Below are 115,343 nucleotides of genomic sequence, written 5' to 3' on the forward strand. Positions count from 1 at the left end.
GGCACTTTGCAGTTGCTGGTTGATTGCGTCCAACTGCTTGACCTGTTCATTAATGGCTATCAGCTGCTCTCTGGTGCTGTCCAGCCAGCTATGAACCGATTCAGAGTCAGAGATATTGAGTTGAATCTGCAGTGACTGACAAAGCTGCTGCCATTCTGTCTGCGTCGATGCCTGTCGGTCCTGTAATTCGAGAATGCGTTTTTCTGAAGTGTTGCACAGCGTTTTCAGTTCTGTTTCCAGCTGCTTTTTCCGGGTTCCCTGTTGTTCCAGTTCTGTCACAAGCCGCTTCTTTTCTTCCTGCCGATGTTGAGTGGAGTCGACGTCTACCTGTTGATAACGCTGCACAGCAGGGTGTGCTGTTGAGCCACAGAGTGGGCAGGGGTCGCCTTCTTTCAGGTGATGACGATGTTCACTGAGACTGGCAATTTTTTGCTCTTGAAGTAGCAGGGTTTCCAGATCTTTCAGATGCTGAGCTTCTTTTCTGTAAAGGTCCCTTTGTTGAGTCAATTCTGTCTGAACAGTGGTGAGTTGCCGTTTGTTTTCGTCCAATGTCGTTTTTTCTGCACGCAGGCTGACCTGGCTTTCCAGATGTTGCTTAAGCAGAGTTTTCAACTGCTGGCATAAGGGTACTTTCTCCATCAGGGCGTGTTGTTGTTGCCTGAGTAAAGGCTCTTCCTGACCCTGAAGCCAGTGTTGACGCTGAGCCTGCTTTTGCTCAAGCAGGTCACGGGACTGGGCTAATTGTTCCTGACTGACTTTTTGCTGTTCCAGCAACTGCTCGTGCCGGGTGCTGTCCTGCTTATTCCGGGTATGGTGTTCTTGCAGCCTGTGTTTAAGCTGATTAATCTGCTCTATCAGAGACTTTCTCTGATCAAACTGCGAATGCCAGAGAGGCAGCTTCTCTGCCAGTTTCTCATGATGAGTATGTTGAGCCAGATATTCAGAAGCCTGTTTCAGAGAATGCTGAAGCTCTTGTCGACTCTGTTGCAGTGTTGAGTGCTTTTCTTGCTGGCTCTGAAGCGCTTTACCGAGTTCTTTCTGTGCTTCATACAGCTCGGCCTGACTGCGTTGGGCCTCGGCTATTTTAAGATCCAGAGGAATGATCTGATCTGCGATCAGTTGCTCGGTTTCCACTTTTTGTTGTTTGACCTGTCTGAGGTTTTCCTGCGCACTTTTGCTGGCCTGTTCTTTTTCTGTCAGGGTTTGCTTGAGTGTTTGCTCTTTCTCCAGCAATTCATCCACCTGTTTCTGACGCTGAGCTGCCGCTGCCTTCAGAGTCGATAACTGATCATAGACAGGCTTTATTTCCAGGGCAGGAATCGATTCGTCCAGCTTTTTCAGCGTTTCACGGTTGGCTTCCTGCTGTTCCAGATTTTGCTGGAGTAACTGCCGGGATGTTTGCTTTTCTTGCTCAAGCTCTGCTTTCTTTTCCAGCCAGATATGTTGTTTGTTCAGTTCATCCGTCTGGCTCTGTATCCTGCGGTTGGATTCCGTCAGGTCGGTCTGTTCTTCAGTGAGCTTTTCCAGAACACTGACGTCCAGTAGTTCAACGCCTTCGGTTCTGGCCTGAAGCAGGTTGAGTGTTTCCTGTTCTGCCCGTGCCCGCTCAAACACCCGGCGGGAAATTTCTCCGTAGATATCCGTGCCTGTCAGCTCTTCCAGAAGCTCGGCCCGGTCATTGGCGCTGGCCTGAAGAAAAGCAGCAAATCCCCCCTGGGCCAGCATCATGGACTTGGTGAAACGACCAAAATCAAGGCCGGTAATGTTACTGACGATCTTTAGTTTGTCCTGGATGCGGCTGGTAATGATGGTGCCATCCAGTTTCGCCAACTCTACCTGTGGGCTTTGTAATTTACCGTCTGCCTTGCCTCTGGCCCGCCGCTGGGACCAGAAAGAACGATAACCCTGTCCCTGAACTTCAAACTCCACTTCCGCCAGTGATTCTGACGTATGACGTGTCATCAATTCGTTATCGCTGGCAGAAACTGTGCTAAGTCGGGGAGTCTGGTGATAAAGAGCCAGGCAGATGGCATCCAGTAGCGTGGTTTTTCCCGCACCTGTAGGACCGGTGATGGCAAAAAGACCGTTGTTGCGGAAGTTGTCTTCCGTGAAATCAATTTTCCACTCACCTTTGAGCGAGTTGATGTTTTTCAAACGTAAACTGAGGATTTTCAAGCTATCAATTCCTTCTCGTCCTCAAATTCAGAGGTTTTGCTGTCATCATCCGTTTCATCCAGAGTGGCAAGGATTTCATTAAACGCCCGGTTGAGACTGGCTGTGCGTTGTTCATCAAGATCTTCGTCGTTCAGTCGCCGGGCAAACACTTCAGCGACATCAAGTTCGTCGAGTGTTTCTTTGCATTCGCTATGTAAAGCCGTGCTGTTGATTTCACGCTTTCGACGGACTCTTAAGACTTCCAGATTTCTGCCCTCCAGCATGATCTGAATAGGCTTTTGCAGATCGGTGAGGTAGTCGTCAGTGCTGACTTCCAATTCCAGCCAGGTGGTGAGTGGAGAGTCGTCATTGATCTTCTCCAGCGACTGTTGAATGGTCTTCAGGCTGCCTTTCAGGCTTTTCAGGGAACGAAAGGTGGGCACTGCCAGTTCATTGATTTCTGGCGCAGTGCCAGGCTCAAGGTCAACCAGCACCACCTGTTTAGGGCAGGACGTTTCATCAAAGCTGAGCGGAATAGGGGAGCCTGAGTAACGGATATGTGCCTGATCCGAAACCTTCTGGGCGCGGTGCAGGTGCCCCAGGGCTATGTAGTCTGCCGGAGGGAAGGCACTGGCCGGAAAAGCCGACAGGGTGCCAATATAAATATCCCGCACCGACTCAGACATTTGTCCACCGACCGTGGTCAGGTGTCCTGTAGCCACGGTTGGCAGGTTTTTGTCAGAGGCCAATTCAAATACTTTTTGGTAGTGCCTGGCAATTGCGTTCTGCAGAGCCTGTTGTTTATCGGTGTCACTGTCACCAGCCTGACTTTCCAGAACATCTCTGGGTCGGATAAACGGTATAGCGCATACCACTGCCCCGGGTTCTCCCTGGTGGTTCTTCAAAACTACTATCTGGTCATCCGGGTTATCTGTAACGCCACCCACCACGTAGGTATTCAGGCAGGCCAACAAATCTCTGGACTCATTCAGGGTTGAGACCGAGTCATGGTTGCCACCGACAATAATCAGCTGCTGACAGCAAGTTTTCTGCAGGTCGACAATGAAACGGTTGTAGAGTGTTCTGGCATAGCTGGGCGGCGTTCCGGTATCAAAAATATCACCGGCAATGATGATGGCATCCACAGAATTCTCTTCAACGGTTGTCAGCAGCCAGCAAATAAATGCCTGATGTTCAGGCTCACGGCTCTTGCCTGTAAAGTGCTGGCCAAGGTGCCAGTCAGACGTGTGGAGAATGCGCATGTATTGAAGACTAACCAGAAAGAGAGGTGGACTGTAAAGAATATACTTTTTGAGTCAGGACTGTCAGTTTTATTAAAGAGGCCGCTGGTGGGTTCGGAAAGTAAAGTATCCAGCTGCTCGAACTGTTTCAGAGAAATTCGTATCTTTTGCACGAAACATTGATCTGTGAGATAGGCCGTTATCTGTAGAAATGATAGTGTAACCGCTTACATCATGCCGAAAACAGGGTGACAAATGTCCATCGTCCGGCTAAACAGAATTCAGAAGGTCCACAACCGGAAGATTAAACCATGCGCTTAATTCCTCTATCCGCAAAATCCGACGTGGGCAAATGGGCCGCCAGGCACATTGTCAGACGGATCAACAAGTTCAAGCCAACGGCAGACAGACCCTTTGTTCTGGGGCTGCCCACAGGCAGTACGCCTCTGGCTACCTACAAGAACCTGATTGAGATGAACCATGCCGACGAGGTGAGCTTTGAGCATGTAGTGACTTTCAATATGGACGAATACGTGGGCATTCCCGCCGATCATCCGGAATCCTACCGTACCTTCATGTTTAAGAATTTCTTTGAACATATTGATATCCGACACGAAAACATCAATCTGCTCAATGGAAATCCGAAAGACCTGGAAGCCGAATGCCAGCGTTATGAAGACAAGATCAAATCCTGTGGCGGCATTGATCTGTTTATGGGTGGAGTTGGTCACGATGGCCATATTGCCTTTAACGAGCCAGGCTCTTCCCTGTCTTCACGTACCCGTATCAAGACCCTGACTGACAAGACCCGTCAGGCCAATTCCCGTTTCTTCGAAAACGATATCAATCAGGTACCCAATCTGGCTCTGACCATTGGTGTAGGCACACTGATGGATGCCCGTGAAGTCATGATTCTGGTCACTGGTGCGGATAAGGCTTATGCCCTCCATGCTGCGGTAGAAGGCTCTGTGAACCATTTGTGGACCATTTCTGCCATGCAGATGCACCCGAAAGCCATGATCGTCTGTGATGAAGATGCCACCATGGAACTGCGAGTCAAGACCCTGAAATACTTTGCCGAGCTGGAAGCTGAAAATATTCGCGGCCTCTGATTTTCGGGCGGGTTCTGTGCCAGTGCAGCGGATTAACAGACTCACTGGATCAGGGCAGAAATGCCGGTATTTGGAAAGTCATTCAGGACGGCCATTTCCAGAATTGATTCTCTTGATCTGTAATGGTGGGGTGGCTTAACAAAATATTTTTTACGGTAAAAAAAGCAGTTATAGAAATGAGTATCTATAATTGAGCGGTGGTCTAATCCGGAAATATCATAAAGTGTCTAGCTTCTCATTCTACCGCTTTGCAAGTGATACATTTTGTTGTTAGACGAAAGTGGGCTGGCAAGAAGTAGGCATGTGACGTTCGTTTATTTTTGTACAGTTCAATAAACGATGGCGCCAGTATCATTGATGCGAAATTGATTCTGGTGAAAGCGACTTAATGATATTTCAGGGTTATCACATCAGAAGAGGCTTTTTTTAATCATGAAAGTTTTACTGGTTGTACCCGTTAGTATACTTCTTTCCGGTTTTGCGTCTGCGGCAGATGTGGTTTTCAGAGATGAAACGGTGGGGCTCGGTTACGGTTTCAGTGCCAAAGCTGATGGCTTTGCGTACAGTGGACTGACACACTTCAGGAAGGTGAATGGCTTGTCGGTCAAACTGGATTTTGTCGAAAAGTCTGGTGTTTACATTCCCGTCAATACCAATATCGGTTTCCAGAATGTAAATGATGATGCTCATCCCACTGATGCCAGGTATCCTCAGGGTAGTGTCGGTTGGTCCTTAGACAGTTCCGATGTGTATAAACCTACTTACACTTTTAGTGTGTTTGCAGGAGGTAGATTTTATTATCCTGATGAACAGCCATACCAGGTTACACTGTCTGTAGATGGTAAAGAATACGGTCCTGTGAAAACAGACAGTCAAAGTAACTGGTCACCCACTTATTTTCATAACGTGCCCTTCGCGGAGAGTAGCAGACTGACTATAGTTCTGTCCCCGCTGCCTTTAATCCAGCTATCTGAAGGTGCAGTACCTGAAGGTGCAGTACCTGAAGGTGCAGTACCTGAAGGTGCAGTACCCGAAGGTTCAGTAGCTGAAGGTGCAGTACCTGAAGGTGCAGTACCCGAAGGCGCAGTACCCGAAGGTGCAGTACCCGAAGGTGCAGTACCCGGAGCTTCAGTACCCGAAGGCTCAGTAGCTGAAGGTTCATTACCTGAAGGTTCAGTACCCGAAGCCTCAATACCCGAAGCCTCAATACCCGAAGCCTCAATACCCGAAGCTTCACCTGAAGCCGTGGTTTCTGAAGCCTCAGCCTCTGAAGCCCCGGTGCCTGAAGCATCAACGCCTGATATCTCATTATCTGAAGCTCCAGTGCAAGGGAGGCAATATGATGAGCATTAAGTGTTGCGGGTCATAATTTCAGGCAGGGTCCCTGTTCTGTCGACATCTGTTTGTTTCTACCCGGATAGAAGAATAGCTTTCTATCCGGGGGGGCAGATCAGAACTGCTTAAGAATACCTTCGACGGTACTGTGGGCATCTCCGAAAAGCATACGAGAATTGTCTTTAAAGAACAGGGGATTCTGGACACCTGCATAGCCTGTAGCCATAGAGCGTTTGAATACCACGACTCTTTCTGCTTCCCAGACACGAAGTACAGGCATGCCTGCAATCGGGCTGCCCGGATCTTCAGACGCCGCCGGGTTTACAGTGTCGTTGGCACCAATCACCAGGACAACATCCGTTTCGGTAAAGTCGTCGTTAATCTCATCCATCTCTTCAACGATATCGTAAGGCACTTTTGCCTCGGCCAGCAAAACGTTCATATGACCTGGCAGACGACCAGCCACCGGATGAATACCAAAGCGTACCTTAATATTCTGGGCCAGCAACTTATTGACCAGTTCTCTCAGGGGGTGCTGAGCCTGGGCGACAGCCATTCCGTATCCGGGAGTGATGATCACGCTGGAAGCGCTTTTGAGCATTTCAGCGACTTCTTCTACATTGACCTCGGTGTATTCACCCTGTTCCTCACCTTCCGCTACAGTACCAGCTTCGGTGCCAAAACCACCGAGAATTACCGATATAAAGGATCTGTTCATGGCTGAACACATCAGGTAGGAGAGAATTGCGCCTGAAGAGCCCACCATGGCACCTGTTATAATCAGCAGGTTGTTGCCCAGCATAAAACCAGTAGCAGCAGCGGCCAGGCCGGAGTATGCATTGAGCATGGAAACCACAACCGGCATGTCAGCACCACCGATGCCCATAACCAGAGTGATACCAAAAATAAAGGCCAGACCTGTCATGATGATCAAAGCCAGAATGCTGTCCTGCTGTACGTAGATAATCCCCATCACAATGGCCAGAACAATCAAAGCCAGGTTGGTCCAGTGGCCACCAGGCAGTGATACGGGACGGCTGTTGATGTTTCCATTCAGTTTCAGGCAGGCAACAACCGAACCACTGAAAGTGATTGCACCGATGATGATGCCAATGAATATTTCAATGCTGTGAATCAGTTGATCAGTAGACGACACCAGCTCGGAAGCCGCCTTGACCAGTGATTCTGAAGATTCAATCGCACTTGAAAAGCCGATCAACACCGCTGCCAGCCCGCCAAAACCATTCAGGATGGCGACCAGCTGGGGCATTTCGGTCATTTCCACTTTCCTGGCCAGGAAGAGGCCTGTGGCTGTTCCGACAATCATCATAATGGTGACAAAGGTAAAGCCTTCGAGGTGTGCATAACCCAGTGTGGCCAGAACGGCGATGACCATACCGACCATGCCATAGAGACTGCCGCTCTTGGCAGACTCCTGACGGCTCAGGCCTGCCAGACTCATGACAAACAGCAGCGCTGCTATCAGGTAGGCGGACGATAATAATCCTTGTGACATTCCTGTTTACTCCCGCTGCGATTAATTATCTCTGATGAACATCTTGAGCATCCGCTGGGTCACAGCGAAACCACCGACAATATTAATCATGGCCACTAACAGGGCGATGCCCGACATAGCCAGAATAATATTGTTGTCACTCCCCATTTGCATCAGGGCACCGATCACAATAATGCCGCTGATGGCGTTGGTCACACTCATCAGAGGTGTGTGCAGGGCAGAAGTAACATTCCAGATGACGTAGTAGCCGATAATGGACGACAGAACGAATACAGTGAAGTGTTCCAGAAAGCTTGCCGGAGCTGAATGGGCAACCCATCCGAAGATGGCGGCACCTGCGGCGATCAGGGCAGGTTTCAGCCAGGGACTTGAAGGCTTCTCTTTCTTGACTTCATCAACCTTTGGCGTCGGTTTAGCTACCGGAGCTGCACTGACTTTAACAGGCGGTGGAGGCCAGGTAATGTTGCCCTCTTTCACGACAGTGAGACCACGGACTACTTCGTCCTCAAAGTCGATGACCAGGTTGCCGTCTTTCTCAGGTGTCATCAGTTTCAGCATATTCACCAGGTTGGTGCCGTATAACTGCGATGACTGGGTTGGCAGTCGGCTGGGCAGGTCGGTGTAGCCGATGACGGTAACACCATGCTTGACCACAACCTTGTCTTTTTCTGTGCATTCACAGTTGCCACCGGTCTGGGCAGCCAGATCGACGATAACACTGCCTGGTTTCATGGCTTTAACCATGTCTTCCAGAATCAGCTTGGGTGCCGGTCGACCGGGAATCAGGGCGGTGGTGATAATGATGTCGACCTCTTTGGCCTGTTCCATGAACAGGGCCATCTCGGCATCAATAAAGGCCTGGCTCATTTCCTTGGCATAGCCGTCGGAAGAGTCTTGCTCTTCCTCGTAATCCAGCTCAAGGAATTCAGCGCCCATGCTTTCTACCTGTTCCTTAACTTCAGGACGAGTGTCGAAAGCCCGAACAATAGCACCCATGCTGCCAGCCGCACCCAGGGCAGCGAGACCTGCAACACCGGCACCAATGACCATGACCTTGGCAGGTGGTATTTTGCCAGCAGCGGTAATCTGACCATTAAAAAAGCGGCCAAAGTGATGGGAAGCCTCAACAACAGCCCGGTAACCGCCAATATTAGCCATGGAGCTCAGTGCATCCAGTGACTGGGAGCGGGACAGACGGGGTACACTGTCCAAAGCCAGCACGTTGATGTTGCGCTGGCTGAGTTTGTTCATAAGCTCTTCATTCTGGCCGGGCCAGATAAAGCTGGCGAGGGTAGCGCCGTCTTTTAATAGAGCTATTTCGTCGTCTGTTGGTGCGTTCACTTTCAGAACGATATCGGAACCCCAGACTTCTGAGCGTTCTGCGATTTGAGCGCCAGCTTCTCTAAAAGCCGCATCATCAAAGCTGGCTTTGATACCAGCTCCACTCTCAACGATGACGTCATAACCGAGCTTTTGCAGCTTGCCTATTGTATCAGGCGTAGCGGCTACCCGGTTTTCGTTTTCCTGAATCTCTCCAGGGATCCCTATCCGCATATCGGTCACCTAGTGTAGCTATAAAAATGTTCTGGCAGACGTGGGCTGCCGATCAGTAGTTGTGCCTTCACCGTCGTTTTTCATCGTACCCGTACTGAGCACGACAATGGATCAAAGCTGTCTGTCTATACGGGAGTCGACGCTTGTCAGAACACTGTGTTTCTTCTGACCCTTCTTTCATAACCTGGGCCTCTGTGATCCGGCTCAATCCGGACTTCATCCATGAGAGGTACTCGGGCATGAGTACTGATCACGTATAGTATGTGATTTTAAGTTAAAAGGGTAATTAACTATATAGGTGGTATGTTTTGTGTGTGGAAATCTTTCGGGTTTTCGGTTTTTACGTGCAGTCATGTTCGAGTCTCTGTGGGTGTGTGGAGGTTGTTATGGATAATTTTGAAATGAGAATTTTTGATAATTTATTCGTAAATAGTGAATAAATTTTCTTGTTAAAAGGGGTGTCGTACGTAATAGTTTGGTAGGTTGTGTTAAGGTTTGATCCCAGTGTCCGGCGTCTACGGACACCGTCCGGGGTGAGCTGATCCTAAGTCTACTCAATGAATCAGGGCTTTGCTCAGTCAAAATAAATCAGGGCAGCGAGAAGCTGCCCTGAATGGTTGCGTGATATTTCACGCGGGGGAGGCGAACTATTTAGCCTGACTGTTCAGCTTAGCCGAACTGGTTCATGGTATTGTCTTCACCGGCCGCTTTCAGTGCAGCATCACCAGAGAAGTATTCTTTGTGATCATCACCCATGTCTGAGCCAGCCATATTTTGGTGTTTAACACAGGCAATACCCTGACGGATTTCTTTGCGCTGAACGTTTGCAACATATCCCAGCATGCCCTGATCACCAAAGTACTCTTTAGCCAGGTTGTCGGTGGACAGCGCGGCAGTGTGGTAAGTTGGCAGAGTGATCAGGTGGTGGAAGATGCCTGCTTCACGGGCAGCGTCTGCCTGGAAGGTACGGATCTTCTCATCAGCCGCCTGGGCCAGTTCTGTTGCGTCGTACTCTGCACTCATCAGTTGAGCACGGTCGTAAGCAGAAACGTCTTTACCTTCTTCGCTCCAGGCATCGAATACCTGCTGGCGGAAATTCAGAGTCCAGTTGAAGGACGGTGAATTGTTGTAAACCAGCTTAGCGTTCGGGCAGGTTTCACGAATCTTGTTAACCATCTCGGCGATCTGGCCAACGTGAGGTTTTTCGGTCTCAATCCACAGCAGGTCAGCGCCGTTCTGCAGAGAAGTGATGCAGTCCAGAACGACACGGTCAACACCGGTACCCTGACGGAATTGGAACAGGTTGCTGGGCAGACGCTTGGGACGAACCAGCTTGCCGTTACGGTTAATGATCACATCACCGTTTTTCATGTTTTCTGGAGTGACTTCTTCAACATCCAGGAAGCTGTTGTACTGGTCACCCAGATCACCAGGCTGGTTAGTTACTGCCAGCTGCTTGGTCAGGCCAGCACCCAGGGAGTCGGTTCGGGCAACGATCACCCCGTCGTCTACACCCAGTTCCAGGAACGCGTAGCGAACAGCGCGAATCTTGGCCAGGAAATCTTCGTGAGGAACGGTTACCTTGCCGTCCTGGTGACCACACTGCTTCTCGTCGGAAACCTGGTTTTCGATCTGGATACAGCAGGCGCCGGCTTCAATCATTTTCTTAGCCAGCAGGTAAGTGGCTTCTTCGTTACCGAAACCAGCGTCGATGTCGGCAATGATGGGCACAACGTGTGTCTGGTGATTATCGATCTGGCTCTGGAGATCTGCTTCTTTAGCGGTATCGCCAGCCTTGCGAGCAGAGTCGAGTTCGCGGAACAGACCGCCCAGTTCACGGGCATCAGCCTGGCGCAGGAAGGTGTAGAGTTCTTCAATCAGGCCAGCTACTGACGTTTTCTCGTGCATGGACTGGTCTGGCAGAGGACCAAACTCGGAGCGCAGTGCAGCAACCATCCAGCCAGACAGGTAAAGGTAGCGACGGTCAGTGTTGTTGAAATGTTTCTTGATAGAAATCATCTTCTGCTGACCAATGAATCCATGCCAGCAGCCCAGGGACTGGGTGTACTTTGCAGTGTCTGCGTCGTAAGCCGCCATGTCTTCGCGCATGATTTTGGCGGTATAGCGGGCAATATCCAGACCGGTTTTGAAACGGTTCTGCGCTTTCATGCGAGCAGCGTATTCGGGATTGATCGCTTCCCAGGAAGAGCCCTGAGTAGCTTTCAGTGAAGCAATTGCGTCAATATCATTCAGGTAGTTTGACATAATCAGTCCTTCCGTTTTCACGACGTTATCAGCGTGTTTTGATGATCGGCGTTTTTAGTCAGAGACATGCCGATCCGGTGACTGCATTCTGTGATTTGTGAACATTTGTGACAATCCTGTTGTTTTTATCTTTGCTATTTATTTTGTGAATAGTGGTGTTTTTTTATACGGCATCAGAGAAGTGTTGACACTGAATAGCATTATTTTTCTGTTTAATTATTACAATAAAAACAGGTGCTTATGTTTTTTTCTTTGGAAAGATGGCGGAATATGCGACCATGGAATTGTATACATTGTGTGTTTGATTATCTTGCAAGGGTTTCTTGATAAAATTCCTTTTTCTGGTTTCGTTTGTGATTTTTTGATAATTGATATTTCAGGCGGGGGGATACTCCTTGAGCAGATATCACAAAGTCACTCAATACCTGCTCTATAAAGCGACGCGGCAAAAGTCTTCTATGGCTGGTGCTTTTATGCACTAATCACAGCCTCGCGAAAGGCTGCGCGAGGAATCGGGGAGTCAAAGCTGCAAGCCGATGGCAGAAATCCCATAAAAGGCTGAGTCCCGAGGGCAATCCTGTCACCTTCCTGCATGGTTTAGCTCGGATGTCTGGAACTTCTCCGGCAAGAGGATCATTCCAGCTATCCATCTGCCCAATCCTGGGGCAAATACCTTGTTAAAGAGGTTTCGCAGGGGCGCGAACAAGACGGCTTAGCCGTCAGAAATATGCCTCATCCTTCTGCCATTAGCGAACATCCTTTGGAATGGTCTTCTGTGCAAGCCTGCCCAGCTTCCACACCTGACTTACCACAAGGCAATCTTGATCATGAATTAAAAGAGTTTCTGAAAAGGTTTGCCGAGTGTATGAGCAATGGGCAACCATTGCCGGTCAGTGACTATAAACCATTCATCAAGTACTTCGGGAAGTTGCCGCCTAATGCTGACCCTGATCAGCTTGATTCTGAAGATTACCTCCTGAAAATTAAAGAAGATCCTTGTTATATAGAGCAGGTACCCCAGGAAAAGTTAACACCAGATTTGTGTGTGCAGGCATGCACGAGACTTAATTATGGGAATTTGCAGTATGTTCCTGAAAGGATTAAGACCGATGAATTCTATCGGGCTCTGGCACTTGAAGAATGTAATGCGCTTAACTGGAGAACCTGAAAAAAGATTGGGTGCCATTGTGGGTCAAGCCGACTGAAGACAAAGCTCCTGGGAATGCAGACATTGTTAACCAGGGAGCTCACTGGTGTAACAACAATATTGATGAGGTGGTTGTAGCAGATCTGTTTATTAAACAGCAATCACAGCCGTCACCGGCACTGACTCTCGACTTGTGGGGAACTAAAGAGCCTTCAGCTTCAAAAGATAAGAGACCAGAGACATATTCTTCTGTCTCTGCCGTAAGCAGTGGAGTCAGGGAAAATCAGGCGAGTCTTCTCGAACAGGAGATAATGCAGGAAGGTATTCAGAAAATCCTTGAAAGTAGTGTCGAAGTTTCACCAAACTCTCAGGATGAAGTCGTTGCAGAGATAGTTCGGACAGAACTTAAAGAGCAACATTTGGAGTCTCTTTATGATTATTTCCTGAAGCACCTGTACCCTTTGTACAGCAACCCCATCGCATCTGATGAAATATCCCAATATCTTGGGTTGCACAAGAGCCAGGTTAAAGAATGGCTGATTCGTGCAGTAGAGGGCGGCGTTTTAGTCAGGAAAACACGACCTGTTCGTTATCAATGGAATAAACCGGTGTAGCTTGTTCCGATGATTCTGAGTTGCGGTACAAATGACCTGTAAACGTCAGTTCTTTATTACCACAGCTTAGTTATCATTCTGCAAATTCGCTGTCATGAGAAGTTGCTTTTGAGCTGAATGTTTGTTGATTTATGAAACCTGTATAGGACCCTGACTCGCTTTCTGCAAGCTACTTTTCGTAAATCAACTTGAGATCAGCAGTTATTGAGACACACCGTACCCTCACAGTAGGAAATTTACACGACTGTGAGGGTATGGATCAGGATAGGCAAAGTTGCCAAATTATTACGATTTGTCGAAATTATTATAAGTTGTCAAAACTTTTGTGGTTCTCCAAGAAAAAGGATCACCTCATAGTGACGAATTCTTCCGCAGAGGTCGGATGGATAGCCACTGTATTATCAAAGTCTGCTTTGGTTGCACCCATTTTCAGTGCCACTGCAAAACCCTGCAGCATTTCGTCGGAGCCATGACCGATGGTGTGAATGCCAACAATTTTCTCTTCTTTACCCAGGGTAACCAGCTTCATGCGGCTTGGCTGACGGTGACTGGTCAGCGCACTATACATGGCGGTAAAGCCGCTGGTGTAAACCTTAACGTTTTCCTCACCATGACGTTCAATGGCTTCGCTTTCGCTCAGACCCACGGTGCCAATCGTAGGGTGACTGAAGACGACAGTCGCAATATTGTCGTAGTTCAGGTGTTCTTCGGGTTTGTTGTTGAAGAGTCTTTCTGACAGACGACGTCCGGCTGCCACTGCAACCGGTGTCAGTTCGATCTTGCCAATGTTGTCACCTACCGCATAAATACCAGGCACATTGGTGTTCTGGAACTTGTCGACAGGAATGTAGCCACGCTCATCGGTTTCGACACCCGCTGCTTCCAGATTGATGGAGTGGGTGTGTGGCTTACGACCTGCAGCCCAGATAACCGTATCAACTGTCAGGCTGTTGCCATTTTCAAGATGGATGGTCAGGCTGCCATCACTTTCTTTGGTGATCTCCTTGGGTACAGAATGTGTGTGCAGGGTCGGGCCTTCCGCTTCCATGATCTCAACCAGAGTATCGGACAGCATGTCGTCGAAGTTGCGCAAGGGTTTGTGCTTGCGAACCAGAAGGTGGGTTTCACTGCCCAGGGCATGGAGGACCCCCGCCAGTTCGACGGCAATGTACCCAGCCCCCAGCACTGCAACACGCTCAGGACGTTCTGTCAGTTCAAAGAAGCCGTCAGAGTCAATGCCGTATTCAGCGCCTGGAATGGATGGGACAGCAGGCTCACCACCGGTGGCGATGGTAATGTGATCAGCCGTGTATTGAACACCGTTCACTTCAACGGTTTTGGCATCCACAAAACGACCGTAACCTTTTATGACGGTTACTTTGTTGTTACCCAGTACCCGGTCATAGGACTGATGAATACGACTGATGTAGGCCTCACGGCTTTCAACCAGCTTGCTCCAGCTAAAGTTTTTCAGGATTTCTTCACGGTTCAGATCAAAACCGTAATCCGGACCATAGTGGATGGCATCGGAAATCTGTCCTGCAAACCACATGGCTTTTTTGGGAACACAGCCAACGTTTACACAGGTGCCGCCGAGGTATTTGGCTTCAATAAGACCAACTTTTTTGCCGTACATGGCAGCCCGATTAGCAGTACCTATGCCGCCGCTACCACCACCAATGACCAGGTAGTCAAAATGAGTATCTGTAGTCATGATTATTTCCGATAAATTCCAAGTGCGATTATAAAGACACTATATGGGCAATCTCTCGAATTTAAATCTCTCAGGGTCAAAATCCCCGTTGCCCGGGGTATTCTCAGTTTATGAAATTCTGTAAGCGTTACGTCAATATCTCACTGTTACGGGACTACTTCCCACAGGTAACACATTCAGGCTGGATAAAAATACCTATTGGGGTAGGGTCTCGCGTCGGATTGTACGTATGCCAAGGGGTGTGGCCAGTTTCCAAAAAATTGGCACGTCGATTGTATACATAGGGTCGAAAGCAAGAAAAACTGCCGAAAATAAAAACAATAATGAGGCAGATGAATCGACTGACAAAAACAATAATAAAAGTCGATGACCGTACAAGCGGATTGGTTTATAGGGTGTTTTTTTGTGGTGTAGCAACCAACAGGGAAACCGGAGCTGAGAAGAATTGCAGAAGCAACGCGAGCATCCGGACATACATGGAAGGATAATAAAGCCATTATCCACACAGCCTGTAAACCAATCCGCTTATTTTTATGTTCAATTACCTTCCGTTAAAACTCTCTATTCCTTCATCTCCTTGTTTCTGACTGACGACTGTCAACGCTCGTTTAACGTTCTGAATTTATGTTGCCGAACAGTGGTTCTGATGAGTCAGGCTTACAGGAGGCTGAATTGCTGAACTGTGCAGCAGGGATGGGTGAGTTTGAGGAGGTGGGAGGAGCGTAGCCTTGGGGCTACGCTCTGTTGTGGTCAGTGATCAATCAGGCAGTCCGGACCTGCTGCTCACCGATGTGGTGGAAGTCGATGTTCTCATCGCTTTCACCGGCTTCAAGATCGTTATAAACCTTCAGATCCATCTCGCCTTCGCTCTTGGCAACGATACAGGTTACAACACTGTCGCCTGTTATATTGACAGCGGTACGTACCATATCCAGCAGGCGATCTACACCCATGATCAGGGCAATACCTTCCAGAGGCAGGCCTACCTGCTGTAGAACCATCGCCAACATAACCAGACCCACTCCGGGTACACCCGCAGTACCGACAGAAGCCAGAGTGGCTGTAACAATCACCATCAGATAGTCACCCATGCTCAGATCTACACCAAAGGCCTGGGCGATAAAGACCGTCGCAGCACCCTGCATGATGGCGGTACCGTCCATGTTGATGGTACTGCCCAGGGGGATGGTGAAAGAGGCCACCTTATTGCTAACACCCATACGACGAGTTACGCCTTCCATAGTGACCGGGATAGTGGCGTTACTGGAGGCTGTGGTAAAGGCAAACATGAAGGCATCCTGCATTTTCTTCAGGAAGATGCGCGGACTCAGACCTGTAGTGATTTTTAACAGACCGCAGTATGTGATGAACAGCTGCAGAGCCAGAGCCCCCAGAACGACCAGGAAATACTGAATCAGGTTACCGATAGCACCCAGGTCAATTGAGTAGAACAGCTTGGCCAGCAGCCCCATCACACCGTAAGGTGCCAGGTTCATGATCAAAGTAGTCAGCTTCATCATGACTTCGTTCAGAGCCACAAAAATCTTGACGATAGGCTCAGCAGGTTTACCCGCAGCAGCAATGGCAATACCGAACAGCAAGGCAAATACGATGATTTGCAGTGTGTTACCGGAGGCCATGGCTTCGATAGGGTTAGCCGGGAACATGCCGATGATGACTTCAGACAGCGAAGGTGCGGTGGAGGCGGCATAAGAAGAAGCGCTTTCCAGGTTGGCACCTTCACCCGGGCTGACAAGCAGAGCCAGACCCATAGCCAGACTGATGGCAATACAGGTCGTAAGCAGGTAAAAAGCGACTGTTTTTCCGCCCAGACGACCCAATACTGTTACGTCTTTGAGGGAGCAGGTGCCGCATACGATGGAGGTGAATACCAGAGGTACTACTATCATTTTCAGAGCGGTCAGAAATATTTGACCTATGACGTTGAATACGCCATTTACCAGGTAATGCTCAATAAAAGTATTACCTGTAAACTGACGCATTATCAGGCCAATAGTCAGGCCTGCCACCATGCCGATCAGCACTTTGGTTGTGAGTGAAAGTCGAATCCACTGCTTCATATTTATTTCCTATGTTACCAAACACGTATCTCTCATTGTTCGCTTGTCTTTGTGTTGCGAGAGAGAATTATGCCGGAGGCATGTCAGATCAGACTTTCTTGGAGGTCTTATTGCTGAGTAACCCAAGCGATTTCTTTGAACGCTTATGGAATTAAACTGACCCGCCGGTTTTTTCGGCAGGGTTGTACCGATCAAAAAATTGAACCGGAGTCCCCGATTTCTCTTACAGCTTAAGTTTGTTTGGTACGAAGCAGGTTTGATATAGATCAATAAAGGGATAAATAGTGATAATAACCCGCTATTTATGACACTATTTCTCGATTTATATTGAATATCTGGTGGATATAACTACTTCTTGGCGGCTTTTTTTAAAATGTTATTCAGTCTGGTCTGATTGGGCCTTGAAATGAGCGCCCAAGCTTTCAGGGGTTCATGATAGCGATAAAAAAGGCAGAGTAATGGGATAAAGAGAGACCAATTACACGTCTTGCGACGTGCAATTGGAGAGTGATGCTGTTATCAGAAGGGCAATCTGGCAGAAGTGCAAGCTAGCAGAAGGACATGCGAATGCGACGATACTCGGGGCTCCAGCGTTTTGTTCTGATCTTTTGTTCCAGATCAGTCAACTCAGTGATCGGGGCCAGACCGTCCTTCTGGGCCTGAAGAGCAACAGCGAGAGCAATATCGTTGGTGACATGCTGAATGCGATTCAACAAAGGCAGAAGAGGTGCTTCTCTGCTCACCAGAGCAGGAGAAGCGAGTGCCAGTGTTTCTACAGCAACGTCGAGCATCTTGTCAGTAATGCGACAGGCGCCGGAAGCCAGCACACCCAGACCCAGACCGGGGAAAATATAGATATTGTTGCACTGGGCAATCGGGTAAGCGCGGTCATCGAGCTGAACCGGCTCAAACGGGCTGCCAGTAGCAATCAGAGCCTTGCCGTTAGTCCATTTGATAATGTTTTCGGGCAGAGCTTCTACCTGACTGATCGGGTTCGAGAGTGGGAAGATAATGGGCTGCTCATGGTTGATCGACATGTTCTCAATAATGTCCTGAGTGAACAGGCCGGTTTGACCGGAAACACCAATGATGGCGTCTGGCTTGGCAATGCGAACGACATCCGCCAGAGACACTGCGCCCTCGGCTGACCAGCCTTCAATATCGGCAAAACGCTGAGTCAGCTTCTGCTGGAATGGACGGAGGCCTTTCATCTGGTCGTGCACCAGGCCGTCACGATCAACCATGTAGATGCGCTTGCGAGCTTCCTCGTCAGACAGTCCGCGGCCCACCATCAGACGGATAATTTGTTCAGCGATCCCACAGCCTGCAGAGCCTCCACCCAGGAAAGCAACGCTCAGATCTTCAATGGATTTGCCAGCAGCCTTGGCTGCAGCCATCAGGGTAGCAGCAGTAACAGCGGCCGTGCCCTGAATATCATCGTTAAAGGTGCAGAGCTGATCACGGTACTTTTCTAGCAGAGGCGTAGCGTGGTTGATCGCGAAGTCTTCAAATTGCAGCAGGGCGTTTGGCCAGCGACGTTTAAGTGTCTGGATAAACATATCGACAAATTCGAAATAATCGTCCTCACCGATGCGCTCATGTCGCCATCCCAGGTAATTGGGGTCTTTCAGCAGCTTTTTGTTGTTAGTGCCACAATCCAGAGTAATGGGCATTGTCAGGTTGGGCGTAATGCCACCCACGGCAGAGTAAAGAGATAGTTTACCGATGCAGATACCCATACCACCAATACCCTGGTCGCCCAGACCCAGGATACGCTCACCATCAGTCACTACGATGACTTCAATGTTGCGCTTGAAGTTTGCCAGCATGGCATCAATCTGAGCGCGCTCAGGGAAAGAGATGTAGAGGCCGCGAGGACGACGATAAAGATCGCTGTATCGCTGACAGGCCTGACCTACCACAGGGGTGTAGATGATAGGCAACATTTCCTGAAGATGACGCTGAACCAGAGCGTAGAAAAGCGTTTCGTTGGTATCTTGCAGTGAGCGCAGGTAAATATGTTTGAGAATAGGAGTGGGCTTGATTGCAAAAGATTTATAGGCGCGGCGACACTGCTCTTCCAGTGTTTCTACACGGGGTGGCAACAGACCATGGAGGTCCAGTTCGCTGCGTTCTTCAAAAGTAAAGGCAGTGCCCTTGTTCAGCAAAGGATTTTCAAGAAGCATACGACCTGAAAGGCCAGTATGAATGCTGTTGGAATCTAGGTCGGTCATTATTCAGTTCCAGTGGTGGTTCTGGAGAGTGCATCAGATGTTAAACCCACAATGAAATTAGCTGCACTTCGTGCAATGTGTGGGCTATGACGGACAAACCCCTGGATTCTGGACTTTATACCAGCTTGCAAGGGTGTCTATCACTGTCAATAACGGCCGCTTAGGATAAATCCTGATCTAAATCTTAAATAGACAGGAAAAGCCGAAGCACCCATGCGTGTTTGTTACAGGATTCGCCTCTGTCGATGGCACTAATTGTATTAATCCGGCATGAGCTGATATTTTTAGCCCATGGCGGCTTGAACTCAATCTACTTTTTACAATGTAACTCTTATATGACTGAACTCCATCAGCCCTGTTGTACTGAATTACCAGAAATGTCTTCAGAGCAGTTGGCCAGGCTGGCCTCACTTTTCAGGCTGCTGGGGGATGAAGGGCGCCTCAAACTGGTTATGGCCTGTATTGATGAACCACAACCGGTCTGCTGCCTGTCAGAAATATCAGGTATGTCTCAACCACTGACCAGCCATCACCTCAAAGGGCTCAGAGAAGCCAGAATTCTCAAATCTTCCCGCCGTGGTAAACAGGTATTCTATGAGCTTGATGACCATCATATACGGCATGTTGTGTTGGATCTTGCCAATCATGTTATGGAGCCCTCCGACTGAGAGTCTAGAGTTTTACTGCACTTGGCGAACAGTATCTTTGGATGGCCGCATTCTAAACTTTACCGTTCATCGGACGACTCTAATAAACAGCCGCAAGCTAAGACAATCATCCCCGCATTCATGGCGATGATGTCCAAATTTGATCGCAAAAAGTATCAGCCAGGGAGGCGCAGTGGTGTCCGATTCAGGGAAAAATAAAGATACCCGTCAGAATGCACGACAAGGATTGGGCAGGTTTGATGTACTGGAAACAGAGGAAATCAGAACCTCAGGTCTTGATGGAAAAAGTACCATTCTGCTGAAAGGCTTGGGTGAATACAGTATTGCTATCGACCCGGCCAGAGAAGCTCGAGTCGTGACCAATACTCCGGCATCTGATGATTTTGCGAGTGAACTTCTCGATCTTTTACATCCCGGTATGAACTTTCCTCCCAGACAGGTACTCAAAGGTGCAGTGCTGGAGGGCAGAGATCTTGAAAGGGTCTGTTTTAATCAAACGGACTTGAAGGGCAGTAACTTCAGAAAGGCACAGTTGCGGGGAGCCCGATTTAAAGGCTGTAATTTGTCCGGGGCTGATTTCAGAGGTGCCGATCTGAGGGGTGCCATCTTCGAAGATTCTTCCCTGGAAGGTGCTGATCTGAGGCATTGCCGGCTGGATGAGGCGCGTTTGGTGGATTGCAATCTGTTTGCTGTTAATTTTGACCAAAGTTGTCTGGATAATGCTGTCATTGATAGCTGCAATATGGGGGCTCAAAGTTTTCATAACAGCTCATGCATGGGTTTAAAGATGCACAACAGCCAGATTATTCACGGATTTCTGGATGATGCGAACTTTACCGGCTCCCAGCTCAGGAATATAGAGTTCAGGGATTGCACACTGACAAGTACTCACTTCAATAACGTTTTAATGGAAGACTGTCAGTTCAGAGGCTGTGACAGTTTTCAGGAAGGGCCGGTGTTTTCGGGTGGCAATTTGAACAAGGTGATTATGACCGACTGCGAATTCAATGTTCCCAAGCTGGTCAGGACCCGGATTTCGAACAGTTATTTTACCCGGGTCGATATGGATTCAGCTTTAATGGAAGGCACCCAGTTTAACGAAGTGATTTTTGAGCAGGGTCAGTTCAGGGAGTGTTACAGTTTGGAAGAAAGCCCATCATTTGTCCACTGTCGTTTGGATCATGTTACTATTGATCAGGCAGAGTTCAATCATGCAAGGTTTGATCGCAGCTCTTTTATTGGTGCCATGATTCGGGATTCTGATTTTGGAGCCTGGACCATGAACCACACAGGTCTGGATGGAGAAACTTTAATCGAATGACTGTCGAATCAATCGATTTGAAGGTTGCCGTCACTAATCAGGTTGTTAAGGATTTGTGCGTCGGTACTGCCTCCCCCGTAGCCTGAGAGATCAACACCTTCCAGCTTAATCTTCTGGGTAATATCACCGTCAGCGTCTGGCATCACCTCGATGGTGGTGTCGCCGTTATCAAAGTTCAGGCTCAGGTACTGGTCCAGGGGCGTTGAATTATCCACCAGGACATCACTTAGATCTATAATGTCCCCGCCGGAGCCTGTGTTAAAGTCCTTGATGACATCCTCGGCAGGAGCAGCGGCTGACCCCAGGTCAGAAGAGAGCCAGACGAAGGTGTCGCTGTCATCGCCCCCCGTGAGAATGTCATCGCCTGCTCCGCCTGTGATGATGTCCTCACCCGCACCACCAAAGATCAGGTCGTCCCCGGCACCACCGAGCAGAGTGTCTGCGCCTCCCTCACCTTTGAGAGTGTCAGACTGCGCTGTACCATCAATAATTTCTCCGGAATCAGTACCCACCAGATCAACATCGCCAATCTTTAACACCACTTCAGAGTCATCAATACTCGCCCCGTGATGACCACTCAGGTTTTCCTGGTCTTTAGCGCCGTGTTCAAAATAAACATAGCGGACACCGGCACCATAATTACTGAAGGTATTAGCAGCCTTCTGCCAGTTGTCAGTTGCGGTTAATGTTCCAGTGTCGTAGGAGGTAATGACGTTATTGCTAGCGTCCCGCAGTTCAACTTTCAGGTAATAATCATCGTTGGCACCGTTATCTTTAAACCAGTCGCTGACACTGATGTCAGGAGCAGAATCCAGATATTGTTCGGTAAAGCCTTTGGCCAGAAGGTCAACTGTTTGTGACTTCTTAGCCCAGGCATTGGATGTAACCCAGCTCTGACCGTCGCCGTCATGACTGCTGTTGTTTGAACCCCAGCCATCTCCACCGTTGGCAATAATATTCCAGCCAGAGGTGCCATTCTCGGCACTGCCATTAGTCAGAAGGTTTTGAGAGTAAGTGCCTCTCACATTAAGGCTGAATGTCTGTGGATCACTGGAAAGGCTGCCGTCACTCAACGTAAAACCAAAGCTGGTGCCAAGATCCGGATCAGTGGCTGGCGCGGTATAGGTCAGATTGCCAAGGTCTGCTGCGGTAATAACCTGATTGGCTGTCACGGCAGCACCATTCAATGTTAGAGCGCCGGAAGCCGGCAGAGAGGTGATGGTAATGGATTGCAGGGTGTCACCGGCATCACCATCGGTGAAGCTGAAATCTTCGGTACTGAATGTGTAACTGTCCGTCTGTTTTAATAAAAGGCTGTTGTCTGATGATACCGGCTTGTCGTCTACCGAGTTGACCCTGATGGACAGGGTTTCACTGACAGACGAACTCTCACCGTTACTTTCTGTCGTGGTGGCAGTGATCGTCAGGTTCATGGTGTCCGTGCTGTTTGGCGGCGGTGTTATCTGCAGATTAGCGAAGTCCCAGCCGGAAATATCGACAGCGGTTCCATCTGCTGTTATCGAGTGGCTGCCATCAGTGAGCACTGCTCCGGCAGGTACGCCATCGGCAGAAACGGTTAGCGTTTCAGAACCATCGGTGTCGACCAGGGTAATGCCGAGATCGGGCAGATTGAAAGCGGTATCCTCATCCGTAGCATGCACTTTGGTGATCCTGACATCGTCCAGACGGAAGAAGCTCATGTCCTGGTCGAATCGGAGTTCTGTGCTGGAATTACCCGTAGCGTGTAACAGGATGGTTTTGGTTGATGTCTGGGTGTGTAAACCAGGGCCTTCTACGTAGTGTCCAACATTATGTCCATTCCATTTTACCCAGATATTTGTGTTTCTAGAGTTGTCTACATGATGATGCAGAGTAAAGGTTAATTCGTAGAACTGAATTGAACTGTCACTGGTATCAATGATTCTGTAGGCATCAGTATTATGCCAGTTGTACAGTTGATTGTTCTGAACCAGTGCGCTGTTGATACCCCAAGGGTTGTAGCGTTGCCAACCATCGGCGTTGTTGCCATCAAAGTTACTATTCAATACTTCAGCGCTGAGATCATTCATGGTGACGCTGTCCGCCACCGCTGCCACATCAAATGTCCGGGTATACTCGCCAGAATAGCTATTACCATCGTGTACTTTAAATCCAATAGATGTGTAGTTATCACCGGCTTCGTTACTGTCTGGCTCAAATACCAGATGACCTGCTTCAATATCCGCTTTGCTGATGACCTGATCTTGCGTCACAGCAACACCATTCAGCTTCAGGGTTCCCTCATCAGGTAAGGTTGATACCTTGATCTGGGTAATGGCAGCCGCTTCCTGATCGCTGTAACTCAGATCGGTCAGAGTGAGGGTATAGCTGGTATCCTCATTGGTAGACAGCGTGCTGCTGTTGACATAAACCGTATAGTCGCGAGTACTGCTGAGCTGGCCATCGCTTACCTGCACCCTGATGGTATGAGATGCGTTGCTGTCATGATTCAACAGTGTGCTGTCAGCCACTGAAATTTCACCGGTTGAACTGTTAATGGTGAAACGGCCACCGGCATCGTTGGTCAATGAGTAAGTCAGCTGATTACTGGCACTATCAACATCCGTTGCCGCTACTGAGCCCAAGACAGTGCTGTTGGGAGTTTGTTCGATGACGTAAAAGGCATCAGTAACGAGATTTTCTACGGAATCAGCTTGATAGACGGCTTTGACCTGGTGAGCGCTCAGGTCAGAATTGAAAATAGCAAGATCGCCTATTGAACCGTCCAGATCGCCATCATTCCAGTGACTTTTACCGATATAGTTGCCTGATCTGACAATCTCCGGAGGCGCAGCCCCGTTGAGATTCTCCCCGGCCAGCTCACCGTTTTTATAGACCCGCATTACCCCGTTATCATCAACAGTAGCGGTCACGTGAACCCACTCACCTGCGGTAAAGAAGTTGTTGATATGGAGCTGACCGTCTGCGGGGTAGCCTGCCCCGTCATAGATTTCAAACGCCAGTGTATTACTGGTGCCGACATGGGCAAGGAGAATATTGTTGTTGGCAGAACCATCAGCGAAGTCCACTATCCTCGACCAGTTCTGGCTCAGGCTGTCGTATTTTACCCAGGCAGAAATGGTCATGGCGCCACCCACTTCAAGCCCGGAGATTTCGCCACTGCCGGAAGTACCATCCATTTCAAAGGCCTGACTGCCGTTACGTCCACTGCTCAATGTGGCACTGCCACTGAGGGTCAGGTCGTTACCGTTACCTGATTGGTCCTTGTTATCTGAGAAACTGTAGGCTGCTTCAATTCCGTCGATGAGAGGACTACCCGATAATTCAGGGGCATCGTTGACAGCTGTAACATCGATTGACCAGAAAACATCCGTTGTATCGGAACCATCCGAAACGGAGATTTTGACAGACAGGCTGCCAACATCAGGATCGTCAGGTGTTCCGCTGAAGGTTCGGGTTGCGGCATCGAAAGTCAGCCAGGCAGGCAGAGGATTGCCATTGGCCAGGCTGGCACTGTAAGTCAGTATGTCGCCATCATCATCGGAAAAGGCATTGGCCGGTATGGTGTAACTGAAAGCAGATGCTTCCGCCACAGTCTGATTATTAAGGCTTCCAACCAGTTCCGGAGCATCATTTGTATCGCTGAGCTGTATGGCGTAGTTCTGTTGTGATGTTAGTTGACCGTCACTGACCTGAACGGTAATGGCGTGGCTGCTGGATGTTTCATAATCCAGCAGACTGCCGTCGGCAACAGTAATCTGTCCGGTAGCGCTATTGATAGCAAATCGGCCACCTGCATCATCAGTCAGACTGTAAACCAGGTTGTCACCTTCTACGTCGGTTGCTGTGACAGAGCCTACTACGGTTCCATTTGAGCTGTTTTCAACGGAAGAGAAAGGATCAAGGTTTTTACCCGTAACAGTATCCAGGAATCCGGAGACAGCACTACCACTGTTCACGGCTATATCACTGATGCCATAGCCAGTATCGCTGTTGGACGTCGCTACGGATGTCGCTGTACCGGCTGTTTCAAAGTAGGTGGCTTGCTGTGCGCTACTGAGGCTGTTCCAGGTGGCCAGATCGGTGTATTTGGCTTCAATGGTTTTGAAGTTGAGAGTACCATCCTGATTCTCTGAGATCTGGACTTTGACCCCTTTGCCGTGACTTCCGTCTGTTTTGGTCAACCAGACAGAGTCACCCAGCTCGAAGCCATTCGGCAAATTAAGAGAATCAGCAGACTTGTTGGTAATGGACGCTCCACCCCAGACAAAATCTATTTTTTCGACTTCGGCTACAGGTGCAATGGGTGCATCATTAACCGCCGCAACATTAATCTTGAATTGGTCTGAAACACTGAGGACCCCGTCACTGGCAGTCACTTTAACGATGATTTGTCCAAGATCCGGATCATCGGGTGTTCCGGAAAAAGTGCCACTGGCTGGATCGAATGACAGCCAAACGGGTAACGGACTGCCATCACTCAGTGTGGCGGAATAAGTCAGGTTGTCACCGTCTATGTCGGCAAAAGCGTTTGAAGGGACCTGGTAGCTGAATGCCTGTTCTTCGGTTGCAGACTGATCGGCCATACTCGCATCAATAGCCGGACCGTCATTGGTGCCGTTAATGGTAATAACGATATTGTGGGTGGTGCCGTCCAGAGACCGAACCGTCACAGTCTCGGTCAGGGTGTCACCATCGCCCAGGGCCTGAATGTCGGCATGGCTGTTACTGGCCGAATAGCTCCAGCTACCACTGGCATTAATGTTCAGTGAACCGTAGGTGCCGGTGATGGTCTCTGCAGTGAAACTGGCTTCACCACTGTCCCCATCGGTGACACTCAGGCTGCCTGAGGTGGTCAGGGTGTTGCCGTCGTCCTCAGTGACGCTGCCGCTGTCATCGCCAGTGATTACTGCCGCATCGTTGGTGCCAGTGATGGTGATTGTCACCTGTTGATCGACCGTGCCGCCCTCGCCATCGTCGACGGTGACGGTGTAGGTCTGAGTCAGGGTTTCACCCGCCTTCAGGTAATCAGTGTCGGCATCGGCAACACTGAAGGTCCAGTCGATGCGGCCACTGCCGTCGCCCTGGGTATCATCCGCTACGGTAGCTGTCAGGCTGCCCAGATAACCATTAGCCCCGGCGCTGACGCTGACAGTTTGCTGGTCTGAAAGATCGACATCGGCAATGGTGAAGGAGCCAGTGTCGGTCAGGCTATTGCTGTTCTCACCGGCGCCGCCATCGACGATCTCAGTGACTGCCCCGGCAACATCGGTGGCACTGCTGATAGTCGGTGCGTCGTTGGTACCAGTAATGGTGATCGTTACCTGCTGATCGACCGTGCCGCCCTCGCCATCGTCGACGGTGACGGTGTAGGTCTGGGTCAGGGTTTCTCCCGCCTTCAGGTAATCAATGTCGGCATCGGCAACACTGAAGGTCCAGTCGATGCGACCACTGCCGTCGCCCTGGGTATCATCCGCTACGGTAGCCGTCAGACTGCCCAGATAACCATTAGCTCCGGCACTGACACTGACGTTCTGCTGGTCTGAAAGATCCACATCAGCGATGGTGAAAGAACCTGTATCGGTCAGAGTGTTGCTGTTCTCGCCTGCCCCGCCGTCGACAATCTCGGTGGCGGCACCGGCAACATCGGTGGCACTGCTGATGGTGGGGGCATCGTTTGTGCCGGCGACAGTAATAGCTACATTGTGGTTGTCACCGCCTGCTGTAGTGACTGTGAAGGTTTCACTTAAGGTATCGCCGTCACCCAGTCCCTGGATTGCCAGAAGTGTGTTATTAGCCGTATAAGTCCATTGTCCGCTGGCATTAATGACAAGATCACCATAAATTCCGGTTAGGGTTTCAGCTTGAAACAGGGCTTCACCCTGGTCAGCATCAGTGATGGTGAGAAAGCCTGAGGTTGTCAGGGTGCTGGCATGATTGTCTTCAGTGACGGTTGCCGTATCAAGACCTGTTATCTGTGCGTTGTCGTTTGTACCGGTGATGACCAAAGTGGCTGTTTGGGAAACTGAGCCACCATTGCCGTCCTCGATGTCATAGCTGAAGACAATGGTTTCAGTCACTCCGTCGGGAAGATAGTCGTAGGCGCCGGGGTCAACGGTAAGGGTGTTGCCATTGATGGTGATGCCAGAGTCATCACCGGATGACAGGGTGATCTGGGTCACGGAGAGATTATCACCAGTGTCAACATCTGCAGCAGTCTCAAGCAGGTCTATGTTGAATGAAGCCGAGTCTTCAACAAAATTTTTCGCAATGGCAGAGCTGACTGTTGGGTCATCATTGATCGGTGTAATGCTGAAGTCGAAAGTCGCTGAAGATGAGAAGAGGTGACCATCACTGACTTGAAATTCGAATGAGGCGTACAGGTTGCCATGTGCGTTTTGAGCTGGCTCAAATTTCAATCGGCCTGCTAAAAGTTCGTTCCTTGTCACTTCTTTGGCTGCACTGACAGCCGATCCGTTAAAGAGCAGCTCACCTGCCAGGGGCAGCTGTGTGATTTTGATACTTTGCAGTGTCATTCCGGCATCCGGGTCAGAGAAGGCGAAGTCGGATGTGCTGAAGATATAAGGTGTATCTTCGTCGGAAGTCACCAGTGTACCTGCCGTAACAGGAGCATCATTGACGGCAGTTATCGTGATGGTACTGGTGGCTACATGGCTGCTGTCATGGCCGTCATTAACGCTGAAGTTGATGGTGCGATCAGCAGTAATGGGTGAGTCAGAACTGTTTGAGTAGGTCACCGTTCTCAGTGCTGCCTGATACTGCGCGACCGTTTTGGTTCCAGAGAGCGTCATGGTACCGGTTGATGAGTCCCAGCTTCCGGAAATCCCGTTGTGATCGATGAAAGCCAGACTGTCTTCAGCTGAACTGAAATTGCTGCTGATCGTGATTGTGGCGCTCTCTATTGTGGCAGAGTCAATATCTGTCAGAGTGATATGACTGTCTATTACTTGATCGCCGTCGTTTTCAGTGTAAGCAAGAGTGCCACCTGCAGTGACAACTGGCGCATCGTTAGTACCATGAATAGTGGCAGTGACAATATGCTGTGTACCATCTGCAGTCTGTACCGTGAAACTGTCTGTTATTGAGTTTCCGTCGTCCAATGTCTGAATGGCGCTCTGACTGTTATCAGCACTGTAAGTCCAGCTGCCATCAGCGTTAATGGCTAATTGTCCATGGCTTCCTGAAAGTATTTCAGCCTGAAAAACAGCTTCGTTGGCATCAACATCCGTAACGGTTAGGTTGCCGCTGGTGGTTAAAGTGGCGTTATCGTCTTCCGTGACGGTGCCGGTATCAACTCCGGCAACCACTGCTGCGTCATTGACAGAAATGACGTCAAGAGTCGCTGATGCTGTGGCTTCATCGCCTGAGGTTCCATCAAAAACAGTGAAGTTAAAAGTAACATCGTCAGCGAAGTAATGGGCAGTGGGTGTGTAGCTCCAGGTGCCGTCATGATTGTTCGCCAGACTGCCTGTGGCATGGTCTGCCAGGGTGACGGATTGAATACTAAGGCTATCCCCATCAATATCACTGGCTGAAGCCAGAAGATCAGCAGCAGTGATGACAAAAGAGGTATCTTCCGGAGTTGATCCCAGATCAAGATTCCCCGCAACGGGAGCATCGTCTACCGGATTGACAGTGATCGTGAAAGTCTGGATATCAGAAGACAGGGCACCGTCGTTCACTCGGAAATTAAAGTGGGTGTAGTTGTCTGCACTTTGATTGGCTACAGGAAGGAACGTCAGTAAGCCCGCCGAAATGTCAGCCTGACTGATGGCGTCGCCAACAGATACCAGACTGCCGTTGAGTTCCAGTGAGCCACTGGCTGGAATAGTCTCAATGACGATCGCTTTCAGCGTGTCACCGTCGTCCTGGTCAGTGTAGGGAAAGTCATTCAGGGTGAAACGATAGAGGCTGTCTTCATCGATAGTGGTCGAACTGTCTGTGGCCACAGGTGCTTCGTTGATGTCATTGACTTCAAGGGTAAAATTCTCTGAATAGGCGGCACCATCAACATCGGTGGTTGTTACCTTAACATCAACGGAGTCATCGGTTTCGTGGTCAAGGGCTATGCCTTCTTTCAGCTTGAGATCGCCGTCTACCACTTCAAAGCGATGGTCATCGACGGTGTAGGTGTGAGTATCAGAAAGGTCTTTGTCTGTGGTAGACAAAGTACCCACAACCGCACCATCCTGATTTTCATCAATGCGGGTACCGGAGAGTTCAATATCTTCCGGATTATCATTGATGCCCTCAATGGTAATGGACGCACTCTGACCGACAACACCACCCTGCCCATCCTCTATTTCATAGCTGTACTTGATGGTTTCAGATTCGCCTCCAGCGAGATGCTCATAAGAAGACGCATCCACATCAAGACTATTACCATCGTCGGCGATAGTAATACCTGAAGGATCCCCCGCTGTTATCCTGAGAGAGACGGCATTGAGGTTGTCTGATGAATCCAGATCGAACGCACCTGCCAAGAGGTCAACGTTAAAGTCATCGCTGTTCTTATCGAAAGTCTGAATGACGGCTTCCCTGATCTGTGGCTGATCATTGTCGCCAGAGAGTGTAATAGTGACAGACTCTAAAACGGACTCGCCCTGGGAATTCGTGACCAGGTATTCGTAGGTCAGGGTTTCTGTTTCGCCAGCAGCCAAATATTTATAGGCTTCGGGGTCAATACTGAGACTGTTACCATCCAGGCCAATACTGACACCGGCCTCGTTGCCCTCAGTCAGGCGTAATTGAGTCACCGAGAGGGTGTCTGAAGGGTCCTTGTCAAAAGCCTGAGAGAGCAGATCGATGGTCGTTTCTTCATCACTCTGGACAATCTCGGCCAATACCGGCTTTGCAGTTTCCGAGGTATCCTTGATACTTTCGTTGTTGTCACCTGTGATGGTGATATCGACAGAAGCCTTTGAACTGGCACCGCTGCTGTCTATGGCTTCAAAGATAAAAGTAACAACCGTTTGCTCACCTGCTGCAAGGTAATCGAAGTCACTCCCGGGCAGGAATCGAAAGCTGCCATCGTCATTGAGTATCAACTGTCCAGAGTCAGGAGTTGTGACCAGACCGAACTTTAGAGCTTCTCCGGTGTTGGCGTCGTAGGCCTGAAGCTTGCCTTCAAGCTCTGTCGCGCTCTCACTGCTTCCCATAATCATGTTTTGAGCGGTGGGCGCGTAATTGACAGGAGAGGAGCTGGCTAATTCTTCATTGTTCTTTTCGGCTGCAAGCAGTGGTTGAATGGATTCAGACGGTTGTCTAATTTCTTCTGATGATTCCGATAGCGGCTCAATCTCTCTTTGTTCTTCTAATTCTGTGGCATCTCTCTCCAGAACAACGACTTCACCGGATAAGCCATAGCTTGCTGTCGGGCCGGGGTCTTGAGAGGACCTGTCAGGTTCTTCTGATGAAGAGGGTTTAGACACTTCAACAGGGGCAATTGCGGCAGAATCTGCCCTTTCTGCAATAGCATCCAGTATCTCTTCCGCTTCTGATGAGTCATCAGGATCAGATGATGCAGGCAGAAGCATACTCTGCTGCATAATCAGCTGAGACTGCCCCTCCAGCTCAATGACTTCGCTATTAACAAGAAGAATAGAGACAGGGCTGCCGGACTCAGAGACTACCTTGTCATTGAGATAGAGGGGATCCCCTTCCTGAAGAATACGTTTGCTGCCATCAGGGGCGATGGCGAATACATCACCATCGGTTTTCTGAACGTGGCCGATGACAGGCATGGAACCATCAGAGTTGGGAGGCATATTCCTTTCCTGAAGCGTCTATCGCTCAGTCAGAGCATTCTGTCTGGCCCTGAGAATTGGTTTCATCAAATATTCCATCAGGGTTTTCTCTCCGGTGATAATATCGATGTTAGCCTTCATACCCGGGATGATTTCCAGTGGCTTTTCAGGGTTGCCAAGCTGATTTTCATGGGTTCTGACGCGAACGATGTAGAAACTTTCTCCTTTATCATCCTTTATCGTGTCAGCGCTTATATGCTCTACCAAGCCTTCAAGTCCACCATAGACGGCAAAGTCGTAGGCGGTCAGCTTAACGACAGACTTCATGCCTTCCCTGAGAAAACCTATATCTTTTGGAGCGATCTGGGCTTCAACCAGCAGGGATTCCTCTACCGGGACAATTTCCATGACATCCATTCCGGGCTGTATAACTCCGCCTACGGTTTTAACATTGATCCTTTTAACAATGCCTTCGACCGGCGAGCGAAGCAGTGTCCTGACTACCTGATCTTCCAGACTGGTTTGTGTTTCAGACATCTGGTCCAGTTTGACTTCAACGTCTTTCAGCTCCTGAACCACTTCTTCCCGGAATTTGACAGTCAGTTCTCGCTTACGTGCCAGGGCCTCCTGATAGGCTGCATTCAGCTTGGGAATGGAGAGTTCTGTCATCTTCTTCTCAGAGGCCAGATCGTTGACTCTCTGCCTGAGCTGAATCATTTCTACGTGAGAAATAACGCCTTGATCAGCCAGAGGTTCGGTCAATTCCAGCTCCTCTTCTCCCAGCTCCAGACTGGTGGTTAAAAACTCCAGTTGTGACTCGGAAGCGGTCAGTTCGTGCTTGGCCTGAGAAGCTTGTTTGTTGACAATATCAAGCTCGGCTTTAAGACCGGCATCTCGTCTCTGGTAAATCTGTCTCTCTCGATCCACATAATCCTGGTAATGACTTAATTCGGGAGGAAATTTCAGTGGCTTGCCGGACAGTTCAGCACTGAGTCTGGCGGCTTTGGCCAGCTCACTGTAATACTCAACGGCACCTTCCCTGAAGGTGGACTTGAAGCGGGTGTCGTCCAGTTGCAGCAGCGGCTGCCCTTCCTTGACCAGCTCACCCTCCTGGACAAAAAGCTCTTCCAGTATGCCGCCTTCAAAGTTTTGAATGACCTGCAGATGAGAAGAGGGAACGACCTCTCCCATGCCCCGGGTGATTTCATCCAGTGGTGCCAGACTGGCCCAGGTGATGGCAGAGCCAATAGCCAGCAGCATGGTGTAAATAAGCAGCCTGCCGCCTCTTGGGGCTTTCATTAACATGGCAGCGCTGGTATCAGACATGTACTCCAGATCTTCTGCACTGACATTGTCTTCCAGTGAAGAAGTATTCTTCAGGTTTTCATCTTCTTCACTCTGCCTGTTCCGTTCTTCCAGCTCTTCGAGCACGGCTTCTTCGGTCAGAACTTCATGATCATCAGAACTCACTTCATACTCTGCCTCCCGGGACGGAGTTGTTGATTGAGTATTCGAAGTCTCATGAGGCTGATCTTCTGGTATTTCAGAAGTGTTTTTATCGTCCTTGTACTCGCTCATTGCACGATCCTGTTCAATCCATTCAAGGTCATTGGCAGCTCATTGCTGGCTGCAGGGTTACTCGATTTTGAGTTTGCCTTGCTTAAGGGCTGCGTGAACCTGATCCTTGGGTCCGTCCGCAACAATCTTTCCGTTATCCACCAGGATCAGGCGATCAACCAGCTCCAGCATGGAAGCCTTATGAGTGACCAGAACAATGGTTTTATCCTTGCATTGCTTTTTTAGTTGTTCTTTGACTCGCAATTCGGTGGTGTTATCCATGGAGCTGGACGGTTCATCAAGAACCAGGATTGGTGGGTCCATCAACAGAGCTCTGGCTAATGCGATACTCTGTCGCTGCCCGCCTGAGAGATTTTGTCCTCTTTCGCCCACGATCATATCCATGCCGTTTGGATGTTTGTTGGCGAATTCGGTAACACCGGATATTTCAGCCGCTTTCAGCAGAGCAGCGTCGTCAACGAAGCTGGCGCCGAGGGTGATGTTTTCCTTGATACTGCCATAGAACAGGGTGATGTCCTGAGAGACACAACCAATGCTGCTACGAAGGTCTGAAGGGTTGATCTGCCTCAGGTCAATACCATCGACCCGGATGGCGCCTTCATTGGGCTCATAAAGGCCAAGAATCAGCTTCTCTATCGTGGTTTTGCCAGAACCGATGCGACCGATAATAGCTACTTTTTCACCGGGCTTGATGTGCAGATTGATGTTTCTGAGGGCCTGGATCTCCTGACCCGGGTATGTGAAATCAACACCATCAAATTCAATGCTTCCGGCCAGCTCAGGACGATTGACATAGTCACGGTCTGCCGGACGTTCTACCGGCATGTCCATGATATCGTTAAGTCCATCCAGGGCTGATTTAGCCTGATTGTAACGAGTGGCAAGGCCTGCTACCTGAGCCATGGGGGCGAGGCATCGGCCTGACAACATAACGGTTGCAATCAGGCCACCCATACTGAGGTCACCCTCAGAAATCAGGAAAACACCGTAGCACACCAGCGCAATGTTACACATCTGTTGAACATAAGCGCTGACAGTGGATGCGGAAGAGCTCAATAACTTGGTTTTGATACTCCAAGTGGCTATGTGGCCGACCGCTTTTTCCCACTTGTACTGAATCTCGCTCTCTGCCTGGGCAATTTTCAGGGCTTCCATGCCTGAAAGGCTTTCAATCAAGGTAGCGTTTTTCTGGGAGTTGGAGCGCAGGGTTTTCTCAACGGAACGCTTGAGAGGAGCTTGAATAGCAAAACTGTAAATGGCAATCAGGGCCATACAGAGCAGGGGAATGTAAGCCAGTGGTCCACCCAGAATTAAAATCACCATCAATATGATCAGGGTGAAAGGGAGATCCACCAGGGCAATCACTGTTGATGAGGTGATAAACTCCCGAATGCTCTCAAATTCCTGAAGGCTCTTGGCAAAGGAGCCGACCGAAACCGGTTTGGCCGACATGCTCAAACCCAATACTCTCTCCATAACCCGGGATGAGAGCAATATGTCCGATTTTTTCCCGGCCAGGTCAATAAAATAACTTCGAATCATTTTCAGTACGAAGTCGAAGCTGAAGATAATAATGGCACCCACTGCCAGCACCCAGAGAGTATCAAAAGCCTGGTTAGGTACCACTCTGTCGTAAACATTCATGACAAACAGCGGGCTGGCCACCACAAAAATATTGATCAGTAGGGAAGCCAGCAGGACATCACGATAAATTCTCCAGGAGCCAAGAATCGTCCCCCAAAACCAATGTCGGGAGCGAATATTCAGCGTGGTGGGAGTACGCTTGTCATATCGGTGCTTTTCGCGAACATAGATGGTGTAGCCGGTATAGTACTCTTCCAGATCCGGGAGGTCGATGTTCCTGACACCTTCTCCGGCTTCAGGAATAATCACTCGGGCATTACCTTCTTCATGATCAATATCAATCAGAATGCAGGCTTTACGTTCCTTCAGAAAAAGAACAGCAGGCGTGACCAAAGGAGAGATATCTTTCAATGCTCTTTTGTGAGTTTTCGACGCAAGGCCCGCTCTTTGGGCTGCTCGGGAAAACAGCTCTGCGGTCAGTTTGCCATTTTCCAGAGGTAGTCCGGCACGAAGAGAGTCGTGAGAAAAGGGCTTTCCATAATGCTTGGTTAGAATACTGAGGCATTCCAGTAAAGGATCAAACTCCTTTTGGCCGCTCTCGGGTATGCCCCACTCTTCGTTTGCATCTTCTGCAGCTGCACTGTAATTCATAGTTCATTGCCAATGAAATAAAAAATAAATAACAGAGGTACTGCTTATATCTGTTAAAAGGTTTCTGAATTAATACTAGCGTAGTTTATTGGTCTTAAATGATTAATAAGAAAGTAATTAAAGAGTGTCTTATATCTGACGTTTAATTGTTGTTAATGACATAAAATACTAAATATGATGCTTTTTCGGCATGGAGGCGAGTTGTGAGTCTTGAAGAAATTAAATCTTTTGCTGCAAGTCATTTAAGCCTTTCCGGTTTTAAAAATGATTGTAAAAAATTATATGGGAAAATTTTTGGAAAACTGGTTCACGTTCTTGAAGCGTTAACGACGGCTTTGGATAAAGTCAGAAAATCCTCAAGGACCGGATTGTCATTTAATAAGTCTATTTATAAACGCAAAACCAATCCCCGGAGTTTGGGGGGCAAGCCTCAATACCTCAGCCTTGAAGGAAATGAGCAGAAAGCAAGATGGTTGATGGTTGACTTTCTGGAAAAACTGGTTGAAACAGGTGCTGGGATCGAAGACCTTTCCTCCGATAAGGCTAAAGCATTGACAAGTGAGTTATTGGAGATCCTTCTTGAGCTGGACGCTACTGTTTTTAAAGCAATTTCCATTGCTAAAGGTCGTAAAGTCGGATCAGATGCTATGGGCCGGGCAATGGGCGCTCTTTTTAACGAGGTTGAAGGTTCAATAGTTGGTAACGAAAAATTAAAAGCGCAATTAGGTGAAAAAGGCTTTTTATATCAATTTGTTCGTGCCTGTGCACAGCTGAATGTTATTGAGGTGGATGTGAAATCAGACGATGATGAACTATTCAAGGCTCCTGCAATCAATTGTATGAGCATAAAAGCTTGCAACTTTCTGCATAATACTTTGCTGCTTTACTACGAGATGACGGGCATCGATCTTCATGATGAAAAAGAATCATTACAAAAACAAGTTGATAAAGTGTCTGTCGACGATAAAGATCTTTGGGGCATGAGTGAGGTCATTTTTAACAGACTTCGTTTGGAAGATTGAGTCGGTTTCGATGGGTGCGGTGTTACCTTAAAAAAACCGAGTTCGTAACGCCTCAGTTTTTTTTCAATGGGATTCAGAGATTTTAGCGATGAATTCTTATCGAACACCTCTTCCTGAATTCTTTTAATACCAATGTGTCGTACATCTCTGCCTTTCACGAGATAGATAACGTATTCCGCCAGGTTGCGGGCATGATCGCCAATCCGTTCCAGTGATCTTAATACCCACATAATATTCAGAACCCAGGTACTGTTAGAGCTTAAAAAATTGTCATATAAACTGATTGAGCTACTCTTAACTGCCATTCTTTAATATTTGATGAATGTTAAATAGGGAATTGACAATGGAAAAAAACGTCAGATTGATTATTTTATGCCTTCTCTGCTTGCTATCATCTTATTCAAATTCAAAAGATTTACGCTTTACTTGGAAGCTGGAACATAACGGTAATTCACTACTAAGTGGTACAACTGTAACCTCCACCAGAACCATTCATAGCGATTCGCACACAGCAGGCGATCATTCACCGGTGTTAGATGATTACAACCAATCCTGTAATGTTTGTACAGTGGATGAATATGTCATTTATGACATCATCTCTTCCACTCTGATGGTTATTGATCAGAACAACCTTGGTCATATTATGCCGCCACCTTTTGATACTTTATTGGGGAATGTGCAAACTGGCAGTTATTCTATTCAACATAGCTTTCATACTCAATACACACTGAGAAGTCAAACGGCATCAGCAGCACATGTGGCTGCTAAAGCATTCTGTTGCGCGTTCTGTTTTCCTATATATTTGAAGATCTGGACAAAAAATGCGCCTACTAGATCATACGATGAGTTGGACAGAATCAGAGTAATGAGAGCAGTAATACCAAAAGATTTGCCGGAAGATGTCTCTATCCAAAAATGCTCTTTATCTCATAAGGCTGTTAGCAGTGATAACCAAATATTTTCATCGCCAAACACACTGGTTACAGACAGCAAGACTAAAATATTTGACCTTTTCCTGGATACTCCAGAAACACAAAAATGGATAATAGAGCATCTAAACCCATCGACCAACAAGAGGTTAGAATTGATAATACCTCAGATATCCCGTACAGCTGTACCGGCTGTAATTCTTGTACGAGAGCAAAACACCGCAAATAACAGACGAAACAGACGAAGCCGGAAACCATCACATTTTATAACAGTAAATTTAACGAATGGAATCAAAATAGAATACCACTTTAATCGAGTATCCGACAATGGCATTCCGGTATTGGCGATTGTGATTAGCGCTCATGGTTATACGCTGACACTTGCGGTTGATAATTACGATGTTATCGCTAACCAACCCCCTCCACATTATGAAGAAATAGATGTTGTAGCTAACCAACCCCCTCCACAATATTCAGAGTTAGCAGAATCCTGTCATTGTAACGGCGCATGTAATTGTGCTGGTTCAAGGGAAAATGATACCGAAGATTCAGATGATCAGATTCATATTAGTATTCTGAATCAAGATCTTTTTTTCTCAAACAGCCAATAATGAGCCTGTAAATAAGTATCTGCCGACGATAAAGATCTTCGGTTCATTACTGACCTCATTTACGAGAGATTTCGTTTGCAAGATTGTGTAATACCTTAAAAAACCCGAGTTCGTAAAGCCTCGGGTTTTTATTCAATGGTATTCACAGAGTTCAATGATCAACTCTTATCAAACACCTCTTCCTGAATTCTTTTAATACCAATGTGTCGTACATCTCTGCCTTTCACGAGATAGATAACGTATTCCGCCAGGTTGCGGGCATGATCGCCAATCCGTTCCAGTGATCTTAATACCCACATAATATTCAGCACCCGGGTAATGGATCTTGGGTCTTCCATCATGTAGGTGACCAGTTCCCGTGTGGCACTCTTGTATTCCCGGTCGACGGTTTTATCTTCCTTGGCAACCGCCAGAGCAAGATCGGCATCGAAACGGGCAAAAGCATTCAGTGCATCCTGTACCATCTGTCGTACATGGTTACCAATATGGCGGGTCTCGATATAACCTTTGGGCGCTTCGCCCTGTTCAGTGAGACTGATGGCAAAGCGGGCAATTTTTGCCGCCTCGTCACCAATTCTTTCCAGATCGGTCGCGGCCTTGGAGCAGGCAATCACCAGACGGAGGTCACTGGCTGCTGGCTGGCGTCTGGCCAGAATGCGGGAACATTCTTCATCAATGGCCAGTTCCATGAAGTTAATGTCGGTGTCTTTCTCGCAGACCTCAACAGCCCCTTCGCTGTCAGCATTGATCAGGGCATTGATCGCGTCGGATACTTGCTTTTCAACCTGCCCGCCCATGGACAGGAGGTTGTTTCGTAACTCCTCCAGTTCATGATTGAATTGCTGGGAAATATGATGGCTAAGAAGTTCGCTTTTGGTATCCATGAGTTTTCCAGGTGCTTTCTTGGCAATAGCTATGGCATTTAGCCGTAACGACCGGTTATATAGTCTTCAGTTTGTTTCTTTTGTGGGTTTGTGAACAGCGTGTCCGTATCATCGAATTCAATGAGCTTACCCATATACATAAATGCTGTGTAATCAGAGACGCGAGCAGCCTGTTGCATATTGTGGGTAACGATGGCAATGGTGAATTTGGACTTGAGCTTGTTAATCAGCTCTTCAATTTTTAATGTTGAAATGGGGTCCAGGGCTGAAGCCGGTTCGTCCAGCAGCAGAACCTCAGGCTCCACAGCAATGGTTCGGGCGATCACCAGACGCTGTTGCTGACCACCGGACATGCCCAGGGCGCTTTCATGGAGGCGATCCTTAACTTCATCCCAAAGTGCTGCACTGCGCAGGGCCCACTCTACGACTTCATCCAGAACACGCTTTTTGTTGATGCCCTGAATGCGAAGACCGTAGGCGACATTTTCATAAATACTCTTCGGGAAGGGGTTTGGCTTCTGGAATACCATGCCAACACGACGGCGGAGGTCCGCGACATTGACGCCCTTCTGATAGATATTCTGGTTATCCAGCTGAATTTCACCTTTGACGCGGCAGCCTTCCACCAGATCATTCATTCTGTTCATACTGCGCAACAGCGTGGATTTACCACAGCCTGATGGACCAATAAACGCGGTTACCCTGCGTTTCGGAATGGTCAGGGAAATATCGTGCAGTGCCTGCTTCTCACCGTAAAACAGGTTCAAATTTCTGATATCCAGACATTTTTCTTCCTGCTGCAGGCTGAGCTTGCGACGGCTACGTCCCAGGCTGTCGAGATTAAACGCCGGAGTTGAGCTGGTCTCCTCGGGAGTGGCTCTACTCTTTTGGTTCTCTGTCCGGGTGGGTGTATTCAAGTCCAGTGCCTCATCCAGCATGATGTTACCTTTAATTAAACCTTCCTGGCTCAGTCAGGGAAACTTTTTTGTAGCAAATTAATCTCACGCTTCCAGACTCTTGTATTTTTCACGCAAATGGTTGCGAATAGCTACTGCTGAAAGGTTAAGAACCGCGATGACAATAACCAGCAGCAGAGCGGTGGCGTAAACCAGTGGTCTGGCCGCTTCTACGTTAGGACTCTGGAAGCCGACATCGTAAATATGGAAGCCCAGGTGCATGAATTTCTGATCCAGATGCAGGAAAGGATAATTAGTATCCAGAGGCAAGCTGGGAGCCAGTTTCACCACGCCAACCAGCATCAGAGGTGCAACTTCCCCAGCGGCACGGGCAACAGCCAGGATCAATCCTGTCATCATGGCAGGGCTGGCCATGGGCAGAACGACTCGCCAGAGTGTTTCTGCTTTGGTCGCCCCCAGCGCCAGACTGCCCTCACGGACAGAGCTTGGAATGCGTGATAGCCCCTCCTCGGTGGCAACAATAACAACAGGTAATGTTAATAAGGCCAGAGTAATCGATGCCCAGAGTAATCCCGGTGTACCAAAGGTCGGTGCTGGCAGTGCTTCCTGGAAAAATAACTGGTCAATCTGGCTTCCGGCAAAATAGATGAAGAAACCAAGACCAAATACACCGTACACAATGGAAGGGACGCCCGCCAGATTGTTTACGGCCACGCGAATAGTTCGGGTCAGCCAACCCTGATTGGCGTATTCACGGAGGTAGACCGCCGCTATTACACCAAAAGGGGTCACGATGATCGACATCAGAATCACCATCATGACCGTACCGAAAATGGCCGGGAAAACCCCTCCTTCCGTGTTTGCTTCTCTGGGGTCGTCAGTGATAAATTCGCCGACTTTGTCGAGATAGAAAAGTATCTTCCCGGTCAGGGTCATGGCATTGGGTTTATAGGCCCGGACGATTTTGCCAAAAGATTGCTCAATCTCTGTACCATCAATGGTTGTAACCACCAGACTATCACGATTGAAAGCCACATAAAGATCACCCAGCCTGGCTTCCATCACCTTATATTCAGCCTGAAATACCCTGCGTTGTGCTTCGATATCGGCGAGGGCCTGAGGGGTATCTGTACCATTAAGTTCGAGGGCTCGCTGTTCCAAACGGAGACGCTCCAGCTTGCTGTTGACTGAACCTATTTCGTGCTTTTCGATGGCGTAGATTTCGTCGTAGATAGACAGGGCTCTGTTCAGTCTCTTCTGGAACTCTGGCCAGGCTGCTTCACCTTCTACAACAACTTTGCCATCCTGTTTGATGTTGTTCAGATAACCGTAGAAGTTACCCCACTCCCTGCGTTCCAGAGCAATGATATTTTCAGGGTAACGGCGATTCTCAAGCCAAAGATCAATGACCCAGGCAAAGTCTGAGCCTGAAACATCTCTGTTACCGACTTTCAGCAGATCACGGGTCAGTGTTTCCATTCCCTTTGGTACCGGCAGACCTGCCGCCTCAAGGCGGGTTGCAGAAACAGTTTCAGTGTCTGCTATTTCTCCAGCAATCAAGCGGGCTTTCTGGCCGGGAGGGGCATAGTCTGCCACCAGAATTTGTGCTGGCCAGAAGTGACCCAGACCCCGGATCGCTATCAAACCCAGAAGGCCGACAACAAGAATCACACTGATGGCCACCGCTCCGGCATTAAGCCAAACCCAGGGGGAGCCAGTCTGGTACCACTTGGTTATTTTATTACTCATGTTCCGGCTCCTTCCTTAAAGCGAACTGTACTTCTTGCGCAGTCGATGACGAACCATCTCGGCAGCGGTATTAACGACAAAGGTGAACAGGAAAAGCACCAGTGCAGCAAGGAATAGAATTCGATAGTGGCTGCTGCCGACTTCGGATTCAGGCATTTCAACAGCAATGTTGGCAGCCAGGGTTCTCATGCCTTCGAAGATATTGGCGTCCATGATGGGCGTGTTGCCGGTAGCCATCAGTACGATCATCGTTTCACCCACGGCGCGGCCCATACCAATCATCACGGCAGAGAATATGCCCGGGCTGGCGGTCAGCAATACCACCCGCATCAAGGTCTGCCAAGGCGTCGCACCCAGTGCCAGGGAGCCATAACTCAGATGTTTGGGAACACTGAAAATGGCATCCTCTGCGATAGAAAAAATGGTGGGGATCACTGCAAAGCCCATTGCCAGTCCCACTACCAGAGCATTGCGCTGATCGTAAGGAATGCCCAGATCAGAGGTCAGCCAGGTTCTCAGGTCACCATCAAAGAAGGTTGCTTCAATGGTACCGTTCAGGTTCATGGCAATAGCACCACTGATCAGTACCACAGGGATGAGCAGGGCTGCTTGCCAACCGTCCGGGATGGCGTGGCGGATTTTACCGGGCATGGAGTCCCAGGCAAAAGCAAAGAGCAATATGCCGATTGGAACAATCAACAAGAGTGCAAATATTCCTGCCAGACTGTTTTCGATCAGGGGGGCCAGCCAGAGACCGGCCAGAAAACCCAGAATGACCGTAGGCAGTGCTTCCATCAACTCAATGACAGGCTTTACTTTACGACGCATGGCTGGCGCCATGAAGTAAGCCGTATAGATGGCTCCGGCTATTGCCAGAGGTGTAGCCAGTAACATGGCGTAAAAGGCGGCCTTGAGAGTGCCGAAGGCCAGAGGGGTCAGGCTCAGCTTTGGCTCAAAGTCATTATTCGATGCAGACGACTGCCAGATATATTCAGGTTTCTCATAACCCTCATACCAGACTCTACCCCAGAGAGCCGACAAGGATACTTCCGGATGTTCATTTTCAACACGCCAGAATTCGGTAGAGCCATTGCTACTCACCAGCATATAGTTGCTACGGGGGGCAATAACCAGTTGCTCAACAGGACCGTCGGTCAGCTTCTCAGTCAGCAGGGTTCTGTTGGCTGTGGTGTAGAAGATGCCAACATTACCCTTGTCATCGGCTGCCAGAAAGCCCTTGCGGCGATGCTCAGGCACTATCTGCATAATAGGTTCACCGGCCAGCTCGAACTCGCGAATTCTTTGCAGGTGCCACTGGTTTTGTTCATCTCTGACCATGAACCACTGGCTGACCATGCCGGTGTCATCGCCTATCAGCAGAGAAACTCCACCCAACAGGAATGTCATGGTTGTTACTCTGGCCGAGTCGTTAGTCAGGTCAGTCTCTGACACGACGTGAGGCTGATTGATGTTGCTGATATCGATCAGTGTCAGGCCATCAGCACCGGATTGAACAAAAAGCCAGTGCTGATCCGGAGCAATCAGTACATCGTGAACAGGTCCATCCACTTCGGGCAGAGTGACACTCATTTCTTCAAGCGTGACTTCTTCCGTCAGGAAGTTTTCTTCCTTGCTAAAAGCGGTCATATAGAGGCGCTTGTCACCATAACCGGTGAGTAGCAGCTGATCTTCACTATCACTGATACTCAGGTGTGAAACAGCCTCATTATCCGTTATCAGATCAATCGCTTCCTCACCATATGGGTAGGTGACCCTTGGCGTGATCAGCCTCTTGTCATCAGGCCAGGTAATTTGATAGCCGTGCTTGAAAATGATGACCTGACCATTACTCAGACCCGCAGCCAGGAGGTTGCTATCGGATGGATCATTGTTAATTGTGGTGACTGAGGTCCCGGCAGGAAGGGGCAGGGAATAGCGATATTTCTGCCCTCCGGTTCGGGTGGATGAAAAAGTCAGGGCACCGTCGGCAGTGATGGAAAAAGCCAGTTCAGCCTGTTCTTCCATACTCTGATAGAGAGGGCGCTGCTCCCCTGTGATCGTCTGTGTCCAGGTACTGCTTTGTTCAATTTCTGCACTTTTGAATAAAGGCCCAACTTCGTACAGAAGATAGATGAAGATCAGCAGAATGGCGGCAATAACACCGAGGCCACCGACGGCTACACCCCACCGGGTCAGGTGATCTTTGAGAAAGCGAAGTGACTGATGACGTTTATGAGCCGGGGTGTTGTAATCGACACCAGGGCTGTCTTCTATTATTGGTTGGTACATGGCACTGGTCGCAGAGATTATTGAGCGTACCTTAAAAGGTCTGTGTTACAGAAATATGACAGAATTGAAAAAAATGGGAGTTGAGTACTCAAGCCGCCACTCTGAGTATCTTGGAACAGTATACCTGGTATTGAGCGATAGATAGCCGTGACCGGACACGCTGTCTGAAAAATACCGCAGCCAAACCGCACTCTATTCAGTATCAGCTACACTGAGGCTCCAGCTGAAGAAAAGCGAAAATTTGTGTGCAACTTAAAACCGTTTTCTTTCATATTTACATTCTTGATCTCTCTGGCAGCCAGTGGATTTGCTGCTGACAACTCTCAAGGACTTCTTATTGGTATTCCCGCAACGCAAGAAGGAAAGGCAAAGCAATGGTTTGATGCGCCCTCACAAGCAAGGTCAACTGATGACGTTAAAGTTTCCCTCCTGTCATCTCTGTGGCAGTGGCTAATGTCTTCGGAGAATGTTAGTGAGAAAAGAGAGAAAAATAGCACAGGTTTTACACTGCCGGAATGGCCCACATCAACACCTGAATCCGCCTTGCGATTATCAGGAGGCAGATTTCCACCCGACCCACCACCTCCACCATTTATGCCGGGTATTCCTGGCAAGGGATTGTTTAATAGGCCTGACTGGCAGTTTGACTACCTGTCAGCTCTGTTCAAGATCGGGCAGTGGTTGAAACAATGGTTTTATGATGGATATCGCAGCACTCCCGGTCAATCCGGACAATTCGTCAGTGACAAAGATTTATCTGCGGCTTTGGCAGGGATTACACAGAAGAGGGCGTTCAACAGGTCGTTATTCAGTCAGGTGCCGTTAGATATCTCGGAACTGCTTGCTCAACTATCGGGGAAAGGTTTGTCTGGTCACAGGCAGATGCACCAGCCAGAAACAGTTATGTTATATCCCGTATTTATGCTGCCTCAATCTGATTTGGATGACTTTGAAGAAGCGCAGGGGGTTGAATATGTTGGAGAAACTTGCAAAGTATGCCGGAATAACTTTGAAGAATCTGACGACCTGGTGAAAACGTCGTGTTTGCATTTGTTCCATATGGACTGCCTGAAACGGTGGCTAGCAAAAGAAATTAACCTGAAAGGCAACCATTTATGTCCATATTGTCGGCAGGATCAGAGTGCTCTGGGTGACTTTCTGATCCAGAAAGAAATGCAAGAGGTGGCTCATATTGTGACGGAAATGCTTTTAGAAAGAGGGACCTGGCCTGAAAATGACAGGTATATCTATGAAAGGCTGATCCGTGCGGGAGCCAGCAATGATCCGGCCATCGCTGAGCAGATACAGGCACTTTGGCCATTAGTTAATTTTTACTCAGTGCAACATATGGTGTCCCAAATGCAGTCAGGGAGTGCGACCTGGCCTGACAATGATGGGCATATCTTTTTAGAGTTGAGAATGGCAAAGAGTATCGATGATCCGGAAATTGCTGAGCAGGTGCGGTCACTTTGGCCTTCAGTTTGTTTGTACTCCCTGCAAAATCTGATCTCACAAATAGAAGCAGGGAGAAGGACCTGGCCTGACGATGAGCGTGATATCGCTCTGAGGTTGAAGATGGCACAAGATAGCAAAGATCCGGCCATTGTTGAGCAGGCACGGGCACTTAAGCCGGCAGCTTATTTGTACTCCGTGCAGCATCTGGTGTCACAGGTGCAGGCAGGGACAAGAACCTGGCCAGACGATGACGGTGGTATCTTCAGAATCCTGCATGTGGCGTTATTTGGTACTGATGCAACCAGTATTGAGGCATGGAGGGTATTAAATCCCGATAGTATACCCACTGCCGCGCCAGCAAAGGCACTTTATCCATTTGTGAATTTTTACTCTGCACAGCGTCTGTTGTCACAAGTACAGGCAGGGAGAAGGAGCTGGACTAAAGAAGATTACATCCATGCGGGGGCGTTGAAAAGACTGATAGAAGATAGCCCTGATCCAGCCATTGCTGAGCAGGCACGGGCCTTGTATCCATTAGCCAATTTGTACGCTCTACGGTATCAGGTGTCAGAAATGCAGGCAGGGAGAGATACCTGGCCTGTTTATGACAGGTATTTCCATACCATGTTAAGTATTGCAAGAGATAGCAATGATCCGGCCATTGCTGAGCAGGCACGGGCACTTGAGCCAGCCGTTAATTTTTACTCCGTGCAGAACCTGGTGTCACAAGTGCAGGTGGGGCGAGAGATCTGGCCACTTGAGGACAGTTATATCTATACAAGGTTGAGAAGTGCACAAGGAAGCGATGATCCGGCCATTGCTGAGCAGGCGCGGGCACTTGAGCCTGCCGTTAATTTTTGCTCCGTGCAGGACCTGGTGTCACTAATGCAGAAAGGATTAAGGACCAGCTGGCCTGAAGATGATAATGATGTCTATTTAAGGCTGAGTAGTGCAGGAAAATGCACTGATCCGGCCATTGCTCAGCAAGCGCGGGCACTTAAACCATTAGTTGATCATTATAAGAGTAAGTCGTCAGGGAATTGATTCCAGGCTGCTTTTTCAGCGAGACCTCTCTGCTTCAATCTGGTTATCAGTGGGTAACGATTCTCTACGAGTGTACACAGATTGTACCCATGAGGAAAAGTCGTTGTAACCGAAAGCTTTGAACCTCAGCCTTCTGGCAAGTTCAGTCTGTCTGCTCAGGTCTTAGAGTTTTGTGACGACCAATGTCGTACTACTCTTCATAGGGATCGACATCCATATCGGAATCAACATCCCACCCTGCTCCATAGGTGTCGCTGGAACATTCCAGGGTGCCCGCAGGCTCCGTTGAATGATTATTTATTGGCGAAGATTGCGAAATTGGGAATAACCCGGCTAATAGGGCGTCAAAAAACGAATGTCCACCAGCTTGTGGCTGAAAGGTTTGTGATTCTGTCATCCCGTGATGAGTTTGGTTCGCCGAACTTACTTCGGATTTCAGCGACTCTTCAGTTGATCCACCACCGTCGTATTGTCCGAGTCTGCAAAAGCCATTGCAGGAATCGAAGGAACAATTAAAACTCATAGTATGGTTCCCAAGCTCCCTAAGATAACCATCAATGTCGCTTACCATAACGCCGTATGGCCGAAATCGCTCAAGGGGGAACTTTGTGGCAAGTGAACGTGTCCAGACAATTTTCACCATAGGTTCAGGCCAAGTCGCGGGGTCAGGACCAGCCAAAAGATGGCTGATTGATGCTGAGTTTTCTGGTTCGCGAAATGCAATTCTTGGAATGTGAATACCCAAAGAACGACCGGTTCCCAGCTTATCTCTTTGCGTTTCTGTCGTGTCATGATGAGTGTGGCCCGTCGAACTTCTTTCAAAACCCTGTGACAGGAATCGACAAACACCATGACAGGAATCGACGAAACAATTTAAACCCAAAGTATGTTGGGATTGTTTGGGGTCCTGGTGACCGCCCCCAGAGTCGGAAGACATGAGGCTGGAGAAAGCAGCTGTATGATGGGGAGTTATTCCTGAGGCTTGCGATTGAGATGGCTGGCTTTGTGGCTGACTTTGTGGTTGGTTTTGTTGCCCGTAGTGTCCTCGGCCATACATAAGCAAGCCGAAAGCAGCCATTGCCTCTACTACGGGTATCCATGAATAAGGTTTGGCGCCCAGAGGGGTGTTGCCGAACTCGACAATAAAATGTCTTTCTGATGATTCGGCGTGACAGGTAACAGTCAGCCACGCCAGCAATAACAGCAATGACGAAGAGAGTGTTTTTTTCAAAACTTAATCCTTACGTCTGTTTTGTGTTTTTCCTGAAGGGGGAATTTAGAACAAGAGATTGATAGATCAAGAAAAAAAGCATTTTTCAATATCTCAGGCAGGTGTGCCCGCACTATGAGCTACACTCAGGCTCCGACTGAAGAAAAGCGAAAGTTTGTGTGCGACTTAAAACCATTTTCTTTTGTAAGTTCTTGATCTCTCTGGCAGTCATTGGATTTGCTGCTGACAACTCTCAAGGACTTCTGCTCGTCGTCGTAAATGGGACGTCTGATCAAGAGGCTTATCTGATATCCGATTTTGTCTACTTTGTGCCTGAAGGCGCTCTGCTCTTGCCCTCACCAGTAAGGTCAACTGATGACGTTAAAGGCTCATTTCTCCAGCAGCCCGTTTTACTCTTGTCATCTCTGTGGCAGTGGCTAATGTCTTCGGAGAATGTTAGTGAGAAAAGAGAGAAAAATAGCACAGGTTTTACACTGCCGGAATGGCCCACATCAACACCTGAATCCGCCTTGCGATTATCAGGAGGCAGATTTCCACCCGACCCACCACCTCCACCATTTATGCCGGGTATTCCTGGCAAGGGATTGTTTAATAGGCCTGACTGGCAGTTTGACTACCTGTCAGCTCTGTTCAGGATCGGGCAGTGGTTGAAACAATGGTTTTATGATGGATATCGCAGCACTCCCGGACAATTCGTCACTGACACAGATTTATCTGCGGCTTTGGCAGAGATTTCACAGAAGAGGGTGTTCAGCAGTTCGTTATTCCGTCAGGCGCCGTTAGATGCTTCGGAACTGCTTGCTCAACTATCGGGGAAAGATTTGTCTGGTCACAGGCAGTTGCATCAGCCAGAAACAGTTTTGTTGTATCCCGTTTTTATGCTGCCTCAATCTGATTTGGATGACTTTGAAGAAGCGCAGGGGGTTGAATATGTTGGGGAAACTTGCAGAGCATGCCGGAATAACCTTGAAGAATCTGATGACGCGGTGAAGACGTCATGCTTGCATTTGTTCCATATGGACTGCCTGAAACGGTGTCTAACAGAAGAAATTAACATGAAAGGCTACCGTTTCTGTCCATATTGTCGGCAGGATCAGAGTGCTCTGGGTGACTTTCTGATCCAGAAAGAAATGCAAGAGGTGGCTCATATTGTGAAGGAAATGCTATTAGAGAGAGGAACCTGGCCTGAGAATGACAGGTATATCTATGAAAGGCTGATTCGTGCAGGAGCTAGCAGTGACCCGGCCATCACTGAGCAGATACAGGCACTTTGGCCATTAGTTAACTTTTACTCTGTGCAGCACCTGGTGTCACAAGTGCAGTCAGGAAGAGCGACCTGGCCTGACAATGATGGGCATATCTTTTTAGAATTGAGAATGGCAAAAGGTATCGATGATCCGGAAATTGCTGAGCAGGTGCGGGTACTTTGGCCTTCAGTTTGTTTGTACTCCCTGCAAAATCTGATCTCACAAATAGAAGCAGGGAGAAAGACCTGGCCTGACGATGAGCGTGATATCGCTCTGAGGTTGAGAATGGCACTGGGCAGTAATGTTCCGGCCATTGTTAAGCAGGCACGGGCACTTAAGCCGACCATTTTTCTTTACTCTGTGCAGCAACTGGTTTCACAAATGCAGGCAGGAAAAGGGGTCTGGCCAGACGATGACCGTGGTGTCTTCCAAATGCTGAATGTTGCCTTTTTTGGTACTGATGACCATTTCTTAGCACGCCTGAGTGTTGGGTTAAATCTTGGGTCATATGGTACTGATGGAACCATTAGTAAGGCATGGAGGGAATATGGCGATAATGTTGCCACTTCTGAGCAGGCAAGTGCACTTTATCCATTAGTGAATTTGTACTCTGCGCAGCATCTGATATCACAAATACAGGCTGGGAAAAGAAGCTGGGCTGGAGATGAGAGTCATCTCATGGGGTCGTTGTGGAGATTAGTAAATAACCCTGATCCAGCCATTGCTGAGCAGGCATGGGCTATTTATCCATTAGCTAATTTGTACGCTTTACAATATCAGGTGTCACAAATGCGGGCAGGGAGAGAGACCTGGCCCGATAATGACTGGCATATCCATGAAGAGTTGAGGATTGCAAAAGCTAGCAATGATCTGGCTGTTGCTGAGCAGGCAGAAGCACTTGAGCCATTGGTTAATTTTTACTCTGTCAGGAATCTGTTGTCGCTGAGGCAGGTTTGGGGTGATATCTGGCCTGATGACGACAGTGATATCTATACAAGGTTGAGAAGTGCACAAGGAAGCGATGATCCGGCCATTGCTGAGCAGGCACGGGCACTTGAGCCAGCCGTTAATTTTTACTCCGTGCAGAACCTGGTGTCACGAATGCAGAGAGGATTAAGGATTAGCTGGCCTGAAGATGATAATAGTGTCTATTTAAAGTTGAGTAGTGCAGGAAAATGCACTGATCCGGCCATTGCTCAGCAGGCGAGGGCACTTAAACCATTAGTTGATCAATATAAGAGTAAGTCGTCAGGGAATTGATTCCAGGCTGCTTTTTCAGCGGGACCTCTCTGCTTCAATATCTCAGGCAGGTGTGCCCGCACTATGAGCTACACTCAGGCTCCGACTGAAGAAAAGCGAAAGTTTGTGTGCGACTTAAAACCATTTTCTTTTGTAAGTTCTTGATCTCTCTGGCAGTCATTGGATTTGCTGCTGACAACTCTCAAGGACTTCTGCTCGTCGTCGTAAATGGGACGTCTGATCAAGAGGCTTATCTGATATCCGATTTTGTCTACTTTGTGCCTGAAGGCGCTCTGCTCTTGCCCTCACCAGTAAGGTCAACTGATGACGTTAAAGGCTCATTTCTCCAGCAGCCCGTTTTACTCTTGTCATCTCTGTGGCAGTGGCTAATGTCTTCGGAGATTGTTCCTGAGATAAGAGAGAAAAATAGCACAGGCTTTGCACTGCCAGAATGGCCCACATCAACCCTTGAACCCACCTTGCGATTATCAGGAGGTGGATTTCCACCCGACCCACCACCTCCACCATTTATGCCGGGCCTTCCTGGCAAGGGATTGTTTAATAGGCCTGACTGGCAGCTTGACTACCTGTCAGCTGTGTTGATGATCGGGCAGTGGTTGAAACAATGGTTTTATGATGGATATCGCAGCACTACCGGTCAATCCGGACAATTCGTCAGTGACAAAGATTTATCTGCGGCTTTGGCAGGGATTACACAGAAGAGGGCGTTCAACAGGTCGTTATTCAGTCAGGTGCCGTTAGATGTCTCGGAACTGCTTGCTCAACAATCGGGGAAAGGTTTGTCTGGTCACAGGCAGGTGCATCAGCCAGAAACAGTTATGTTGTATCCCGTTTTTATGCTGCCTCAATCTGATTCGAATGACTTTGAAGAAGCGCAGGGGGTTGAATATGTTGGGGAAACTTGCGGAGCATGCCGGAATAACTTTGAAGAATCTGACGACCTGGTGAAAACGTCATGTTTGCATTTGTTCCATATGGACTGCCTGAAACGGTCGCTAACAAAAGAAATTAACATGAAAGGCTACCATTTCTGTCCATATTGTCTCCAGGATCAGAGTGCTCTGGGTGACTTTCTGATCCAAAAAGGAATGCAAGAGGTGGCTCATATTGTGACGGAAATGCTTTTAGAAAGAGGGGCCTGGCCTGAAAATGACAGGTATATCTATGAAAGGCTGATCCGTGCAGGAGCCAGCAATGATCCGGCCATCGCTGAGCAGATAAGGGCACTTTGGCCATTAGTTAATTTTTACTCTGTGCGGCATCTGGTGTCACAGGTGCAGGCAGAGAGAGCGACCTGGCCTGAAAATGATGGGCATATCTTTTTAGAGATGAGAATTGCAGAAGGTATCGATGATCCAGACATTGCTGAGCAGGCGCGGGTACTTTGGCCGTTAGTTTGTTTGTTCTCCCTGCAACATCTGACGACACAAATACAAGCGGGGAGAAGGGCCTGGCCTGACGATGACCGTCCTATCTATCTACGGTTGAGAATGGCACTGGACAGCAATGATCCGGCCATTGTTGAGCGGGCCCGGGCACTTAAGCCAACAATTTTTTTGTACACCGTGCAGCATCTGGTGTCACAAATGCAGGCAGGAACAGGGGTCTGGCCAGACGAAGAGGATGAGCATGCTGTCTTCGAAATGCTGAATGTTGCCTTATTTGGTACTGATGACCATTTCTTGGCAGGCCTGAGTGTTGGGTTAAATCTTGGGTTATATGGTACTGATGGAACCATCGCTGAAGCATGGAGGGATGGTGATAACCTGGCCACTTTTGAGCAGGCAAGTGCACTTTATCCATTGGTGAATTTGTACTCTGCGCAGCATCTGATGTCACAAGTGCAGGCTGGGAAAAGGAGTTGGCCTGGAGACCGGAGTGAGTTCATGGGGTCGTTGAGTAGATTAGTAAATAGCCCTGATCCGGCCATTGCTGAGCAGGCACGGGCTATTTATTCATTAGCTAATTTGTACGCTTTACAATATCAGGTGTCACAAATGCGGGCAGGGAGAGAGACCTGGCCCGATAATGACTGGCGTATCCATGAAAATTTGAGGATTGCAAAAGCTAGCAATGATCTGGCTGTTGCTGAGCAGGCAGAAGCACTTGAGCCATTGGTTAATTTTTACTCTGTCAGGAATCTGTTGTCACTGAATCAGGCATGGGGAGATATCTGGCCTAATGACGACATTGATATCTATACAAAGTTGAGAAGTGCACAAGGAAGCGATGATCCGGCCATTGCTGAGCAGGCACGGGCACTTGAGCCAGCCGTTAATTTTTACTCCGTGCAGAACCTGGTGTCACGAATGCAGAAAGGATTGAGGGTTAGTTGGCCTGAAGATGATAATAATGTCTATTTAAGGTTGAGTAGCGCAGAAAAATGCACTGATCCGAACATCGCTCAGCAGGCACGGGCACTTAAACCATTAGTTGATCAATATAAGAGTAAGTCGTCAGGGAATTGATTCCAGGCTGCTTTTTCAGCGGGACCTCTCTGCTTCAATATTCAGGCAGGTGTGTCCGCACAATGAGCTACAATCAGGCTTCCACTGAACAAATGCGGAAGTTTGTGTGTGACTTAAAGCCGTTTTCATTCATATGTACACTCTTGATCTTTCTGGCGACCATTGCAGTCGCTTTTGGGGTGCCGATAGCTGAGGCTTCGTTTAACTGTTATTTTCTGAATCGCGATATTTATATTCCCGCAACGGAACAGGGAAGCTTTGTATGTATCAGCCCTGAATGGCAAGTAGACAGAACCGCCAGTAAGGAGAGTGACCGGGCAACAGATAGCAACCAAGTAAAGCAGGCAGAAGGGCAATGGTTTGATCAGCCCTCACCGGTCTGGTCAATTGATGACGGTAAAGGTTCATTTCTCCAGCAGCCTGGTTCTCTCCTGTCAGCTCTGTGGCAGTGGCTGATGTCTTTAGAGAATGTTTTTGAGAAGAGAGAGAAAAATAGCACGGGTTTTGCTCTGCCTGAATGGCCCACATCAACACCTGAATCCGCCTTGCGATTATCAGGAGGCGGATTTCCACCTGACCCACCACCCCCTCCTCTATTTATACCGGGCATTTCCGGCAGGGGATTGTTTAAAATGCCCGACTGGCAGTTTGACTACCTGTCAGTGCTGCTCGGGATCGGCCAGCGGCTGAAACAATGGCTTTATAATGGATATCCGACCACTTCCGGTCAATCCAGACCATTCGTCAGTGACAAAGATTTATCTGCGGCTTTGGCAGGTATTACACAGAAGATGGCATTCAACAGGTCGTTATTCAGACGGGTGCCGTTAGATGCCTCGGAACTGCTTGCTGAACTATCGGGGAAAGATTTGTCTGGTCATGGGCAGATGCATCAGCCAGAAACAGTTATGTTGTATCCGGTATTTATGCTGCCTCAATCTGATTCGAATGATTTTGAAGAAGCGCAGGGGGTTGAATATGTTGGGGAAACTTGCAGCGTATGCCTTCTTAATTTAGAACAATCTGACGACGTGATGAAAACGTCATGTTTGCATTTGTTCCATCTGGAATGCCTGAAACGGTGGCTGACAGGAGAAGTTAACATGGAAGGGAATCGTTTCTGCCCATATTGTCGGCATGATCAGAGCGCTTTGGGTAATTTTCTGATACTGAAAGAGATACAGAAAGAACTGCAAGAGGTGATTCATATTGTGATGGGTATGCTACTAGGGAGAGGGACCTGGCCTAAAAATGACCATAGTATCTTCGTAACGTTGAATGCTGCGCTACTTTGTAATGATTCAGCCATTGTAGAGCAGGCGCGGGCAATTTTTCCATTAGCAAAATTGTACTCTGCGCAGCATCTGGTTTTGCAAGTGCGGGCAGGGAAAAGAACCTGGCCCGCAGATGAGGGTTTTATCCATCTAGGGTCGTTGAGAATGCTGGTAAATATCCCTGATCCGGCCATTGCAAAGCAGGCGCGGGCAATTTATCCATTAGCTAATTTGTACGCTGTACAGCATCAGGTATCTCAAGTGCAGGCAGGGGATGATACCTGGCCTGATAATGACAGTTATATCCGTACACGGTTGGGTATTGCGAGGGATTGTAATGATCTGGTCATTGCTGAGCAGGCAGAAGCACTTGAGCCATTGGTTAATTTTTACTCTGTGCGGCATCTGTTGGCACAAGTGCAGGCGGGGAGAGAGACCTGGCCTGATAATGACAGATATATCTATACAAGGTTGAGTAGTGCACAGCGAAGCAATGATCGGGACCTTGCTGAGCGGGCACGAGCCATTGAGCCAACCGTTCATTTGTTCTCTGTGCAGCATCTGGTATTACAAATGCAGACAGGAAGAAGAACCTGCTGGCCTGAAGATGACAATAATGTCTATGTAAGGTTGAGCAATGCAGAAGATAGCGGTGATCCGACCATTGCTCAGCAGGCACGGGCACTCAGGCCATTAGTTGATCAATATAAGAGCAACTCGCCAGAGAATTGATTCCAGCCTGCGTTTTCAGGGATATTTCTTCACTTTATAGTTATTTGGCCTGCTAATTCTCTATTTGCGCGAAAAATAAACCAATTAACTACAATCTGGTAATGCCGCTATTGTCCATGCTTCACTATAGATAGCCGCTGGCCGTTATAACGATAAAATACAATTTGGAATTAATATGAACGCAGTGATTCTGGCGGTTGCTTTCATGCTCGCGTTGAGCTTGTTGCGCGTTAATGTGGTTCTGGCACTGTTTGTGGGGGCTCTGGCCGGGGGAGTGATCGGTGGTCTGGATATCTTCCAGACTCTGGAGGCATTCTCCAGAGGTTTGGGCGGTGGCGTAGGCATTGCTATCAGTTACGCCATGCTGGGTGCTTTTGCTGTGGCCATCGCCCGCTCCGGCATACCTGAGTGGATGGCTGGAAAGATCATCCGCAAAGTAAAGAACAGCAACAACTCGCACAATAATGTGAAGCTAAAGTACAGCCTGTTTCTGGCGCTTGTGTTGATGGCTTTTTCTTCCCAGAACCTGATACCTATCCACATAGCCTTTATTCCCATACTGATTCCTCCCTTGTTATCGGTATTCAGTGCTATGGCGATTGATCGTCGTCAGGTGGTCTGTCTTCTTACCTTTGGCCTTACCGCGACCTATATGATTTTTCCTGTAGGCTTTGGCAATGTCTATCTGAATCAGATTCTTGGTGGCAATCTTCAGGAGAATGGGCTGGATATTGAACTGAGCCAGATGCCGCTGGCGATGGCGATTCCCGTTTTGGGTATGTTCCTGGGGTTGTTGCTGGCTGTTTTTTTCAGTTACCGAAAGTCCAGAACCTATCGTGTAGAAGAGACCATTTTGATTCATGAACAAGATATTCAGTTAAGCAAGCCTGCCATTATTACCTCTGTCATAGCCATTGTTCTGGTGCTGGTGAGTCAATTGACAACCGGGTCCATGGTTCTCGCTGCTGCACTGGGCTTTATTACCATGGTCATTGGGCGAGTCGTCTGCTGGCGGGAAGCAGATGAGGTATTCAATGAGGGTCTGCGCATGATGGCAGCTTTTGGCTTCATCATGATCTCGGCCGCAGGTTTTGCGGAAGTGCTCCGCTCAACAGGTGATATTCCAGAGCTGGTGAGTCAGGTACAGATGTTTGTGGGAGGCAGTCAGGCTCTTGCGGCCATTCTTATGCTTCTGGTCGGGTTACTGATCACTATGGGTATTGGCTCTTCGTTCTCTACGGTTCCGATTATTGCCACCCTTTATGTGCCACTGGGCATGGAACTTGGATTTACGCCACTGGCGATAGCCTGTCTTGTGGGAGTCGCAGGAGCATTAGGTGATGCAGGCTCCCCGGTTTCAGAATCTACCATTGGTCCCACTGCCGGCTTGAACGTGGATGGTCAGCACGACCACATCCGGGATTCGGTGATTCCCACCTTTTTACACTTCAATATTCCGATGATTATTTTTGGCTGGATTGCCGCCATGATTCTTTGAGTACCCGCCATAAAAACGGGGCCAGATGGCCCCGTGTGGATCACTCATGAATCTGTGATTACAGATCGAGTTCAGACAGATACTTTTCAACCACCTTGGCAGGCAGAGGGATGTAACCGTCTTTAACGACGACTTCCTGACCCTGCTGAGACAGTACCATCTTCAGGAATTCGCCTTCCAGAGGGGACAACTTCTTGTTGGGCTGCTTGTTAACGTACACGTACAGGAAACGAGACAGTGGATAAGAGTTGTTGACAGCGTTAGCGGGCGTTGCCTCAACGAATGGCTGACCGGCTTTCTTGGCCAGAGGTACAGTACGTACGCTGGAAGTCTGGTAACCGATGCCGGAGTAGCCGATGCCGTTTACAGAAGCACTGACAGACTGAACCACAGAAGCAGAACCAGGCTGTTCATTTACGTTGTTACGGAAATCACCTTTGCAGAGGGCTTTCTTCTTGAAGTAACCGTAGGTGCCGGATACAGAGTTACGGCCGTACAGCTGGATTGAGCGGTTTTTCCAGGCTCCGTCCAGACCGGCAGCACCCCAGGTACTGATGTCTTTGTCGTCACCACACTTGCGGGTGGAGGAGAAAATAGCGTCCACTTGAGCCATGGTCAGACCCTTGATTGGGTTGTCCTTGTTGACGAAAACAGCCAGAGCGTCAATGGCAACCGGAACAGCAGTGGGCTTGTAGCCATGCTTCTTCTCAAAAGCTTCCAGTTCCTTGTCTTTCATCTTGCGGCTCATGGGGCCGATGTTGGACGTTCCTTCCGTCAGAGCGGGTGGTGCAGTAGAAGAACCGGCAGCCTGAATCTGTACGTTCACATTAGGATATTCACGCTTGAAATCTTCTGCCCACAGAGTCATCAGGTTAGCCAGAGTGTCAGAGCCGACACTGGACAGATTGCCTGATACACCACTGGCTTTCTTATAAGTGGGGATCTCAGCGTCAATCTGACTGGCAGAGGCAGCCTGGATTCCGGTCGCAAGGGCAATTGTTGTTATTAGAGCTTTAAGCTTCATTCGTATCTCTCCTAAAGGGATTTTTTAGCCTCTCTTATACAGCTACAGGCATTTGTTTACTGGCAAGAACTATAAGATGAAAATGTGACAGTTATATGAACGACAGTGAAGCTTTATATTCGCAATAGTCATAATGTAAAATCACTGACTTTAATTCCAACTTGATTGTAGATTACTGATGAAATGCCAAGACAGGTACGAGCCCGGCTTGCAAAGCATGCCTCCTGTGCCAGTTTCTATTCGCTGAGTGTTTTAGCTACAACGCTAACTGAGAAGAGAAGTAAAATACCTTTAGCTGGAAAAGCTTCACGATCAGGAAGATCCCGGGCGCAAGAAACAACTGACATTATATATAAGGATTTTCAGAGTCGGTTGCGCCAAAAAAATAAAAACATCAAGTGCTAGAGAACAATATGGAACTGAACAATGATCTTGCTCCCGGACCTCAGGGAGAACTGACGCTGAAAGTGCTGGCAGACTACCAATCTGTTAATACGACAGGCGATGTCTTTGGTGGCTGGGTGGCCATGCAGATTGATCAGGCTGGCGCAATCATGGCCAGAAAGATTGCCACAGGACGTGTTGTCACCGTTAGTATCGGCAGTATGAGTTTTATGCGCTCAGTTAAAATGGGTGATATTCTTGCGCTGTTCACCCGGGTGACAGAGGTCGGCAAAACGTCAATTCGGGTGGTCGTTGAAGCCTGGGTGGAAGATAAACGCGGTCGCGCCAAGCTGACTGAAGCCAATATGGTTTTTGTAGCCATTGATACACAGGGCAGAACGTCTCGAATCCAGAGCGCCAAAAGCCCTTAGGATTTGAGGCAGTTTCAGTCTTGGTTCCAAAGAACCAGCTTTTCTGATAAAGATGCAAGTGAAACAGGTTTGTCCAGAAAATCGTCCATACCGGCAGACTTACAGGCAATCTTATCCGATTCCGAGGTGTTGGCTGTGAAAGCGATAACCGGTATTCCGGCATAGTGTTGCCCGGAGGCTCTGATTTTTTCAGTGGCTTCCAGACCACCCATGATGGGCATCATGCAATCCATGAGAATCAGGTTGAAGGCCTCTGAAGTCTCAAGAATGTCCAGTGCTTCCTGACCATTCTGGGCCACTTTGCAGCTGCAGCCCAATTTTTCAAGCAGCTTTTTGACCACCATCTGGTTTACCTGGCTATCTTCCACCACCAGAATATGGAGGCTGTAGGTTTCCCTGACTGACACTGGCTTTCCTTTGCCTGTGGCCTGATTTCTCTACAGTCAATATCTGAAGAAGTGCCGGGTTCTTTAGGATCAGATGCAGGATGTTGCCAGACTAAAGCGGTCAGTAATAGCTAATTCAAGCCGATCTCCCTGCTTCAGAGGACCAACGCCGGCCGGAGTGCCAGTGAGGACAATATCGCCGGGTTCCAGTGTGAAGTGACGGCTTATGTAGCTGATCAGCCCCGGAATTGAGGTCAGCATATGGGCTGAAGTGTCTTCCTGACGTGTCTGCCCATTAATTTTAAGGCTGAAGTGAATGTTATTGAGATCGGGCAGGTGCTCTTTGGCAATAAACCCTGAAACGGGGCAGCTGCCATCAAAGGCTTTGGCCACTTCCCATGGCAGTCCTTTTTCTTTTAGCCGGGACTGAACATCCCGGAGTGTCAGATCCAATGCCAGCCCTATTGCCTTGATGGCATCAATGCTCTCATTCTCGCTGGCATTCTGGAGTCGGGTGTCCATCAGAATTGCTATTTCTGTTTCGTGGTGAACTTCACCGCGATCGACGGGAATGGCAAAGGGTATTTCCAGAGCTGTCAGTGATGTTGAAGGTTTGATAAACAACACGGGATCCTCGGGCAGCGGATTGTTCAACTCCCGAATGTGCTCGGCATAATTTCGGCCGACACACACCACTTTGCCGGCCGGCAGATCAATGCGGTCGCCACTTAGCCAGTGATGCCTGTACTTCATAGGGCGTCCTTCTTGCTTGTTTGTTCTTGTGTTTTTATTTTGCTCATGGCCTGGCACATCGCTAGTATTTATCAGCCGGGTACGACTGCTGAAGCTATCATTCACAGTACAAATATTGTGTTTTCCAGATTAACCTGATCACAGGAGCACGTCATGTCTGAAGAACTCCACCTGAATATCCAGAATCTGCATGACCTGCTTGAAGGACAGCCTGTGGACGAATGTACTGCAGGGGCTCTCAAGCAAATTACCGATGAACTGCAGCTGGCTCTGGCTCAGGCAGAGGGCGATATTCCTCTGCAGGACTACAACGAACAGCTCGAGCAGGAAGCGATCAAGTTTTCCGAACAACATCCTGCATTGTCTCAGGCTATCAGACAGATTCTGACTACGCTATCAAGCATAGGTGTCTGAAACAGAAAACACATAATAACTGCTCTGCACGCGAGGTTTAAGTCCTGTAGTGGTGATTGGACAAGGAACATCTGATTCATACACTCAAGGTAAGGGCTTTTCTCTTTTTTATGCTATTATCCACACCCCGGTCGGTTCTGAAACCAGATGACTCGGGTTGTATTCAGCCATTGACAGTATTTCCCACTCGATTTGGCTGAAGTACTTTTCAAGGTAGATTAAAAGACATCCGAGCTATTGTTATGCCCTCTATTTCCCTGGACAAGAGTAAGATTCGATTCCTTCTTCTGGAGGGGGTTCATCAGTCTGCTGTGGAAGTGCTTGAAGCTTCCGGCTACACCAATATTGATTATGTTTCCAAGTCCTTACCAGACGATGAGCTGAAGCAGCGGATTTCCGAAGCGCACTTTGTAGGCATTCGATCCCGAACCCAGCTGAGTGAAGACGTCTTTGCTGCAGCCCAGAAGCTGATCGCTGTTGGTTGTTTCTGCATCGGTACCAACCAGGTAGAGCTGGATGCTGCTACGTCACGGGGAATCCCGGTCTTTAATGCACCTTATTCCAACACTCGCTCTGTTGCTGAGCTGGTTCTGGCTGAGGCCATTCTTCTGTTGCGGGGTGTGCCTGAAAAGAATGCCGTTGCTCACCGGGGTGGCTGGCAGAAGAGTGCCGCCAATTCCTATGAAATTCGCGGTAAAAAGCTGGGTATTATTGGCTACGGCAGTATCGGAAGCCAACTAAGTGTTTTGGCTGAATCTATGGGCATGGACGTTTATTACTACGATGTGGTGACCAAGCTCTCCATCGGTAATGCCAGTCAGGTCGGCAGTCTCAATGATCTGCTGTCCATGTCTGATGTTGTCAGCCTGCACGTTCCTGAAACACCCGCCACTCAATGGATGTTTGGCGAAGAGCAGTTTGCGGCTATGAAGGAAGGCAGTATTCTGATCAATGCTTCTCGCGGAACTGTTGTCGACATTCAGTCCCTGGCTTCGGCGATTGAAACGGGCAAGTTGCTGGGGGCTGCAATCGATGTTTTCCCGGAAGAACCACGTTCTAACAGTGATGAGTTTGTCAGCCCTCTGCGTGGACTGGATAACGTCATTTTGACACCTCACGTGGGTGGCAGTACTCAGGAAGCGCAGGAAAATATTGGTCGTGAAGTCTCCGAGAAGTTTGTTATGTACAGTGATAATGGTACAACATTGTCGTCTGTTAACTTCCCTGAAGTCTCATTGCCTGGGCATCCGGACAAGCATCGTATCCTGCATATTCACAAGAATATCCCCGGAGTTCTGGTAGCCATCAACAAGGTTTTCTCCCTGAACAATATCAATATCAGCGGTCAGTTCCTGCAAACCAATGAATCCGTGGGTTATGTGGTCATTGACGTAGATGCCGATCACAGTGACATTGCGCTGGAGAAGCTGAAAGAAATCGACGGCACCATTCGTTGCCGGGTTCTTTACTGAGTTTGATTTAGCCGGGCCGCAGGCCCGGTTTCAAGGGTTAGTCATCGTCAACTCTCAGGCAATCCAGATCGCCTTCCCAGTTAAGCTTTCCACGATATTGTCTGATCAATTCTTGCCTGCTCAGCTTGATCAAAAGCCTGAGTCCTTTTTCAATAGCCTCACGCTTCGTTTTTAACCCGGTTATTTCAAGGGCATCACGCATGAGCGTTTCATCAATGACTGTATGGATTCTCATAAAAGCGTCTCGTATAGAGCATATGTTGAGTTGATTCTCTGGATATGTTTTAGACTGTAAATCAGAAGTCGGGAGAGAATTTCTTAATTGCTTTGAAGTCTTCTGAAAATGTCGATAAACAGCTCCTATGGAAACAATTGATCCCGTCAGTTTCTTGTAATGTGTCTTACACTCAACAGGGACATGCAGTATCTTTAGCTGTCGGACTCCAAGTTGAGTCTCCAACCTACTCAGAACAATATACAGGCTTTTGGAGAAGCGCTGTTTTGACGAAACTCTCTCATCTCTGGACTGATTTCAGAACGGATCCTCTTGGGGCTATCCGTGACTGGCAGAATGCCAGAACCACCTGGCTGATCATGCTGCTGACGGCTGTTTTTCTGGAGTCTGTAGCCCTTTATTTTCAGTACGTCATGTATTTGGACCCTTGTGAACTTTGTGTTTATCAGCGTCTGGCTGTATTGCTCATTGGCCTTGCAGCCCTGATCCTGCTGGTGGCGCCACGAAACAAACTGGCAAGAGGTCTCGGATACATCATCTGGATTGCCGGTGCTGCCTATGGGTTGGATGCTTCGATCAAAATGCTGGGCTACTACACGTCTGCAGACTTGTTCATGACCTGCAAGGCTCTGCCTAGCTTCCCATTCGATCTGCCGCTTTATGATTGGTGGCCTCAAATGTTCCTGCCGTCCGGTTTCTGCGGGCAGGATGGCTGGCTATTCCTGGGAATGAATATGGCTCACTGGATGACGTTTATCTTTGGCGTTTATATTGCAGCTTATATGCTTTGTCTGATCAGTCTGTTCAGGAAATCAAAGTAATCGAGTAAGCACACCTTCGGGCGCCCCGGAGTATATGTTCCAGGCGCTCAACCCTTGCCATCCCCTCAAAAAGTTCTGCAAACACTTTTAATTCTGACTGGCAGAACCCCTGACAGGCCTTGGCTGCTGAGCAGATCGGGCAATGGTTTTCATAGAAGATAAACCCCACATCGGTGGCTTCGTAATCTGCCATGTATCCTTCCCTGGAGCGGACCTTGGCCAGCGCTTTTATTTTGCCTTCCAGATCTTTATGGCTATCGAGTGCCTCATGATATTGTCGGCCTGTTTCTTTCGAGCGATGTTCTATCAGTTCATCCAAGCCCTGTTCACCAAATACATTCTTGATGGAAATCAGCATGTCTACCGTAAGCTGATCATGACGATCAGGAAAGTGTGACTGCGACTTTTCCGTCAGCCGCCAGAGCTTCTTGGGGCGACCGACCCCTTTACTGACTTCCTCACTGGATACCAGGCCTTCTTTCTCCATTCTTTCGAGATGTTGTCTGGCACCCATGCTGGTGATGTCGAGTGTCTTGCCCAGTTCAACGGCAGTTTTTGCGCCTTCCTTCTTCAGGAGCTGGAGGATTTTGTTTTGGGCTTTTTCACTTTTCATGGCCTCAGTATATGAGGGGGGACTTAGTTAGTAAATAAAAAACTTTACAAATTAAAACCGTTGCCATAGCCTGAATATGTAAATAAAAAACTTTACATATCTGGAGAGGGTTATGAACGCCTATCTTGAACATGCCAATATCACCGTCCCCTCAATTGATGAAGCCACTCGTATTTTGGGTGCGGCTTTTCCTGATTTTCGGATAAGAGGTGGAGGAGAGTTCCGCGGCCGCCGCTGGGTACATTTTGGCAATGACACAACTTATATGGCTCTGAATGAATACCCTGAAGGTGAAGCGAGTAAACCAGATTACAGTCACTTTGGCGTTAATCATATTGGCTTTGTGGTTAAACAGCTTGATGAACTGGATCAAAGACTCAAGGAAGAAGGTTATAAGTTGATTCCGGACTTTCAGGAAGAAGGCGATTTCCGTAGACGTCATTACTACTGCGACGGTAATGGTATGGAGTGGGAGTTTATTGAGTATGCAACCAAAGACGTTTCAAAAAGAAATCATTACTGAATTAAAACTAAAATAATAAAACCTTTGTCGTTTATTAGTCTGCTTCACTGAGGATTACCTTTGTTTATTTTGGTTGCCCGTGCTTCTAACTTAAACGGGTAAGCCTCCGTATTGAAGAAAGCAGTTTCAGATCCTGTCTATCTTCAGCTAACTGGCCGTTTTGAGCTTCGTTTGTCTTTTATTGCCCACTTTGCTCAAGCCAGTTCTCAACCCGTAGCCCTTCTACGCGCTCAAACTCTCTTACATTATTGGTTACAGCAATCAACCCTTCACTACGTGCATGAGCGGCTATATGCATATCATTAACACCTATCACCAATCCCTCTCTTTCAAGGTTTGCACGTATATCGCCGTAGTGAGCAGATGCCTTCGGGGTATATTCCAGGACCTCCAGTCTGCTGACAAAGCTCTCGACGTTATCCCTGTTTCTTTTCGGATTGGCGCTTTTTTCTACACCGTGAAGTAGCTCTGACAATGTGATGGAGCTTATAGCAATCTGTCCATCATAAGCATTGAAAACAGATTGCAGTTCCGCTGGCCTGCGTTTTATCACGTAAATCGAGATATCAGTATCAAGTAAGAACTTCAACATCAGAATTCCTCTCGACCTCTCTGGTCCTGGGAGGCTCGTTCTGCCATAAAATCATCGGTTACGCCATCCGCAGGGTCTGCATTAAAGAATGAATCCCAGGTCTTTCCCAGAGGAGAGAGAATACGATCATTGCCACGAACCCTGACTCTGACTTTTTTGATGTCATCAGGAAATCGGGTTTCTGCGGGGAGTCGGACAGCTTGTGTCCGGTTGTTTACAAAGACGGTGCCGTGCGCCATTGTTGCCACCTTTAGATTAATGCTATATACCAAGTGTATATATCAATCGCTATATGGCAAGCTTATATGGCACTTGTTTGGAGGTTAATTGCACCTCTTTGGACTGACAGCAAAACTGACCTCAGGCTGACTGAGCATTAAGCTTGCTGGTCAACCAGCTGAGGTAATCATCAATGGTTTCGTCCAGTTCATTGGGCAAGTGGTGTCGGGCATCTTCAAGATAATAGACACTGGGCTGGGTATAGAGCTTCTCAAGTACAGGGATATTGTGTTTGGCATCGACCGTACGGTCGAATGTACCCTGCAGAATAAGTGGGCTGACCGATGATTTTATCTTGCTGGACTCAATGCGCCTGATCCAGCGATCCATCGCCAGTACCCATTGTATGGGCAGAATGGTGGCGGACAGAGGATCGTTGTGGGACAGCTCCAGAAACGATTTTTTTCTGGAATTCCGGGTGTAAGTTCGGGGCAACTGGGTAATAAACAGTTTCGCCAGTTGCAGCTGTAATCGTCCCAGTGTCCACTTCCAGGGCCTGACCAGGGGAGCGGATAAAATGACCTGTTGGAAGGGACTGGCCTTATTATCGGCCTCCCGGTTGATCAGGCAGTCTGTCAGGATCGCGCACCCTGTACTCTGGCCAAAAGCGTGCCAGGGTTTGGGCAGGTTGCCTTCACAATACATCAGTATGTCTTCAAGAATCAGAGTGTAAACAGAAAAATCCGGGATAGTGGCGGGCTTGCCGCTGGAGAGCCCATGACCGGGCAGGTCATAGGCCAGAACATTGAAGCCCTGCTCCAGCAGGAAGCGGATGATTCGGGCGAAGAGTCCAACATGGTCGTAGTAACCATGAAGAAGAAAAAAAGTGCCTTTGGCATCGGACTTCTCAAACAGATGGCAGGCCACCTTGTAGTTGCAGCTGTCGATCGAGCCCATCGAGTGGCGAATATCCGCTGATCCGGTTTCAAAATTGATACCATAGAAATCAAGGTATGCTTTGATGTCCGGATTCTGGCCAGCGATTGAATCCCGGGCTCCCGGAGGAAAAACCAGAGGTTTGATCTGTTCCTTAAGGTTTTCAGGATTCAGCATAGGGTGCTTTGTTCCTATGTTGGGCTCAGGGCTATCGTTAATCCTGAACGGGTTGCACCTTTCATCAGGCTTTTTCCAGATCCTCGAGCCTGACTTCTATTTGCTTCTCGGAAACGACTTCACAGACGGTATCGCCTTGTGTATTTCGCTGCATTTTGATGTATTGCACCAGAATCATACCCCGAGCAGAACCGACGTTATTTATAAACGTCATCTCCAGTTTTTGATAGAGAGGATGATTCATAATGACTTTGTCACCTTTTTTAAAGCTGACCCCTCTGCCTGAGCCCGTGCCTTCACTTTCTGCCTGACTATTAAGCGTTTCGACAATTAACCGGATATCCTTGATCACTTCATGGCCATTAGGGATAGGTTTTGGCAGCAGGACTTGCACATCCTGCTCCTGACTTTTGCTCAGGCGACCATCTTTATGGAGCTGGCGGGTAATCCGGTTAAAAGAGACGATCTCGCTGACGCCACGGGTGGAGCGTATCTTATGGAAACGATCCAGATCCTTGAGGTCCAGGTAAAGAAATACATAGCCGGGAAAGAGAATCTCTTCCTTCAAAAGGCCCCTGACTCGAACCTTTACTATCGGGCCGTATGCATCAAATCCCTGGGTTTCGAGGTTTTCCTGAGCTCTCTGCTCCTGGCGAGGTCTGGTTTTAAGCAGGTACCATCCCTCTTGCAAGCACTCTTGATTCTGCATACATATTCCCTGAATGCTTTCTGCTATATAAAACGAAAGTGCAAATAACCTGATGCGGAACCATCTGACAGTGACTTTTAACGGTCACGCGCTAACTGTCACATCAGTAACGGCTATTGAACTGATTGCACTTCGATCTGAGCAGCCACATCTCGATGTCTATTAAAAGTGCCTCATTATAATTCCCATGGTCGAACTATGCACCGCTTAACATCCACATTGCTGTATTTAACCAGACGATAACCAGCGCGGCCTTGGGGTAGCGTGAATGGCGTTTGTGGAGAGACACTGCGGGACTGAGTGCACGGCTTGAACCTTCTATTTCGACAGGTGCTCTCTGATAACCATTGGCGGCAATAAACTCTTGAATTTCATCGGACAGCAGGAAATCCACCAGAGTTCTGGCGGCAGCTTCATGCTCTGTGGCCTTGAGAATGACCAGTTCCTGAAGCAATGGCGTATATAGTTTTTGCGGGACCATTGTTATACCTACAGGTAAGTCAATTTTATTGCCATTGCTGTCGGTTTTTGTTACCAGGGAAGCAGCCACGAAACCTGCACGGGTAGTATCTTTTATAAGCTTCCATATCGTTTTGACAAAGCGGCGGATAACCAATTTATTCTGGTCTCTGAGCGTTTGATAAAGACCATATTTCTCAAGGACTGATTTAGCTGCATGCCCGTACGGGGCATAAACCGGCTCTGCAATGTAGATGGCTGGTGGGTCGGTTTCTCTGATGTAGGTTTTTATATCGTCAGGTTCTACCACGACATTCTGGCCGTGCCAGAATGCCAACAACCCCTGTGCATAAATCTTTCTGGAATTTTGTAAAACCTTACCCTGTTGCTCCAGTTCTGCCGTATTTATGTTGTCAGCAGATAGAAACAGATCAATCTTCTCAGAGTCATCACTGACCAGCGTCTTCAGGCCCCCTGAAGATCCATAAAAAGTCAGCTCCAGGGTATGCCCGAACCGTGACTGGAACTGATCTTTCAAGATCTCCAAAACATGATAAAAATTCGATGCGACAGCCACCCTGATGGTATCAGCGTTTGATGGGGGGCTGATGGAAAGCAGGCACCCAACAATGAAAGCGTGAATAGGTAAGCCAGAAATAGCTTTGTATTCAAAGGAAGTTTTAAGGTATTTAACAAAGCAGATATAAAACAAGATTTTTCTCCAGAACTCAGTGAGCGAGCTATGGAGCCTAGTTCAGATTGAGGGAAAGGACAGTCAGAAGATATCTGACTGTTCAAAGACTGTTATTGACAGACTCACTCTGCAAGGTTTTGCGGTACCCTGAATCGGGCGGGTATATGTGAGGTCTCCAAAAAATATTGATATTTCAGTACTAACAGAGGGCGTCCCCATGGCTTTCTGAGCCTCGAGCTCAGTTTAGATAAAGAGATGGGGCTTGCCGAAAAGATACGCCACTGCCAATCTCAAATGGACCAACGACGGTGGTAACGATCTGGCCTTCGCCCCGTGGTATGAGCTGGGCTTGGAGTACGGCGAAAAAGAAGGTGACCGGATAAACGATCATCATGTAAGCTTGGCGGATAAGCGGAACGCGAGGGAGAGTGCGGGTGAGTATGATAGATACGCTGACCATCCGGGGTTTCCAATCTATCCGTCAGCTGGACGATCTCCGACTGACCCGCCTGAATGTGCTTATCGGTGCCAATGGTGTGGGCAAGAGTAACTTTGTCAGTTACTTTCGGATGCTGCATGAACTGGTGGAAGAGCGGTTGCAGGTTTGGGTGAGTAAGCAAGGTGGGGCTGATCGGGTGTTGAGTTATGGGGTGAAGGAGACGGCTCGCCTTCAGACAGCAATTCACTTCAGTCTGAATCGCTATACAGCCGAATTGGAACCCACATCAGACGATGGCCTTACCTTTTGCCGGGAAGAACTCTATTTTAACGGACCACTGTATGGAGTGGCTCGTCCAAATTTAGGTTCTGGTCACAAAGAGTCCAACTTAAAAAAAGAGACTCAAGCGAAATCAACCGTTGCTTCATTTTGTTATGCGGCGATATCCGGCTGGAAAGTTTTTCATTTTCACGACACCAGCGAAACTGCAGCGATTAAACGCCTGGGTGCCGTGCATGACAATGACTATCTGCGTCCAGATGCAGCCAACCTGGCGGCTTATCTATTTAGACTCAAAACGGAAATCCCAGACGTCTACAACCAAATTTGTAAAACAGTCCGCTTGGCTGTGCCGTTCTTTGACGACTTTGTGCTGAAACCAACCCAGTTATCTTCTGGCGAAGAGCAGATTCGCCTGCTTTGGCGGCAAACCGGTAGCGATTACCCGCTGTGGCCTAGCCAACTTTCTGATGGTTCTATTCGCTTTATTTGTCTGGTGACAGCATTACTGCAACCCAATCCGCCCTCCACCATTATTATTGATGAGCCGGAGTTGGGTCTGCACCCTTACGCCATTAATCTGCTGGGCGCCTTATTGCGCTCTGCTTCGAAACGGATGCAGGTGATTATTTCTACCCAATCCGTACCCTTGCTTAATGAGTTTAAGCTGGATGAACTGATTGTGGTGGAACGGGAAAATGGTGCCTCTATCTTTAAGCGTCTGGATGCGGATAAGTTTGAGAGTTGGCTGGAAGATTACTCCGTAGGTGAACTGTGGGAGAAAAACATTCTCGGTGGTAGACCATCAAAATGAGTTCTCAATCTCCAATCAATGTTCATATCATTTGCGAAGGGCAAACCGAAGAAGCGTTTGTTAACGATCTTCTGGTGGAGCCTTTTGCATGCAAGGGTATCTATCTCAGACCCGCTCTGATTGGTAGGCCCGGGCATAAAGGCGGAAATTTCAAGTTTGACCGCCTTTATCCTGATGTACAAAAACGGCTCTCTAGTGACAGGGCCTGCTATTGCACCACGTTCTTCGATTTTTACGGTTTGCCGGAGTTTTTTCCCGGTAAAAACAGCCTTAACGCGCAATCATCGATAGAAGGTAAAGCCCAAAGTTTGCAAACGGAACTCATGGAAAGGCTCACCGAAAAACTGGGAGCTGATGCTATGCGCCGGTTTATTCCTTATGTGCAGATGTATGAGTTTGAGGCACTGCTGTTCAGTGATCCGACAAAAATGGCAGAAGGGATGGATAAACCTGATCTGGCAAACTCTTTCGCTGAAATTGCCCGAGACTTTGCGACACCCTAAGCCATCAATAACAGCCCACAAACCGCCCCCAGTAAGCACATCGAACGCCTTGTACCCGGTTATGAAAAACCATTAATGGGGGTACTGGCTGCATTGGAGATCGGTTTGGGCATAATGCGGGAGCGATGCCAGCTGTTTAATGGCTGGCTCTGCCAAATCGAAGCATTAGCAAAATCGCCGTAAACCCTCGCCCAATCGAGGGTGGGGATATAAGGCGATTTTGCTAAAATCCTATCCTGTTGTTCCAGTTCTGCCGTCTTTACATTATCAGCAGATAGAAACAGATCAAACTTCAGAGCGTCATCACTGACCAGTTGCATCACTTCAGATTCTGGAAAAGCAGTCAGAAGGTGTCTGACTGCCTAAAATTCAGAGAGCATTATTTTACTGACAGGCTTCTTCCAGCATCGCCACTGCCGGGAGCTTCTTGCCTTCTACAAACTCCAGGAAGGCACCGCCGCCCGTAGATATGTAGGATACCCGGTCTTTAATTCCATACTTGTCGATTGCGGCCAGAGTATCACCTCCACCGGCGATAGAGAAAGCGTCAGACTCGGCTATGGCCAGAGACATGGAGCGAGTGCCTTCACCAAACTGGTCAAATTCAAAGACACCCACAGGGCCATTCCAAAGAATGGTTTTAGAGGACTTCAGAACTTCATTGAACAGTTTCTGGGTTTGGGGGCCTACGTCAAAGATCATGTCGTCGTCTTCTACTTCTGATACCTGTTTAACGACAGCGGTTTCATTTTCATCAAATTTCTTACCGCAAATTACATCTACAGGCATAGGTACGTTAACCTTTTCCATCAGTGCCCTGGCATTAGGGATCAGATCTTCTTCGTAAAGGGATTTACCGACATTGTGACCGGCAGCAGCGAGAAAGGTGTTGGCGATACCGCCGCCCACGATCAGCTGGTCGCAGACGTCAGACAGGGATTCCAGTACCGTCAGTTTGGTGGAAACTTTGGAGCCACCCACGATGGCACACATTGGACGCTCAGGGTTTCCCAAGGCTTTACCCAGGGCATCCAGTTCACCCGCCAGCAGGGGGCCTGCACAAGCAATTTCAGCAAATTTACCCACGCCGTGAGTGGATGCCTGAGCACGGTGTGCGGTACCGAATGCATCCATTACATAGACATCGCACAGGGCTGCCATTTTTTTAGACAGTGCTTCATCATCGTTCTTTTCACCCCTGTTGAAACGCACGTTCTCAAGAATGACCAGTTCACCCTCGGCAACGTCAAAACCACCGTCGACCCAGTCTTTGATCAGGCGAACCTCTTTGCCTAGCAGGTTGCCAATGTAGTCTGCAACAGGCTTCAGGGAGAACTGTTTGTCGTACTCACCTTCTGTCGGACGACCCAGATGAGAGGTTGCCATGACTTTGGCACCGGATTCCAGAGCGCGCTTAATGGTGGGCAGAGAAGCAAGGATTCGTGCATCGCTGGTGACTTTGCCATCTTTGACCGGAACGTTGAGGTCTTCACGGATCAGGACTCGTTTGCCAGCCAGATCCAGGTCGGTCATTTTCAATAGGTTCATCAGGGTCTCTCCCTATGCACGGGGTCAATGAAGATTGACTGCTGTCTGGATGAGACAACAGTACTGAAGGGTAGAATTGGCATGGACAATAGCACAAAAATATGGCGCCCGGTACGTACCTTTAGCCTGATATGAACCAAATCAACAGGCTTTCAGGAGTTAACGCGGGACAACAAAAATTCCATTGTAAAATCGTCGGTCAACAGACTCGGAAGGAAGGTTTAACAGAATTGGACAGAATGTGTGATCAGTTGCTGAACCGGCATTTATACAAAAGCTGAAAGGGCTGCACAAAGCAGCCCTTTTATTAAATGTATCGATTACAGACCTGCTGCAGTTCTCAATGCGTCAGCCTTGTCGGTGCGCTCCCAGGAAAATTCTTCCTCTTCACGACCAAAGTGACCGTATGCCGCAGTAGCCTGATAAATTGGACGCTTCAGGTCCAGCATATCGATCAGACCTTTAGGACGCAGATCGAAATGCTCACGAACCAGCTCTTCAATTTTGGTATCAACAATCTTGCCAGTACCGAAAGTATCAATAGAGATAGACGTGGGCTCGGCAACGCCAATCGCATAAGATACCTGGATCTCGCACTTGTCAGCCAGGCCAGCAGCCACAACGTTCTTGGCCACGTAACGACCTGCGTAAGCAGCAGAACGGTCAACCTTTGACGGGTCCTTGCCAGAGAAGGCACCGCCACCGTGACGAGCCATACCACCGTAGGTGTCTACAATGATTTTGCGCCCTGTCAGACCACAATCACCTACCGGGCCTCCAATCACGAAAATACCGGTTGGATTAATGTGGTAACGGGTCTCTTCATGGAGCCATTGCGCAGGCAGAACCGGCTTGATGACTTTTTCCAGAATTTCTTTCTGCAGTTCTTCCTGGGAGATGTCAGGGTGGTGCTGTGTCGACAGCACCACGGCGTCCACACTTTGTATTTTGCCTTCGCTGTCGTAACGCATGGTGACCTGGCTTTTGGCATCCGGGCGCAACCAGGGCAGGGTACCGTTTTTACGCAGCTCGGCCTGACGCTTAACCAACGCGTGAGAATAGTAGATAGGGGCAGGCATCAGTACCGGTGTTTCATTGGTCGCGTAACCAAACATCAGACCCTGGTCACCCGCGCCCTGTTCATGCCCATCTGTTTCATCAACACCGACAGCGATGTCCGGAGACTGTTTGCCAATAGCATTCAGAACGGCCACACAATCACCGTCAAAGCCGAGGTCACCATGGTTGTAACCAATGTCAGTGACCACTTTACGAACCAGTTCTTCGATATCAACGTAAGTGTCGGTACGCACTTCACCCGCTACAATCACCATGCCGGTTTTTACCATGGTTTCAACCGCGACACGGGCTTCCGGATCATCCTTGAGGATGGCGTCCAGAATAGCGTCGGAAATCTGGTCGGCAATCTTGTCCGGATGACCTTCGGAAACCGACTCGGAAGTGAATAGCGTGTAATCTGCCATAGTCGTCTTTCGCCTCTTGAAACTATTCAGCCCAGGGTTTAAAAAACCGCCTGACCTGAATCTGAAAACCATTACGCAGCCCCAGATACTGGGACTCACCTATTGCCAGACCTGCATCCAGTGCCCAACCGTCAAGGTCTTCAACACTGAATCCAAGCCACAAATCGCCACAGGATTCCCGCACCCAATCCTGATTGTGACTGCTGAGTTCACTGACCAGCATACTGCCACCGGGCTTCAACAGTTCTGAAACGCGGGTGAAAATACCAGAAGGGCTGGCTACATGGTGTAACACCATGTTAGCCACTATGCAGTCAAACTGACCTTCCAGCGCATTCAGGGTATCTATTTCCCCATGAATGCACTCAACGTTTTTCAGACCCCGCTCTTTTACCCTCTGTTGACTGATGGCCAGCATTTCTGCGGAATTGTCCACAGCATAGACCCGCTGAAAATTCTCACTCAGCGTTGCCAGGAAATCGCCCTCACCCGGTCCCAGCTCCAACACCCGCTGATGGTCAGGCAGTTCAGTTTTTTCCAGAACGTCGGCCACACATCGGGCGTAGAGATCATGATCAGCAATGAGTTCCTGATGCTGACGAAACTGATCCACATTACGGGCAAAGAACGCCATGGATTGCTCCGCCCTTTGGCCTCTGACTTTTAATAGACGACCGGTCAGGGAAGGCGACAACGACAAAGTGTCGACCGCTGAAAAAAGGGAACGCATGACATCACTACTGATTCCTTCCGGAGGGGGCAGCGCCCGGCGGTAAAAAATGGTATTACCTTCCTTGCGGGTACTCACAAGTCCGGCCTGAGAGAGAACCTTGAGATGGTGGCTCATGGCAGGCTGACGCATATCGAAGAGGCTGCTGAGTTCAAGCACCCCGAAAGAGTCTGTGCTCAGAACTCTCAGGATTTCAAGCCTCAGTACGTCGCCATAGGCTTTTCCCAGAGCGGCAAGCTGTTCGACTGATCCTGATTCCGACACGCAAGGCTCCTCACCGCTGCACCGTTGACTTCTCGCAGACGGCCAGAAGATCCTATTCCGTCTATCCAGGGCGGAAGTCTAGCAAGCAGTACATGGTATATCAAAACTTTTTGATATAGATATTCATACGGGACGGGGTGATTTAACCTATGTCGACCTGCCGAGTGGGTTTATCACCGCGACAATGCAAATTGAGTGTGCAAATTGGATGCAAGCAATAACCTTAGTTGACCCGGATGAATTTGCTTTGATTTTCCGTTGACTCGTCTATTAGTGTAGGGCTGAGAATTGACCGCGAATTCACCGGAGAGGCCAGATGCTTACGGTTACCCAATTGGCCAGAATGTTCGATATATCACGTACTACCATTCTCTACTATGAGCGTGAAGGTCTGTTAATGCCTCACACTCGATCCGGGAATGGCTACCGATGGTATGGGCAATATGAAATCAAGCGCCTTGAAGCGATTATGGCTTATCGTGCTTTCGGAATACCGATCAGCAATATTGTACGGCTTCTCGACGGTGAAGACGAAATGGAGCAGGAACGCATTTTGCGTGGCCAGCTGATGGCTCTTGAGCACGAGATCCAGAAGTTGCGTCAACAGCAAAAGGCTATCGTGTTGCTTCTTAAACAACCTTCATTACTGGAGCAAAATATGGTCAACAAAGATCGTTGGGTAGAGATTATGAAAGCGGCCGGGTTCAGCGAGGAGGATATGAAAAGCTGGCATCAGCAGTTTGAAAAAATGGAGCCGCAGGCACATCAGGAATTCCTGGAGTCCCTGAGCATTGATAAAGAGGAAATCGATAAAATCCGCGTCTGGTCCAGACAGCCTTGAAGACACCCGATATTTTCAGAGTCGAGGGTATCAGTAAAATGTTCAGGTGATTCAGGATAGTCATATATAGCGATTTCAGTTTCCGACTGAAGGCATTAGAATAGCGCCAATTTTAAAACAGACTGGATCTTCGGAGCCCTGATTCCTATGTCCTCACGTCGTGAGCTAGCCAATGCCATCCGCGCCCTGAGTATGGACGCTGTACAGAAAGCCAAGTCCGGACACCCCGGTGCCCCAATGGGTATGGCTGATATTGCTGAAGTATTATGGCGTGATTATCTGAATCACAACCCGGCTAACCCCCAATGGGCTGACCGTGACCGTTTTGTTCTGTCCAACGGTCATGGTTCCATGCTGCTTTACTCTCTGCTGCACCTGAGCGGTTACGATGTGTCTGTTGAAGACCTCAAGAGCTTCCGCCAGTTGCACTCCAAAACCGCAGGCCACCCTGAGTATGGTTACGCTCCGGGCATCGAGACCACTACCGGTCCTCTGGGGCAGGGTATTGCCAATGCTGTGGGTATGGCTGTTGCTGAAAAGACCCTGGCTGCACAGTTCAACCGTGAAGGTCACGAAATTGTTGACCACAACACCTATGTCTTCATGGGCGACGGCTGCATGATGGAAGGTATCTCCCACGAGGTGTGCTCGCTGGCAGGGACTCTGGAACTGGGCAAACTGATCGTTTTCTACGACGACAACGGCATCTCTATTGATGGCGAAGTAGAAGGCTGGTTCACCGACAACACCGTTCAGCGTTTCGAATCCTACAACTGGCACGTTGTTCCAAATGTTGACGGTCACGATCCGGAAGCGATTCGTGCTGCTATTGAGGCCGGTCGTGCTGAAAAAACCAAACCTACCCTGATCTGCTGCAAGACTGTCATCGGTTTTGGTTCTCCCAACAAGGAAGGCAAGGAAGATTGCCATGGTGCACCTCTGGGTGACGAAGAGATCAAACTGACCCGCGAGCGTCTGGGTTGGGAACACCCTGCTTTTGAAATCCCGTCCGACATCTACAGCCAATGGGATGCCAAAGAAGCCGGTGCTGCCAAAGAAAGCGCATGGAACGAAAAGTTTGCTACCTACCAGGCTGCTCACCCGGAACTGGCTGCTGAATACCTTCGTCGTCAAAAAGGCGAACTGCCTGCTGACTTCTCTGCAAAGGCCGATGATTTCATCAAATCCTGTCAGGTAGAAGGTGAGAAAGTGGCCAGTCGTAAAGCTTCCCAGAATACTCTGAATGCTTTTGGTCCTTTGTTGCCTGAACTGCTGGGTGGTTCTGCTGACCTGGCGGGCTCAAACCTGACCTTGTGGAGCGGTTCCAAAGGCGTTAAACCTGCTGACGCCAGCGGCAACTATGTCTTCTACGGTGTGCGTGAATTCGGCATGACCGCGATGATGAATGGTATTGCCCTGCACGGCGGTTTTATCCCTTACGGTGCCACCTTCCTGGTCTTTATGGAATACGCCTGCAATGCTGTGCGTATGGCCGCTCTGATGAAGCAGCGCGCTATTCTGGTTTACACTCACGACTCGATTGGTCTGGGTGAAGACGGCCCTACTCACCAGCCGGTAGAACAGATTGCCAGCCTGCGCATGACACCAGACGTGAATGCCTGGCGACCCTGTGACACCGTTGAGTCGGCGGTGGCCTGGAAACATGCGATCGAGCGTGAAGATGGCCCTACTGCACTGATCTTCTCCCGTCAGGGGCTGCCCTGTATGCACCGTGAAGCTGATCAGGTGGCCGACATTGCCCGTGGTGGTTATGTACTGAAGGATTGCGAAGGCACTCCCGAACTGATCCTGATCGCTACCGGTTCTGAAGTGGAACTGGCCATGAACGCTGAAGCTGCCCTGACTGCCGAGGGTCGCAAGGTTCGCGTGGTATCCATGCCATCTACTGACGTCTTCGATGCTCAGGATGCGCAATACAAGCAGAGTGTTCTGCCTCTGGAAGTCCCTGCCCGTATCGCGATTGAAGCCGCAGCAGCTGATTTCTGGTACAAGTACGTTGGTCTGGACGGACGGATAATCGGCATGACCACTTATGGTGAGTCTGCGCCGGCCGGTGACCTTTTCCCATACTTCGGGTTTACTGTAGAAAATATTGTTGCTGCGGCTGAAGAAATTCTGGACTGATAAGTACTTGGAAATCATTGCTCTGAATGGCTTTTAAAAGTCTTTGAAAAAACGGCAGATGATTGATATCAACTGCCGTTTTTTTTGTTCTGCTATAAGAAGAAGTTTCTCGATTTTAATTGTGAAACGGTAACCCAGGTTTGTTTTCCATTAAAAATTGTATTCGTTAAATGCTTTTTCAATTCTTCAATACTTTTAGGCGTTAATTTATCTATAAAAGTTTTTTTTCGTGGTCCGGTTTTCCCCGAAAATAGATGTGAAGCCAGATCATTTAAAATTGAAGATTTATCAGAAAAAATGATTTTGAGAAGGATCTTCTGAGAGAGAGCTAATTCTGTATCAATGTCAGCAAGAGTTGCGGGTGCATCATTTGCTCTGTGAATCTCATGTAGTGTTTCTATGATCTCATCAATTTCATCAGCAAGTTCTTCTGGCAGTATAATCTCTTTGTTCATCGTTCTTGCTGATCTTTTTTCCCCAGCGTGTAAATCTTTTAGATTCAGCTTTTTAACCCTGTCGATTATCTTGTTTCTTTGTTCTTCGGTTGTTTTTTCCACATCTGACTTGCTGAAGTCTATTTCAGAGTCTTCCTTATTTTTATCGTAATCGAATAAAAGTTCTTCTCCTGGTTTAATATCTTTTGTAGTGACAACTCTCAGTTGAAGACTGTCCTGATCCCCCCATTTTACAGTCATACTGCCTGAATAGCGTATAACGATATTGGGATCCTTGGAGTGATTAAGGAATCGGATATCCTTATTACCGTCACGACCAATTTCAATGGCCGGTCTGCCAGATTTTGCAATAGACGCGCCCGACCATACGACAAAGGAGTCATTTTCCGGGAATTCGACCTTACTGTTCACAGTGTTCATCGTAAAGACATGATATTTGCGGGTACAAGAATTACGGATTCTGTACACCAATGGTCCTTCGTAGTCACATACTTCCTCATCCTTTTTGAAGCTCCGGGTAGCAATGACACCGGTACCGTGAACCACGCCTGCTGTTGAGGTTTTGATACCGGGAGTGGATTCAGTGCCTGGAGATGATGGTGTTGTTGCTCTTTCTGAATCCGGAGATTCAGGGGAATACATCGCTTCTTGTCCATTAGTAAAAGGGTTCCCATTATTCTGAGTAAAACGGAGAAGTTCAGAAGATATCAAGTCGCTGAAAGATGACAGGCTTTTTATGATGTTTGAATAATTTTCTCCGGGCACTACCCTGGTCTTTCTGGCTTTTAAAAGAACCATTGTATGGTTAAATATCGTCTCCGTATCATCAAAACAACCACTATTGCAACTGGATGGCAGAGATTTCCCGGCTGCTGCGTTTCCTTCAACTTGCCGCAAGCATGATTTCTTTGCCGGTGGAGCAGCCGTGTCTTTTTCGTCAAATCGACGTAAGGTTGGCATTTGGCGAAGATCTGATCCAGATCCAGTGGGTTGCATTGATATATCCTCAATGGTTTTCTTGATATTTCACTGTTATTGACCGTAATAATCGTTTTAAGTTCAAAAGCGTCTCAGGTGCTACCTCAAAAATAGTGATCTACCCAATTCATAATTATTTGTATCGCTGTTTCTTTACAAAAGTGGTCAGCCACGTATTCAGCCATCAACCCGTGGTTATGTGCTGCGTCTACCCATGTTCGGATGAGCACAACGGTAGATTGGTCTGAAAAAAACAGCCATCCCAAAAGTGCTTCTAACGCTGGAAACTCTGTTCCCATACAACTATTTCCCATCTGTTGGAAGGGGTATAAGTACTCATCCGTACGGAATCGAATATTTCTGGCTTATTGGGCAGATGCTCTGCAAGGCACAACGACGGGAACATAGGAAGCTATGTGACCAGAGTCGCAACGCAGCAGGACTGCATGGATGCAGGAGTTAGAGCAATCCAGGATCAGTTGCCGCGAGTGCCTGAACAATGAGTCAGTAAATATGATTTCGTATGGTTGAGTACCTAACCGCAGAGCTGACTGGCAGCATAGCTGTCCCCGTCAGGTGATTCGTTAGGTGGCGTGTTACTTTTTGGCCAGGTGGTTTACGATTGTTATGAGCAGTTCTTCAGACTTGTCGAAGCGCTTGTTGACATCTTGTTTGAAGATATATAAATCTCTTTTGTAACCCATCTGTTCTTCAAGTATTAGCGACATTGTGCCTTCCATACCAAGCAAAAGCTTGTCGTATTGCCCAATGCGGTCTTGGAGGGAATGAACTTCATCTTTTAACTCGGCTATCTCTGCCTTTTCTACGGTCATCGGTCAAACCTCATTATTATTGACTGCAGAGCAATCATAGCAGAGATTAACGAGAAGACACCTAAAAAACTAAAACCTGACTGTAATTTGAGGCTCTCTTGATTTGGCAGATCAATGGATTTGACTTAAGGTGTTAATCATTTCATAGCAAGAGCTGTTAGATTCAAGCATTTAAGAAGTTAACTGGAGTAGATGCAAGAAAAGTCATGGGTTATACACCCATGATTATCTCTCTAACATAGCTCTGATAATAAACTGGGCATGAGAAGGAGGTATATTATTATTTATCTCAATATTTGTTACTCCAGAGTCAGGAAGGAAGGCAATTGCAACATCGGGTTCTCTAAAAGGTGGTAAATTCCTTTCATTACGATAGTCTGTGAGTAATTTTTTGATTGCAGAGAATGAAGCGCCATTATCTTTGTGACTAAACGCACTATTAAGAAAGTCAACACAATGGCCCGCTCCATCAACAATTTCAGTGTTGGCTTCCCACCTTAATAATTGCTCCACAACATTTGCATGTCTGCCGTAAGCGTTCAAGCAGGGTATAGACTCCCCCTACTTATCGAGATCGGATTTTAACGAATTGGCCCCGAATTTCTCTTTCCAGATTCGCGGGATTAGCTCCCGGATATCTCGAGCCGGATGGTAACTGATGCGCTGAAGCACATCGACGAAGTACTTGTATGGATCAATGCCTGCAAGAAGACAACTGACGATTAACGTCTGGAACACGGCTACATTGACTGCCCCTTCTTCTGTCCAGCAAAAAAGCCAGTTCTTTCTCCCCATCGGGATACACCTGAGACTTCGCTCCAGGTGATTCGTATCAATGGCGACATCCGGATTATCCAGATAAAGCCGTAGCTCTTTTTCCCGTTTGTTCACGTAGCCAAGAGCCTTGCTCAATGGGTTGCTTTTCACCAGATTCAGGCGACGAAGTTGTTCTTTATGCCAGTTAAAGAACTGATCAACCAGTGGCTTGGCATTCTGTTGGCGGTATTCCTGCTTTGCTTCGCCTTGCAGCCCAGCTTTGCGGATTTCGTCTTCGACTTGATAGATCGCACCTATGCAGTCCAGCGCCTCTTTTGCGGCTTCTGGCTCGACCTCTTGTGACTTGACGAAGTACCTCCTGCTATGTGTCCAGCACTGGGCATGGATGATTTTGGGATATTTCATGCACAGGCGGTCGTATTCCGAATAACCATCGGTCAGCAAGACCCCCTTATACTCTTTCAGATAAGGCTCTACGACCCTGCCAGAACGAGTGGTGGAGAAGGTAAAAGCTATCTCATTCTGGTCTCCGTAAAAACACCAGAAGTAGCCTCTTTGCATCTTGCCCTTGCTTTTACGGCCCGCTTTTCCGGGCGTTTCATCCAGAGTGAGGACATGACTTTCCAGACAGCTGTTGAGCACTTCGTCAGCGATGGGTTTGAGTAACTGCCCGGCACGCTGCTCAAGATGTGTCAGGGTTCCACGGCTGATGGTAATACCACTGGACTCAAGTTTCTGATGCTGGCGGTAAAGCGGTGCGTGAAAGCGGTACTTCTCTACCAGCAGACCTGCGATAAAGCTGACATCGGCAAAGCTGCGATCAAATAATCCTGATGGTGCGGCTACCGTTGTTAGCGTCTGGCTGGGCTTATGGCGAACGACTTCGCGCTGATATTTCAGGATGACATAGCTGGCAGGGCGCTGCGCCAGCCGATAGGTGTACTTGTAGTCAATGATTTCGTACTGGTCTGCGTCTTCACCCTTCATTTCTGCAGCAGGCATCGGGATGAGTTCAATCGGTACATCTTCAGTAAAGCGCAGTCCCTGATCGGTCACACAGTCTTCAGGGCGATTCTTTTTCCGCCGTTCGTAAGTGATGGTTTCTGTGGGAGTTTCCTGCTCTTCAGGCTTGTCCTGAAGGATTTCTCCCAGCGCCAGCTGGTCCGGATTCTCAATCAGGCGCTTTTCGGATTTTTCACCAAATAGCTGTTGTTTAAACCAGGCCAGCTGATGTTTAAGAGAAGCTATTTCCTGATCACGCTCCGACAGCAAGACCAGGATCTGCTGGAGCAGGTCCTGGTCAGTGGTGCCGGGGGTCGAAACAGGTAATTTCATGGCGGTTAAAGATAGACCTTTGACTCTCCTTTTGTGTAACGGGACGGTTGATGTTTGTAGCGTTTATATTGCTGAACGCAGCGGGTATCAATGCCTTCAAGGATGAGCTTCAGATCTGTCCACGCCATTGTTTGCTTGATGGATTTGCCTGCATGAGTATGAAACTGACCCTGTTCCAGTCGTTTGCTCCAGATACAGTATCCACTGCGATCAAAATACAGCACCTTGCACTGGGTTTGTTTGCGGTTGATGAAGACAAACAGCTGGCCGCTGAGTGGGTCTTCTTCAAGTTTGTTTCTCACCAGGGCAGACAGGCCGTCGTAGGATTTACGCATGTCGGTGGGCCGGTTGTAGAGCCAGATCCGAACCTGAGATTCTGGAAAAAACATGATCAGCGACGCATACGAAGAATAACACCACCGGGCAGCTCAAGTTCCAACTGCCAGTTTAAGCTGGCTGGAGGCTCAGTCAGCCCGTTTGGGACTTCAACCCATTCCGGGGCAGAAGCCTGAGCGATATCAAAGGAGTCAGTGTTGTTGTAATTCCTGAGTTTGCGTTTCCAGTTTGTGAATGTTGCCAGGCTTATGTTTTGAGTTTGGCAAAAAGCTTTCTGGCTCAAGCCACTGGCTATTTGCTGATCAATGATCTGTTGCCACTGCTCAGGGTTGAGACGGGTAAAGGGTTTTGTCAGTTGCTTCACGTTAGGTATCTCCTGCGTTGTTTGCAGGGGAAAGGCTGGCAGTCAGGTTGTGATTTTTGAAGACGTCCTCAAATGAGCGGTTACTGTCTGCCAATCACTGCAAGCATGAGTGCTGTTCGCCCACTAGTTCCATTGACTACATCAAACGTCTGATCTAATTGTTCCTGATTCACATACAGAGCCTTCACTAAATCCAGTTTTCCGAATCTGCAGGCAAGAGCAAAAGGAGTAATGGCAAAGTAGTAAAGATTATTAACAACAGGAAATGATCTTGTGCACTTGGAAATTTCATCGGCCCCATACTCGGATATCAACCTTTTAGCTTCTGCAATATCAGCGTCGGTACTATCAGCGTTTGTAATGACCGATACGAGTCTATCTACAAACTCTTCGAGCTTGTCACGGCCTGTAGAGGTAGCCATGGCACCACTTTTCATCGTTTTGCACGGTTGAGATTCGGTATCCGGGTCATCAGGGGATGTACTTTTCTGTGCATTGAAATTATTCCCACAGTCGCTTCGATCAGCGTCATATGCCTGAGAAGACAGATCAATGTTTCGATCCGCTAAGGGAGTAGCAGATGCCTGATTATATCCTTGTGAAATCATTTGTGACTGTGGTTCAGTGATTTTGACACCGACACCTAAAAAAATCGCACCATTCTCATCCAGTGTAATTGAAACCTTCACATCAATATGTAGTGGTTGCTGAATGCTAGTCATTGGGATATCCATATCTAAACAACTCCGTAAGTAATTGTGTTTGAAAACGACTGTGAGTTTTGATATCACAATAAGTTAGACAATACTAATTAACTGAAGTTCCTTCTTATATTTCGAAAACGCAAATTTCTCAAAAAGGACGAGTCATTCAGGATAACACACCATGTCTTGGTGCTAAGATATTCCTCGCAGCGTTAATGTTAAAATTCTCCGTATGATCACAAACAAGGCATTTAAAACCTGCCTGTAATTTGAGGCTCTCCTGATTTGGCAGATCAATGGATTTGACTTAAGGTGTTAATCATTTCATAGCAAGGACTGTTATATCCAAGCACCTAAGAAATTGACCGGAACAGATGCAAGGTAAGTCATGGGTTACACACCCATGACTATTCCTTGGATAAAGATTCATCTGTCTTCCGTCGTCTGTCTTCTGTCATCTGAAACTTACACCCCCCACGACTATTCACTGGATAAAGATTCGAGAAGGTTCGGGTTTTCAGAAAAGAGGTGTTCCAGTAGCTCCGGGGCTTCACGACGGAGACGACTGACAAAACCCGGATTTTCAGAAAAGAATTTTTCAAGTGCTTTCGGCTGTGTAGTAAGGAGATATATCAGAAACTCCGGGCTTTCACGACCGATCTGCATGAGACAACCCGGGTTTTCAGAAAGGTATTGTTCAAAAATTTCCGGATGTTCAGAAAGGGCTGCTGGAAAGTTAATAGTAATACCCATTTCCCCAGTATCTTCAATGTAATAACCATCCGCAGCGGGTTCTTTATAAGGTGGTAGATTCTTTTCTTTGCGATAGTCTACTAATAATTCTCTGATTTTAATGTATGTATCTTGCCTGCTTCTGTTAAAAACTGAATTAAGCTCATCAGCACAACGGTTATTTTCATCAAGAATTTGAGGATCAGCCCCCAAGTCTAATAATTGCTTCACTACATCTGCATGGCCATGATTAACTGCAAGCATGAGTGCCGTCCTTCCATTAACCCCATTTTCCATATCAAATGCCTGGTTTAATTGTTGCTGATTCACGTACAGAGCCTTCACTAAATCCAGCTTACCGAATCTGCATGCAAGAGCAAAAAGAGTAATAGCAGGGTAATGTCTAGTGATATTTGTATGATAAGAAAACGGGACTGTTAACTTGGCAAGTTCATCGGCACCGTACTCGGATATCAACCTTGCGGCTTCCGAAGTATCAGCGTCAGTGCTTTCAGGGTCTGTAATCACTTTAACAAGGCTCTCTGCAAAAGGCTCCAGATTGTCGCGCCCGGTAGAGATAGCCATAGCCTCACCTTTCATTGATTTGCAAAGTTGAGATATGGTGCCCGAGTCATCAGTGAATGGCCTTTTTTGTGCTTTGAAACTATCACTACAATCACTTTGAGCCGCTTCATTTGAAGTTGAAGCTTGTGCATACGCTTCAATATCACGATCCACGATGGATCTAGCAGAGTTTTGGGTATCACTTTTTGGTAAATTTACTTGTGTTGGTAGCTCCAAAGTTGAGAAAACGTAAATCGAAGAAACCTTATCATTCTTATCCCGTGTAACTTTAGTAGTCACTTCTTTAGTAGTCGCACCATCATAATTTAATGGACCAATGCCAGCTTTTGATGATATATCCATATTCAAACATCTCCGTAAGTAATTTTATGTAAATAAGTACCTGGCCAGTTGGTTTCGCGTATTCTGGCGAGTGGATTTTTTCATCCTTCAAGGCGCAACGACGGGCGCGTAGCCATAGCTACGCAACCAGAGTTGGAACGCAGAAGGATGGAAAAAGCCGCCGTCCAGAATATGCGAAACCAACTGGTTAGGTACTTAATCTTGGGAATTTCATCCCGTTGTCACGTATAGACAGCGATAATCAACCAAGGTTCCCTCTTAGTTTTGAAAAAAACGCAAATTGCTCAAAAAAGACCGGGAGGCTGAGAACTTAATGTGAGTTTGTAGACCACTTCAATCAGCTCGTTGACGCCCTTCTCTCTCAGGTTGGTTGATGCCGGTGCGCTGTGTGTGTCCAGCTTAATTACTTCAAACTGCGGTGAATAAAGTGCTCTGACTTCATGCTCCTCTACTGAGAAAGGCGGGCCGGGCACCAGGTCCTGATCGTACTCAACAGTGATTAATAGGCCTTCTTGTAAATGGGGCGCAGCGTTTGCCAGATGGTTGACGTACTGCTGTCTCATCTCCCGGGGTAATGCAACCAGAGCAGCACGGTCGTAAAAAACGGTGCTTTGGATGGAACCTTCCGGCAAAGCAAAAAAATCACCTTCGAGGATATGGATATCATCGGCTTGCCAATGTCGGTAACCCTGAGCCTCTTTCACTGCCGGTTGCAGTGCCTGTTCCTGATAGAAGGACTCAACCGCTGTTTTTACCAACTCGGTGCCGATCACTTCCAGCCCCTGCTGCCTGAGCCAGACCATATCCAGGCTTTTGCCACACAATGGCACCAGCACTGACCGGGCTTCTGACAGGTTCAGTTGTGGCCAGTATTTCAATAATGTCGAGTTGAACTCAGATCTGTGGAAACCAATCCGTCCTTCTTTCCAGCGATTAACCCAGTCAGGATTGCTCATTGTGTCCTCTCATGCATTTAAGTCGTGTTTGGTTTGATTTTGGCGATCAGCACCGACGAAACACTGACAACGGCGAAGCTCAAGAGCCTATACCAGAGTGCAACCCTGATATTATAAATTTACCTATCAAATATATTTTTTTATGTCGATAAGATTTAAGATAGCGGTGTAAAATCGCCATCTCTTCTGTATACGACAGCGAACTTATTTTTATTCCTCAATCCTGCGACGGCAGTGTCGCAACCTTTCACTTGTGCAGCTCAAACAGAAGGAATACAGCACAAACATTTAATGATTTCAGCGCCTCATCCGCTTGATCGAAGGAAGTACATGACCATCAATATCGAAAGCAGTCCTGAGCCAAAAGCAACCAGGCAAGAAGATAAAAAGCAGGGCATTTCAATGAGCCATAGCCGTGACAGGCTACTTTTCATATTGACCCTGGGCGCTTTAACCGCACTTGGCCCTATGGCAGTGGATCTCTATCTCCCGGCAATCCCCGCGATAGCAGAAGATATGGGAGAACCCCTGAGCATTATCCAGTATACACTCAGTGCCTACACCGTAGGCTTTGCCCTGGGACAGCTGTTGTACGGACCTCTCTCAGACCGCTTTGGTCGCAGAAAAATCATGTTTCCGGGTCTGGTTGCTTTTCTTGTTACCAGTGTCTTGGCTTCGCTCTGTGAAAACGGCTTGCAACTGATTATTGTCCGGGTTCTGCAAGCTATGGCCGCCTCTGCGGTTATGGTCACTATTCCTGCCATGGTTCGGGATCTGTTCTCAAGGCAGCAAAGCGCAAAGATTATGTCGTCTATTTTAATGGTCATGACAATAGCTCCTCTGATTGCCCCCCTGCTGGGAGGTCAGATGCTTAAATTCATGGGTTGGGAAAGTCTGTTTATTTTTCTGGCTGTCATGTCCGCACTTGCCATGGTGCTGGCCGCTTCAAAAGTTCCGGAAACCCTCCCGGAGGAGAAAAGACTGGTGATTCCTGCCAGTCAGCTGTTCCTGATCTATTTGTCCGTCCTGAAAAACCGGGAAGCTATGGGCTGTATCCTCTGCCATGGGTTTTTCTTTGGCGGTATGTTTGCCTTTATTGCCGGCTCACCCTACGTGTATATCGAGCTGTATGGGGTCAAGCCAGAGCATTACGGCCTGCTGTTTGCTGTCAATATTATGGCCATGATGGTCATGAATATGATCAATATCCGTCTGATAGATCGCCTGCCACTGTTCACTATCCTGAAAACAGGGAGCATTCTAGCCAGCATCAGCGCAGTAGTGATGTTGGTTAATGCAAAGTTTGAGATCGGCGGGCTGGTTGGGTTGATGATTCCTGTCGTGATTTACGTCAGCTGTATTGGTCTGACAGGCCCTAACTCCAACGCTCTGGCCCTGTCTCACTTTCCAAGGTCTGCGGGCACAGCCAATGCTATGTCCGGTGCACTTCGCTTTACCATTGGCGGTGTTTCTTCTGCGGTGGTTGGTCTTTTGCATAATGGAACTGATGTACCTATGACAGCGGTAGTAGCCGTTTGTGGTTTGCTCTCTTTCGTATCCTTGCTAATAGTCAGGAATAAGGGTGTGCCATTGGATGAAGTGATGCCGGAAGACACATCCGATTCTGAAGTCCGGACTTCCGCCTGATCGTCAGGAACAAGCGCCCTGCCCTGGCAACAAGGTAGGGCAAATATTTTTTATCCCTTCACAAGTTGCGCTTATAATACCGCCTCAATTCAGCAGTAATGAGCCTGACAGCAAGACTATGTTTCGAATAGCCATCAACGGGTACGGCCGTGTCGGCCAGTGTGTTCTTCGTGCTCTTTACGAGAATGGTTATCGCAAAGACTTGCAGGTTGTCGCCATTAACGAGTTGTCCGATGAGGACACCCTGACCTATCTGACTCGCTATGACACCACTCACGGTCGCTTTCCAGCCAAGGTAGAATCGGAGGAAAATCAGCTCATAGTGGCAGGCGACCGGATTCAGCTTATTCACGAAGCCCGGCCTGAAAATATTGACTGGAAAAGTCTTGATATTGATCTGTTGCTGGAGTGTTCAGGGTCTTTCAATGACAGGGCAATGGCAGAGCAACACATAGAGAGTGGAGCCAGAAAGCTGCTTTTTTCACAGCCCGCTCAACCGGATGTAGACGCCACTATTGTTTATGGTATCAATGAGCAGGATCTCAGTCGTGATCAGCGCATTGTCTCCAGCGCTTCGTGCACCACCAATTGCATTGTTCCTGTTATCAAGACACTGAATGACGCCCTTGGTATTGAGTACGGTAGTATCACAACTATTCATTCAGCGATGAATGATCAACCGGTGATTGATGCTTATCATCACAGTGATCTCAGGCTGACCCGCAGTGCGTTGCAGTCCATCATCCCTGTAGATACCGGCCTGGCAAAGGGCATCGACAGATTGCTTCCTGACCTTGGGGGGTGCTTCGAAGCCAATTCAATCAGGGTGCCCACCATTAATGTTTCCTGCATGGATCTCTGCGTTCATGTCAATCAGGAGACAACCGGAGAGGAAGTTAACCGGATTCTGGAACAGGCTACCCATGGACATCTGGAGGGGATTCTGGGTTTCTCTAATGAACCCCACGCATCCGTAGACTTCAACCATGATGCCCGCTCATGCGTGGTCGATGGTACCCAGACCAAGGTGACTTCAGGCAAGCTGATCAAGCTGCTTTGCTGGTTTGATAACGAGTGGGGGTTCTCCAACCGTATGCTGGATGTGGCCAACCACTGGCTGAGGCAATAGGAAAAAGCTGGCCGGTTGATTGAATTCCCGACCTGTTGCTTATTTGAAATCTATATCAAAAAAAATTGATATAGGTTGGTGCGACTGTTAGACTTCAACCTGTTTTCGGTAATTACGCATAACAGGATCATACCCATGAGCGCTACTCCTGCAGTTGTTCAGAGCTTTACTGACTATCGAGTTGCCGACATTTCCCTGGCCGAGTGGGGTCGCCGCGAAATTCAGATCGCAGAAGGTGAAATGCCTGCACTGATGACTATCCGCCAGAAGTACCATGATCAGCAGCCTCTGAAAGGCGCGAAGATCATGGGCTGCATTCACATGACCATTCAGACCGCTGTACTGATTGAAACCCTCGTCGATCTGGGGGCTGAGGTCCGCTGGTCTTCCTGCAACATTTTTTCCACCCAGGATCACGCTGCTGCAGCAATAGCTGCTGTGGGTATTCCTGTATTCGCCTGGAAGGGGGAGACGGAAGAAGAATTCTGGTGGTGTATCGAGCAGACCATTCTGACAGAAGAAGGCCAGCCCTGGGATGCCAATATGATTCTGGACGACGGTGGCGACCTGACTCTGATGCTGCACGACAAGTACCCTGAAATTCTGGATAACATCCACGGTATCTCCGAAGAGACCACCACCGGGGTTCATCGTCTGCTGGAAATGCTGGAAAAAGGCACTCTGAAAGTACCAGCGATTAACGTTAACGACGCGGTTACCAAGAGCAAGAACGACAATAAATACGGCTGTCGTCACTCACTGAATGATGCTATCAAGCGGGGTACAGATCACCTGCTGGCGGGCAAAAAAGCCCTGGTTATCGGTTACGGTGATGTTGGTAAAGGTTCTGCGGCTTCCCTGCGCCAGGAAGGCATGATCGTTAAGGTCACCGAGATTGATCCTATCTGTGCCATGCAGGCTTGCATGGACGGCTTTGAAGTGGTTTCTCCTTACATCAACGGTGTCAACGATGGCACTGCTGCCAGCATTAACAAAGACTTGCTGGGTACTACCGACATGCTGGTAACCACCACCGGTAACTTGCATGTTTGTGATCGTGAAATGCTGAAAGCGCTGAAGAGTAGCTGTGTCGTCTGCAACATTGGTCACTTTGATACCGAAATTGATACGGCTTTCATGAGAGAAACATGGGAGTGGGAAGAAGTTAAGCCCCAGGTCCACAAGATTTGGCGTGACAAGGGCAGCAATGATCATCTGATTCTGCTCTCGGAAGGTCGCCTGGTCAATCTGGGTAACGCCACAGGTCATCCATCGCGTATCATGGACGGTTCATTTGCCAACCAGGTCCTGGCCCAGATTCATCTGTATGAAGAAGGCTTTGCCAATCTGCCCGCTGCCGAGAAGGCTGATAACCTGTATGTGAAGGTTCTGCCCAAGAAACTGGACGAAGAGGTGGCAAGCTACATGGTTCAGGGCTTTGGCGGGGTAATTACCCAGCTGACCCAACAGCAGGCAGACTACATTAATGTCGCTGTTGAAGGTCCATTCAAAGCGGATGAGTACAAGTACTGATCTGCACTGAGCCTGCGTCTCTGCGCAGGCTCCTGACGCTTATAGAGAACCGTAAGCGACAGAACAGTGATAAAGGTTTTAATTAACGATGACAACTAACGATAAAAAGCTGACAATCAGCTTTGAATTTTTTCCGACCAAAACGGAAGAGGGTGCTAAAAAGCTCGATCAGACAGCGATTGAGCTCTCCAAATGTCAGCCAGAATTCTTCTCTGTGACCTATGGTGCTGGCGGTTCCACCCGAGACAGAACCCTTGATACCGTCATAAGCGTTCGCAACTGCACTGATATTCCTGCTGCGCCTCACCTCTCTTGTGTGGGCGATAGCAAAGCGCAATTGAAAAGTTTGCTTGAGCAATACCAGAGTCTGGGAATTAATCGTATTGTTGCTTTACGCGGCGATCTGCCATCGGGTATGGGGCGCTCAAACGGTGAGCTGCAGTATGCCAATGAACTGGTGGAATTTATCCGGGCCGAAACCGGTGATCATTTTCATCTGGAGGTTGCTGCTTATCCGGAAGCCCACCCCCAGGCGCAAAACTTTGAAGTGGATCTGATGCACTTCAAACGCAAGGTTGATGCCGGTGCCAGTTCAGCTATTACCCAGTACTTCTTTAACGCTGACAGCTATTTTAACTTTGTTGATCGTGCCACAGGTCTGGGGATTGATCTGCCGATTATCCCGGGTATTATGCCTATCACCAACTACACCCGTCTGGCTCGTTTCTCCGATGCCTGCGGTGCAGAAATTCCACGCTGGATTCGCAAGCAGCTGGAAGCCTACGGTGATGATATCGGCAGCATCAAGCAGTTTGGTGAAGAGGTAGTTACCCGGATGTGTGAAAGGCTCATTGAGCAAGGGGTTCCGGGGTTGCATTTCTACGCCCTGAATCAGGCTGCACCCTCCAGAGTCATCTGTCAGAACCTCAGGCTGGTTTGATCCTGCGGCCAACGCTTCTGGCCGCACGCAGTCCATAGCCTTTCTGTACTCCTGAGAATTACGGCCTCGCCATGAGAACGTCATGAGAAACCCTCGAATCTATACCGATCAGCCTCTGGCAAAAGATCAGGTCGTTGAGCTGAGTGACAGTGCTGCCAATCATGTCGGTAAAGTCCTGCGCATGAGGCCTGAAGAGTCTCTTATCCTGTTTAATGGGCAGGGCGCTTCATGGCAGGGTAGAATCAAGTCTGTGGCAAAAAAAAACGTTGCAGTTGTCCTGGAAGCAGAAATAAGCCTGGTCACGGAATCCCCCTTGAAAGTCCACGTCGGGCAGAGTCTTAGCAGGGGTGAACGAATGGATTACGCTATCCAGAAGGCTACCGAGATGGGCGTGACCGAAATAACGCCGCTCTTTTCCGAGCGCTGTGAAGTCAGGTTGAATGCCGAGCGCCAGGAAAAGCGAGCCAGACACTGGCAACAAATAGCCATCAGTGCCTGTGAGCAGTGTGGCTTGAACAGAGTTCCGGTGATTCACTCGCCAGAGCCTGTTGCGGATTGGATGGCAAAGCAAAACGCTGACCTGAAATTTGTGCTTCACCATCGAACCGATAAAAAACTGGAGGGATTCGTTCCTCCAGAAACGGTTTCTCTTTTGATCGGTCCCGAAGGTGGCTTGACTCAGGAAGAAATTACCAGCGCCGAGTCGTCAGGCTTTCATGCCCTTGCACTGGGCCCGAGAGTCCTGAGAACGGAAACCGCCCCGGTCACTGCAATCAGTGTGATGCAGTATCTCTGGGGCGATCTGTAAACATTGCCGAGAGCTGTTGTTCCACTTTTTCAAGATCAGGAATGGCAGCAGGAATTTCCTTGATAATGACCCTGAATGTTTCTGCTGAACCTGTATCTGCCTCGATAGCGGGTTGAACGTCACCCGCTGTCAGATCTAATGTCCTGGGGATACCCTGTATCACCATGCCATAAAAAGGCAGCTGCTCATTTCCGGTACTGCTGTGCATTACTGCAATCCGTGCCGTTGCAGAGAACTCTGCAAAACGACCACCGTTGATTCGTTCAAAGGAAATCAGGGGTAGTGTTTGTCCCCGCCAGTCAATTTCACCGAGAAACCATGAGTTTTTCTCTCTGTTACCCGATGGACGACTGTAGTCTACAACATCGGCAATACAGGAGGCAGGCAGCAGAAGTGGCTTCTGCTGCATCGGGATCAAACGGGACTTCAGGCTTCTGCTTTCCATAGGTTCAGGACTGCCCGTCATGACGCTACTCCTTTATTCATTGTTGTGAGCTTTGGCACTGATCAATTGCTCGATGGAGGCCAGCATTTCATGTTCCTGGAAAGGTTTACCCAGATATTCATTAACCCCCAGGCTGAAGGCTCTGGCTTTATGTTTCTCACCAGTTCTTGAGGTGATCATGATGATCGGCAAAGACTTCAGGCTGTCATCATTACGCACGGCACTGGCCACCTCATAGCCGTCCATCTTCGGCATTTCGATATCCAGAAGCATGATGTCGTAGCGGTTTTCAGCCAGTTTGGCCAGGGCTTCGATACCATCCCTCGCACTTTCAACCAAATAGCCATTACGTTCTAACAGACGGGTGGTCACTTTACGTACAGTAACCGAGTCGTCTACTACCAGAACACTTTGGATGGTTTCTGCTTCTTCATCCATCTGGCTGGCCAGTTCTACAGAGTGCTGTTCAATCCGATGTCTGCGAAGCAGTGTGACAGGGTCGATAATGATGGCAACACGACCATCACCAAGAATGGTGGCACCGTTGACACCGACCAGACCTGCGAACTGCGGGCCCAGACTTTTGGCAAAGATTTCAGTACCGCCAATGATTTCATCCACATGCAGGGCCAGATTCTTGCCGCCCCGCTCGATGATCACAACCGGGCACTGCCCGGACTGAATTCTGGGGGTTGCATCGCCCAGAATTTCACCCAGGAACATGAGCTGGTGTTCGATACCCCCATAATGCAGAGGGGTGTTGTTCTGGTAGCAGTCGATCAGGACACTGGGGTCCACTACCGTAATACCATCAATGGACTGCATGGGCAGGGCGTAAAGGTTGTCTGCAACCTGGACCATCAGAGCACGGTTTACCGACAGCGTGAAGGGTAGACGGAGCTTGAAAGAGGTTCCCTTGCCAGGCTCGCTGTCAATCTGAATACTACCACCCATCTGACGTATTTCTGTATTGACCACATCCAGACCTACACCCCGACCGGAAATCTGGGTGACAGATTCCGCAGTACTGAAGCCTGGTTCCAGGATCAGCTGAGCAATTTCCTGGTCGGTCAGCTCATCTTCCGGAGTGATCAGATGTTTTTCCAGTGCCTTGGCGTGAACAGCCCGAAGATTGATGCCCCGGCCATCATCGGCCAGTTCAATAACAATATCGGCACCATCCCGGGCAATGGCAAGCGTTAGATTGCCGGTTTCCGGTTTGCCCAGTGTCAGGCGGTCCTTAACGGAGGCTTCAATACCATGATCAATGGCATTTCGCAGCAGGTGTTCCAGTGGTGCGAGGGTCCGCTCCAGCATGGTACGGTCCATCTCACCTTCAGCATTGCTGACATTCAGGTGAATCGGCTTGTCGAGCTCAGTCGACAACTGACGGGTAATTTTTCGCAGGCGTGGCAGTAGACGACTGAATGAAACCATTCGGGCCTGCATCAACTTTTCCTGAAGCTCTATCAGCGTTCTGGACTGTTGAAGCAGCAGGGTTTCTGCATCACGATTTTTTTCCTGGATGTCTTCCTTCAGGTCCTGGAGGTCAGTCGCGGACTCAACCAGAGAGCGGGACAGCTGGGTCAGTTCTGAATACTGGTCCATTTCCAGGGGATCAAACTCAGGATTACTGCCGTACTCTTCTTCAAAGGTGGAAATAATCTGGGCCTGGGTTTCGGTATCCAGACGACGAAGCTGTTCTTTTACCCGGTCGATGGTACTGTTCATCTCCTCAAGAATGTTCCCCATGTCCTGAATCTGCTGCTCGATTCGGCCACGATGAATACTCGACTCACCGGAAAGGTTGATCAGCGATTCCACAAGCTGCGCAGGGACACGAATCATCTCAACACCTTTGAAGGTATTGGCTGCGCTGCTGGTAACCGGTGTGTTTATTCGTGTTGATGCAGGGGCAGTCTCTTGTGCGATCATTTCAGGCGCACTGGTACTACTCTCTATGGATTCAGACACTCTGGTGACGCCTGTGTTCCGATTTTCTTCATCAATAACCAGAGCATCGTCTATTACTATTTCTTCGGGCTGCTCGCAGGTCGTGTCAGACTCTTTTTTGACCTGACCCAGGTAGTCAGGGAGAGCTTCTACGTGCGCTTCAGCCGTTGCAAGAGAGGGTAGTTCTGCTTCATAGTCATGATTGAGAGTCCATTGCTCCAGCTGTTCTACCATCGGGATGACAGTATCGGGTGACTGCTGATTTTTCAGGGCAAGCAACATCTGGTCAACCTGATCATGAGCAGCCTGTAGCAGGTGTATCGGTGCTTTATCTGCAGAACTTCTGCCCGTGGCAATAGCACTGTAGATAGCTTCGATGGCATGACTGAGGTCACCCAGTTCCGGCTGGTCTGCCATTCGGGCACTGCCCTTGAGGGTATGCAGAGAGCGCTGCAGATCGGTCAGAGATGTCAGGTTTTGACGATTATTCAGCCAGTCTTCCAGAGCATGATGGCAATCTTCTGCCAGATCAGAGGCTTCTTCCAGGAACAGTTCCAGCAGTTCAAGGTCATGCTCTTCCACTTCTTCTTCTGTTTCAATGGTGAGAGCAGGTGACATCCCTGAAACTGAGGGCTTCAGAAGCAATTCTTCAACATCTTTGGCATCTTCAGCATCTTCAGCATCTTCAACAACGACAGCAACTTCAGCCTCTGGCTTAACAGCAGGTTGCTCTTCAATGGCAGGTTTTTCTGTCAGCGACTCCAGGATGATTTCTTCAACTTCAGGGTTCTCAACCACTGGCTCTGGAGACGGTGCCTCCTGAACAATCTTGTCAATTTCAATATTTTCAGGGACGGCTCCTGCCTGAATCGGTTCAGCGATGAGCAGAGCTTCCAGAGACTCCCTGAGTTCTGTGAATACTGATTGCGGTGGAACCGGGGTTTGCTGGGCCGCAATCATATTCATCATATCGACCATGGCTTCGAAGCCGTTGGACAGAGGTGCCGCAAGAACCCCGGGTAGATTGTCTTCGTACTTATCCAGATAGTTCATAACATCCAGAAGCACGTCACATAGCTCAGTCAGAGCGGTGAGTCGTGCTTCGGTTGCCCGTTCGGCCAGTGCTGTCAGTTCTTTCTGGAACATTACCAGCTCATCTCTGGGCAGAGCGATGCGCCAGGTAGAGAGGTACTCATCGGCATCCAGCAGTAAACCCAGGTCGCTGTGAGCAAACAGCCGGGTGTCCTGACCGCCAGTGTATTTTCTGTTGGTAGACTGTGCTTTATGCTGTTCGGTGATGAGCTGGGCATGAAGCGCTTCCAGCCAGGACAGGTAATTTTCAGAATCCAGTACCGGTTGTCTGGGTGACAGGGCCAGCTGTTCGAGGCCATCCTGAATGAGCTCAAGACCCTTTTCCAGCATACTGATCACCCGGTCATTGGCCGGAATCAGGTGGGCTCTGAAATCCTTGATGTTCTTTTCAAGGGCAACAATGATGCTGGCCAGCGGCGCTATTTCTGCCATCAGGGCTATGCCCTTCATGGTGTGGAGAGAGCGTTGTACCTGATCACTGATCTGGCGCTTTCCACCCTGGACTTTCACCTGCTCAACAAAGGATTGAACGACTTCCAGATGAGCTCTGGACTCGCCGAGGAATACGTTGAGCAGCTGGATGTCGTAAGCTTCCTGTCCGACAGATTGCGAAACGTCTTTCTCAACATCTACATTTATTTCTGGCTCAGATGATGGCTTGGATAGCGCATCAATAATGGCCCGCTCTGCTGCCTGTGGGACAGGTTCTTCCGCTCGTTCAAAATCGATATCCGGGTCATTGGCGATGGCGTCATCAATGGACTCTTCCTCGTCCTCAATGGTGTATGCTTCACCTCGGGACAAAGCGTCAGCCTGTTCCATGCAAACCAGAACTTCATGGGTCAGAACCTGGCTCTGCTCAGCAAAGTCGGAAATCAATCCTGGCAGCATATGGGTAACGCGGCTAACCAGATTGCTCAATTCAGGGCTGTTGTGAACGGTTCTCTCGATCAGGCGGTTTAACATGTTCTCGATGGACCAGGCCAGTTCACCCACAACGCTCGCACCCACCATACGACCACTGCCTTTCAGAGTATGAAAAGCCCTGCGGATATCTTTCAGGGTGTTCAGATCATCCTGATGATTGATCCAGGTAGTTACGTCTTCGGTCAGCTGCTTCTGAACTTCGCCAGCCTCTTCAATGAAGATGATCAGCAATTCATCGTCGATGATGTTCTCTTGTTGGTCCTCTTTGACTTCGACTTGCGGAGTGAGGGCTTGCGCCTGCTGCGGTCCAGCCAACCGTGAAGCTTCACCCGGAGCCTCTGCCTCAACGCTGCTGTTGCTAGTGAACTTGAACTGAACTACATCGTATGGACTGACTTCGACGGGTCTGTTTCTGTTGGTCAGGGTCAAAGAAGTCTTAACTTTCAGATCAGTGGTTTTTGCAGAACTTTGTTTTTCTTCCGTTGAGGGCTCTTGTACTTTATTTTCGTCCAGAGTGATGGGCATCGAGCCGTCGAGAAAGCTCTGCTCATCAATCAGCAGTTCAAGATCTGTCTCACGCAGGGCAGACAGGCTTTTGTCTGCAACATCCAGAATGGCGTCATGTTCTTTCTGATCTCTGTCACCCAACCTTTCAAGGTAGTATTCAATACTGGTCAATGCATCAGCCAGGTGTTCCAGTTCCATCTTTTCAGGTGTTTTACCGTTTTCTATCCACTCTTTCCTGATGTGATCTGAACAGGCTCCGACCAGAGCAGCGGCCCGGGTCAGAGGTGTCATGGACAAACCGCCTTGCACTTTACGGAGCAGTTCGGGTATCGGGCTCAGGAGATCCGGGTGATGATGACTGTCCACAAAATCGACGATGGCATCTTTGCCCTGCTCAAGATAGTGGCGAGCCTCTTTGACAACCGCCTGATAGACCTCTTCCAGCAGGGGTGCGCCTTCGCCTGCCTCCAGACTTTCACCTGCAGCATACCTGGATAGCGCAGTTTCAAGGTCAAGAATGGTGCCAGCAACGTCCATCAGATGCTCTTCAGCGTTCTGACCGGTATTGATCACACTCTGGATCAGTGCTTTTTTCTGCTTCAGGCGATTTTTCAGATCTTCCATGCCCAGGATGGTCAGGGTATCTGCCACCTGCTGCATGACCGGCAGCTGGTTTTCCAGAACCAGTGGATCAGGATCGGTTGAGAGAAGGTAAAGGTCCAGTGCTTCCTTGATACCTGTCAGCTCGTAGTTCAAAGCTTCAACAACAGGTTTTGTAGCATTCACGCCCGTCAGAACATCGGAAATACCTGCCTGAGCTCGTTTCAGCTCATCTTTCAGGTTATAGCGTGATTTCAGTACTCCAGTGAAACCCCCACGGCCTTCGGAAGTGGCAATGTTGTACAGCAACCCCCGGAACAGTGCATCATTTGGATGACTATTGACAAAGGGAGCGCCCTGTCTGATGAACAGACGGATCTGGCCATCCAGTTCCCTGAGCAGGTTAGCAACATGGATGTTCTGTTCGATCGACTCATTATCCAGCCCTTCAGTCAGCGCAATACTGGCTTCCCAGAGAGGAGAAAGAGGGGTGCCCCAGGAAAGGTCCTGAAGTTTGGCAAACAATTTGGCCAGAATTTTAATCTGCTGAGGTCTGTTCTGATCTCGAAGATAGCCTGCCAGTGTTAGCTGATACTTCTGTCTTATTTTTCTCAGTAACGGTGTCAGTCCGCTCCGTTCAAGGCTTTCCAGTTGTGGTGACGCAATAGGATCGATCAGCGAGCGGGTATCCGGAAAGAAAAAAGTAGCTTCCGGGAGAGGATCTTCACCTCGCAGACGTCTTAGTTCATTGATCAGTGGCAGAAGTGTCAAGGGACGATCAACGCCACTGTTCAGAGTTTGTTGAATGTAACCTGTCAGCTGCAGAGTGGCCTGCATCAGGACTTCCAGAGCCATTCTGACATCAGGCACTCGCTCACTGATCAGGGCCTCGGACAGTTTGCTCATTTCCAGACTCAAGTGGGTTGCGCCTACATGCTGTAACATTTTGAGTGTGCCATGAACCTGACTGAATGCGCTCTGCCCGGCATTGATGTGGGCTGGGTTACCTGGCTCTTGCTGGTAATTTTCCAATGCCTGGCCAGCTTCAATGAGCGTCTGCTCAATCTCTTCCTTAACCCAGTCCAGGCCTGCATAATCCTGTTGTTCAGCCATTGCCGGCCCCCGCTATTCCGTGCCAGCAACCTGGGCTGCTGGAATAAAAATACTCATCAAACGGTGATTTCGTCTTCTTGCGCTCTAGTCACTGCTTCATTTTCTGCTACCGAAGGCAGGCGGAAGCCGGATACAGACTGACGCATTTCCAGAGCCATTTCTGCCAGGTTGCCTACTGAACCGGCTGTTGCTGTGGTACTGGAAGCTGTATGGGTGGTGATGTCCCGGATGGTGGTCATACGCAGGGCTATCTGTTCTGCTGAGCCTGTCTGCTTCTTCGCTGTGTCGGAAATGTTCCGGATCAGGTCGGCGAGGTTACTGGATACTCTCTCAATTTCTTCCAGGGCAACACCCGCATCCTGTGCCAGTCTGGCACCGTTTACCACCTCGGAAGTGGTTTGTTCCATGGAAATAACGGCTTCGTTGGTATCGGTCTGGATGGCCGATACCAGTGCTTCAATCTGCCTGGTCGCGCCGGATACTCGTTCCGCAAGACGCTGTACTTCATCCGCTACCACCGCGAAGCCCCGACCGGCTTCTCCCGCCATGGAGGCCTGGATGGCGGCGTTCAGGGACAGAATGTTGGTCTGGTCTGCGATATCGTTGATCAGGGCAATGATGTCACCGATTTCCTGGGAAGACTCACCCAGCCGCTTGATACGCTTGGAGGTGTCCTGAATCTGTTCGCGGATAGTATCCATGCCCTCGATGGTATTACGAACCACCTGACCACCGCTGGTGGCAATTTCTACTGATTTTTCCGCTACATTGGCTGACTCGGAAGCGTTCTCGGATACCATGGTCATTGATTTGGTCATGTCATTGACCGCCTGACTGGCATAGTTTATTTCCTCTGCCTGATGCCCTGCTGCTTCAGCCAGTTGTTTCGCGGTACTCTGTGTTTCCTGAGCTGAGGTATCTACTTCCACCGCCGTTTCGTTGATGGTTTTAACCAATGCCCGTAGCTGTTCAATAGAGAGGTTAATGGAGTCAGCGATGATACCGGTAAAGTCTTCGGTTACTGTCGCCTGTACTGTCAGGTCACCGTCCGCAAGGCCATCCATTTCATCGAGCAGTCGCTGGATTGCAGCCTGGTTGGCTTCGTTCCGGGCTGCAGTTTCAGCCAGACGCCTGCGGGTATCTCTTACGATGGCCACGGCGATTATCAGCACAGAGAGCAGGGCAACGACACCGGCAATACTGATGACCGTGTTGTTGATCAGGCGCTGGTCAGTCAGACTCTCGAAAGTGTCCACGAGAATAGAAGTCTGTTGCAGCAGTTGCTGGGAGTCTGTGAAAATCTGGTCAGAAGCGGCACGCACCTGGAACAGTTCCGGGGAGGTCTCCAGAATCTCGTCAACACTGCCTTCTACAAATCCGAACAGGTCGGAGATTTCGGCCAGACGATCAGTGGCTTCTTCATCGGTGACCTGACTGATACGCATGGCCAGGTTACCTTCCAGCATACCGTTCAGTACCCGACCAAACAGCTTGGCGTCACGACCAAAGCTGTCTGCAGCCATGATGGAGTCTTCACCCCCTTCCAGTACTTTTGAGACACTTCGAATAATACGTTCTGCGAGCCATGGCTGACGCTGTGCCAGTGCGATCTGCTCATTGGGAGCATTGCTCTCGAGGAGAATCTCTACCACCTCATCATACTCAACCTGCAGCTGGGGAATAGTTTCACCCAGTGTTTTTGCCACTTCGTGCAAAGCTAACACGGTTTCTTCTGCAGCCAGAATGTTATCTGCCTCTATTTTCAGTTCAGACCAGGCAGCGTCCAGTGTTTCGATCCGTGCTTTAGCGATACTGTCACCGGGGCTGAGAAATGGAGCAACAGAAAGCCTGGTGTCTTTCAGGGAGCTAAAACGTGCATCGAACTCATTGCGTGCTTCACGCAACAGGACGAAAGCTTCTTCTTTACCGGCCGATGCCTCGGTGGCACTGGTCGCAATACGCTGAGAGAGTACCCGGAGCTCACCGGCGTCAGTCAGGTGCTGTTGATCAAGTTCACTTTGCTGGCTGAGATAAATAAATGAGCCGGTGATTACGGAAAGAGAGACTATTAACAGGATAATCGAGGCCAGAATGGCTCGGCTTGCCCCTGCTCCCTGGGCTTTGGTTGCGGTATTGCCTTTCATTATTGTGGTCCCCGGTGACTTCTTCGGAATGCTCGCTTTTTGGATTGTTTTTATTCGAATACTTTTTATCGTTTGACCCCTTTCGTCACCTGTGGTGAAGAAAGACGGTTCCTGTCACTTATCCAGCATGAAGCTGATTACGCTATGGCTGCTTTCAGAAAGCGGGGATCATTCACCAACCGCTGTGTGTTGAATACCATGTAATCTTTTTCTTGCTGGTAATGACCAACGGTAAACGGTTTAACTTCGTCAAACAGATAGTCAGGTACTGCATCAGTGAACTGGCTGGTGGAAAAATGCACCATACCCTGCACCTCATCAACGATGAGACCAACTGATACTTCCCCCTGCTCGACAATCATAATCCGGTTGGCCGATTTACCGCTGTCTCTGGCCTGACCCAGAAACTCTCCCAGATCTATGATCGGAATTAAACGTCCACGTACGTTTGAAATGCCCTTTGCCCAAGGTTGAACTCCCGGCAGGGGTGTAGTGGATGGAACGGGCAGAATGGCCGTTACCTCACCAACCTGCAGTGCAAATTGCTGGTTATTCAGTGTGAAGCCAAGACCACTCCAGGACTCAACCTGTGTTTGCTTTTCAGGAAGCTCAAAAGCATATTTGCTGATCCTGGCATCCAGCTCTACCAGTGCCTCAAAGGGGCTTGTTTGGGAGGTATTCATGCAAGTTTGGTTTCCAGAACATTACCCAGTGTTTTGAGCAGTGTTGCTTCACGGATAGGCTTGGTCAGATAATCCTTTGCGCCTTGCCTGATTCCCCAGACCCTGTCGGTTTCCTGATCTTTGGTGGTGACAATCACGACCGGAATATGGGAAGTATTGTTATCTTTAGACAGTTGACGTGTAGCCTGAAAACCATTCAGACCAGGCATGACAATATCCATTAACACAGCATCGGGATGTTCGGCCCGGCACAGTGCTACACCGTCGGCACCGTTTTCTGCAGTCAGCACACTGTGTCCGTGTTTTTCGAGCATGGCTTTCAATTGGAACAACTCAGTGGGTGAGTCATCAACAATGAGAATATTTGCCATTATTTTCCCCTGTTACTGTTTTTGCCCAAATCCTCAGGGCCAAGCTTTTTTCATTGTTATTAGCCGTTCTTTTTTACCATGGAAATACCGAATGTTCTTCGTTGCAATCTGGGTATTTCCCTGTGCTGGCTGCAGACTGTTTCTGTTTCGAAATAATCAGGTTCCTGCCAGAACCAGTGGTTAGAAGGCACAGTACATGTTTATAACAGATTTTTTTAACATTTTTTACTACGAAAATGCAGCTCACGAGGACTTTGTTGCCTTATTAATTCTCTGCACGGAGCCGCATCAAGGCTCAGGGCTGTTTTTATCAATCATTGACTGGACAGAAATGTCTGATAGTACCCAGTAGTTCATCTTTGCTGAAAGGTTTGGTCAGGTAATGATCGGACCCGGCCACACGGCCTTTCGCCCGGTCAAATAGTCCGTCCTTACTCGATAGCATGATGACAGGGGTTTCCCGGTATGAATGATTGTTCTTGATCAGTGTGCAAGTCTGGTAGCCATCCAGGCGTGGCATCATGATATCAACGAAAATAATGTTGGGCTGGTTTTCAGCAATTTTTGCCAGGGCATCAAAACCATCAGTGGCTGTTACCACTTTACAGCCTTCTTTTGTCAACAACGTTTCTGCGGTTCTGCGAATGGTTTTACTGTCGTCTATCACCATGACTTTCAGTTGCTCAAGACTGACATCCCGCTTCTTATGACTTGCCGGTGATGCAGCGTTTGACTCATAGCTGTTCATGCTTCTGTCCATATACACTCTGATCACCCGAACCCTGATCCTTTGGCTTCAGATGCTTTTATTTTTATTTACCATGAAAATGCTGATCGGATGTCAGTCTTTCCGCTCATGGCAGTTTTTTTGCACCCTTCTCAATCCTGATTGAGAAGAAGAGTATTGATGACTCAAAATTTTTGAACTTTTTTATGTCCATTCTGAAAGGAATTTATTTCATTCAGACTTTCCCATCTTTTAACACAATTTGCCGGTGAATAGCCAGACGGCGAGTGGCTTAATAGCCTGACAAACGGGGGGGAATTCACTAAAGCCAACTCCTTACAAGCCGATGTATTGGGACATCGTTCAACTGAACTGTCTGGCGGAGGGGGATGCTTATGAAATTCAGTCCGATATCGTCTTTGAGGCAGGTGCACCTGCTTCGCCTACCCCGTTTATGCCTGTTGGGCATGTCTCTGGCCGGTAGTGTTTTATTCAGCAGTCTTTCAATGGCAGAGACCCTGAGTGAGGTGATCAATAAGGCTCTGGTCAGCCACCCTCAGGCTCAGGCTGGCTTGAGTCGGTACCGGGCCGCTATTGAAAATATTGATGTAGCCTGGGGAGGTTGGTGGCCTTCTGTCGATGTCACCACAGGGATTGGTAAGCAGAAAAAAGATTATCCAAAAGAAATCACTAGCGACCAGGATGGTGTTACCTTCAACAGGCGAGAGGCCTCTTTTTCTATTAGCCAGAATCTGTTTTCCGGATTTAATACCAGCCGCAGTGTTGACCGGGCTCGACATAGTGCTGCTGCAGAATACCTGCGTCTGAGGAATACTCTGCAGGATCTGACTCTGGACATCACCGATGTCTACCTGAAGGTTCTGGAAAGAAGGGATATGGTGCAGCTGGCCGAAGAGAATCTGGAACTCCACAATTCCATTCTCAAGCAGATCGCCCAGCGCAGCCGTCAGGGTGTTGCCAGAAGTTCAGACCTGAATCAGGTTGAGGGAAGGGTAGCAAGAGCGACAGTGAATGTGATAAACGCCCGCAATAATCTCATGGATGCCGAGAGCGAATATTACAGTCTGGTAGGCGCCATGCCAGGCGATCTGAAGCAGCCAGACACCTACGAGCTGGCTGTTTATGAAAGTTTTGATGAGGCTCTTCAGGCCAGCGTCAACAGGCATCCGGGCATCCTGGCGACGGAGAAGGACATCAAGGCTTCCGAGTCAGAGGAATCTGCGACTGACAGCAGCTTTTTCCCATCATTGGATATCAATATTGATAAGAGCTGGAAACATAATGCAGATGGTCAGCTGGGCACTCACGCAGATACAACGGCTGTACTGAAGCTCAGTTATAACCTTTTTCGTGGCGGTTCTGACAGGGCCCGTTCCAAAGAAAGCGCCTACAGGACCCAAGAGAGCAGGGCCCAACGGGACAGGATGCTGAGGAATGCCGAAGAAACCTTGAGGTTGGCCTGGTCTGCCCGTGAGTTTATTGGCGAGCAGATGGAGCACCTTCGTCTCCATGAAGCATCCAGCAAAAAAACCGTTAAGGCTTACCAGGAGCAGTTCAATATCGGTAAACGAACTCTTTTAGATTTATTGGACAGCGAAAATGAACTTTTCCAGTCCAGCCGCAGTTTGACCAGCGCAGTCTATCAGGAGCTTTTCGCACGATTCCGGATTGTTGCTGCTACCGGTGAGCTTCTCGATAATCTGGAGATTATCCTCCCCGCAGACTGGCAAGAGCAGGATTAACCCTTTCAGTTTGCTGCACCGGAGCGAGCCATTGCTCTGGTGCTGATTTGATCTAATCTCTCCAAGTCGTGATTATACTAATCAAACTTTCCCACTCGTGAAATCTTCTACTAGCCTTACTGGGGAAAATAAACAGGTCTGCTCAACTGGTAAAAGCGGTTCCAGAGGATCATTCAATGAAAATACTTGCTGTAACGGCCTGCCCAACCGGTATTGCTCATACCTATATGGCTGCCGAAAAACTCACCGAAGCTGCACTCAATCAGGGACATGAGATCAAGGTAGAAACCCAGGGGGCTATGGGCATTGAGAACGAAATCACGCCTCAGGATGTAGAAGAGGCTGACGTCGCACTTCTGGCAGTGGATATTACGGTGGATGGTGAGGATCGTTTCAGGGATCTCAGGATCATCAAGGTGCCTGTATCAGAAGCGATCAGGAACCCGGAAGCGGTGATGGCACAATTGGGTCAGGGGTAAAGCGCGGTCAGTACTCGTCCTCGAGGTCGTCCTCAAGGTCATCCTGATTGTCCCAATCATAGAAGTTCTTCAGATGCTCATAATTGAGCATCCACTCCCTCTGTCGCGAGTACTCACCGGCAGCAGTGGGAACGGCGGGGGGGATGACTTTACCAATAAATTCCAGAGGTTCTCCCTCTTGATAGACCTGAAAATCAGTGACTTCCCCTTGGTCTTTGAGGCCTTGTAACCAGTAATGACAGAGGTCAGCCAGGTCGATTGAGATATCAGTTGCCTGATCCAGCCGATTTTTTTCGAATATCAACTGTTTGAGCATCTGATAAATCTCAAGATCCTCTACTGCTATCTGTTTATTAAACCGGCTCATTTCAAGCCTCTCAATATCCCGGACTATTGAGGCTGGAAGACTGTTGGTGAGCCCTGCTTCGGACTGTTCGAAGCCGATATGAAGACGGGGCTGATGGCTGCCAGTGACGTCCATGGCAACTACTTCGGCAACTTTCGGGTGCACATCTTCAAAATCAGTCAGCAGCTTTTGACAACGTTCTCTCTCTGTATCACTGCCGTTGCCTTTGAGGAGCTTAGTGGTATTTGGCGAGGTAGCAGCGAGTCCCACCTGATAGGCATAGATGGCTTCTGTGGGAAACTCCTGGGCTGCAGGATGCTCATACTTTCGCATCAAATTCATGAGTATGGGGAACAACATCGCTTTTCTTGCTGAATGTGCCAAGCTCTGGCGGTTGTCGTTTTGTCCCGGTAATAAAGCCGGAGTCCCGACAGAAGCTTCTTCCATGAGCGGGTCGTCCACCCTTAACAGAACGGCCATATCTCCCTTTGCGTCAAAATCTCTGGCGGGAGTGCCCTCTTGATAAAGTTCTTCTTGATAGTACTTAAGCGTTGCGATCACCGGGTCATTGATCGGAGTCGCCAGATCCGGCTGTGGGTCTTCTTTCAAAGACGCAAGTTTCAGTTTAGAGGTCAACGGGTCAAACAGAAGTTTCTCACTATGGTCATCTGTCTCCGAAAGATGTTGTGGCACTGCATACATACCAGGCCTGTGGCTATCAGGTCTGGAAAACTCTGGTGATTTCTCCAGCAAGGTTGGTTCAATGCGAATACCTCTTCCTTTCAAATTTGGTTGAGGTAAGGGAAGCCCCATGTCCAGCAAAGTTTGCCCGCTGCTTTCCAGTTCCCTTTTTGCTTCGGCGAGGTCCTTTTGCAGAGCGGCTTTTTTTTCTGAGGTGTAATACTGGCTGACTTCCGTAAACGTCTTTGCCAGTGATTCCCTGATTACTCTTGCAGTCTGAGGATCTCCCATGTTCTCGTCGGCAGGGATAATATTGGTCATCTTGCCATTACTGCCAACGTGAATGATCAGAAGAGGAGTCTCGCTACCGTCAGGGATGCCTGAAGCAATCTGTTGGCTCAAGCTGGCTGCAGATCTGGCCAGCGTTGCGCGGGTTTCAAGAGCTTCTACCCTGAAACTTTGCTGAATGAAATGCTTTTCGGCTTCTTCCGGGGTTGTCGGAGAAGGAGTGGCAGGCCCGGGCCTGGTGTTGGGAACAGGTGCGGTTTTTGCTGTTTTTCGCTGTCCCAGAGACGTTTGCGGCAGATGACTCTCTCCCCTGGGAAGCACAGGCCTGGTTTCATCACCTGGTTGACTGCCCGGCCCATTGGGTGGCTCTGAGCCATGAACGGGAGGCTTATGGGGATGGGAAGGAGGTATGCTCATAGTATGTTTCCGTTGAAAACCGGTCAGAGGCCATATTCGTATTGGACTTCCCTGATCGTATTGCGATCAGGACTGATTACATCAAAGTAATCTCTAATACCCTCTCGAATGGCATCTGCTACTTCCTCCTCACTGGCTTCAGGGTGACGATAAATATCGTCAACAAATACGCCGGTGCGAAGAACAGGTAGGGTGGGGTGACCTTCCCGGGCTGCCCAGTGGTTGTATTTGTCCTGTGTAGTAACAAGATTTTTAGCGGTTAGCCGGACACTTTGGAGAAAGTGATCTTTGTTATCAAAATGGACACTAGAACCGTTCGGAGGCACCACATAAATCATGGCGCGGTTCTTCCTGATACCGACCGGACAGTGCTCATCCTTGAAAACGTTGACAAGGACAGTCCCCTGATTTTCCCGTTCGTCGGTGACGAAACCATACATGGCTGCCAGAGGCGTACCATCAGTGAACTCTTTGTTAGAAAAGACAATTTCCGAGAGTCTTTCGCCGTCTTCAATTTCTGAGCGTCCTTCGCCCTCTTCAATTTCTGGGTGTCCTTTATTCACTTCTCCTTTATTCACTTCACCCTCCGGTTTTGCCAAAAAGCCCTGCTGAGCCTTTCTTATGGCTTTTTGCTGGGCAGAGGTGAAAAATTCTCGAAACCGGGCATTTATTCCGTCGGCTTCTTCTCCAAATAGTGAGTCGATAGAACCTGCGTTCACAGAGGCGATATTCCCTGTTTGCCCGTGATCAGCCTCAGTCTCCCTCGTCAGGTAGATATCTGAAAAGTCACCTCCCAGGTTCACGGGTAGCTGGCGCTCTAAGGGCCTGACAAAAATGCTAAGCGGTTCGTTAGGTCCAGTTGGCCTGATGCGGGTGTCTTCATCAGGAATGTCAAAAGGCATAAACGGTCTGGTTGTGGAAGGGGGCATGCGTTTGGAATCATCTTTTGGAATCAAAAGAAACTGACCTTCAGCCGATTGTTTGCCGTCGGGTTCGCCGGGGTTAATTGGTCTTGCCGGAGCCCGAGCGGTGAACTGGTTTTCGTCAATGACCAGTGTGATTTTTGGGATTGGGGGAGTAGGTACAGTGCCACCGTTTTCTTCGATGTCTCTGCTGATATGAATCAGTTTTTCTTTGGTGTTTTCTATCTGTTTTCTGAGTGCAAGTTTCTCTTCGGGACCATTCTTCTGGTCAATCACTGTGAGTTTTTTCTGCAGTGACTCCCTGAGTTTGATGGCTTTTTCCGAGTCGGTTGGCAGCTCAGGGTCTGGCGGTAAAACGGAGGTCATTTTGCCATCTTTTACGTAAACAATTTCAAAAGGCAGGTTATCCTGAAACCATGATGGATCATGAAGGTGATTTTTCAGGTCAGAGATGTAGTCCAGAAAATCGCGCTGGGCCTGAAAGCAAAGAATCTGATTGAACTGTTCATGGTATTCACTCTCCAGCCCGTTTAACAGGCTGAGCCGGGGCGTGGTGAATGTCGGTAGCATTTTGCGGCTGCTGATCGGGGTATCAGGTGCTTCACTGTGACCACCGGGGAGTGCATTGGGTTTTGTGTGCGGTGTGATCTCTCCTGTGCTTGACGAGGAGGGAGTTTGAGACTCGGGCACAAACGGGATGCGAGATCCCGGAGGCTGCGAAGGAGGTATATTTCCGCTACCAGTTGACATAGCTTATTCCCGAATTAGTTGACCTTAAAATGCTTTTCTGTACTCACGAGTGTTTAACTTATTGCTTTGTTATCGGTCGGTAGAAGCAACAAATGAGATAGGGAGATGAAATCGCTATAATGTCGGGCTAAATGAACCCGGCAATGCTCGCAGTCTCCTATATCAGAGGCTGGCAGCACAGGCTGGAAAGGCGGTCAGTTATTCCCGATCGGGCACCGGAGCTGACCAGTCAGGAGCGAAAGCAACCGATAGAGCCGTTGATGAGTAAACAAGATACAGCCTTGAACCAGAAAGAAGCCGTGAGCCAAAAAGACTGTGCTCAGCGATTTATATTTGAGAATGCCGACCTTCGCGGAGAGATTGTCTCTCTTGACAGCAGTCTGACAGAGTCTCTGGCAGCCCATGACTACCCGGTAAATGTCAAGGCGTTGCTGGGAGAGCTGGTGGCTGCTGCCGTCCTGCTCAGCTCGACCCTCAAGTTTGAAGGTATTCTGAGCCTGCAGGCCAAGGGTGATGGTCCCCTGTCGTTGTTGATGGTTGAGTGTACCGATCAGAAAACTTTCCGTGCTCTGGCGCGCTGGGACGAAGAGAATACCGACAAGCTGACCGCAAAAGGCCTGTCAGGTCTTCTGGGGAATGGTCAGCTGGTAATGACCATTGATCCTCACAAAGGTAATCGTTATCAGGGCATTGTGCCTCTGCATCATGAAACCCTTGCAGAAGGTCTGAATGCCTATTTCAAACAATCCGAACAACTGCCAACCCGTTTCTGGTTGGCCAGTAATGGTGATCAGGAAGCAGGTATTCTGTTGCAGGCTTTGCCAGCCAGTATTGAGCAGGAAGAAGATGAGCGTCAGGAATCCTGGCGTCGTATGGTCATGCTGGTGGATACGGCAACCGAAGCAGAGATGCTCGAGCTGGAACACGAGACTCTTTTGCTCAGACTGTTTCATGAAGAAGAAGTACGGGTTTTCGATCGTCAAGCGGTGACCTTCAGCTGCAACTGTTCACGTCCTCGCAGTGCAAAAATACTGGCCAGTCTGGGTCAGGAAGAAGCTGAGTCCATGGTAGCGGATCTCGGAAAGATCGAGATGGGTTGCCAGTTCTGTAGTCAGACTTATACTTTTACGGTACAGGATGTGGCTGAGATCTTCCGGGGTAATGAACCCAAGACGCACTGAATGGCCTCGCAGCTTTTGCGAATCCTCGCTTTGGCCGGAGAACTTCCGGCCAAATCCTCACTCCATTGAACTCAGACAATCAAACTTTAACAGAGAAACAGGCTATTTAAGCGTTTATCTGAACCAATATATCCCCTATCATAGGTGCCCCTTCATCGGTTATCATAGAATCACAAATGCAAACATAACAACTTTTTTTGAAGCTTGGGAGAGCTCTTAATGGCAGAAGTTAGCGCAAATGTTGAGCTGAACAAAGAAGCTCTGGCCAGTCTTGGTATCAGAGACGTGGCGGACATTGTTTACAACCCGTCCTACGAGCTTCTATTTGAAGAGGAGACACGTCCTGAGCTGGAAGGTTATGAGAAAGGCGTGGTAACCGAATTGGGGGCTGTTTCTGTGGACACGGGCATTTTTACCGGCCGTTCCCCTAAAGATAAGTACATAGTAAAAGATGATACGACCCGCGATACTCTGTGGTGGTCTGACCAGGGTAAAAATGACAACAAGGCGATCACCCAGAGCGTCTGGACTGATCTGAAAGGCCTTGTGACCCAGCAGTTATCCGGCAAGCGTCTGTTCGTGATCGACGGTTTCTGTGGTGCCAACGAAGAAACCCGCCTGAGTGTCCGTTTCATCACTGAAGTAGCCTGGCAGGCACACTTCGTTAAGAACATGTTTATTCGTCCTTCGCAAGGAGAGCTGGAAGGTTTCGAACCTGACTTCGTGGTCATGAATGGTGCCAGGTGCACCAATCCAAACTGGCAGGAGCAGGGCCTGAACTCTGAGAACTTCGTAGCCTTTAACCTGACTGAGCGGGTTCAGATTATCGGTGGTACCTGGTACGGTGGCGAGATGAAAAAAGGTATGTTCTCCATTATGAACTACCTGCTGCCACTTAAAGGTATGGCTTCCATGCACTGCTCAGCAAATGTTGGTAAAGACGGCGATGTTGCAATATTCTTCGGCCTGTCCGGCACCGGTAAAACCACCCTGTCTGCTGATCCAAAGCGAGCGTTGGTAGGTGATGATGAGCATGGCTGGGATGACGATGGAGTCTTCAATTTTGAAGGTGGTTGCTACGCCAAGACCATCAATCTGAGTAAGGAAAACGAGCCGGACATCTTCAACGCTATTCGTCGTGATGCGCTGCTTGAGAATGTGACGGTCCTTGAAGACGGTACGATTGATTTTGCCGATGGCTCCAAGACGGAAAACACCCGTGTCTCCTATCCGATTGAACACATTGAAAACATTGTTAAACCTGTCTCAAAAGCAGGTCATGCGAGCAAAGTGATCTTCCTGACGGCTGATGCGTTCGGTGTGCTGCCTCCGGTATCCAGACTGACACCAGAGCAGACCAAGTATCATTTCCTGTCTGGTTTTACAGCCAAGCTGGCCGGTACTGAGCGTGGCATTACTGAGCCAACGCCAACCTTTTCTGCGTGCTTTGGGGCAGCTTTTCTAACCCTGCATCCGACCCGATACGCTCAAGAGCTGGTTAAAAAGATGGAAGCTAATGGTGCCAAGGCTTATCTGGTTAACACCGGTTGGAATGGCACTGGCAAACGTATCTCCATCAAGGCTACCCGTGCCATCATCGATGCCATCATTGATGGCAGCATTGATGAAGCAGAAACAGTGACAGTTCCTTACTTTGGTCTGCAAGTTCCAACTCAGGTTGAAGGGGTGGAAGATGGCATCCTGAATCCTCAGGATACCTATGAAAACAAGGCGGATTGGGATAATAAGGCCCGTGATCTTGCTGATCGCTTTATCACCAACTTCAACAAGTTTACTGATACCGACGAGGGCAAGGCTCTGATCGCCGCTGGCCCGTCACTGGACTGATGCAAATAAAAACTGTCGTTCAATAGGTGTTGTAAATGCTATTGTCCGGCAGTTTTTTTATGCGCGCAGTTTTTCCATAAAAAGGAAAACAGCCCGATGCTATCCGTTATTTTACCTTTCGGAATCATCAATTGGCTGACTATTGGTGAAAGACAGTGATAGGGTAGTTAACCTTTCTCAGGCTAATGAGTCTGGCGATAAAGCCATAATAAAAAAACAAGATTCACCCCGATCTTGTAATAATTCCATCCATTTACTGGAAATTTGATGATTTAGTGCCATCCTGTTGATCTGCTTTTAGTGCAATCTGAGAGAAGCGATTTTTTAACATCACTGGTATGAATACATGCTCTTGATGTAGTTTCTCGATGTCTATTGCATGTTGTTTACACAAGTCAGGCTGCAAGTAATATTTGCATTGCTTAGCGAGTTTTACTGAGCTTGTAAAAATTTAATATGGTCATTAACTGATAGAGTTTTGTTTTATGTTAAAAAAAAGAACTTTGTCTAACGTAGTCCATTTTCTTATATTGCTTCTTGTTTTTTTAATATCGGCAGCAGGCCACTGTGATGAGACTTATCACATGTTTTCCCAGCCTTATGCCCCCCCGTTGATCAATGAGCTGAGGCCACTCCCACCCAATGTTTTGAGCATGATGCTTAATTTTCATGGAATACAGGGCAAGAGTGTAGTGTCGGTGGATTTATCTGGCCATGAGCCTTCAATAAGCTATGAAAAGTTCATGCGCTGGGTAGATACATTTTTCTTATCCGGCCGCTTCAAGGATTATTCCTGGATAGTCAGGCCAGTGACTGATGGGGCTGGCACATCAAAAGAGTCATCAGAGACTGTGCCCAGCAATAGTAATGAGGTGGAAAATGGTGGCCATTCAGAAACACAGCAGTCAGCAGCAGATCCAGACACTCAGCAGTCAGCAGCAGATCCAGACACTCAGCAGTCAGCAGCGGATCCAGACACTCAGCAGTCAGCAGCGGATTCGGGCACTCAGCAGATAGCAGCAGATTCAGACACTCAACAGCCAACGACGGAAAATGAGTCTGTTGTAGACGAAGCTCCTGTTGCTAAGAGAAAAAACGTCAGCAAGCGACGTAACAAAAAAGCGGTTAAAAATTCAGCTAACACTCCCGAGGTTGAGTTGAGGCTACAGGCACTCAAAGTTGAGGCAGCTTTTCAGGGAATAACATGGGAAGAGGTTACCACAGATCATATACCTGAAAATTGTCCTTTGATCGTATGGATGATAATGCATGAAGTTGATGATGCACTAAGGTCTATCCCGAGCTCTGACGAAGCCAATGAGGACTTCTCCGAAATGCTGGCAAAGTTCGACCCGGCATTAGAGCTGGTATTGAGAGCAATGTTGGAGGTAACTGAAGGCAGCAGAATAGCAAAACTCGCCAAGCTCTGGATCAAACATGGGCTCATAAAAAACAACAATCATTTGGATGTTGAAAGTTGGCTGCTCAAGGAAAAGGATTTGTCTTATTTTAACTTTGAAATTGAGGATGTATCTCTGTTTTACGAAAATCGTTTAAGATCATGGGGAAAGGACTACATGATTCACAACGGGGTAACATCTAAACAATTGTATGCTAATAAGTTGAACAAAAAAGATTTCCGTTCGCAGGTATTATGGAACCTTCTTTTTCACTTTAGCGAAATAGAAGGATACATAGAGAATAAATCCCTAGCTGAATTTAAAGTGTTCGAGAACACTATCCTGTCTGTTTTAGATGATTTGTTCCGAGAGACCAACAATATGAAGCACACTGAATTGGCTCTGATGGTATTATGGCTCGACATGGAAATTGACAGATGCAATATCGATTTTAATTGGAGGGATAAACTCTGTGAACTCAGGATAGACAGAAGTAGTGCTGCAGGCTTGAAGCGTCGGCAAAAAAAATCACTATCCAGCCATGCTGCCAAAAAGCGTAAATCAGAGGATGATGATAAAGATAAAGGAGAGGTAAAACGCAAGCGTTCTAAAGACACGGATGAAAACCCTGTTTCAACCAAGTCAGGGCGTAAAGTCGTTGTTCCAGTGCGATTCAAGGAATAGATTTGCACAGAAGTTAAGGCTGCCTCTTTCACAAACAGACAAAGAAGGATTAAGATAACGCTGGTCGTTTTATCACTAACTTCAGCAAGTCTACTGATACCAAAGAAGGCAAGGTCCTGTACGCTGAAGACCTGCCGCTGGACTGATGTAAAAAACTGTCGTTCAATAGGTGCTTTGGTGAGCAGTTGTCCGGCAGTTTTTTGCCGGGAGCTTTTGTACAGCAAGGAAGGTCCACAGAAAGGAAGACAACTCGCTGCCATCCGTTATAATTCGCCTTTTCGATAAATTCAAAGCTAACAATTGAGTGGGTTTTATGGAGATCATCTTTCAGCGTATTGCTGAAGAGCTGAACGTTCGTCCTGCGCAGGTCACCAGTGCTGTTGCGCTGCTGGATGATGGCGCTACAGTCCCTTTTATTGCCCGTTACCGTAAAGAGGCTACTGGTGCTCTTGATGATACCCAACTGCGTACGCTGGAAGAGCGTCTGAGGTATCTTCGTGAGCTGGAGGAGCGTCGTGAAACGGTTCTGAACAGTATTCGGGATCAGGAAAAACTGACGCCTGAACTGGAAAAGGATATTCGTGCTGCGGACACTAAAACCCGCCTTGAAGATCTTTATCTTCCTTACAAGCCGAAGCGCCGTACTAAAGGTCAGATCGCCATTGAAGCCGGTCTGGAGCCACTGGCTGATCGATTGTTCAACGAGCCGGATACTGATCCGGAAGCAGCCGCCGCTGATTTCGTAGATGCTGATAAAGGCGTTGCTGACAGCAAGGCGGCACTGGAAGGCGCACGCTACATTCTAATGGAAAGGTTCAGTGAAGACGCCGAGCTGCTGGGTAAACTCAGGGATATGCTATGGAGCCAGGGTGTTCTTTCCAGCCGTGGTGTTGAGGGTAAGGAAGAAGAGGGAGCGAAATTCCGGGATTACTTTGAGCACGATGAGCCGATCAAACAGGTTCCTTCTCATCGCGCCCTAGCTATTTTTCGTGGCCGCAATGAAGGTGTGCTCCAGTCTGGCATTCGTCTCGAGAATGAACCTGAGTCGCGCCTGGAAACACATCCCTGCGAAAAAGTCATTGCTGATCACTGGGATATTTCAGATCAGGGCAGAGCGGCTGACAAGTGGCTTAAAGATGTCGTGCGCTGGACCTGGAGAGTTAAGCTCCTTACTCAGCTTGAAACCGATTTGATGACCCGTGTCCGTGAAAGTGCAGAGGAAGAAGCGATCAAGGTGTTTGCCAAGAACCTTAAAGATCTGCTTTTGGCAGCCCCTGCAGGTCTGCGCCCAACCCTGGGTCTTGATCCGGGTTTGCGTACGGGTGTCAAAGTGGCTGTCGTCGACGCTACGGGCAAACTGGTAGAACACACCACCATCTTCCCTCATGCTCCTCAGCGCCAATGGAAAGAAGCTCTGGGAACTCTGGCCACTCTCTGTCTGACACACGGTGTTGAGCTGGTCAGTATTGGCAACGGCACAGCATCCCGTGAAACGGATCGTCTCGTTGCTGAGCTGATGAGAGCTTATCCAAAACTGGGGTTGACGAAAATTGTCGTCAGTGAAGCCGGGGCGTCGGTTTATTCTGCTTCTGAACTGGCAGCTCGTGAATTTCCTGACCTGGATGTTTCTATCCGTGGTGCAGTATCTATTGCCCGTCGTCTGCAAGACCCACTGGCTGAGCTGGTTAAGATTGAACCTAAAGCGATTGGTGTGGGCCAGTATCAGCACGATGTCAGTCAGACTCAGCTGTCACGCTCTCTGGAAGCAGTCGTTGAAGACTGTGTAAACGCTGTCGGCGTTGATGTAAATACAGCTTCCAGTGCCTTGCTGACTCGTGTGTCCGGTTTGAACAGAACACTGGCAGATAACATCGTTGCTTTCCGTGACCAGAACGGTGTGTTTTCTGATCGTGAAGCGCTCAAGAAAGTGGGTCGTTTTGGTCCCAAAGCCTTTGAACAGGCAGCAGGTTTCCTGCGCGTCATGAAGGGGGAAAACCCACTGGATGCTTCAGCGGTTCACCCTGAGTCTTATCCTGTTGTGGAGAAGATTGCCCGTCAGTCTGAGCGTGCAGTGCATGGCCTGATTGGCGATTCCCTGTTCCTGAGGTCTCTGGATCCCAAAACATTTACGGATGAAAGCTTTGGTCTGCCCACCGTGACCGACATTATTTCTGAACTGGATAAGCCGGGACGTGACCCCCGTCCGGAATTCAAGGCGCCAGAATTCCAGGAAGGCGTTGAAAAAATCAGTGACCTGAAGCTGAACATGGAGCTGGAAGGCGTTGTCACCAATGTAACCAACTTTGGTGCTTTTGTTGATGTCGGTGTTCATCAGGACGGTCTGGTTCATATTTCTGCGCTGTCCAATAAGTTTGTAAAAGATCCCGCTGAAGTGGTTAAGGCCGGTGATATCGTCAAGGTGAAAGTCATGGAAGTAGACGTCCAGCGCAAGCGCATTGGACTCTCTATGCGCATGAATGACAAAGCGGAAGAAGTGACTCAGGCCAGTCGGCAACCTCGTGGTGAACGTTCCGGTGGCACAAAGCCTCAGAGTCGTGGTAGCAAAAGAAACAACCATCAGGCTAAAAAAGAGCAGTCCGCCGGGTCTTTTGCTGACCTTTTTGCCAATGCTAAAAAGCTGAGAAAGTAAATAGGCAACAGGAGCAGCCCCCAGGAGGCTGCTCAAGGTCTCGAAGGTTTCGCGGTCATTCGATGGGTGCAAGGCCGATTCTAACGTTATATAGTCCGCCCTAAGAAATGATTACCGCCTTCTGCAATGCTCGCAGGCTCCTAGGCGACCCCTTAGCGAGGACGGCAGAGTGTTGATCTCGAAAAAACGCATCTGGATTGGAATTGTATTTTGACTAGCCAGTATGAGTGTCGTCTGCAACTACTACAGCAGTCGTCCAACCAAAACCTGCTCAGTGGTATACAACACGGAATCGAACGTGAAGGCTTGCGGGTATCGGCTGATGCACGTTTGTCGCAGTTTTCTCATCCGGAAGTGCTGGGTAAGACCCTGACGCACCCCTATATTACGACTGACTACTCTGAAGCTTTGCTGGAGTTCATCACTCCGGTCTACTGCAAGGTGGAAGATGTTATGAAATTTCTGGAAGAGCTGCATAGCTACACCTGCAAAAACCTTGATGGTGAATTGCTCTGGGCGGGCAGTATGCCAGCTCTGCTGGAAGGTGAGCAGAGCATTCCTATTGCCCGTTATGGTGACTCCAATTCAGGCAAAATGAAGACGATCTACCGTGAAGGGCTGGCGCATCGATATGGCAAGGCGATGCAGACTATTGCCGGCATTCACTATAACTTTTCCTTGCCAGAATCATTCTGGCAGTTGTTGTCTGATGCTGAATCTTCAGATCGTTCTCTGGAAGATTTCCAGTCAGAATCCTATTTGGCAATGATCAGAAACTTTCGTCGTTATTCCTGGCTGCTGATGTATCTTTTCGGCGCTTCGCCCGCTGTCAGCAAGAGTTTTTTTACTCAGGAAAAAGCCTTCGAGTCGTTGGCACAGCTGGATGAAGACACCTTGTATTTACCCTGGGCAACTTCTTTGAGAATGAGTGATCTTGGCTATACCAATAATGCCCAGTCATCCTTGAGTATTTGTTACAACACTCTGGGAGAGTATGTTTCCAGTCTTGCTAAAGCCATTAAAACGCCCTATCAGCCTTATGAAGAAATCGGACTCAAAAATGGCGATCGTTATCTACAGCTGAATACTAACCTGCTCCAGATTGAGAACGAATATTACAGCAACATTCGACCCAAGCGAATTGCCAAACGGGGTGAGAAGCCTCTGACCGCATTGTCGAACTATGGTGTTGAATACATTGAAGTGCGCTGCATGGACATCAATCCCATGGAGCCACTGGGTTTGTCTTCGGCTGATGCTGCTTTTCTGGACGTGTTCCTGGTGTTTGTCGCATTGATAGACAGTCCTGAAATTGATCATGCAGAGTGTCAGAGAGTGACTGAGAACTTTGCCCTGACGGTTTCAGAAGGAAGACGTCCCGGACTGAAGTTAAATGATGAGCAGGGTCCGGTCCCTCTGACTGACTGGGGATTGTGTTTAATCGACATGATGGTGCCCGTTGCCCAGATGCTGGATAAGGCAAATGAGTCTCATCTCTTCTCGGAATCTCTGGCTCAACAGAGAGCGAAGCTGCTGAATGCTGAGAATACACCTTCAGCCAGAATCCTGCAGGCACTGAAAAACAGCGGAGACAGTTATATTGATTGGATGCTCAAGCAGTCTGAAGCACACGCCCGCTATTTCAGTCAGCAAAATATTCAGCCTGAAAGGTTGGAGTATTTTGGGCGCATAGCCGCCGAATCAAGGGAGCATCAGGAGCGATTGAAAGCTTCTGATACGACGCATTTTGATGAGTTTCTGAAACGTTATTTTGAATCTGAATGATTCGTAATTTTTTGAAAAACCGGATCTGGTGAGTAAGCAAATGACCATCAGATCCCATCATATTCTCTCACGAACGGGGCTTTTTTCTGACCAGAAA

At 48.6% G+C, this 115,343-nt stretch carries 79 protein-coding genes and 2 pseudogenes (1 of these 81 only partly in view); 34 read left to right on the forward strand and 47 right to left on the reverse strand.

The window, feature by feature from the left end:
• Positions 1-2,175: the 5' portion of an SbcC/MukB-like Walker B domain-containing protein gene (locus ACOMHB_RS24590; RefSeq protein ID WP_448218722.1), read on the reverse strand. Its footprint begins 1,491 nt before the window's first position; only the first 2,175 of its 3,666 coding nucleotides appear in the window; its start codon is at positions 2,173-2,175; the stop codon falls past the left edge of the window.
• On the reverse strand, positions 2,172-3,416 hold the full coding sequence (gene sbcD / locus ACOMHB_RS24595; RefSeq protein ID WP_448218723.1) for an exonuclease subunit SbcD: 1,245 nt from the start codon (positions 3,414-3,416) through the stop codon (positions 2,172-2,174). The genes ACOMHB_RS24590 and sbcD overlap by 4 nt, the downstream gene beginning before the upstream one ends.
• Before the next feature lie 290 nt (positions 3,417-3,706).
• On the opposite strand from sbcD, the gene nagB reads away from it, so the two are divergent.
• Both nagB and ACOMHB_RS24605 read left to right on the forward strand, forming a co-directional pair.
• On the forward strand, positions 3,707-4,507 hold the full coding sequence (gene nagB, locus ACOMHB_RS24600) for a glucosamine-6-phosphate deaminase (protein WP_422135875.1): 801 nt from the start codon (positions 3,707-3,709) through the stop codon (positions 4,505-4,507).
• Between the two features lie 432 nt (positions 4,508-4,939).
• Positions 4,940-5,860: a hypothetical protein gene (locus ACOMHB_RS24605; protein ID WP_448218724.1), complete on the forward strand. Its 921-nt coding sequence runs from the start codon at positions 4,940-4,942 to the stop codon at positions 5,858-5,860.
• Between the two features lie 97 nt (positions 5,861-5,957).
• Here ACOMHB_RS24605 and pntB read toward each other — a convergent pair whose 3' ends face one another.
• The 3 genes from pntB to ACOMHB_RS24620 all read right to left on the reverse strand — a co-directional run bounded on the left by pntB (position 5,958) and on the right by ACOMHB_RS24620 (position 11,177).
• The gene (gene pntB, locus ACOMHB_RS24610; protein WP_448218725.1) at positions 5,958-7,358 is read right to left on the reverse strand and encodes a Re/Si-specific NAD(P)(+) transhydrogenase subunit beta; all 1,401 of its coding nucleotides are present in this window, start codon (positions 7,356-7,358) and stop codon (positions 5,958-5,960) included.
• Positions 7,359-7,379: 21 nt separating this feature from the next.
• Complete coding sequence (locus tag ACOMHB_RS24615; protein WP_422135872.1) at positions 7,380-8,912, reverse strand: Re/Si-specific NAD(P)(+) transhydrogenase subunit alpha; 1,533 nt, start codon at positions 8,910-8,912, stop codon at positions 7,380-7,382.
• A gap of 669 nt (positions 8,913-9,581) precedes the next feature.
• Positions 9,582-11,177 (reverse strand): isocitrate lyase, encoded by a 1,596-nt coding sequence (locus ACOMHB_RS24620; protein ID WP_422135871.1) that lies wholly within the window; start codon positions 11,175-11,177, stop codon positions 9,582-9,584.
• Positions 11,178-11,904: 727 nt separating this feature from the next.
• On the opposite strand from ACOMHB_RS24620, the gene ACOMHB_RS24625 reads away from it, so the two are divergent.
• Together ACOMHB_RS24625 and ACOMHB_RS24630 are read left to right on the forward strand one after the other, a co-directional pair.
• Positions 11,905-12,345, forward strand: coding sequence for a hypothetical protein (locus ACOMHB_RS24625; RefSeq protein ID WP_448218726.1), 441 nt, complete (start codon positions 11,905-11,907; stop codon positions 12,343-12,345).
• Between the two features lie 11 nt (positions 12,346-12,356).
• A complete protein-coding gene (locus tag ACOMHB_RS24630) occupies positions 12,357-12,938 on the forward strand; it encodes a homeobox domain-containing protein (RefSeq protein WP_448218727.1) in 582 nt (193 codons plus the stop codon).
• A gap of 346 nt (positions 12,939-13,284) precedes the next feature.
• Here ACOMHB_RS24630 and gorA read toward each other — a convergent pair whose 3' ends face one another.
• The 3 genes from gorA to ACOMHB_RS24645 form a co-directional block, all read right to left on the reverse strand.
• Positions 13,285-14,652 carry a glutathione-disulfide reductase gene (gene gorA / locus ACOMHB_RS24635; RefSeq protein ID WP_448218728.1) on the reverse strand — a complete coding sequence of 456 codons (1,368 nt, stop codon included), beginning with the start codon at positions 14,650-14,652 and terminating at the stop codon, positions 13,285-13,287.
• A 761-nt stretch (positions 14,653-15,413) separates the two neighbouring features.
• On the reverse strand, positions 15,414-16,733 hold the full coding sequence (locus ACOMHB_RS24640) for a dicarboxylate/amino acid:cation symporter (RefSeq protein ID WP_448218729.1): 1,320 nt from the start codon (positions 16,731-16,733) through the stop codon (positions 15,414-15,416).
• A 548-nt stretch (positions 16,734-17,281) separates the two neighbouring features.
• Entirely contained in the window at positions 17,282-18,967 is a 1,686-nt protein-coding gene (locus ACOMHB_RS24645) for an NAD-dependent malic enzyme (RefSeq protein ID WP_448218730.1), read from the reverse strand.
• A gap of 245 nt (positions 18,968-19,212) precedes the next feature.
• Here ACOMHB_RS24645 and ACOMHB_RS24650 point away from each other — a divergent pair, with 245 nt between their 5' ends.
• Together ACOMHB_RS24650 and ACOMHB_RS24655 are read left to right on the forward strand one after the other, a co-directional pair.
• Complete coding sequence (locus tag ACOMHB_RS24650) at positions 19,213-19,635, forward strand: ArsR/SmtB family transcription factor (RefSeq protein WP_448218731.1); 423 nt, start codon at positions 19,213-19,215, stop codon at positions 19,633-19,635.
• A 139-nt stretch (positions 19,636-19,774) separates the two neighbouring features.
• A complete protein-coding gene (locus tag ACOMHB_RS24655; RefSeq protein ID WP_448218732.1) occupies positions 19,775-20,956 on the forward strand; it encodes a pentapeptide repeat-containing protein in 1,182 nt (393 codons plus the stop codon).
• An 8-nt stretch (positions 20,957-20,964) separates the two neighbouring features.
• On the opposite strand, the gene ACOMHB_RS24660 is transcribed toward ACOMHB_RS24655, so the two are convergent.
• The 3 genes from ACOMHB_RS24660 to ACOMHB_RS24670 are packed head-to-tail and all read right to left on the reverse strand — an operon-like array spanning position 20,965 to position 34,536.
• Positions 20,965-30,744 (reverse strand): VCBS domain-containing protein, encoded by a 9,780-nt coding sequence (locus ACOMHB_RS24660; RefSeq protein WP_448218733.1) that lies wholly within the window; start codon positions 30,742-30,744, stop codon positions 20,965-20,967.
• Positions 30,745-30,762: 18 nt separating this feature from the next.
• Entirely contained in the window at positions 30,763-32,301 is a 1,539-nt protein-coding gene (locus ACOMHB_RS24665; protein WP_448218734.1) for an HlyD family type I secretion periplasmic adaptor subunit, read from the reverse strand.
• 57 nt (positions 32,302-32,358) lie between these two features.
• Positions 32,359-34,536, reverse strand: a complete 2,178-nt coding sequence (locus ACOMHB_RS24670) for a type I secretion system permease/ATPase (protein WP_448218735.1) — start codon at positions 34,534-34,536, stop codon at positions 32,359-32,361.
• Between the two features lie 203 nt (positions 34,537-34,739).
• On the opposite strand from ACOMHB_RS24670, the gene ACOMHB_RS24675 reads away from it, so the two are divergent.
• Entirely contained in the window at positions 34,740-35,558 is an 819-nt protein-coding gene (locus ACOMHB_RS24675; RefSeq protein WP_448218736.1) for a hypothetical protein, read from the forward strand.
• Positions 35,559-35,653: 95 nt separating this feature from the next.
• Here ACOMHB_RS24675 and ACOMHB_RS24680 read toward each other — a convergent pair.
• Positions 35,654-35,806: pseudogene (locus tag ACOMHB_RS24680) on the reverse strand (PhoU domain-containing protein); the annotation flags it as partial.
• A gap of 95 nt (positions 35,807-35,901) precedes the next feature.
• Here ACOMHB_RS24680 and ACOMHB_RS24685 point away from each other — a divergent pair.
• Positions 35,902-37,098, forward strand: coding sequence for a hypothetical protein (locus ACOMHB_RS24685; RefSeq protein ID WP_448218737.1), 1,197 nt, complete (start codon positions 35,902-35,904; stop codon positions 37,096-37,098).
• 158 nt (positions 37,099-37,256) lie between these two features.
• On the opposite strand, the gene phoU is transcribed toward ACOMHB_RS24685, so the two are convergent.
• The 4 genes from phoU to ACOMHB_RS24705 all read right to left on the reverse strand — a co-directional run bounded on the left by phoU (position 37,257) and on the right by ACOMHB_RS24705 (position 42,937).
• Positions 37,257-37,982, reverse strand: a complete 726-nt coding sequence (gene phoU, locus ACOMHB_RS24690) for a phosphate signaling complex protein PhoU (RefSeq protein ID WP_422472933.1) — start codon at positions 37,980-37,982, stop codon at positions 37,257-37,259.
• Positions 37,983-38,020: 38 nt separating this feature from the next.
• Positions 38,021-38,920: a phosphate ABC transporter ATP-binding protein PstB gene (gene pstB, locus ACOMHB_RS24695; RefSeq protein ID WP_422135854.1), complete on the reverse strand. Its 900-nt coding sequence runs from the start codon at positions 38,918-38,920 to the stop codon at positions 38,021-38,023.
• 63 nt (positions 38,921-38,983) lie between these two features.
• Complete coding sequence (gene pstA / locus ACOMHB_RS24700; RefSeq protein ID WP_448218738.1) at positions 38,984-40,648, reverse strand: phosphate ABC transporter permease PstA; 1,665 nt, start codon at positions 40,646-40,648, stop codon at positions 38,984-38,986.
• Positions 40,649-40,663: 15 nt separating this feature from the next.
• A complete protein-coding gene (locus ACOMHB_RS24705; RefSeq protein WP_448218739.1) occupies positions 40,664-42,937 on the reverse strand; it encodes an ABC transporter permease subunit in 2,274 nt (757 codons plus the stop codon).
• Positions 42,938-43,390: 453 nt separating this feature from the next.
• Here ACOMHB_RS24705 and ACOMHB_RS24710 point away from each other — a divergent pair, with 453 nt between their 5' ends.
• Positions 43,391-45,436 (forward strand): RING finger protein, encoded by a 2,046-nt coding sequence (locus ACOMHB_RS24710; RefSeq protein WP_448218740.1) that lies wholly within the window; start codon positions 43,391-43,393, stop codon positions 45,434-45,436.
• 190 nt (positions 45,437-45,626) lie between these two features.
• On the opposite strand, the gene ACOMHB_RS24715 is transcribed toward ACOMHB_RS24710, so the two are convergent.
• Entirely contained in the window at positions 45,627-46,667 is a 1,041-nt protein-coding gene (locus tag ACOMHB_RS24715; RefSeq protein ID WP_448218741.1) for a hypothetical protein, read from the reverse strand.
• Between the two features lie 419 nt (positions 46,668-47,086).
• Here ACOMHB_RS24715 and ACOMHB_RS24720 point away from each other — a divergent pair, with 419 nt between their 5' ends.
• The 4 genes from ACOMHB_RS24720 (at position 47,087) to ACOMHB_RS24735 (ending at position 55,146) form a co-directional block, all read left to right on the forward strand.
• Positions 47,087-49,174: an RING finger protein gene (locus ACOMHB_RS24720; protein ID WP_448218742.1), complete on the forward strand. Its 2,088-nt coding sequence runs from the start codon at positions 47,087-47,089 to the stop codon at positions 49,172-49,174.
• A gap of 368 nt (positions 49,175-49,542) precedes the next feature.
• Positions 49,543-51,642 carry an RING finger protein gene (locus tag ACOMHB_RS24725; protein WP_448218743.1) on the forward strand — a complete coding sequence of 700 codons (2,100 nt, stop codon included), beginning with the start codon at positions 49,543-49,545 and terminating at the stop codon, positions 51,640-51,642.
• 62 nt (positions 51,643-51,704) lie between these two features.
• Positions 51,705-53,648 (forward strand): RING finger protein, encoded by a 1,944-nt coding sequence (locus ACOMHB_RS24730; protein ID WP_448218744.1) that lies wholly within the window; start codon positions 51,705-51,707, stop codon positions 53,646-53,648.
• 175 nt (positions 53,649-53,823) lie between these two features.
• Positions 53,824-55,146 carry a Na+/H+ antiporter family protein gene (locus ACOMHB_RS24735; protein ID WP_448218745.1) on the forward strand — a complete coding sequence of 441 codons (1,323 nt, stop codon included), beginning with the start codon at positions 53,824-53,826 and terminating at the stop codon, positions 55,144-55,146.
• Positions 55,147-55,204: 58 nt separating this feature from the next.
• On the opposite strand, the gene ACOMHB_RS24740 is transcribed toward ACOMHB_RS24735, so the two are convergent.
• Positions 55,205-56,170: a PstS family phosphate ABC transporter substrate-binding protein gene (locus ACOMHB_RS24740; protein ID WP_448218746.1), complete on the reverse strand. Its 966-nt coding sequence runs from the start codon at positions 56,168-56,170 to the stop codon at positions 55,205-55,207.
• 413 nt (positions 56,171-56,583) lie between these two features.
• Here ACOMHB_RS24740 and ACOMHB_RS24745 point away from each other — a divergent pair, with 413 nt between their 5' ends.
• Positions 56,584-56,985, forward strand: a complete 402-nt coding sequence (locus tag ACOMHB_RS24745) for an acyl-CoA thioesterase (RefSeq protein WP_448218747.1) — start codon at positions 56,584-56,586, stop codon at positions 56,983-56,985.
• A gap of 14 nt (positions 56,986-56,999) precedes the next feature.
• On the opposite strand, the gene ACOMHB_RS24750 is transcribed toward ACOMHB_RS24745, so the two are convergent.
• Positions 57,000-57,392: a response regulator gene (locus tag ACOMHB_RS24750; protein WP_448218748.1), complete on the reverse strand. Its 393-nt coding sequence runs from the start codon at positions 57,390-57,392 to the stop codon at positions 57,000-57,002.
• A 69-nt stretch (positions 57,393-57,461) separates the two neighbouring features.
• Positions 57,462-58,124, reverse strand: coding sequence for a fumarylacetoacetate hydrolase family protein (locus ACOMHB_RS24755; RefSeq protein ID WP_448218749.1), 663 nt, complete (start codon positions 58,122-58,124; stop codon positions 57,462-57,464).
• Between the two features lie 153 nt (positions 58,125-58,277).
• Between ACOMHB_RS24755 and ACOMHB_RS24760 the strand changes: the two genes are divergently transcribed.
• Complete coding sequence (locus ACOMHB_RS24760; RefSeq protein ID WP_317144543.1) at positions 58,278-58,538, forward strand: DUF4404 family protein; 261 nt, start codon at positions 58,278-58,280, stop codon at positions 58,536-58,538.
• Between the two features lie 242 nt (positions 58,539-58,780).
• Positions 58,781-60,010, forward strand: coding sequence for a phosphoglycerate dehydrogenase (gene serA, locus ACOMHB_RS24765; RefSeq protein ID WP_422135841.1), 1,230 nt, complete (start codon positions 58,781-58,783; stop codon positions 60,008-60,010).
• Between the two features lie 37 nt (positions 60,011-60,047).
• Here serA and ACOMHB_RS24770 read toward each other — a convergent pair whose 3' ends face one another.
• Positions 60,048-60,245: a type II toxin-antitoxin system VapB family antitoxin gene (locus ACOMHB_RS24770; protein WP_422139244.1), complete on the reverse strand. Its 198-nt coding sequence runs from the start codon at positions 60,243-60,245 to the stop codon at positions 60,048-60,050.
• 266 nt (positions 60,246-60,511) lie between these two features.
• Between ACOMHB_RS24770 and dsbB the strand changes: the two genes are divergently transcribed.
• Positions 60,512-61,066 carry a disulfide bond formation protein DsbB gene (gene dsbB, locus ACOMHB_RS24775; protein ID WP_448218750.1) on the forward strand — a complete coding sequence of 185 codons (555 nt, stop codon included), beginning with the start codon at positions 60,512-60,514 and terminating at the stop codon, positions 61,064-61,066.
• On the opposite strand, the gene ACOMHB_RS24780 is transcribed toward dsbB, so the two are convergent.
• Positions 61,050-61,679, reverse strand: coding sequence for a helix-turn-helix transcriptional regulator (locus ACOMHB_RS24780; protein ID WP_448218751.1), 630 nt, complete (start codon positions 61,677-61,679; stop codon positions 61,050-61,052). The genes dsbB and ACOMHB_RS24780 overlap by 17 nt on opposite strands.
• 112 nt (positions 61,680-61,791) lie before the next feature.
• On the opposite strand from ACOMHB_RS24780, the gene ACOMHB_RS24785 reads away from it, so the two are divergent.
• Entirely contained in the window at positions 61,792-62,202 is a 411-nt protein-coding gene (locus ACOMHB_RS24785) for a VOC family protein (RefSeq protein ID WP_448218752.1), read from the forward strand.
• 178 nt (positions 62,203-62,380) lie between these two features.
• On the opposite strand, the gene vapC is transcribed toward ACOMHB_RS24785, so the two are convergent.
• The 5 genes from vapC to modA all read right to left on the reverse strand — a co-directional run bounded on the left by vapC (position 62,381) and on the right by modA (position 66,006).
• Complete coding sequence (gene vapC / locus ACOMHB_RS24790; protein WP_448218753.1) at positions 62,381-62,794, reverse strand: type II toxin-antitoxin system tRNA(fMet)-specific endonuclease VapC; 414 nt, start codon at positions 62,792-62,794, stop codon at positions 62,381-62,383.
• Positions 62,794-63,033 carry a type II toxin-antitoxin system VapB family antitoxin gene (gene vapB, locus ACOMHB_RS24795; RefSeq protein WP_448218754.1) on the reverse strand — a complete coding sequence of 80 codons (240 nt, stop codon included), beginning with the start codon at positions 63,031-63,033 and terminating at the stop codon, positions 62,794-62,796. Before vapB ends, vapC begins: the two co-directional genes overlap by 1 nt.
• A gap of 121 nt (positions 63,034-63,154) precedes the next feature.
• Complete coding sequence (locus ACOMHB_RS24800) at positions 63,155-64,126, reverse strand: alpha/beta hydrolase (protein WP_448218755.1); 972 nt, start codon at positions 64,124-64,126, stop codon at positions 63,155-63,157.
• Between the two features lie 64 nt (positions 64,127-64,190).
• Entirely contained in the window at positions 64,191-64,835 is a 645-nt protein-coding gene (locus ACOMHB_RS24805; RefSeq protein WP_448218756.1) for a transcription termination/antitermination NusG family protein, read from the reverse strand.
• Positions 64,836-65,031: 196 nt separating this feature from the next.
• Positions 65,032-66,006, reverse strand: coding sequence for a molybdate ABC transporter substrate-binding protein (gene modA / locus ACOMHB_RS24810; RefSeq protein ID WP_448218757.1), 975 nt, complete (start codon positions 66,004-66,006; stop codon positions 65,032-65,034).
• Positions 66,007-66,428: 422 nt separating this feature from the next.
• Here modA and ACOMHB_RS24815 point away from each other — a divergent pair, with 422 nt between their 5' ends.
• Positions 66,429-67,520: an AAA family ATPase gene (locus ACOMHB_RS24815; RefSeq protein WP_448218880.1), complete on the forward strand. Its 1,092-nt coding sequence runs from the start codon at positions 66,429-66,431 to the stop codon at positions 67,518-67,520.
• A pseudogene (locus ACOMHB_RS24820) lies at positions 67,517-68,206 on the forward strand (DUF4276 family protein). Before ACOMHB_RS24815 ends, ACOMHB_RS24820 begins: the two are co-directional and overlap by 4 nt.
• 201 nt (positions 68,207-68,407) lie before the next feature.
• On the opposite strand, the gene ACOMHB_RS24825 reads toward ACOMHB_RS24820, so the two are convergent.
• The 3 genes from ACOMHB_RS24825 to ACOMHB_RS24835 all read right to left on the reverse strand — a co-directional run bounded on the left by ACOMHB_RS24825 (position 68,408) and on the right by ACOMHB_RS24835 (position 72,049).
• Positions 68,408-69,571: a phosphoglycerate kinase gene (locus ACOMHB_RS24825; protein WP_448218758.1), complete on the reverse strand. Its 1,164-nt coding sequence runs from the start codon at positions 69,569-69,571 to the stop codon at positions 68,408-68,410.
• A gap of 320 nt (positions 69,572-69,891) precedes the next feature.
• Entirely contained in the window at positions 69,892-71,055 is a 1,164-nt protein-coding gene (gene metK / locus ACOMHB_RS24830) for a methionine adenosyltransferase (protein WP_448218759.1), read from the reverse strand.
• Positions 71,056-71,077: 22 nt separating this feature from the next.
• The gene (locus tag ACOMHB_RS24835) at positions 71,078-72,049 is read right to left on the reverse strand and encodes an ArsR/SmtB family transcription factor (protein ID WP_422135829.1); all 972 of its coding nucleotides are present in this window, start codon (positions 72,047-72,049) and stop codon (positions 71,078-71,080) included.
• Positions 72,050-72,365: 316 nt separating this feature from the next.
• Here ACOMHB_RS24835 and ACOMHB_RS24840 point away from each other — a divergent pair, with 316 nt between their 5' ends.
• The gene (locus ACOMHB_RS24840) at positions 72,366-72,890 is read left to right on the forward strand and encodes a MerR family transcriptional regulator (protein WP_448218760.1); all 525 of its coding nucleotides are present in this window, start codon (positions 72,366-72,368) and stop codon (positions 72,888-72,890) included.
• Between the two features lie 147 nt (positions 72,891-73,037).
• Positions 73,038-75,035 carry a transketolase gene (gene tkt, locus ACOMHB_RS24845; RefSeq protein ID WP_448218761.1) on the forward strand — a complete coding sequence of 666 codons (1,998 nt, stop codon included), beginning with the start codon at positions 73,038-73,040 and terminating at the stop codon, positions 75,033-75,035.
• 92 nt (positions 75,036-75,127) lie between these two features.
• Here the strand turns inward: tkt and ACOMHB_RS24850 are convergent, their stop codons facing one another.
• The 9 genes from ACOMHB_RS24850 to ACOMHB_RS24890 form a co-directional block, all read right to left on the reverse strand.
• Positions 75,128-76,486 (reverse strand): SET domain-containing protein, encoded by a 1,359-nt coding sequence (locus ACOMHB_RS24850; protein ID WP_448218762.1) that lies wholly within the window; start codon positions 76,484-76,486, stop codon positions 75,128-75,130.
• Positions 76,487-77,064: 578 nt separating this feature from the next.
• A complete protein-coding gene (locus tag ACOMHB_RS24855; RefSeq protein WP_448218763.1) occupies positions 77,065-77,301 on the reverse strand; it encodes a hypothetical protein in 237 nt (78 codons plus the stop codon).
• A 225-nt stretch (positions 77,302-77,526) separates the two neighbouring features.
• On the reverse strand, positions 77,527-77,844 hold the full coding sequence (locus ACOMHB_RS24860) for a hypothetical protein (RefSeq protein WP_448218764.1): 318 nt from the start codon (positions 77,842-77,844) through the stop codon (positions 77,527-77,529).
• An 18-nt stretch (positions 77,845-77,862) separates the two neighbouring features.
• Entirely contained in the window at positions 77,863-79,413 is a 1,551-nt protein-coding gene (gene tnpC / locus ACOMHB_RS24865; RefSeq protein ID WP_448215512.1) for an IS66 family transposase, read from the reverse strand.
• 5 nt (positions 79,414-79,418) lie between these two features.
• Positions 79,419-79,802 (reverse strand): IS66 family insertion sequence element accessory protein TnpB, encoded by a 384-nt coding sequence (gene tnpB / locus ACOMHB_RS24870; RefSeq protein ID WP_422452200.1) that lies wholly within the window; start codon positions 79,800-79,802, stop codon positions 79,419-79,421.
• Positions 79,803-79,804: 2 nt separating this feature from the next.
• Entirely contained in the window at positions 79,805-80,113 is a 309-nt protein-coding gene (gene tnpA / locus ACOMHB_RS24875) for an IS66 family insertion sequence element accessory protein TnpA (protein WP_448215511.1), read from the reverse strand.
• Between the two features lie 80 nt (positions 80,114-80,193).
• Entirely contained in the window at positions 80,194-80,847 is a 654-nt protein-coding gene (locus ACOMHB_RS24880) for an ankyrin repeat domain-containing protein (RefSeq protein ID WP_448218765.1), read from the reverse strand.
• Between the two features lie 450 nt (positions 80,848-81,297).
• Positions 81,298-82,476, reverse strand: a complete 1,179-nt coding sequence (locus tag ACOMHB_RS24885; protein WP_448218766.1) for an ankyrin repeat domain-containing protein — start codon at positions 82,474-82,476, stop codon at positions 81,298-81,300.
• A gap of 284 nt (positions 82,477-82,760) precedes the next feature.
• Complete coding sequence (locus tag ACOMHB_RS24890) at positions 82,761-83,432, reverse strand: thiopurine S-methyltransferase (RefSeq protein ID WP_448218767.1); 672 nt, start codon at positions 83,430-83,432, stop codon at positions 82,761-82,763.
• A 330-nt stretch (positions 83,433-83,762) separates the two neighbouring features.
• Between ACOMHB_RS24890 and ACOMHB_RS24895 the strand changes: the two genes are divergently transcribed.
• From ACOMHB_RS24895 to ACOMHB_RS24915, 5 genes are all read left to right on the forward strand, one after another.
• Positions 83,763-85,079: a Bcr/CflA family multidrug efflux MFS transporter gene (locus tag ACOMHB_RS24895; protein ID WP_448218768.1), complete on the forward strand. Its 1,317-nt coding sequence runs from the start codon at positions 83,763-83,765 to the stop codon at positions 85,077-85,079.
• A gap of 118 nt (positions 85,080-85,197) precedes the next feature.
• The gene (locus ACOMHB_RS24900; RefSeq protein ID WP_448218769.1) at positions 85,198-86,208 is read left to right on the forward strand and encodes a type I glyceraldehyde-3-phosphate dehydrogenase; all 1,011 of its coding nucleotides are present in this window, start codon (positions 85,198-85,200) and stop codon (positions 86,206-86,208) included.
• Between the two features lie 135 nt (positions 86,209-86,343).
• The gene (ahcY, locus tag ACOMHB_RS24905; protein ID WP_448218770.1) at positions 86,344-87,741 is read left to right on the forward strand and encodes an adenosylhomocysteinase; all 1,398 of its coding nucleotides are present in this window, start codon (positions 86,344-86,346) and stop codon (positions 87,739-87,741) included.
• An 88-nt stretch (positions 87,742-87,829) separates the two neighbouring features.
• Positions 87,830-88,681: a methylenetetrahydrofolate reductase [NAD(P)H] gene (gene metF, locus ACOMHB_RS24910; protein ID WP_448218771.1), complete on the forward strand. Its 852-nt coding sequence runs from the start codon at positions 87,830-87,832 to the stop codon at positions 88,679-88,681.
• Between the two features lie 82 nt (positions 88,682-88,763).
• Entirely contained in the window at positions 88,764-89,489 is a 726-nt protein-coding gene (locus ACOMHB_RS24915; protein WP_448218772.1) for a 16S rRNA (uracil(1498)-N(3))-methyltransferase, read from the forward strand.
• Here ACOMHB_RS24915 and ACOMHB_RS24920 read toward each other — a convergent pair.
• The 6 genes from ACOMHB_RS24920 to ACOMHB_RS24945 all read right to left on the reverse strand — a co-directional run bounded on the left by ACOMHB_RS24920 (position 89,455) and on the right by ACOMHB_RS24945 (position 100,072).
• Positions 89,455-89,955: a chemotaxis protein CheW gene (locus ACOMHB_RS24920; protein ID WP_448218773.1), complete on the reverse strand. Its 501-nt coding sequence runs from the start codon at positions 89,953-89,955 to the stop codon at positions 89,455-89,457. The genes ACOMHB_RS24915 and ACOMHB_RS24920 overlap by 35 nt on opposite strands.
• 12 nt (positions 89,956-89,967) lie before the next feature.
• On the reverse strand, positions 89,968-96,126 hold the full coding sequence (locus tag ACOMHB_RS24925) for a FimL-related protein (protein WP_448218774.1): 6,159 nt from the start codon (positions 96,124-96,126) through the stop codon (positions 89,968-89,970).
• A 56-nt stretch (positions 96,127-96,182) separates the two neighbouring features.
• A complete protein-coding gene (locus ACOMHB_RS24930; RefSeq protein WP_448218775.1) occupies positions 96,183-98,270 on the reverse strand; it encodes a methyl-accepting chemotaxis protein in 2,088 nt (695 codons plus the stop codon).
• A 137-nt stretch (positions 98,271-98,407) separates the two neighbouring features.
• On the reverse strand, positions 98,408-98,953 hold the full coding sequence (locus tag ACOMHB_RS24935) for a chemotaxis protein CheW (protein ID WP_448218776.1): 546 nt from the start codon (positions 98,951-98,953) through the stop codon (positions 98,408-98,410).
• On the reverse strand, positions 98,950-99,324 hold the full coding sequence (gene pilH / locus ACOMHB_RS24940; RefSeq protein WP_422135812.1) for a twitching motility response regulator PilH: 375 nt from the start codon (positions 99,322-99,324) through the stop codon (positions 98,950-98,952). The genes ACOMHB_RS24935 and pilH overlap by 4 nt, the downstream gene beginning before the upstream one ends.
• Positions 99,325-99,634: 310 nt before the next feature.
• On the reverse strand, positions 99,635-100,072 hold the full coding sequence (locus ACOMHB_RS24945; RefSeq protein WP_448218777.1) for a response regulator: 438 nt from the start codon (positions 100,070-100,072) through the stop codon (positions 99,635-99,637).
• Positions 100,073-100,557: 485 nt separating this feature from the next.
• Between ACOMHB_RS24945 and ACOMHB_RS24950 the strand changes: the two genes are divergently transcribed.
• A complete protein-coding gene (locus ACOMHB_RS24950; protein ID WP_448218778.1) occupies positions 100,558-101,814 on the forward strand; it encodes a TolC family outer membrane protein in 1,257 nt (418 codons plus the stop codon).
• A 176-nt stretch (positions 101,815-101,990) separates the two neighbouring features.
• Complete coding sequence (locus ACOMHB_RS24955; protein ID WP_422135810.1) at positions 101,991-102,293, forward strand: PTS fructose transporter subunit IIB; 303 nt, start codon at positions 101,991-101,993, stop codon at positions 102,291-102,293.
• 7 nt (positions 102,294-102,300) lie between these two features.
• On the opposite strand, the gene ACOMHB_RS24960 is transcribed toward ACOMHB_RS24955, so the two are convergent.
• Both ACOMHB_RS24960 and ACOMHB_RS24965 read right to left on the reverse strand, forming a co-directional pair.
• Positions 102,301-104,025, reverse strand: coding sequence for a hypothetical protein (locus ACOMHB_RS24960; protein ID WP_448218779.1), 1,725 nt, complete (start codon positions 104,023-104,025; stop codon positions 102,301-102,303).
• A 23-nt stretch (positions 104,026-104,048) separates the two neighbouring features.
• Entirely contained in the window at positions 104,049-105,518 is a 1,470-nt protein-coding gene (locus ACOMHB_RS24965; protein ID WP_448218780.1) for a hypothetical protein, read from the reverse strand.
• Between the two features lie 323 nt (positions 105,519-105,841).
• On the opposite strand from ACOMHB_RS24965, the gene hslO reads away from it, so the two are divergent.
• The 5 genes from hslO (at position 105,842) to gshA (ending at position 115,246) form a co-directional block, all read left to right on the forward strand.
• On the forward strand, positions 105,842-106,879 hold the full coding sequence (gene hslO / locus ACOMHB_RS24970; RefSeq protein WP_448218781.1) for an Hsp33 family molecular chaperone HslO: 1,038 nt from the start codon (positions 105,842-105,844) through the stop codon (positions 106,877-106,879).
• A gap of 219 nt (positions 106,880-107,098) precedes the next feature.
• Complete coding sequence (pckA, locus tag ACOMHB_RS24975; RefSeq protein ID WP_448218782.1) at positions 107,099-108,727, forward strand: phosphoenolpyruvate carboxykinase (ATP); 1,629 nt, start codon at positions 107,099-107,101, stop codon at positions 108,725-108,727.
• Between the two features lie 584 nt (positions 108,728-109,311).
• A complete protein-coding gene (locus tag ACOMHB_RS24980) occupies positions 109,312-110,811 on the forward strand; it encodes a hypothetical protein (protein ID WP_448218783.1) in 1,500 nt (499 codons plus the stop codon).
• Between the two features lie 313 nt (positions 110,812-111,124).
• Entirely contained in the window at positions 111,125-113,461 is a 2,337-nt protein-coding gene (locus ACOMHB_RS24985) for a Tex family protein (RefSeq protein ID WP_448218784.1), read from the forward strand.
• A 210-nt stretch (positions 113,462-113,671) separates the two neighbouring features.
• Complete coding sequence (gshA, locus tag ACOMHB_RS24990; RefSeq protein WP_422135804.1) at positions 113,672-115,246, forward strand: glutamate--cysteine ligase; 1,575 nt, start codon at positions 113,672-113,674, stop codon at positions 115,244-115,246.
• The last annotated feature ends 97 nt before the right edge of the window (positions 115,247-115,343 follow it).

The organism is Endozoicomonas sp. 2B-B, assembly GCF_053470045.1.

Bases quoted from the DNA above. Each gene is read 5' to 3' on its own strand.
- sbcD (WP_448218723.1), bottom strand. From the start codon at position 3,416: ATGCGCATTCTCCACACGTCTGACTGGCACCTTGGCCAGCACTTTACA.
- nagB (WP_422135875.1), top strand. From the start codon at position 3,707: ATGCGCTTAATTCCTCTATCCGCAAAATCCGACGTGGGCAAATGGGCC.
- ACOMHB_RS24605 (WP_448218724.1), top strand. From the start codon at position 4,940: ATGAAAGTTTTACTGGTTGTACCCGTTAGTATACTTCTTTCCGGTTTT.
- pntB (WP_448218725.1), bottom strand. From the start codon at position 7,358: ATGTCACAAGGATTATTATCGTCCGCCTACCTGATAGCAGCGCTGCTG.
- ACOMHB_RS24615 (WP_422135872.1), bottom strand. From the start codon at position 8,912: ATGCGGATAGGGATCCCTGGAGAGATTCAGGAAAACGAAAACCGGGTA.
- ACOMHB_RS24620 (WP_422135871.1), bottom strand. From the start codon at position 11,177: ATGTCAAACTACCTGAATGATATTGACGCAATTGCTTCACTGAAAGCT.
- ACOMHB_RS24625 (WP_448218726.1), top strand. From the start codon at position 11,905: ATGCCTCATCCTTCTGCCATTAGCGAACATCCTTTGGAATGGTCTTCT.
- gorA (WP_448218728.1), bottom strand. From the start codon at position 14,652: ATGACTACAGATACTCATTTTGACTACCTGGTCATTGGTGGTGGTAGC.
- ACOMHB_RS24640 (WP_448218729.1), bottom strand. From the start codon at position 16,733: ATGAAGCAGTGGATTCGACTTTCACTCACAACCAAAGTGCTGATCGGC.
- ACOMHB_RS24645 (WP_448218730.1), bottom strand. From the start codon at position 18,967: ATGACCGACCTAGATTCCAACAGCATTCATACTGGCCTTTCAGGTCGT.
- ACOMHB_RS24650 (WP_448218731.1), top strand. From the start codon at position 19,213: ATGGCACTAATTGTATTAATCCGGCATGAGCTGATATTTTTAGCCCAT.
- ACOMHB_RS24660 (WP_448218733.1), bottom strand. From the start codon at position 30,744: ATGCCTCCCAACTCTGATGGTTCCATGCCTGTCATCGGCCACGTTCAG.
- ACOMHB_RS24665 (WP_448218734.1), bottom strand. From the start codon at position 32,301: ATGAGCGAGTACAAGGACGATAAAAACACTTCTGAAATACCAGAAGAT.
- ACOMHB_RS24670 (WP_448218735.1), bottom strand. From the start codon at position 34,536: ATGAATTACAGTGCAGCTGCAGAAGATGCAAACGAAGAGTGGGGCATA.
- ACOMHB_RS24685 (WP_448218737.1), top strand. From the start codon at position 35,902: ATGGAAAAAAACGTCAGATTGATTATTTTATGCCTTCTCTGCTTGCTA.
- phoU (WP_422472933.1), bottom strand. From the start codon at position 37,982: ATGGATACCAAAAGCGAACTTCTTAGCCATCATATTTCCCAGCAATTC.
- pstB (WP_422135854.1), bottom strand. From the start codon at position 38,920: ATGCTGGATGAGGCACTGGACTTGAATACACCCACCCGGACAGAGAAC.
- pstA (WP_448218738.1), bottom strand. From the start codon at position 40,648: ATGAGTAATAAAATAACCAAGTGGTACCAGACTGGCTCCCCCTGGGTT.
- ACOMHB_RS24705 (WP_448218739.1), bottom strand. From the start codon at position 42,937: ATGTACCAACCAATAATAGAAGACAGCCCTGGTGTCGATTACAACACC.
- ACOMHB_RS24710 (WP_448218740.1), top strand. From the start codon at position 43,391: ATGTCTTCGGAGAATGTTAGTGAGAAAAGAGAGAAAAATAGCACAGGT.
- ACOMHB_RS24720 (WP_448218742.1), top strand. From the start codon at position 47,087: ATGTCTTCGGAGAATGTTAGTGAGAAAAGAGAGAAAAATAGCACAGGT.
- ACOMHB_RS24725 (WP_448218743.1), top strand. From the start codon at position 49,543: ATGTCTTCGGAGATTGTTCCTGAGATAAGAGAGAAAAATAGCACAGGC.
- ACOMHB_RS24730 (WP_448218744.1), top strand. From the start codon at position 51,705: ATGAGCTACAATCAGGCTTCCACTGAACAAATGCGGAAGTTTGTGTGT.
- ACOMHB_RS24735 (WP_448218745.1), top strand. From the start codon at position 53,824: ATGAACGCAGTGATTCTGGCGGTTGCTTTCATGCTCGCGTTGAGCTTG.
- ACOMHB_RS24740 (WP_448218746.1), bottom strand. From the start codon at position 56,170: ATGAAGCTTAAAGCTCTAATAACAACAATTGCCCTTGCGACCGGAATC.
- ACOMHB_RS24745 (WP_448218747.1), top strand. From the start codon at position 56,584: ATGGAACTGAACAATGATCTTGCTCCCGGACCTCAGGGAGAACTGACG.
- ACOMHB_RS24755 (WP_448218749.1), bottom strand. From the start codon at position 58,124: ATGAAGTACAGGCATCACTGGCTAAGTGGCGACCGCATTGATCTGCCG.
- ACOMHB_RS24760 (WP_317144543.1), top strand. From the start codon at position 58,278: ATGTCTGAAGAACTCCACCTGAATATCCAGAATCTGCATGACCTGCTT.
- serA (WP_422135841.1), top strand. From the start codon at position 58,781: ATGCCCTCTATTTCCCTGGACAAGAGTAAGATTCGATTCCTTCTTCTG.
- ACOMHB_RS24770 (WP_422139244.1), bottom strand. From the start codon at position 60,245: ATGAGAATCCATACAGTCATTGATGAAACGCTCATGCGTGATGCCCTT.
- ACOMHB_RS24780 (WP_448218751.1), bottom strand. From the start codon at position 61,679: ATGAAAAGTGAAAAAGCCCAAAACAAAATCCTCCAGCTCCTGAAGAAG.
- ACOMHB_RS24785 (WP_448218752.1), top strand. From the start codon at position 61,792: ATGAACGCCTATCTTGAACATGCCAATATCACCGTCCCCTCAATTGAT.
- vapC (WP_448218753.1), bottom strand. From the start codon at position 62,794: ATGTTGAAGTTCTTACTTGATACTGATATCTCGATTTACGTGATAAAA.
- vapB (WP_448218754.1), bottom strand. From the start codon at position 63,033: ATGGCGCACGGCACCGTCTTTGTAAACAACCGGACACAAGCTGTCCGA.
- ACOMHB_RS24800 (WP_448218755.1), bottom strand. From the start codon at position 64,126: ATGCTGAATCCTGAAAACCTTAAGGAACAGATCAAACCTCTGGTTTTT.
- ACOMHB_RS24805 (WP_448218756.1), bottom strand. From the start codon at position 64,835: ATGCAGAATCAAGAGTGCTTGCAAGAGGGATGGTACCTGCTTAAAACC.
- ACOMHB_RS24815 (WP_448218880.1), top strand. From the start codon at position 66,429: ATGATAGATACGCTGACCATCCGGGGTTTCCAATCTATCCGTCAGCTG.
- ACOMHB_RS24825 (WP_448218758.1), bottom strand. From the start codon at position 69,571: ATGAACCTATTGAAAATGACCGACCTGGATCTGGCTGGCAAACGAGTC.
- metK (WP_448218759.1), bottom strand. From the start codon at position 71,055: ATGGCAGATTACACGCTATTCACTTCCGAGTCGGTTTCCGAAGGTCAT.
- ACOMHB_RS24840 (WP_448218760.1), top strand. From the start codon at position 72,366: ATGCTTACGGTTACCCAATTGGCCAGAATGTTCGATATATCACGTACT.
- tkt (WP_448218761.1), top strand. From the start codon at position 73,038: ATGTCCTCACGTCGTGAGCTAGCCAATGCCATCCGCGCCCTGAGTATG.
- ACOMHB_RS24850 (WP_448218762.1), bottom strand. From the start codon at position 76,486: ATGCAACCCACTGGATCTGGATCAGATCTTCGCCAAATGCCAACCTTA.
- ACOMHB_RS24855 (WP_448218763.1), bottom strand. From the start codon at position 77,301: ATGACCGTAGAAAAGGCAGAGATAGCCGAGTTAAAAGATGAAGTTCAT.
- tnpC (WP_448215512.1), bottom strand. From the start codon at position 79,413: ATGAAATTACCTGTTTCGACCCCCGGCACCACTGACCAGGACCTGCTC.
- tnpB (WP_422452200.1), bottom strand. From the start codon at position 79,802: ATGTTTTTTCCAGAATCTCAGGTTCGGATCTGGCTCTACAACCGGCCC.
- ACOMHB_RS24880 (WP_448218765.1), bottom strand. From the start codon at position 80,847: ATGGATATCCCAATGACTAGCATTCAGCAACCACTACATATTGATGTG.
- ACOMHB_RS24885 (WP_448218766.1), bottom strand. From the start codon at position 82,476: ATGGATATATCATCAAAAGCTGGCATTGGTCCATTAAATTATGATGGT.
- ACOMHB_RS24890 (WP_448218767.1), bottom strand. From the start codon at position 83,432: ATGAGCAATCCTGACTGGGTTAATCGCTGGAAAGAAGGACGGATTGGT.
- ACOMHB_RS24895 (WP_448218768.1), top strand. From the start codon at position 83,763: ATGACCATCAATATCGAAAGCAGTCCTGAGCCAAAAGCAACCAGGCAA.
- ACOMHB_RS24900 (WP_448218769.1), top strand. From the start codon at position 85,198: ATGTTTCGAATAGCCATCAACGGGTACGGCCGTGTCGGCCAGTGTGTT.
- ahcY (WP_448218770.1), top strand. From the start codon at position 86,344: ATGAGCGCTACTCCTGCAGTTGTTCAGAGCTTTACTGACTATCGAGTT.
- metF (WP_448218771.1), top strand. From the start codon at position 87,830: ATGACAACTAACGATAAAAAGCTGACAATCAGCTTTGAATTTTTTCCG.
- ACOMHB_RS24915 (WP_448218772.1), top strand. From the start codon at position 88,764: ATGAGAAACCCTCGAATCTATACCGATCAGCCTCTGGCAAAAGATCAG.
- ACOMHB_RS24920 (WP_448218773.1), bottom strand. From the start codon at position 89,955: ATGACGGGCAGTCCTGAACCTATGGAAAGCAGAAGCCTGAAGTCCCGT.
- ACOMHB_RS24925 (WP_448218774.1), bottom strand. From the start codon at position 96,126: ATGGCTGAACAACAGGATTATGCAGGCCTGGACTGGGTTAAGGAAGAG.
- ACOMHB_RS24930 (WP_448218775.1), bottom strand. From the start codon at position 98,270: ATGAAAGGCAATACCGCAACCAAAGCCCAGGGAGCAGGGGCAAGCCGA.
- ACOMHB_RS24935 (WP_448218776.1), bottom strand. From the start codon at position 98,953: ATGAATACCTCCCAAACAAGCCCCTTTGAGGCACTGGTAGAGCTGGAT.
- pilH (WP_422135812.1), bottom strand. From the start codon at position 99,324: ATGGCAAATATTCTCATTGTTGATGACTCACCCACTGAGTTGTTCCAA.
- ACOMHB_RS24945 (WP_448218777.1), bottom strand. From the start codon at position 100,072: ATGAACAGCTATGAGTCAAACGCTGCATCACCGGCAAGTCATAAGAAG.
- ACOMHB_RS24950 (WP_448218778.1), top strand. From the start codon at position 100,558: ATGGCAGAGACCCTGAGTGAGGTGATCAATAAGGCTCTGGTCAGCCAC.
- ACOMHB_RS24955 (WP_422135810.1), top strand. From the start codon at position 101,991: ATGAAAATACTTGCTGTAACGGCCTGCCCAACCGGTATTGCTCATACC.
- ACOMHB_RS24960 (WP_448218779.1), bottom strand. From the start codon at position 104,025: ATGAGCATACCTCCTTCCCATCCCCATAAGCCTCCCGTTCATGGCTCA.
- ACOMHB_RS24965 (WP_448218780.1), bottom strand. From the start codon at position 105,518: ATGCTACCGACATTCACCACGCCCCGGCTCAGCCTGTTAAACGGGCTG.
- hslO (WP_448218781.1), top strand. From the start codon at position 105,842: ATGCTCGCAGTCTCCTATATCAGAGGCTGGCAGCACAGGCTGGAAAGG.
- pckA (WP_448218782.1), top strand. From the start codon at position 107,099: ATGGCAGAAGTTAGCGCAAATGTTGAGCTGAACAAAGAAGCTCTGGCC.
- ACOMHB_RS24980 (WP_448218783.1), top strand. From the start codon at position 109,312: ATGTTTTCCCAGCCTTATGCCCCCCCGTTGATCAATGAGCTGAGGCCA.
- ACOMHB_RS24985 (WP_448218784.1), top strand. From the start codon at position 111,125: ATGGAGATCATCTTTCAGCGTATTGCTGAAGAGCTGAACGTTCGTCCT.